We start from the raw sequence: 110,890 nt of genomic DNA, 5'->3' as shown, positions 1-110,890 counted from the left end.
TCTCTCGCCCCCCGCTTCCCCCTGCGGGTACGAACAGGCCCGCCGCTTCGCGGCGGAGTTATCCCACCCGCCCACCCGTTTGCCCCGCGACGTATGGCGGGAGTAGGGGCCGGGGGTGGGGGTTTGCCGTGACCATCCGCGGGAGTGGGGGCGGGGGCGTTTGGCCCGCGGCGTACGGCGGGAGTCGTAGCGGTGGGTGGCGGGTGCCATGACCATCCGCAGGAGCAGGGGCGGGGGCGTTTGGCCCGCGGCGTACGGCGGGAGTCGGAGCGGGTGGGTGGCGGGGTTGCCATGACCATCCGCAGGAGTAGGGGGCGTTTGGCCCGCGGCGTACGGCGGGAGTCGTAGCGGTGGGTAGGGGTGCCGTGACCATCCGCCGAGGTAAGGGCGAGAGCCTATGCCCCGCGACGTACGGCGGGAGCCGGAGTGGGGGCCTTTGCCCCGCGACGGGTCGCACGAGAAGGAGGCAGCCGCCCCCACCGGCCTGCCAGCCGCCCGAGCGACCCGAGGGGACGTGGGGGTATGTGCGCACGGAGCACCGAGCACACTGTCCCGTCTTTGTCCGTGCAGCGCGACGCAGGGATGGCGAGTACGCACATACCCCCACGTCCCCGCCCCCCACCACCGGACACAAGGCGACCCCGCCCCCCCTCAACGGCGCCCCTCAGGACGCCACCCGCACCCCCACCTGCGCCGCAAACACCGGCGCCAGTCCCATGAGTTGGGCAGGGCTGATCACCGCCCCGGCCAGGCACTCGACCCCCCGCGCAACCTCCAGCTCCGAAGCCCCCCGAAAGTCCACGTCCACCATCCGCACCCCCGAAAAGTCGACCCCCCGCACCGCACACCCCCGAAACTCCACCCGCTCCAGCGAGGCCAGCCCGAAGTCCGGTTCCACCAGCACGCACTCCTCGAAGACGACGTCCCGCAACCGCGCCTTCCGCAGGTTCAGGTAGTCGATCTTGCCGCCCCGCACCACCACCCGCTCCAGCACACCCCCGTGCACCTGCACGCCGCCAAGCCGCGCGTCGACCACCTCGACATCCCGCAGCGACGCCTCCATGAGGTCGGTCCCCACGCCCCGCAGCTCGGTCAGGACGGAGTCGACGAAGCGTGCCCGGACGAGCCGGGTCTCGTCGACCGCACAGCCCGTCACCGCGGAGTCCATGAAGAGCGCGCCGGCACCGTCCTGACCACCGAGGTCCAGGCCACGGAACTCGACCCCGTCGTAGTCCCCGTCGGGCTCAAGCCCCGCGCCCTCGAAGGGCTGGAGGTGAGGCAGCCTCACCTCGACCCGCCGAGCCGCCTTGACCACCCGTGCCGGTTTCGCTTTCTGAGCCATGCCCCCATCGTGCACGCCACGACTGACAACGCCCGCCGCCCCAATGTCACATCCGGCCCACCCCCGAGCGTCCAAGAGGTGAAGCCCACGCACCCGCCCTTAGGGAGCCCACCCCATGCCCGACACGAACGCCCACCACATCACCGTCATCGGCGGCGGCTTCGCCGGTCTCACCGCGGCCATCAGCGCCGCCGAGGCGGGCGCCCGCGTGACCCTCCGCGAGGCGCACCACACGCTCGGCGGCCGGGCCCGTACGTCCGAGGGCACGTACAAGACGAACGAGGGCCCGCACGCCCTCTACAACGGCGGCCCGCACTGGGCCTGGCTCAAGCAGCGCAACCTCATCGGCCCCCTCGCTCCCCTCCCGCCCCTCGAAGGCGCCCGGCTGCGCCTGCTGCACCACGGCGAGCTGCGCCGTACGCCACCTCTCGCCATGCTCAAGCTGCTGCGCCGCAAGGCGGAACTCGCCCCGGTGGACCGCGATTTCACGAGCTGGGCGACGGACGAGGTCGGCGAGGAGGGCGCGCACGCCGCCGCGCACTACGTCGCGGTGGCCACGTTCCACCACGACCCCGGCTCGCTCTCCGCCCGCTTCGTGCAGGAGCGCCTGCGCCGCGCCGCCAAGCTGCCCCCGGAGGCGCACTATCCGCGCGGCGGCTGGGGCTCGGTCGTCGACCGGATGGCCGCGCGGGCCTGGAACATGGGTGTACGTACGGAGACGCTGGACCGCGTCGACAGCCTGGCCGACGTCTCCCGGGACGGCCCGGTGATCGTCGCGACGTCCCTCGACGCGGCACGCCGGATTCTCGGGGACGAGTCCCTGTACGGGGAGAGCGGCCGCACCGCGCTCGTCGACGTGGCGTTCCATTCCCGCAGAGGCGACGCCTTCGTCGTCTCCGATCTGGACCGGACGGGTTGGGTCGAACGTTTCACCGCCCAGGATCGCACGCTCGCCCCCGACGGCGAACAGCTCGTGCAGGCGCAGATCCCCCTCGCCCCGAACGAGACCAAGGCGGACGGCGTGGCACGTGCCGAGCACCTGCTCGACCTGGGCTGCCCCGGCTGGCGGGAGCGCCTGACGTGGCGCCGCGCCTCGGTCGCCAACGGCCGTACGGGCGCGCTGGACCGTCCCGGCACCACGTGGCAGGACCGCCCCGCGATCGTCCGAGGGGACGGCGTCTACCTGGCGGGCGACCAGGTGGCGGCCCCGGGCCTGCTGTCCGAGGTGTCGTTCAACAGCGCGCTGGAGGCGGTGTCGCTCGCGCTGACCGGGTGCGCCCTTGACCTCAAGTCCACTTCAGGTTGAAGGCTGAGGGGCATACAGCACGCCGCCCAGGTGCCGTGCCCCGCACACCAGGAGCCCCCATGCCCACCACCACTACAACCACCGCCCACACCCACACGTCCCCCGCCCGCACCATGCACGCCATCCGCCTCCACACCTTCGGCCCCGCCGAGAACCTCGTCCACGAGGAGACGGAGATCCCCGAACCGGCGGCCGGTCAGGTCCGCATCACCGTGGCCGCGGCCGGTGTGCACCTCCTGGACACCACGATCCGTGAGGGCATACGCGGCCCGCTGCCCGAACTCCCCGCCCTGCCCACGATCCCCGGCCGGGAGGTCGCCGGCATCGTCGACGCGACCGGCGACGGCGTCCCCGCGCACTGGCTGGGCAAGCGCGCCGTGGCCCACATCGGCTTCGCCCCCGGGGGCTACGCCGAGCGCGTCGTCACCGAGGCGGCCCGCCTGCACGAGATCCCCGACGAGCTGGACGCGGCGGAGGCGGTGGCGCTGATCGGCACGGGGCGTACGACGATGGGGATCCTCCAGTTCGCGCCGCTGACCCCCGACTCCGTGGCCGTGATCCCCGCGGCGGCGGGCGGCATCGGCACACTCCTCACGCAGTACGCCAAGCACCGGGGCGCCACCGTGATCGGCCTGGCGGGCGGCCCGGAGAAGACGGACCGCGTCCGCGCGAACGGCGCCGACCTGGCCGTGGACTACACCGACCCGGCGTGGCCCGACGAGGTCCGCACGTACCTCGGGGAGGAGCTCGGCGGCCGCGCGGCCACCGTCGTCTTCGACGGGGTGGGCGGCAAGGCGGGCCTGGCCGCGGTCGACCTGCTCGGTCCCGGCGGCAGCCACCTCGTCTTCGGCTGGTCAGGCCGAGGTCCGCACGACGACGAGCTGAAGTTCACCGAGGCGGAGCTGGCCGAACGCGGCATCACGCAGATCGACGTACTCGGCCCGGCGATGATGCGGAAGGCGGGCGGCGCCAACCCCGTCCGCTCCCTGGAGCTGGCCGCCCTGGCCGCCGCGGCGCTTGGCCACTTCAGGCCGGCCGTGCAGCGTTTCCCGCTCGCGCAGGCGGCAGCGGCGCACCGTGCGCTGGAGACCCGCGGCACGATGGGCAAGGTGGTCCTGATCCCCTGACCCTCCTCTCGCGCCCCCTCCACCCCTCAGCCTCTCCGCCCCACCACCCCACCACCCCACCACCCCACCACCCCACCGACCCACCGACCCACTGCCCCGAAAACCGGATGCCCGCACCGCATACGGGAACTACCGTCCGTTATATGGGTATGGAATCCGTCCAGTTCCGCGACGTCCCCGAGTCGGGGATCGACCGCGCGCTCTCCCTCTCCTACCTCGTCTTCCACGAGAATCCGGAGGACGAGAAGCGCAAGCACCACCACGACCTGCTGCGCGACTGCGTCCGCATCGGCGCGTACGAGAACGGCGAACTCGTCGGCTTCGTCGCCGCCTTCCCCTTCACGGTGTCGGTGCCGGGCGGCGAACTGCCGTGCCCGTGCCTGACGTTCGTGTCCGTCGCGCCGACGCACCGACGGCGCGGCGTGCTCTCCGGGATGCTCGCGGAGCTGTTCGCGCGGGCGGCGGCGGACGGTTCGCCGATCGCCACCCTGTGGGCGTCGGAGGACGCGATCTACGGCAGGTTCGGCTTCGGCCCGGCCACCCACGGCCACACCGTGGAGATCGACTCCCGGCGCCCGCTGGCCCTGCGCATCACCCCGGACGACCGCCCGCTGCGCCTGGTCGACCCGTCAGAGGCCCCCGCGCTGCTCGCTGACTATTACGACCGCACCCGGACCGAGCGCGCCGGCCGCATAGCCCGCACCGAGGCCTGGTGGCGCGAGGAGTGGCTGGTGACGGAGGACGAGGAGGACGACGAGCTGTCACCGCCCCGCGTGGTCGTCCTCGGCGCCCCCGAGGAACCGGTCGCCGGTTACGCGATCTACCGCACCAGGACCCGCGACGACGCCCCCGGTCTGGTCCGCCTGGACGAGCTGGAGGCGGACACCCCGGCCGCCGAGGCCGCACTCTGGCACTATCTCGCGTCGATCGACCTGACGGGCCTGATCCGCGCCTGGGGCCGCCCCGTCGACGACCCGCTGCACCTCTTCGCCGCCGACCGCGACCAGGTCCGCGTGACGGGCGAGTTCCCCGCGCTGTGGCTCCGCCTGATCGACGTGCGGGCCGCGCTCACCGCCCGGTCGTGGGCGGCGCCGGTGGACGCGGTCCTCGACGTACGGGACGACCGCCTCCCGGCCAACGCGGGCCGCCACCGCCTGACGGCGTCCCCCGCCGGCTGTGCGTACGAGAGCACCGAGCGCCCAGCGGACCTCACCATCGAGGCGCGCGACCTGGCCGCGGCCTATCTGGGCGGTACGAGGATCGACGCCCTCGTCCGCGCGGGCCTGGCGACGGAGCACACGCCGGGCACAGTGGCGGCGCTGGACGCGGCCCTGCGCACGGCCCGACTCCCGCACACGGTGGACGAGTTCTGAGGCCTCCTCCGGGACAGCCGGGCGGCCGGGCACCCCCACCGCCACCGGAGCCCACCGCCACCCGAGCCCACCGCCACGGCGAGCCCGCCCCGTCTCCGTCCCGCCCCCGTCCCGCCCCCGCCCCGGCCCCCGCCTCACCGCCCGAGCAGCCGCCGCGCGATCTCCATGTCGTCGGCCGCCGGCGGCCGCCCGTCCTCGGTCTCCCACAGCGTGTTCTGCAGGACCCGACCCAGCGTCCAGGCGCGCGCCCGCGCCCGGTCGAGCCCCAAAACTTCGGTCATCGCGTCGAACCGCCACAGCACCTCGTCCGGCTCGAACCGGTTGTCGAGGGCGGGCCACAGGTCGAAGCCGGGGTCCCCGGCGAGCGGTTTGGGGTCGATGGCGAGCCACGGTTCGCGGTCGCTCGCCAGGACGTTCTCGAAGTGCAGGTCCCAGTGGAGGATCCGGTCGCCCGGCTCGCCCATGACCTCGCGCACCGCGCCCCCGCACCGTTCGACGACGGCTCGTTCGGCCGGGTCGGCCATGGCCTTCAGCGCTCCCGGCAGGCCGTCAACCATCTCGGCGGCGATGTCGCCGAGGCGGCGCATGCCGTCGGGCGCGGGCCCCGCGGTCAGCCGGGCGAGGAGTTCGGCGAGGACGAGGACGGCCTTGCGGGTGTCAGCCATCGTCGACAACATCCGCCCGGCGTCGAGGCGTTCGAGGAGCATCGTGCCGGTGGACTCGTCGTGGTCGAGGAGGCGGACCGCGCCGTCGCCGTCCCAGTGCCGGAGCGCGACCGGCTCGCCCTCGGTCTCCTCGTCCAGGACCTGGAACTTGACCGCGGCGGGCGTGCCGTCGGCGCGTACCACGGGCAGCACGAGCGCGGCCATGCCGTGCATCGGATCGCCGTCGGGCGTCAGGCCCCAGCGCTCGGTGAACTTCCGTACGCGCGCGGGCAGCGCGGCGATGAAGGCGCGCCCCGCCTCCCCGGCGTACAGGTGCTGCGACTCGACCAGTGCGTCCGGAATGCGAATGTCGATCACGTCCGGGACCCTACCGGCGTGCGTGAATCACCGCATGAGGGTTTTCCGGGACGCGACAGCCACCGCCCGCACCATGGGCGTCGCCGTGGGCGCCGCCGTCACCTCGTACATCCGCAGCGCCCCGGGCACGTACATCTGGCTGGCCGCCCTCTTCGTGACGGCCGTCGCGATGCACCACATGTCGCCGGAGTTCGAGGCCGAGTTCCTGCGCCAGCGCTCCACGAACATCCACGAGCTGTCGCGGAATCCGGTGCGGGTGCTGATCTCCAGCGCGTTCTGGATCGACGGCGGCGGCTGGCTTTCGTACGCCGTCCTCTACACGGTGTTCCACGCGAGCGCCGAGCGCGGCCTCGGCACCCGGCGCTGGCTCGCGGTGGCGGCGCTCTCCCACGCCCTCGCCACCCTCGTCAGCGAGGGCGTCCTCGCGCTCGCCGTCCACCACGGGGCGGCGCCCCGGTCGGCGGTCAACACCCTGGACGTGGGGGTGAGTTACGCACTGGCGGGCGTGGTCGCCGTACTCACGTACCGGGTTCCCGCACCGTGGCGGTACGGGTATCTCCTCGTCGTCCTCGCGGTGTACGGCACCCCGCTGATCACGGGCAGGACCTTCACCGACCTGGGCCACTTCACGGCGGTCCTGATCGGCCTGGCCTGCTACCCGCTGACGCGGGGCGCCGCACACCGCCCGCGAGAACGGGTCAGGAAATCCCCGCCGCCTTGAGCTCCCGGGCGAACGCGGGCTGCTCGTACAGCGCGTTGCCGTCGGCCTTCTTCCCGTCGATGAAGACGGTCGGGGTGCCCTGGATGCCGTCGGCGGAGAAGGAGTTCATCGCCTCACCGACCCACTTCTTGTACGTCCCGCGCTTGACCGCCTTGTCGAAGGCGCCGCCGCGCAGGCCCTCGATCTTGCCCGCGATCTTCAGCAGGAAGGCCGGGGTGTAGGCGTCGTCCGTCTCCTGCGCCGGCTGGTGGGCGAAGACGGCGGCGTGGAACTGCGGGAACTTGTCCGCCTCCACGGACGCCCGGAACGCGTTCGCCGCGTTCACCGAGCCGCTGCCGCCGAGGCTCTTGTCGAGAAACGAGGCGATCGTGTACTCGACCTTGACCTTGCCGTCGACGACCGGCTTCACCAGCGCCTGCGCCCCGCCGTCCTCGAACTTCTTGCAGAACGGGCAGCGCGGGTCCTCGTACACCTTGACCGTATGCTTGGCCTTCGGATCGCCGACGGTGATCACGCCGCCCTTCACGGACGCGGGCACGTCGGCAAGTCCGGCACCGGCGGACGCCGACGGCTTGCCGCTGCCGCCGCCCTTGGCGTCGTCGTCGCCGGGGCCACAGGCGGACGCGGCCACCCCGATCAGCGCCGCCGCTGCCACCGCGGCGCCGACACGCCCGGCCCTGCGCCCGGCCTTGCGTCCGGCCTTGTGTACGGCCATGAGTAGAGCCCTCCAGATTTCGACACGTACCGCTCAAAGTATCGGAATCTATCCGGTGCCCCGGCCGCCGAACGACCCACCCCTCGGGACCAAGGCCCCGACCCCTCCACACGGCCCCCACCTGCGCAGTAACGTCCGCCCATGAGCAGCGCGAGCAACACACGGCACGGGACCGGCACGGTCAACGGCGGCATATCGTTCTGGTACGCGGACCAGGGCCTGCCCACCGCCCGCGAACCCCTGACCTCCGACGCGACGGCGGACGTCTGCATCGTGGGCGGCGGCTACACCGGCCTGTGGACCGCGTACTACCTGAAGAAGGCCGCCCCCTTCCTCCGCGTCACCGTCCTGGAGCAGAGGTTCTGCGGCTACGGCGCCTCCGGCCGCAACGGCGGCTGGCTCTACAACGGCATCGCGGGCCGCGACCGCTACGCCAAGCTGCACGGGCACGAGGCGGCGGTCCGCCTCCAGCAAGCGATGAACGAAACGGTCGGCGAGGTGATCAGAGCCGCCGCCGAGGAGCGGATCGAGGCGGACATCCACCACGGCGGCGTCCTCGAAATCGCCTGCACCCCGGCGCAGTTGGCCCGCCTGAAGGCATTCCACGAGACGGAGCTCTCCTACGGCGAGAAGGACCGCACCCTGCACGGCGCCCGCGAGACGGCCGAGCGGGTACGGGTGGCGGGCGCCGTCGCCTCGACCTGGACGCCGCACGGCGCGCGCCTGCACCCGGTGAAGCTGGCGCAGGGCCTCGCGACGGCCGTCGAGGCGCTCGGCGTGACGATTCACGAATCGACCCCCGTCACCGAGATCAAGCCCAAGCACGCCATCACCCCCTACGGCACGGTCCGCGCCCCCTACGTCCTGCGCTGCACGGAGGGCTTCACGGCCTCGCTCAAGGGCCAACGCCGCACGTGGCTCCCCATGAACTCCTCAATGATCGCGACAGAGCCCTTGACGACCGCCCAATGGGAGTCGATCGGCTGGAAGGGCCGCGAGACGCTCGGCGACATGGCGCACGCGTACATGTACGCCCAGCGCACCGCCGACGGCCGCATCGCGCTCGGCGGCCGCGGCGTCCCGTACCGCTACGGCTCGAAAACGGACAACGACGGCCGCACGCAACCCGCCACGATCGAGGCGCTCCAGGAGATCCTCACCCGCTTCTTCCCCCAGCTCACCGGCGTCCGGATCGCCCACGCCTGGTCCGGCGTCCTCGGCGTCCCCCGCGACTGGTGCGCCACGGTCACCCTGGACCGCGCCACGGGCCTCGGCTGGGCGGGCGGCTACGTCGGCTCGGGCGTCGCCACCGCCAACCTCGCCGCCCGCACCCTGCGCGACCTGGTCCAACAGGACTCGGGCCAGGCGGGCCCCACGGGCCTGACGACCCTCCCCTGGGTCAACCACAAGGTCCGCAAATGGGAACCGGAACCGTTCCGCTGGCTCGGCGTCCACGGCATGTACGCCACGTACAACGCGGCCGACCACCGCGAACAGACCACCCACACGGCCACCTCGTCGCGCCTGGCGCAGTGGGCGGACAGGGTGGCGGGGCGGCACTGAGACCCGGAGAGGCCCAACACCGGCCACCGGGAAAAGGCAGGCCGGACGGCACCACTTCGGACACCACGAAGCCCAGGTCAGGATGACCCTGACCTGGGCTTCGGGCAGAGCCCCCTGTCGGATTCGAACCGACGACCTACGCATTACAAGTGCGTTGCTCTGGCCATCTGAGCTAAGGAGGCACACACGCACGGATCCGAACAGATCGCGCCCGAGCAGTGTAACCAACACCGCCCGTGCGGCCGTCGAAAATTTCGGCGAAGGTCGGCGCGCCCCGACTACTGACAGACCTGTGACCTCCGGGGTACGGTCACGAGCAGTTCACTCAGGTGGACTACACCACTCCTCTCTTTACAACGGATCGTCCGGCACGTTCCTGCCGGTGAAGGGGGCCCTCACCATGGCCACTGTTTCGTTCGACAAGGCGACCCGCATCTACCCGGGTGGCGACAAGCCCGCCGTCGACCAGCTCGAGCTCGACGTCGCGGACGGCGAATTCCTCGTACTCGTCGGCCCGTCCGGCTGCGGCAAGTCCACCTCCCTGCGCATGCTCGCGGGCCTGGAGGACGTGAACCAGGGCGCGATCCGCATCGGCGACCGCGACGTCACGCACCTGCCGCCCAAGGACCGGGACATCGCCATGGTGTTCCAGAACTACGCGCTCTACCCGCACATGACCGTCGCCGACAACATGGGCTTCGCCCTGAAGATCGCCGGCGTCAACAAGGCCGAGATCCGCCAGAAGGTCGAGGACGCGGCGAAGATCCTCGACCTCACGGACTACCTGGCCCGCAAGCCCAAGGCGCTCTCCGGCGGTCAGCGCCAGCGCGTCGCCATGGGGCGCGCCATCGTGCGTGAGCCGCAGGTCTTCCTCATGGACGAGCCGCTGTCGAACCTCGACGCCAAGCTCCGCGTGTCCACGCGTACGCAGATCGCGAGCCTCCAGCGGCGCCTGGGCATCACCACCGTGTACGTCACCCACGACCAGGTCGAGGCCATGACCATGGGCGACCGTGTGGCCGTACTGAAGGACGGGCTGCTGCAGCAGGTCGACTCGCCGCGCAACATGTACGACCGCCCGGCCAACCTCTTCGTCGCCGGCTTCATCGGCTCCCCCGCGATGAACCTCGTCGAGGTCCCGATCACCGACGGCGGCGTGAAGTTCGGCAACTCCGTCGTGCCGGTCAACCGCGAGGCCCTCTCCGCCGCCGCCGACCGCGGCGACCGCACCGTCACCGTCGGCGTCCGCCCGGAGCACTTCGACATCGTCGAGCAGGACGGCTCCACCGCGAAGACCCTCTCCAAGGAGACCGCCGACGCCCCGGCCGGTCTCGCCGTCTCCGTGAACGTCGTCGAGGAGCTCGGCGCCGACGGCTACGTCTACGGCAGCGCCGAGGTCGGCGGCGAGCACCAGGACCTCGTGGTCCGCGTCAACGGCCGCCGCGTCCCGGAGAAGGGCGCCCAGCTGCACGTCGTGCCGCGTCCGGGCGAGACCCACGTGTTCTCGACGTCGACGGGCGAGCGCCTCAGCGACTGACCCCCGCTCACCAGCGACGCGCAGGGCCCCGCACTTCGGTGCGGGGCCCTGCGCGTTCGGCCACGTTGTCGACAAATACCCCGGCAGACCGGTCATTTCGCCGCCGCCCCGTCAACACCGCTCCAAAAAAACCTGATTCTCCGTCCCTCGACCGAGTGACTAAATGTCGCCAAATCATCACCTAGCGCTACGCTCACTCGCGTGACGCACTCCGCCAACTACACCCAGAAGCCGCGCCGATCCCATCGGGGACCCGCCCGCCGAGTCGGCCGCACGCTCGCCCTCGTCCTGCCCGTGATGCTGGTGCTTTCCGGGACCCTCGCGGTCACCAGCGTCAATTGGTCGGGGAACTCCTCGGACTCGATGCTCACCGCATCCGCCGACGACCTCTCCAAGCCCGCCAAGGCCCGCGCCCCGCACGACGTGCTGCGCGACCGGCTCCTCCTCGAACTCCAGGAGAAGAACCCGGGCGTCGCGCTCACCCACCTTCAGCAGGAGGTGAACCGCCATCCCTCGCTCGCCCGGCACTGTGCCACGCTCGCCCGCGCACTCGGCCGCGCCGCCGTGCGGGTGTACGGCCCGAGCCGTGCCCAGTCGTACGCCAGGCCCGTCTGCGACACGTCCTACGCCACGGGCGTGGCCCGGTACGCCTCTTGAGCGTTCCGGCGCTCGATGACCGGGGTCCGGGGCCTGGCCCCGCGACGTCCGTTTATCGTGCAGTGCATGACTGCTGACCCGCCTCCCAGGCAAGCCGTGATCCTCGCCGGAGGCCAAGGCTCCCGCCTCCGCCCGTACACCGACGACCGGCCCAAGCCGATGGTCGAGATCCCCGGCACGGGGACCCCGATCATCGGCCATCAGCTCGCCTGGCTGGCCGCGGAGGGCGTGACGGACGCCGTCGTCTCCTGCGGCCACCTCGCCGAGGTCCTCCAGGAGTGGCTGGACTCCGCCGACCTCCCGCTGAACGTCACCACGGTCGTCGAGAAGGAACCGCTCGGCCGCGGCGGCGGCCTCAAGTACGCCGCCCGCCACCTGCCGCACGCCGACCAGCCCTGGTACGCGACGAACGGCGACATCTGGACCCGCTTCTCCCTGCGCGACATGGCGGCCTTCCACGCCGAGCGCGACGCCACCGCGACCCTCGCCCTGGCCCGCCCCCGCATCCCGTGGGGCGCCGTCGAGACGGACGCGTTCGGCCACATCACGGACTTCATCGAGGCCCCGCCGTCCCCGTACCTCATCAACGCGGGCGTGTACGTCTTCTCCGCCTCCTTCACCGCGCTCCTGCCGGACCTCGGCGACCACGAGCGCACCACGTTCCCGCGCCTCGCCCGGGAGAAGCGCCTCGCGGGCTTCCCGCTGCCGCAGGGCGCCTACTGGCGGGCGATCGACACCGCGAAGGACCTCACCGAGGCCGCCAAGGAGCTCGCCGCACAGGGCCGTTGAGGGCCGCCCCTCGCGCCGCCGCCCACGCCCTTCCCGTACACACACCGATACGCACGCCGATACGCACACCGCCGGGGCCCCGCGCACATGTCGCGCGGGGCCCCGTCGGCGTAGGGGGAACAGCGGGGTCACGACGTTCAAAGACAGGCTCTCAGCGGCCGAGTACGCCGCCCAGCAGGCCGCCCGGCTTCTCGCCCCCGGCACCGCCCGAGGCGGAGCCCGTACCGGCCGCGCCGCCCGCCCCGCCGCCGGAACCGCCGCTGGACGACGGTCCCGCGGTCGTGGCCGACGGCTGCTGAGGCTGCGACTGCTGCTGCGGCGGCGCCTGGCCCGCCGTGCCGCTGCCCCGCGTCTGGCTGGGCTGGGTCGAGCCGGCCGTGGCCGTCTCGCGGGTGCGGGCCGTGCCCGGCGCCGTGGCGCCCTGCGTGGGGCTCGCGGAGCTGCCCTGCGTCGGGGAGGGGCCCGCCGATGCGGTGGGGCTCTGCGACTGCCGGTGGTGCCGCTTCTTCGCGGGGTCCCCGGGGAGCGGGGAGCCCGGCAGCTCGTTGCGCGGCGCCTCGCCGGGGCCGGGCGCGGTGACGCGGTCCGCGTCCCGCACCGCGCTGCCCAGCATCGACCCGATGAGCAGCGTCAGACCGACCACGACCGCCCCGATCAGAGAGCCGCGCCGCAGCACGCGCCGCCGCAGGTCCCAGATGTCGACGCGCGGCCCGAGCGTGCGCCAGGCCTCGCTCGCGAGGCGTCCGTCGACGGAGTAGACGGGCGCGCCCGCGATGATCAGCGGCGACCAGGCGGCGAGATAGATGATGTCCGGCGCGTCGTAGGCGGGGACGGTCTTCCAGCTCACGGTGACGATGAGCGCCGCCGAGAGCAGCACGCCGACGGAGGCGGCGACCCGCTGCCACAGCCCGAACACCGTCAGGACGCCGACGACGACCTGGAGGAAGGCGATGAAGAGCCCGGCGCCCACCGGGTGCTGGAGGGCGAAGTCGCGCAGCGGCTCGGCGAGCGCCCAGGGGTGCAGCGAGGTCAGCCACTTGACCATGGAGCCGCGTTCGCCGCCGTCGAAGTAGACGGGGTCGCAGAGCTTGCCCATGCCGGCGTAGACGGAGATGAAGCCGAGGAAGACGCGCAGCGGGAGCAGCACGACGCCGAGGTTCATGCGGCGACCGGGGTAGTAGGCGTGCCGGACCGGGTCCGAGCCGTGCCTGCGGGGCCGCTCCCCGCCCGCGTCGTCGTCCTCGTACGCGTCGTACGCGTCGTCGGTGGCCTGCTCGGCGAGCCGTTCGTCGTAGTCGCTGCCGGGCAGCCGCATCTGGGGCAGCAGCCGGGTTCCGGGTTCGGGGGTGCGCGGCCCGATGACGGCGGGCGTCTCGGCGGTCCCGGGGCCCTCGTCGACCTCGATGCGCGGGATGACCTGCGTGGCGCCCGCGTCGTCGTAGGGCCCCGCCTTCTCGGCCGAACGGCGCACGCTGTTGCCGCGCACGGCCTGCAGCAGTCTGATCGCGCCGGTGTCGTCCGGATCGGACTTCCCGCTCCAGACGACGGGCGCGCGGCGCTTGGCGGCCGTCCCGACGGCGGGAATGCGCACCGTTTCGTCGGGAGTGCCCAAGTGCCGTGAGATACGCGGGGATTGAGTGCGCCCAGCGGCGGGAAGCTGCACGCGGAAACTCGCGTGATTGACGATGACCTGCGCCGGGTCGCTCGGCACCTTCACCATGCTCAGCGCGGGAGCATCGTCGAAACCTGACGAGCTTCCCCCCGTGGGGATGCGGGGTGTTCTGGTGTCCACACTCATCTAACCGAGTGATGTGTGTTTAGGACACTGCCTTGACCTTGGGGAAATGTCCGGACCGCGTCAAGAGATCACCGCGGCCCGGACATCCCGAACGATCAGACCCTCCGTCGGCGCGAGGCCTCGTACAGCACGATGCCCGCGGCCACACCGGCGTTCAGGGACTCCGCGCCACCCGGCATCGGAATGCGCACCCGGAAGTCGCAGGTCTCCCCGACCAGGCGGGACAGGCCCTTGCCCTCGCTGCCGACGACCACGACGACCGGGCCGCTGAGCGCCTGGAGATCACCGACCTCGTGCTCCCCGTCGGCGGCGAGACCGACGACGGCGATTCCCGCCTTCTTGTACGCCTCAAGGGCGCGCGTCAGGTTGGTGCACCGGGCGACCGGCGTCCGGGCGGCGGTGCCCGCGGACGACTTCCACGCGCCGGCCGTCATACCGGCGGCGCGCCGCTCGGGGACGAGGACGCCGTGGCCGCCGAAGGCGGAGACGGAGCGGACGACGGCACCGAGGTTGCGCGGGTCCGTCACGCCGTCGAGCGCGACGATCAGCGGGTCCTGGCCCTCGTCGTACGCGGCGGCGGCGAGGTCCTCGGGGTGCGCGTACTCGTACGGCGGGACCTGCAGGACGAGGCCCTGGTGGTTCAGGCCGTTCGTCATGCGGTCCAGCTCGGGCCGCGGCGCCTCCATGAGGTGGATGCCGCCGCGCTCGGCCGCGAGCTGCAGTGCCTCGCGGACCCGCTCGTCGTTGTCGATGAACTGCTGGACGTAGAGCGTGGAGGCGGGCACGCCGTCGCGCAGCGCCTCGAAGACCGGGTTGCGGCCGACGACCATCTCGGAGGTGCCCTTGCCGCCGCGCCCCTTGGGCGCGGGGCGGCGGCCGGACGCCTTCTTGGCCTTGGCGTTGGCGATGCGGTTCTTCACATGCCCCTTGCGCGCCTCGGCGGGCGGCGTCGGACCCTTGCCCTCGAGGCCGCGGCGCCGATTGCCGCCGCTGCCGACCTGCGCGCCCTTCTTGCCGGACATGCGGCGGTTGTTAGCGGCCATGACCTACCTGTCTGTTGTGATGCGTGGGCGCGTACGTGCGTACGCGCACGGGTGTACGTCTATGAAGTGTGCCGCCCGAAACGCCGGGCGGCACATCAGCGGTGCCGGTCAGCGCGGACCGAGCGTCCAGCGGGGGCCTGACGGGCTGTCCTCGATGACCAGGCCCGACTGGTTCAGCTGGTCGCGGATGGCGTCGGCGGTGGCCCAGTCCTTGCGGCCGCGGGCGGCCTCGCGCTGGTCGAGGACCAGGCGCACCAGGGTGTCGACCACGCCGTGCAGGTCGTCGCCCCGGTCGCTGTCCCCGCCGTCCCAGTGCGGGTCGAGCGGGTCGAGGCCGAGGACGCCGAGCATGGCCCGCACCTCGGCGAGGCGCGCCACGGCGGCTTCCTTGTCGTCGGCGGCCAGCGCGCTGTTGCCCTGGCGGACCGTGGTGTGCACGATGGCGAGCGCCTGCGGGACGCCCATGTCGTCGTCCATGGCGTCGGCGAACGCGGGCGGCACCTGGGCCGCGGGCTCGACGATCCCGCCGGCCTTCTCCACCACGCGCTGCACGAAGCCCTCGATGCGGGCGAACGCGGACTCGGCCTCGCGCAGGGCCTCCGGGCTGTACTCGATCATCGAGCGGTAGTGCGGGGTGCCCAGGTAGTAGCGCAGGACGATGGGCCGCCACTGCTTGACCATCTCGCTGACGAGGACCGAGTTCCCGAGGGACTTGGCCATCTTCTCGCCCGCGATGGTCACCCAGCCGTTGTGCACCCAGTACCGCGCGAACGCGTCGCCGAAGGCCTTGGCCTGGGCGATCTCGTTCTCGTGGTGCGGGAAGATCAGGTCGATCCCGCCGCCGTGGATGTCGAACTCGCGGCCCAGGTACTTGTGGGCCATGGCCGAGCACTCCAGGTGCCAGCCGGGGCGGCCGAGGCCGAAGGGGGTCTCCCAGGCGGGCTCGCCCGGCTTGACCGCCTTCCACATGGCGAAGTCACGCGGGTCGCGCTTGCCCGAGACGCCCTCGTCGGGCTGGCGCAGGTCGTCGATGTCCTGGTTGGAGAGCTCCAGGTACTGGGGCCAGGAGCGCACGTCGAAGTAGACGCTGCCGTCCGCCTCGTACGCGTGGCCGCGCTCGATGAGGCCGCGCATCATCTCGACCATCTCGGTGACGTGGCCGGTCGCCCGCGGCTCGTACGTGGGCGGCAGGCAGCCGAGCGCGTCGTATCCGCTGTTGAAGGCGCGCTCGTTCTCGTACCCGATCGACCACCAGGGGCGGTCCTGCTCGGCCGACTTCTTGATGATCTTGTCGTCGATGTCGGTCACGTTCCGCACGAACGTCACGTCGTAGCCGCGATAGGCGAACCAGCGGCGCATGATGTCGAAGTTCAGGCCCGAGCGGATGTGCCCGATGTGCGGGGCCGCCTGGACCGTGGCACCACAGAGGTAGATCGAGACGCAGCCGTCATTGAGGGGGCTGAAGTCACGGATCTGCCGGGCGCTGGTGTCGTACAGGCGAATCGTCACCACTCCAGGGTAGTGGTCGTGGGGCAGTGCCCTGTGCCCCCTTGGGCCACAGGGCACCGAACTGTGACGTCACCCGCCACGCGGCGTCCCTCAGATGCTGCCGACGACCTTGCGCGCGGACACCCTGACGACGACCCGCTGCGTGTCGTCCTTCGAGCCCGGGTTGAACTCGGCGTACTTCTTCCCGGTGTACTTCACCGACAACTCGTCGATGAGCTCCTGCCCGCCCTCCGTCGTCATCGTCGCCGTGCCCCGGATCTCCGCGTACGTGTAGGGGGCGTCGAACGGCTGGACCAGCACCGTCACCCGCGGATCACGCCGCAGGTTCTTCTCCTTGCGGCGGTCGACGGTGGTCGAGAACAGCACCTCGTCCCCGTCCCGCTTCACCCAGACCGGCGACACCTGGGGGCTGCCGTCGGGCTGGATGGTCGCGACGGTGATGAAGACAGGGGTGTCGAGCAGCGCCTTGAGCTGGTCGGACAGTGCGGCGGACATGAATCTCACTCCTTCGTGGGAGGGGTAGTCGTATGCCTTGTACGGGGCTTTTCACCCCGTACAAGGCATACGACTACCCCGTTGCCCCTTCAGGACGACGTACGTACGACCAACGCGGTGGCGATCGCCGCCAGCCCGTCGCCGCGGCCCGGGAACCCGAGGCCGTCGGTGGTGGCCCCGGAGACGGACACGGGGGCGCCCACCGCTTCGGAGAGCACCTTCTGCGCCTCGTCCCTGCGCTTGCCGATCTTCGGGCGGTCCCCGATGACCTGCACGGCGACGTTGCCGACGGTGAAGCCCGCGTCCCGGACGATGCGGGCGGCCTCGGTGAGCAGCGTCAGGCCGGAGGCGCCGGACCACTCCGGGCGGCCGGTGCCGAAGTGCGCGCCGAGGTCGCCGAGGCCCGCCGCGGAGAACAGCGCGTTGCAGGCGGCGTGCGCGACGACGTCGGCGTCGGAGTGCCCGGCGAGCCCCGGGCCCTGGTCCTCCCACTTCAGGCCCGCGCACCACAGCTCGCGGCCCTCTTCGAAGGCGTGGATGTCGGTGCCGATGCCGACCTGCGGCAGCACGGGCACGGGCGCGGGAACCGGCGCGGGTGTCTCAGAAGCCATCGTTGGCCCTCCTGCGGGCGAGAACGGCCTCGGCGAGCACGAGGTCCAGGGGGCGCGTCACCTTGAAGGCCTCCTCGTGACCAGGCACGACGACGACGGGCAGGCCGAGCTGCTCGACCATGCTCGCGTCGTCCGTGACGTTCTCGGTGACGCTCTCGTGGGCGCGTACGAGCGTGTCCCGGTCGAAGCCCTGCGGGGTCTGCACGGCACGCAGCCGCGCACGCTCGGGCGTGGCCACGACAGGCTCGGGCCCGCCCGGCTCGGCGGCCGGCTCGACCTGCTTGACGGTGTCGGTCAGCGGCAGCGCGGGGACCACGGCGGGCGCTCCGTCGCGTACGGCCGCGATGACGCCGTCGACCGTGTCGACGGGCACGAGGGGGCGGGCCGCGTCGTGCACGAGCACGATGTCGAAGCCGGGCGGCAGCGCATCGAGGCCGGCCCGCACGGACTCCTGGCGGCTCTCCCCGCCGGGCACGACGAGGAAGTCGGTCCGCTCGGGCAGCGCGTGGTCGTCGAGGAGGGTCTTGACCTCGGGGGCGCCGTCCGGCGGTGCCACCACGACGACGAGAGAGACGGCGCGGGACTCCGCCATGGCGCGCACCGCGTGGATGAGCATCGGGGTGCCGTTCAGCGCGCGAAGCGCTTTGGGGGCGCCGGGGCCGAGGCGCACGCCCCGCCCAGCCGCGGGAATGACCACCGCGGTACGGGATTCGCTAGACATCGGTTCCGTTCAGGTTTGTGTGCTCGACCGACGTGGGTATGGCCTGGGCGTGCCCCCTGCTCGAGTGAGAACGAGAGCTCGGGGGAGTGCCGGGCGCGAGCCTCGACCGGACCCTTCCGTGACATCTGGTCGAGCCAGCTGCCCGGGCCCGGCACAGCGAACACGGCCCTGCGGGTCGCCTCACCACGTCCGCCTGGATGACGAGCCTGGATGACGAAAAGCCAGTTCTGGCCAAGAGCTGATTCTGATTCGAGCTGATCTGATTCCGGGTACGAACATGTCCGGGTACGAACATGCCGCAGCGCCCGGCGACTCCCAAAAGGGTCAGCGGGCACCGCGGCATTGCTGCGCCGATTCAGCGCGGAACCGCCGAGGCAGGAGCCTCGGGCCGTCCGCGTCAGGACGCGAGGACCTCGTCCAGCAGGGCCTCGGCCTTGTCCTCGTTCGTGTTCTCCGCGAGGGCGAGCTCGCTCACCAGGATCTGGCGGGCCTTGGCGAGCATGCGCTTCTCGCCGGCCGACAGTCCACGCTCCCGCTCGCGACGCCACAGGTCACGTACGACTTCCGCGACCTTGATGACATCGCCGGAGGCGAGCTTCTCGAGATTTGCCTTGTAGCGACGCGACCAGTTCGTGGGCTCTTCGGCGTACGGCGCGCGCAGTACTTCGAAGACCCGGTCGAGGCCGTCCTGCCCGACCACATCACGCACACCGACGAACTCCGCATTGTCCGCTGGCACACGTACCGTCAGGTCGCCCTGGGCGACCTTCAGCACCAAGTAGGTCTTGTCCACGCCTTTGATCTGGCGAGTTTCGATAGCCTCGATCAGCGCGGCCCCGTGATGGGGATAGACCACGGTGTCGCCAACCTTGAACGTCATGTGACAGGTACCCCTTCCGTGGCTATCCATCCTAACACGAGAATCGCCTCTTCTGAATGGCGTTTTCGCAGGTCAGGGCATATCTCGGGGCTTGACAACAGCAACAGGAACGTGCTGCGGAGGGGCCTCGGAACGGGGTATTCGCAGGTCGGAGCGGCTCTCCGGGGAGCCGGAAACGCGCCCGTTACGTGCCCCCGAAGAGCGTCCGGGACGGCCGAACGTCCCGGTTTGCGCGGTTCCAAGCGGTGAACTTCCGATACTCCGTTCGGAGGTCGCAGAGGTGTGCCGCAGAGGTGTGCCGAGCGCCGTCCGACGCGATTCCTGAATTGATCAAGTGACTGGGTGATCAATTTTCCGGCGCCCCCTGCATTCCTTACCGGAAATCCGCAGGACGGGGTGCGGGAGCCCTTGGCGACGCTTATACGAATGGTGACCGCGGGGACTTCGTGGCGGGCGAGGCGCGGGGCGTCCGGCGGGGCTCAGGGTCCCCCGCGACGCACCGGAGGCTCTAAGGGGCGGGTCGGGTGCGGTGGCGCGGGAACGGCTCGGTAACCTAAGCGCGCTGACACACCCTTAGGGCGGCTGTACGGTCGCCCGACCGTCCTGTACCGCCCACGTTCAAGGAGTTGCCGCCGCCGTGAGCCGCAGCCTTCGACGCGGCGCCCTCGCCGCCACCGCCATCGCGTTCTCGCTTGCGTCGCTCTCCGCGTGCGCCGCAGGCAACAACGCTCAGACGATGGAGGTCAAGCCGGACAACGCCGCGACCTCCGTCGGCGACATCAAGATCCAGAACGCCATGGTCATCACGCAGCCGGACCCCGAGTCCAAGGGCCCGGCCGCGGTCTCCGCGACGATCTTCAACACCGGCGACAAGCCCGAGACCCTGAACGCCATCGCGGTCGACGGCACGTCGAAGAAGGCCAAGCTCACGCCGGGCAAGGACGACAAGGCCTCCAAGCCGAACGGTCCGCTGACCATCCCGGCCGGCGGCTCCGTCGTCATCGGCGGCAAGGACAACGCCTCGGCCGTCCTGTCCGCGAGCCGCGAGTCCGTCAAGGACGGCAACGCGCAGCCGGTGACCTTCTCCTTCGGCAAGACCGGCGACGTGAAGATGGAAGCGTTCGTCGTCCCCGCGAACAGCTACTTCAGCAAGTGGGGCCCGACCGAGGTCCCGCAGTCGCCGGACGAGAAGCCGGAGAAGCCCATCAAGTCCGGTGAGCCGGCGCCGGGTGGCTCCGCCGACCCGTCCCACAAGGCGACCGAAGGACCGGGCTCCAAGCAGTCGGGCGAGCCCGCCGACGGCGCCCGGACGAACCCGTCGGGCTCCGCGTCGCACGACGCCGGTGCGGGCGAGGGCACGGACACCGGTAACGGTGCCGACGCCGGCGCCGAGCACTGATCCACGTACGCGATTCGGCACGGCACACAGCACGACAGACAGCACGACAGACATGAAGGGCGGGAACCCCGACCGGGGTTCCCGCCCTTCATGCCGTTCCCGGGCCGTGGTGTGAGCCCGGTGCGGCGGTTTACGGCTCGAACTTGTAGCCCAGGCCGCGGACCGTCACCAGATAGCGCGGCGCCCCCGGGTCCGGCTCGATCTTGGCGCGCAGGCGCTTGACGTGGACGTCGAGGGTCTTGGTGTCCCCCACGTAGTCCGCGCCCCAGACGCGGTCGATGAGCTGCATGCGGGTGAGGACGCGGCCCGCGTTGCGCAGGAGCATCTCCAGGAGGTCGAACTCCTTCAGGGGCAGGTCGACCTTGGAACCGGAGACCGTCACCACGTGGCGGTCCACGTCCATGCGGACCGGACCGGCCTCCAGGGCCTGCGGGGCGACCTCCTCCGGCTCGCCGCGGCGGCGAAGCACCGCGCGGATGCGGGCGACCAGTTCCCGCGAGGAGAAGGGCTTGGTGACGTAGTCGTCGGCCCCTATCTCCAGGCCCACCACCTTGTCGATCTCGCTGTCCTTGGCGGTGACCATGATCACCGGGACGTTGGAACGGCTGCGCAGCTGGCGGCAGACCTCGGTGCCGGGCAGGCCGGGCAGCATCAGGTCGAGCAGGACGAGGTCGGCGCCGTTGCGCTCGAATTCGTCGAGTCCGTCCGGGCCCGTCGCCGCGATGGCGACTTCGAAGCCCTCCTTGCGGAGCATGTAGGACAGAGCGTCGCTGAAGGATTCCTCGTCCTCAACGACGAGCACTCGGGTCACGGAAGGACCTCCGGGGCAGGAATGGGTTCGTACGAAGTGGTCTCGGCTGACTCGCCGGGCGGGGTGGTCTCTTCGCTGAGACCGCCGCCGTGACCGGTTCCGCGGTCGCGGGGCGCGGCCGCCTCGGGCAGCCGCAGGGTGAAGGTGGAGCCCTGTCCCTCGGAGCTCCATACCGTGACTTCCCCGCCGTGCGAGGCGGCCACGTGCTTGACGATGGCGAGGCCGAGGCCGGTGCCGCCGGTGGCCCGGGAGCGGGCCGGGTCGACGCGGTAGAAGCGCTCGAAGATGCGCTCCTTGTCCTTGTCGGAGATGCCGATGCCCTGGTCGGTGACCGCGACCTCGATGAGTCCCCCGGAGCCGGAAGCCTGGGAGGTGCCCCCGCCTCCGGGTGCGGTGATCCGGCGGGCGGATATGCCCACGCGGGTGCGGGCCGGACTGTAGTTCACGGCGTTCTCCACGAGGTTGCCGAGGGCCGCCGCGAGCTGGCCGCGGTTGCCCCAGATCTGCAGCTCGGCGGTGCCGCCCGCGGCCATGGTGATCTGCTTGTGGGAGGCCTGGTGACGGCTGCGGTCGATGGCCTCCGCCACCAGTTCGTCGACACGGACGGGTTCGGCGTCCTCCAAGGGGTCGTCGTTCTGCACCCGGGAGAGGTCGATGAGCTCCTGGACGAGGCTGGTCAGACGGGTCGCCTCGATCTGCATGCGGCCCGCGAAGCGCTCGACGGCCTCGGGGTCGTCGGAGGCGTCCATGACGGCTTCGGAGAGGAGGCTGAGGGCGCCCACGGGGGTCTTCAGCTCATGGCTGACGTTCGCGACGAAGTCACGGCGGACGGCCTCGATGCGGCGGGCCTCCGTGAGGTCCTCGACCAGGAGCAGCACAAGGCGCGAGCCGAGCGGCGCCACCCGCGCGGAGACCGCGAGCGCCTCGCCGCGGCCGGTGCCGCGCCGGGGCAGGTCCAGCTCGACCTGGCGTATCTCCCCGTCGCGGCGGGTGTCGCGGGCCATCTGCAGCATCGGCTCGACGGCGAGCTTCCCGCCGCGCACGAGCCCGAGTGCGTACGCCGCCGAGCTGGCCTTGACCACGCTGTCGGCCTCGTCGAGGACGACAGCGGAGGAGCGCAGCACGGAGAGCACCGTGTCCACGCCCGGCGGGAGTACGGGGTCGGTGTGCAGGGAGGTCCGGGTGGGGCGTTTCTGGTCGCGCTCGCTCCATCGGAACGCCAGCATGGCGATGACACCGGTGCACACCCCGGCGATCGCTGCCGCTGCGGCGACCGCCGCGTTCACGTCCATGTCTCCAGGTTATGCGCCGGTTCGGTGTCGCCCACAGCCAAACGGGTGCCGCCTCGAACACTCGTCGCCCAGAGTTCACCGTGGGGACGGTGCTGGTTCACTTCCCCCGGCCGGGCCACGGCGGGTACGGGCGGGGTCGCCGCCCCCCGTCGCCCACAGTTCACCTTGATGACGGTGGTGATTCATGTGGGGTGCCGGAAACGGACGCGTCAGGCCCGCACCGTGGGAGCGTAGGGGCCAGCCCCCTGAGACGTACTAGAGAGGGACAGCCACATGCGGGACGCGTACCACGAGGAACTTGACTCGATCGGCGACAGCCTGGTCGAGATGGCCCGCCTCGTCGGGTCCGCGATCGGGCGCGCCACGACGGCCATGCTCGACGCCGACCTGAAGATGGCCGAGAGCGTGATCGCCGCCGACCAGAAGGTCGACGATCTGCAGCACGACCTGGAGGCCCGCGCGATAGCCCTGCTCGCGCGCCAGCAGCCGGTCGCCACCGATCTGCGCATCGTCGTCACCTCGCTGCGCATGAGCGCCGACCTGGAACGCTCGGGCGACCTCGCCCAGCACGTCGCGAAGCTGGCGAGGCTCCGCTTCCCGGACTCGGCGGTGCCGCGGGACCTGCACGCCACGATCCTGGAGATGGGTCAGCTCGCGCAGCGCCTGATGGCGAAGGCGGCGGAGGTCATCATCACCAAGGACGTCGACCTCGCGCTCCAGCTGGAGCAGGACGACGACGAGATGGACCACCTGCACCGCACGCTCTTCCAGCACCTGATGGACGACCGCTGGAAGCACGGCATCGAGACGGCCGTCGACGTGACGCTCCTCGGCCGCTACTACGAGCGCTTCGCGGACCACGCGGTGTCGGTCGCGAAGCGGGTCGTGTACCTGGTCACGGGCGAGCACGCGGACGAGATCCAGGCGACGGGGCCGGCGCAGGTCGAGGGCGGGGCGTAGGACTCCCGTCCGTCGCCCCATCCGACTGTGCCCTACCCGATCGTGCCCCACCTGACCGTGCCCTAGACGGCTGTGCCCCGCCCGACGTCGTCAGGTCGTCGCGCGGGGCACAGCCGTATCCGTTCTCCTGCCGGTCGGTCCATCAGTCAGCCGCAGCCGCCCCCGCACTGGCAGGGACCGCCGGACTGGCATCCGCAGCCGCAGCCGGGGCCGCAGCTGCAGTCACCCAGACCCAGAAGTACGAGGGCGGACAGCCCAGGCGTGCCGACCGGCTGCTCGGGGACGGTTTCGCGCATAGGGCACTCGGCCATGGTCTCCTCCTCGAAGGCGTACGACGTACTGCCTGTTGCCCATTGCATGCCCATGCGGGCGGGGCGCATCAACGGCGCACGCGCGCGCGGCGAGTTGCGGGGGCGGGGCCGGGGCGCGTCCCCGCACCATCGTCAACTCATCGTCAACCTCGGTCGCCTGTCTCGAATGTTTCGAACCTGCCTGCGGGGCGCATCCCACGGGCGAACATCAGCCATGCCCAAGAAGAAGCAGTGGAGCAGGAAGAACACGAAGAGCCGAGCCGCACGGCCGGCCCGTGACAAGGCGGTCCTGCTCTACCACGACATCGCCGACTCCGAGGCCTTCTGGGCCTGGGTGGACTACGCGGAGATCCGGGGCTCTGGACGGGAACGTGGCTGGCCCCATGAGTTCCCCTTGAGCCTCCCTCGGGCCCCGAGCCGATTCAGCCTTGGATGAGTGCTTTGCTGCCAACTACGGGTGACCGGGCAGCCACGACGCGGGAGTTCGGGCTACACAGGAATGTCCGGGTCTTTGGCTCCTGACGGGAGGGCTGGCCAAGTGGTGCTGTCGATCGACCTCGCGGTTCTGCTGGCTGTCGTCATCGTCGTGCTCCTGCGCAGACGAGTGGCGCCCCGTACCAAGACGGACACGTTCCTGACCATGTCCGTGGTCCTGGTCTTCGGCATCCTGGTGGCCCCGACGGACTTCGGCCAGGGCATCCAGAACGTCGTCACGGACCTGGCCCAGGGGATCTCGGATTCGACTGCGGGGTCGGGGTCGGGGCACGGCGGAGGCTCGGGCACGCGGTGAGCGATGAGCGGTGCCAGGCGTCGGGGTAGGCGGCGTCTTCGAGCAGGCCGGTGGTCACGAATACGGCTTCCACTCCGTGGCACCCGCTCTCTTGGGCCTGGCGGCTCCCCACGTGACTGCGATGCGCGCCGCCCCCTCTGCGTCGAAGACCACTGGCCGCCCTCCTGAGCGCGCACCGGTCCCGCTGGCAGCGGCCCAGAGGGCGGCCCGTGCCCACACGTAAGCCCCCGGCCCAGGAGCAAAGCGCGGGCCGGGGGCTCAAGGTGTCGCTGTTACTTCTTCTTGCCCTGGTTCTTGACCGCCTCGATGGCCGCCTTCGCCGCCTCGGGGTCGAGGTACGTGCCCCCGGCCTTCACCGGCTTGAAGTCGGCGTCCAGTTCGTACGAGAGCGGGATGCCGGTCGGGATGTTCAGGCCCGCGATGTCGGCGTCGGAGATGCCGTCGAGGTGCTTGACCAGGGCGCGGAGGCTGTTGCCGTGGGCCGCGACCAGGACCGTCCGGCCCGTCAGGAGGTCCGGGACGATGCCGTCGAACCAGTACGGGAGCATCCGGACGACGACGTCCTTGAGGCACTCCGTCTGGGGGCGCAGCTCCGGCGGGAGCGTCGCGTAGCGGGGGTCGGAGAACTGCGAGTACTCCGCTTCGCGGTCGAGCGCCGGCGGCGGGGTGTCGTACGAGCGGCGCCACAGCATGAACTGCTCCTCGCCGAACTCGGCGAGGGTCTGGGCCTTGTCCTTGCCCTGGAGCGCGCCGTAGTGGCGCTCGTTCAGGCGCCAGCTGCGGTGGACCGGGATCCAGTGGCGGTCGGCGGACTCCAGCGCCAGCTGGGCCGTGCGGATCGCGCGCTTCTGGAGCGACGTGTGGACCACGTCGGGGAGCAGGCCGGCGTCCTTCAGCAGCTCACCGCCGCGGACCGCCTCCTTCTCGCCCTTCTCGTTGAGGTTGACGTCCACCCAGCCGGTGAACAGGTTCTTCGCGTTCCATTCGCTCTCGCCGTGGCGGAGGAGGATCAGCTTGTACGGTGCGTCGGCCATGCCTCTGAGCGTAATCGAACCGCGGGGAGCCTCGCGCGCGCGGGCGCGAGGACGGGCGCGGGGCGCCGGGATGGGCGCGGGCGCTGGGATGGGTGCGGGCGCTGGGATGGGTGCGACGGCAGGGGGGAACAGTTGACGGCTACCGTCAATTGAGTGGCCGTCCCGGACCCGGAATCGTAATGTGCGAGTGCCGCATGAGCCACTTACACATTTTCGGGGGATCCCTATGCCGTTCACCGCCGTGAGACGCGCCGTCAGCGAGAGCGTCTCGGGTCTGCCCCGAGCGTTCTGGTGGCTGTGGACGAGCACCCTGGTCAACCGCCTCGGCGCCTTCGTCGCCACCTTCATGGCCCTGTACCTCACCCTGGAGCGTGGCTACTCCGCCTCGTACGCGGGGCTCGTCGCCGCCCTCCACGGGCTCGGCGGCGTCGTCTCCTCGCTGGGCGCGGGGGTCATGGCCGACCGGCTCGGGCGGCGGCCCACCCTGCTGATCGCCCAGGCGTCGACCGCCGTGTCGGTGGCGGTGCTCGGCTTCGTGCAGCACCCCGTCGCCATCGCCGGCGTCGCCTTCCTGGTGGGCATGGCGAGCAACGCCTCCCGCCCCGCCGTGCAGGCGATGATGGCCGACATCGTGCGCCCCGAGGACCGGGTGCGGGCGTTCTCCCTCAACTACTGGGCCATCAACCTCGGGTTCGCCGTCTCCTCGGCCGGCGCCGGGTTCATCGCCTCGTACAGCTACCGCGCCGGTTTCCTCATCGAGGCCGCCATGACCATGGTCTGCGCGATCGTCGTCTTCATGAAGCTGCCGGAGTCACGGCCCGTGCGCACCGCCCTGGAGAAGGAGTCCGAGCCGGAGGCCGGACTCGGGACCGTCCTGCGGGACGGGCGGTTCATGGGCGTCGTCGGACTGTCGTTCCTCCTCGCGCTGATCTTCCAGCAGGGGTCGGTGGGTCTGCCGGTCGCCATGGGCGCGGCCGGGTTCACGCCCGCCGACTACGGCATCGTCATCGCCGTGAACGGCGTACTGATCGTCGCCCTGCAGATCCCCGTCACCCGGTTCATCGAACACCGGGACGCGCGGCGGCTGTTGGTGATCTCCTCGGTCCTCGCCGGGTACGGGTTCGGGCTCACCGCCTTCGCCGGGTCGGTCGGTGTCTTCGCGCTCACGGTGTGCGTGTGGACGCTCGCCGAGATCGTCAACGCGCCGACCCAGACCGGTCTGGTCGTCCGGCTCTCGCCCACCCACGGACGCGGGCGCTACCAGGGCATGTACACGATGTCGTGGTCCGTCGCCGCGCTCGTCGCTCCGCTGATGTCCGGCACGATGATCGACCGGTTCGGGGCGGAGTGGCTGTGGGGGGCGTGCGCGGTGCTCGGGACGGGGGCGGCGCTGGGGTACTGGGGGCTGATGCGGGGGCTTGCGGAGGGGGAGAAGGAGGAAGAGGAAGAAGTCGTGGGGAAGGTCGCGGGGGAAGTTCGGGTGCCGGTGGTTTCGGAGGTGCCGGTGGTTTCGGAGGTGCCGGTCGTGCCGGTGCGGGTAGCCGCCGCGGAGCGGCGGGGAACGCCAGCCCCCCTCACTCCCCCGAGCTCGACCCCGACCCTGGCCCCTGCCCCGACCCCGACCCCGGTCCCACCCGCCCAATCAGATGCGTGAACGCATCCAGGTTCCGCGTCGACTCCCCCCGGGAGACCCGCCACTCGTACTCCTTGCGGATCGCCGAAGCGAACCCGAGTTCGAGGAGCGTGTTGAAGGAGTCGTCCGATGCGGAGAGGACCGCTCCGAGGAGGCGGTCCAGTTCGGCGGGGGTGACCGCGGAGAGCGGCAGCTTGCCGGCGAGGTAGATGTCGCCGAGCGAGTCGATCGCGTAACTGACGCCGTAGAGGCGGAGGTTGCGCTCCAGGAGCCAGCGATGGACCGCTTCGTGGTTCTCGTCGGGGTGCCGGATCACGAACGCGTTCAGGGAGAGGGAGTGCTTGCCGACCCGCAACGAGAGCGTGGTCGAGAGCTTCCGCGTGCCCGGCAGCTTCACCACGTACGAGCCGGGCTCCGGCGCCTCCCACTCGAGCTCGGCGTCGTCCAGGGTCCGCTCGATGATCGTCGCGGTGTCTGCCTGCTCAGCCATGGTGCGAGCGTACGTGACGCCGGAAATCGTGCATGGCGGCGGTGTAGACGTCCGCCGTGGCGTTCGCCGCCGTGTCCCAGCCGAAGGACTGGGCGTGCCGGGCCGCGGCCTCCCCCATCCGGTCCACGAGGTGGGGGTGGTCGGCGAAATCGCGCAGCACGCGCGCGTAGTGGGCCGGTTCGTGGCCGGAGATCAGGAAGCCGGTCTCGCCGTCGCGCACGGCGACGGGCAGGCCGCCCACCGAGGCCGCGAGGACCGGCGTGCCCGCGGCCTGCGCCTCGATGGCGACGAGGCCGAAGGACTCGCTGTAGGAGGGCATGACCAGGACGGAGGCCGCCCTGAACCAGTCCGCCAACTGCTCCTGGCCGACCGGCGGCTGAAAGCGGACGACGTCCGCGATCCCCAGCTTCGCGGCCAGCTTCTGCAGCCCTTCGGGCTTCGCCAGACCGCTGCCGCTCGGGCCGCCGACGATGGGGACGACGATGTTCGAGCGCAGGGCGGGCCGCTCGTCCAGGAGCACGGCGACCGCGCGGAGCAGCAGGTCCGGGGCCTTCAGGGGCTGGATGCGGCCCGCGAAGAGCGGCACGAGGGCGTTCTGCGGCAGGCCCAGGCGGTGCCGGGCAGCCGCGCGCCCGTCGGCGGGGCGGAACCGTTCGAGGTTCACGCCGGGGTGGACGACAGCGACCTTGCCGGGCTCGGCCTCGTAGTGCCGTACGAGCTCGTCGGCCTCTTCGGCGGTGTTGGCGATGAGGCGGTCGGCGGCGCGGACTATCTGGGTCTCGCCTATGACGCGGGCGGCGGGCTCGGGGGTGTCGCCCGCGGCGAGCGCCGCGTTCTTGACCTTCGCCATGGTGTGCATGGCGTGGACGAGGGGGACGCCCCAGCGTTCGGCGGCGAGCCAGCCGACGTGGCCCGACAGCCAGTAGTGGGAGTGGACCAGGTCGTAGTAGCCGGGGCGGTGGCCCGCCCACGCCTGCATCACGCCGTGGGTGAAGGCGCAGAGCTGGGCAGGCAGCTCTTCCTTGGCGAGCCCTTCGTAGGGGCCCGCGTCGACGTGCCGCACGAGGACGCCGGGCGCCATCTCGACGGTGGACGGGAGCCCGCCGGTGGTGGCGCGCGTGAAGATCTCGACCTCTACGTTGATCGCGGCGAGGCGCTTGGCGAGCTCGACGATGTAGACGTTCATGCCGCCCGCGTCGCCGGTGCCGGGCTGGTGCAGGGGCGAGGTGTGCACGCTGAGCATGGCCACGCGGCGCGGACGCCGGGGAGCACCGGGAATGCGGAGCCTGGAGGGGGCCGCCGGGGAGCGACGCCCGAGCCTGGACACGTACTGGCTCACGTGGCGGTCCTCCTTGCGTACGGGCATGACAACACAGAGGGCGTACGGTCCTCCGCAGGGAGAACACCGGAGGTCGCTGCTCCATTTCCACCCCGCCCCTTTTTGCCAAAGCATTACGTGGAATTCTCAACCGTTGCCCCCGCATACCCTTCTCCCATGGCCCCACGTACCTCCGCTTCCCGCCCCGTGGGAACGGTGACGCGCGGGACCACTAACCCGAACCGGCTGCGCCGCATGGATCGCTGGATCGCCGCCACGCACGGCGCCGCGCTGCGCCGCTCCCCGGACCCCGTCGCCGTCGACCTCGGCTACGGCGCCTCCCCCTGGACCGCGGTCGAACTCCTCCTCAGGCTGCGCACCGTCGCGCCGCACGCGCGCGTGGTCGGCATCGAGATCGACCCGGCGCGGGTCTCGGCGGCCGCCCCGTACGCGCGCGAGGGCCTCTCCTTCCGGCACGGCGGCTTCGAGGTGCCGCTGCCGGGCGCCTCCCCCGTCCTGATCCGGGCCGCGAACGTCCTGCGGCAGTACGACGAGGAGCAGGTGGCCGACGTCTGGGAGCGGCTGCGCGCCCGCCTCTCCCCCGGCGGGCTGCTCGTCGAGGGGACCTGCGACGAGATCGGTCGCCGCCACGTCTGGGTCGCGCTCGGGCCGGAGGGGCCGCGCACGGTGACCTTCGCGACGCGACTCGGCTCCCTGGAGCAGCCCTCCGACCTCGCCGAGCGGCTGCCGAAGGCGCTGATCCACCGGAACGTGCCGGGTGAACCCGTGCACGCGTTCCTACGGGACTTCGACCGGGCCTGGGCGGCCGCGGCGCCGTACGCCTCGTACGGGGCCCGGCAGCGGTGGATCAGGGCGGTCCGGGACCTGACCGCCGACTGGCCGGTGGCCGACGGGGTGGCGCGGTGGCGGCAGGGGGAAGTCACGGTGCGGTGGGAGGCGTTGGCACCTAGGCGCCCCTGAGCCGGGCCGCACGGCGACCCCGAGCCGGGCCGTGTAGCAACCCCGAGCCGAGCCACGCACCACCCCTGACGCCGTACCCCTGACGCCCCGCCCCCTGGCCCCGCTACTGACGCCCCGCCACCCGGCGCGCACACCACCCGATTTCACGCCCCCGCACGCCCACGCCACCCCCACGCCCCCTCGTGACCAGCGGGGAACGATCTCCGCGTGCCGTTCGTCACACGGGGCGGACAGAGGGATCCAAGTGACCGCCGGGCTCTGTCCTATCGGGCTCCGACGTGGCACCATCCCGGTGGCGAACCGAATGTTACTGACGGTAAATCAGCTTTGGGGGTGGCGGGGCGTGACTGGCAAGCGATACTCGACGGCGACGGCCGTGGCGCTGATCTGCGCGGCGACGGTGCTGGCCGCACCGGGGACGGCCTTCGCGCGTCCGGCGAAGCCGCCGGCCAGCCCGACTCCCCGCACCGACACGTCACTTGAGCAGGTCCGCAAGGAGATCGACGATCTCTACCACGACGCGGGCGTGGCCACGGATGCGTACAACGCCGCCGAGGAGAAGGCCGACAAGCAGTCCGAGCAGATCGTGAAGCTGGCCAAGGACATCGCCGACGGCCAGGCGAAGCTCAAGAAGCTGCAGGCCCGCGCGGGCGCCGCGGCCCGCGCGCAGTACCGCGGCGGCGGCATGCCGGACGAGGCCCAGCTGATGCTCAGCGAGGACCCGGGCCAGTTCCTGGACGGCGCCGGACGCATGCGGCAGGGCGAGAAGGCCACCAAGGGCATGCTGACCGAGCTGGAGCGGACACAGGACGACCTGCGGATCTACGCCAAGGACGCCACCGCCCGCTGGAAGAAGCTGGAAGCCAACCGCAAGGCGAAGGCCGCGTCGAAGAAGAAGATCAAGAAGAAGATCGCGGCCGCCGAGAAGATCGAGTCGACGCTGGAGAAGAAGGAGCGGGACCGGCTGCGCAAGCTGGAGGAGGCCGCCGCCCTCAAGAAGCAGTCCGCGTGGGTGAGTTCGGGTGTCCTGAAGGACATCGACGGCAAGGCGTCGCCCCAGGGCAGGAAGGCCATCGAGTTCGCGACCGCGCAGATCGGCAAGCCGTACGTGTGGGGCGCCGAGGGCCCGGGGTCGTACGACTGCTCGGGGCTCACCTCGAAGGCCTGGTCGGCCGCGGGCCGCGGCATTCCGCGGACGTCGCAGGAACAGTGGAAGCAGCTGCCGCACGTGGACGTGAAGAACATGCGCCCCGGCGACCTGATCATCTACCACTCGGACGCGAGCCACGTCGGGATGTACCTGGGCGACGGCGCGATCGTGCACGCACCCCGGCCGGGCCGGAACGTGACGATCACGGGTGCGGGCTCGATGCAGATCCTCGGAGTCGTACGCCCGGACAAGTAGCGGCCAGGTGGCACCGGCCGGGACACGCGTCCCCACACACATACCGGCAGAGGAACGAGCAGGGGCACCCCCCCCCACCTACCGGCCGGGACACACCCCGCCCCCACGGACGCCACGTTCATGTGACCCACTCCACCCAACCCCGCCGCGCTCAACCCGCACGGCGTGATGTTCGTCATCCCCGGTGGGAGCCCGCCGTGCCCAATTGCGTTCCTGGATGCGGCATATGACGGTGGCCGTTTGCCGCGCGGCATTCCAATGGAGGCGCGGCTACCGCTATGGTCCCCGTCGGTGCTGCGTCGACCTGCGCGGCACCACGCCCTCGGGGGGAGGGAAGGAAACGTAGCGATGCCCGTACCCATACCGCGGCAGAGAGCGATCCCGGCCGCGGAAGGCGGTCAGGCTCATCCGGCGCCCCCGTACGACACGGCGGCACCCGCCCACGACGCCACACGGGCGCCCGCCCACGACCCGACGACACCGGACCCCGCCCACGACCGCCCCGCGGCCGACCAGGGCAACGGCACCAGCAACAGCAACGGCTCCGGCCTGACCCTGCTGGTGATCGAGGACGACCCGGCCGGCTCCCTGAGCGTCCCCGAGCTCCTCGACTCCGTGGGCAAGCCCATCCGCATCCGCACCGCCCGCAACCTCACCGAGGCCGAGCGGCTGCTCACGGACGACGTGCACTGCATCCTGCTCGACCTGGCCCTGCCCGCGCCGGGCACCGCGGAGAGCGACGAGGACGAGCTCGTCGCGCTCCAGCACGTGCTGCGCCTCGCCCCCCGGCACGCCGTCCTCGCGCTCACCGGGGACGACGACTCCGAGCGCGGCGCGGAGGCGGTACGGGTCGGCGCCCAGGACTATCTCTTCCGGGACGAGCTGGACGGGCGGCTCCTGAGCCGCACCATCCGGTACGCGGTGGAGCGCAAGCGCGCCGACGTCGCCCAGCGCCAGCTGACCGAGTCGCGGCTGCACGCGCAGGAGAACGCCCGTCTGGAGCGCGGTCTGCTGCCCACACCGCTCCTGGACGGCTCCCCGCTGCGCTTCGCCGCACGCTACCGGCCCGGCCGCTCCCGCGCGCTGCTCGGCGGCGACTTCTACGACACCGTGCGCACCCCCGACGGGTCCGTGCACGTCATGATCGGCGACGTCTGCGGCCACGGACCCGACGAGGCCGCGCTCGGCGTGGAGCTGCGGATCGCCTGGCGCGCGCTGACCTTCGCGGGCCTGTGCGGCGACGAGCTGCTGTCCACGCTGCAGAAGGTCCTGGAGCACGAGCGCGCGGACGACGAGATCTTCGCGACGCTCTGCACGGTCGACATCGCGCCCGACGGCCGCCGGGCCGGACTGTGCCTCGCCGGGCACCCGGCGCCGCTGATCGCGCGCGAGGGCCGCCTCGCCGAGCTGCTTCCGTACGAGGACGGCGGCCCGGCGCTCGGCCTCCTGCCGCGGGCCCGCTGGCCGCGCCGCCAGGTGGAGCTGGGCGGCGCGTGGAGCCTGATGCTCTACACGGACGGCCTGATCGAGGGCCGCATCGGCCAGGGGAACCAGCGTCTTGGGCAGGACGGCATGGTGGAGATGGTCCGCCGCCAGATCGCCGAGGGACTGCGGGGCGACGAGCTCCTTGAGGCCGCCGTGAACGAGGTGCGCGACCTCAACGGCGGGGATCTGACGGACGACGTGGCGGTACTGCTCCTGGACCGGTCACCCGGCGGACGGTGAGGGACCGCTCCTGCGGCGGACGGGCGGACGGTGAGAGACCGGCCCCGGTCGCCCCCCGGCCGACCCCGCTACCGACTACCGGCCACCGTTGTAGGGACCGTACGGGCCGTCGCTGCTGGAGCCGCCACGGCGGCCGCCCCGGCCGCCGCCGGTGATCTGCTGGATCGCGGGGCGTACGTCGACCATGTACACGATGGTGGCGACGAGCCCGATGATCGGCAGGAACGAGAGGATCGGGAAGAGCAGGTTCACCACGAAGGCGATGCCGAGAATGATCAGCCAGAACGGCTTGGTCTTCTTGTCCGCCGCGCGATAGGCGTCCTCGCGCCGGACGGCGGCGTCGATGAGCGCGAATCCGCTGAAGACGATCAGGGCCAGCGACAGCAGCCACATGAAGTTCGCGAACCCTTGCATCAGCACAACGTCCACCACCAGTCTCGGCTCTTCGATTACGCGGCCACGGTACCCGCTACCCCGTCAACGGGGCGGGCACCTCGGGAGTGCCCGCCCCGCTCACACGACGAATGACGAATGACTACTCGGCGGGCGGCGTGGTCTTCTTCGCCGCCGTCTTGCGCGTCGTGGTCTTCTTCGCGACGGGCTTCTTCGCCGGGGCGGCGGCCACGGCCTGCGGCCCGGCCGGCGCGGCCGGCGCGGCCGACTGCCGACCGATCTTGGGGGCGGCGGCCTCCCCGTTCTCCGGGGTCTCCGGCTCCGCGTCGGGCTCGACCGTCTCGGCCAGGTCGAGGATCTCCTCGGCGGCCTCGCCGCGCCAGGACTTCACGGCCTGCTCACCGTGCTCGGCGACCTCGTCGTACCGCTCGCGCGCCTTGACCGCGAGCTCGGCGGCCACGCCGACGCTGCGCAGCGCGAGGTCCTGAGCGGTCTCGCCGAGCTTCTTCAGGTCGGCGTCGAACGTGCCGAGGACCTCGGTGACCTTCGCCTGGAGGGCTTCCTGCGCCTCCTTGGCGCGGGCGGCGGCCTTGTCCTGCACGGCCTTGGGGTCGGTGTTGCGCACCGCGTCGATACGGGCCGGCGCCTCGGCGATCAGCTGCTCGACCAGTCCTGGCACCTTCTTCGCCTGCTGGAACGCGAGGTCCGCGGACCCGGCGACGAAGTACGCGGGCGTGGGGTTCTTGAGGGTCTTGCGCAGGTCATCGGTGATGGCCATGACGATGGTCCTCCCGGATTCGCGTCAGCTTGTCACTTGAGGGTGTGCTTCTGGTGGGCATCACGTGCCGTCGGCGGCTCGGTGCTCTTCCCCGGCGTCACCGGGGTCACCGGCGGCACCGGCGGCGTCCTGATCCGCGTACGACGAGGTCTCGAAGCCGTTCTCCTTGCGGAACGACTCGTAGATCTGCAGCAGCACCTGCTTCTGGCGCTCGTTGATGGAGGGGTCGGCCAGGATGACGGCGCGCGTCTCCAGCTCGTCCCGCTCCTTCTCGTCGAGGATCCCGGCCCGCACGTACAGCGTCTCGGCGGAGATCCGCAGGGCCTTGGCGACCTGCTGCAGGACCTCGGCGCTCGGCTTGCGCAGCCCGCGCTCGATCTGGCTCAGATACGGATTGGACACCCCGGCGGCGTCGGCGAGCTGCCGCAACGACAGCTGCGCGGTGCGCCGCTGTTCGCGCAGGTACTCACCGAGATTGCCGACGTTGAGCGATGCCATGCGTCGATGGTGCAGCACCCTTGCTAACTTTTGCAAGCGCCTGCTTGCAAAAGTGCGCCACGCCACTGTGCGGGCGTACGGCACAGGGCAGTGACACGTGCAGTGACACGTCCCCCCGCCCGCGACCGATCAGGAATCGAGAAGCATCCGCCCCTCCCCGCCGCTAGCGTGGCCGGGATGGACCGCGGGCCGGTCCGAGGCCCGAGGGACGGAGAGCACGATGAGCAAGGCCGGACAGACACCACCGCGGGCAGGAGGCGCGCACGCCGCCGACCGCCACGATCTGATCCGCGTGCACGGCGCCCGCGAGAACAACCTCAAGGACGTCAGCATCGAGATCCCCAAGCGGCGCCTGACGGTGTTCACCGGGGTGTCCGGGTCGGGCAAGAGCTCGCTGGTCTTCGACACGATCGCCGCGGAGTCGCAGCGGCTGATCAACGAGACGTACAGCGCGTTCGTGCAGGGCTTCATGCCGGCGCAGGCGCGGCCCGAGGTCGACGTGCTCGACGGGCTGACCACCGCGATCACCGTCGGCCAGCAGCGGATGGGAGGCGACCCGCGCTCCACGGTGGGCACCGCCACCGACGCCCACGCCATGCTCCGCATCCTCTTCAGCAGGCTCGGCGAGCCGCACATCGGCCCGCCCAGCGCGTACTCCTTCAACACCGCGTCGGTCCGGGCCAGCGGCGCGATCACCGTCGAGCGCGGCGGCAGGACCAAGGCGCAGAAGGCCACCTACCAGCGCACCGGCGGCATGTGCGTGCGCTGCGAGGGCCGCGGCGCGGTCTCCGACATCGACCTCAGCCAGCTCTACGACGACTCCAAGTCGCTCTCCGAAGGCGCGTTTACCATCCCCGGCTGGAAGTCCGACAGCCAGTGGACCGTGCAGGTCTACGCCCAGTCCGGCTTCGTCGACCCCGACAAGCCGATCCGCAGGTACACCAAGAAGGAGCTGCGCGACTTCCTCTACGGGGAGCCGGTCAAGGTGAAGGTCAACGGCGTGAACCTCACCTACGAAGGGCTCATCCCCAAGATCCAGAAGTCGTTCCTGGCCAAGGACAAGGAGTCGCTGCAGCCGCACATCCGCGCCTTCGTCGAGCGCGCCGTCACCTTCACCGTCTGCCCCGAGTGCGACGGCACCCGGCTCAGCGAGGGCGCCCGCTCCTCGAAGATCGGGCGGAAGAGCATCGCCGACCTCTGCGCGATGGAGATCCGGGACCTGGCCGAGTGGGTGCGCGGCCTCACCGAGCCGTCGGTGGCGCCGCTGCTCACCGCGTTGCGGCAGACCCTCGACTCGTTCGTGGAGATCGGCCTCGGCTACCTCGCGCTCGACCGCCCCGCGGGCACGCTGTCGGGCGGCGAGGCGCAGCGCGTCAAGATGATCCGCCACCTCGGCTCCTCGCTCACCGACGTCACGTACGTCTTCGACGAGCCCACCGCCGGCCTGCACCCCCACGACATCCAGCGGATGAACGACCTGCTGCTGCGGCTGCGGGACAAGGGCAACACCGTGCTCGTCGTGGAGCACAAGCCGGAGACGATCTCGATCGCCGACCATGTCGTCGACCTCGGCCCCGGCGCCGGTACGGCGGGCGGCACGGTCTGCTTCGAGGGCACCGTCGAGGGCCTGCGGGCCTCCGGCACCGTCACAGGGCGCCACTTCGACGACCGGGCCGCGCTGAAGGAGACCGTGCGCGAGCCCACCGGGGCGCTGGAGATCCGCGGCGCGAGCACGCACAACCTGCGCGGCGTCGACGTCGACATCCCGCTCGGGGTGCTCACCGTCGTCACCGGCGTCGCCGGATCCGGCAAGAGTTCGCTCGTGCACAAGTCGATGCCCGCCGACGCGGACGTGGTGAGCATCGACCAGACCCCGATCCGCGGTTCCCGGCGGAGCAATCCGGCGACGTACACCGGGCTGCTCGACCCTGTCCGCAAGGCGTTCGCGAAGGCCAACGGCGTGAAGCCCGCGCTGTTCAGCGCCAACTCCGAGGGCGCCTGCCCGACCTGCAACGGCGCCGGCGTCATCTACTCCGACCTGGCGATGATGGCCGGCGTGGCCACCCCCTGCGAGGAGTGCGAGGGCAGGCGGTACCAGGCGTCGGTCCTGGAGTACCGGCTCGGCGGCCGCGACATCAGCGAGGTCCTCGCCATGCCGGTGGACGAGGCCGAGGAGTTCTTCGGCGACGGCGAGGCGCAGACCCCGGCGGCCCACCGCATCCTGCGGCGCCTCGCGGACGTCGGACTCGGCTACCTCAGCCTCGGCCAGCCGCTCACCACGCTGTCCGGCGGCGAGCGGCAGCGGCTCAAGCTGGCCACGCACATGGCCGACAAGGGCGGCGACCGGCTCGTCTACGTACTCGACGAGCCGACCACCGGCCTCCACCTCGCCGACGTCGAGCAGCTGCTCGGCCTCCTCGACCGGCTCGTCGACTCGGGCAAGTCGGTCGTCGTCGTCGAGCACCACCAGGCGGTCATGGCCCACGCCGACTGGATCATCGACCTCGGTCCCGGCGCGGGCCACGACGGCGGAAAGATCGTCTTCGAGGGCACGCCCGCCGATCTCGTCGCCGCCCGCTCCACCCTCACCGCCGAGCACCTCGCGAAGTACGTCGGTGTGTGATCCGGCCGCGGGCGTCGCGGCGCCGGGGGACCGTCACCCCGGGCGCCGTGCCGCCCGCATCGGTAACGTGGCCCCCGTGACCCGTGTGTCCCTCCCCGACCTCGTCCGGCTGCGCCAGGCCCGCGACCGCATGGACCGTGACTACGCGCAGCCCCTGGACGTCCCCGCGCTGGCGCGCGGCGCCCTCATGTCGGCGGGCCACTTCTCGCGCAGCTTCCGCGCCGCCTACGGAGAGACTCCGTACAGCTACCTCATGACCCGCCGGATCGAGCGCGCGAAGGCGCTGCTGCGCCGCGGCGACCTCAGCGTCACCGACGTCTGTTTCGAGGTGGGCTGTACGTCGCTGGGTTCGTTCAGCTCGCGCTTCACCGAGCTCGTCGGCGAGAGCCCGAGCGCCTACCGGGCCCGCGATCACGCCGACGGCGCCGCCGTCCCCGCCTGCGTCGCCAAGCTCCGCACCCGCCCGGTCAGGAACGGGGCTCCGGCAGAAGGGCCCTAACGTGAGGGGCATGGACATCGAACTCGCACAGTGCTTCATCGCCGTCGACGACCACGACAAGGCCCTCGCCTTCTACCGCGACGTGCTCGGCTTCGAGGTGCGCAACGACGTAGGTTTCGAGGGCATGCGCTGGGTGACCGTGGCGCTGCCCGGGCAGCCGGGCGTGGAGATCGTCCTGGAACCGCCGCTCGCGGACCCGAACGCCCTTGCCGCCGACCGGCAGGCGGCGGCCGAGCTGATGGCCAAGGGCATGCTCCGGGGCGTCAACTTCCGGACCGGCGACTGCGACGCCACGTTCGAGCGGATCCGCGCCGCGGGCGGCGAGGTCCTCCAGGAGCCGGTGGACCAGCCGTACGGCGTGCGTGACTGCGCGTTCCGCGACCCGGCGGGGAACATGCTGCGCTTCGTCCAGCCGCGCGAGAAGCAGCGGTAGGAGAAGTAGCGGCGCGAGATGCAGCGGTGCGAGGAGTAGCGGCGCGGACGCCCCCTGAAGAAGCAGTTGACCTTCACCTCGGGGGAAGCCGCACCATCGGTCGTGCCGGGCGACGTGCCCGGCACGAGGGAGGGACGGGCATGGGGCTGCTGACCATCGGGGCGTTCGCGAAGGCGTCCCGGCTTTCGCCGAAGGCACTGCGCCTCTACGACGAACTCGGCCTGCTGCCCCCGGCCCGCGTCGATCCGGTGACCGGCTACCGCTTCTACGCGCCGGACCAGCTGGAGCAGGCCCGGCTCGTCGCCTGGCTGCGCCGCCTCGGCATGCCGCTCGCCCGCATCCGGCACGTCTGCGCGCTCGACGCGGAGACGGGCGCGGGTGCGGACGTGGCCACGGGTGCGGGTGCGGACGTGCCCACCGGTGCGGCTGCCCGGGAAGTACGGGCGTACTGGGCGCAGGTCGAGGCCGACCTCGCCGCCCGGCGGAACCTGGCCGCCTTCCTCGTCGACCACCTGTCACGGAAGGACCCCGCCATGTCCCCGACCACCCCGCCCCTGACCATCCGTTACGCCGCCCTCTCCGAGACCGGACGCGTCCGGGAGAGCAACCAGGACACCGCGTACGCCGGTTCCCGGCTGCTCGCCGTCGCCGACGGCTTCGGCCGCACCGGCGCACCCGCGAGCGCCGCCGCCGTCGACACGTTCAAGCGCCTGGAGAGCCTGGAGGTCCTGGAGTCGGGGGACGTCCCCGCGGGCAGCCTCCTCAACCTCCTTGAGGAAGCGGTCGAACAGGCGGGCCAGGCCGTGCACGGCGCCACGGCCTCCGGGACCGGCCCGGCGGACGAGGCCGGCACGACGCTCACCGCCATGCTCTGGACCGGCTCGCAGCTCGCCCTCGTCCACATCGGCGACTCCCGGGCCTGTCTCCTGCGCGACGGGGAGTTCTTCCGGATCACCCACGACCACACCCTGGTGCAGTCCCTGCTCGACGAGGGCCGCATCACGCCGGAGGAGGCGTCCTCCCACCCGCAGCGCTCGCTGCTGCTGCGCGCCCTCACCCACGGCGGCGACGCCACCCCCGACGTACGGCTGCACGACGCCCGGCCGGGCGACCGCTATCTGCTCTGCTCCGACGGGCTCTCCGCGGTCGTCCCGGACGAGGAGGTGCGGCGGGTCCTCGGCGCGGCCGCCGATCCCGAGCAGGCCGTGCGGGAACTCGTCGCACTGGCCAACGCGCTGGGCGGCCCCGACAACGTGAGCTGTGTCGTCGCCGACGTGGTGGAGCTCCCTGCCGGCCCCGGGCCGCGCGAGCTCCGCTCCTGACCCCTTCGGGCGGACTCCGCTCCTGACCCCTTCGGGCGGGCCGACGGCCTGCTGACGCCTCCCGAAGGGGGCCCAGGATCCCCGGTTCTCCCCCCGCCCCCGGACGAAAGCGGACAGGATGGTTGTCCGCACCGTTCGTTCGTCGGCACCGGGGGGCGCCACCCATGAACCGTCCGTTGCGTCACATAGCCGTCTTCTGCGGGATCCTCACGCTCGCCCTGCTCCTGCGGGCGACCTGGGTGCAGTTCGCGCAGAACGACGAGTTGTCGAACGACAAGCAGAACCGGCGGGTGCAGATCGAGGCCTTCTCCCATCCCCGCGGCGACATCATCGTCGGGGGCAAGCCGATCACCGGCTCGAAGGACACCGCCGGCTCGGACTTCAAGTACAAGCGGGTCTTCAAGGAGGGCCCGATGTACGCGCCGGTGACGGGCTACTTCTCGCAGGCGCAGGGCGGCACCTTCCTGGAGGGCGTCCACAACGGCATCCTCAGCGGCAACGACGACCGGCTCTTCATCAAGCGCACCCTGGACATGCTGACGGGCAAGAAGCAGCAGGGCGGCGACGTCGTCACGACCATCGACCCCGAGGCCCAGAAGGCCGCCTACCAGGGCCTGGTGAACCTCGACGCCAAGGGGGCGGTGGTCGCCCTCGACCCCCGCTCCGGCAAGGTGCTCGCGCTGGCCAGCACCCCCTCGTACGACCCTTCGGCCTTCGCGGGCATCTCGCAGGAGGAGGGGCGGGTCTTCGAGCGGCTCGCCCGGCGCAAGGACAAGCCGCTGAGCAACCGCGCGCTGCGCGAGACCTACCCGCCGGGCTCCACCTTCAAGATCCTCACCGCGGCGGCCGCCCTGGAGCACGGCGTGGTGACGGACATCGACAAACCGACCGGCGCCAGGACCCCGTACAAGCTCCCCCTCAGCTCCACCCGTATCGGCAACGACGTGCCCGCCGCTACGTGCGACAAGGTGTCGATGAAGACCGGCATGCAGTGGTCCTGCAACAACGTCTTCCTCGACATCGCGCTGAAGGTCGGCAAGGACAGGATGCGCGAGACGGCGGAGAAGTTCGGGTTCAACGACGAGCAGTTCATACCCGTACGAACCGTCGCCAGCAGCTATCCGGAGAAGCTCGACAAGCCGCAGACCGCGCTGACCGGCATGGGCCAGGGCAGCCTGACCAGCACCCCGCTGCAGATGGCGATGGTCACCGCGGGGCTCGCCAACGACGGCAAGGTCATGAAGCCGTACCTGGTCGAGGAGTTGCGGGGCCCGGACCTCTCGGCGGTCGAGAAGGGCGAGCCGCACGAGCTCGACCGGGCCGTCTCCGAGAAGACCGCGAAGACCGTGCAGGAGATGATGGAGAACACCGTCGAGAACGGCACCGCGAACAAGGCGCGGATCGACGGCGTGAAGGTCGGCGGCAAGACCGGCACGGCCCAGCACGGCGCGAACGTCGACGACGAGCGGCCGTACGCGTGGTTCGTCTCCTACGCCAAGACCCCCGGCGGTGACGACGGCGAATCGCCGGTCGCGGTCGCCGTCTTCGTCGACCCTTCCCACATGAACATCGCGCGCTCGGAGATCGCGGGCGGCAAGCTGGGGGCGCCGATCGCGAAGGCGGTCATGGAGGCGGTACTGGAGCGCTGAGACCTGCTGTCGTCACCCGTCACCCGTCACCCGGCTCCCGTCACCTGTCACCTGTCACCCGGCTCCCGGTAAGGCGGCCCGGTCCGCGGCTACGCCCGCCACGGCAGTGGCCTGCCGTGCAGCACGTCCAGGCGGGACACGGCCCGGGTCAGCACCACGTACAGCCGGTGCAGCCCGCGCCGCTCCGCCTCCGCGATCGCGGCGGGCTCGACGGCGACGACATGGTCGTACTCCAGGCCCTTGGCGACCGAGGCGGGCAGCAGGGTCACCCGGGCGCCGATCCGGTCGGGGCCCGCGGCCTCGATGCCGGCGGCCGCCAGGGCCGCGCGCAGCCCCTCGACGTCCCGGTCGGCCGCGATGACCCCGATCGAGCCCTCACGGCCGAGCCCGTCCCGCACCGCGTCGACGGCCGCGGCGGCCACGTCGTCCGTCTCCGTGATCCGCAGCTCCCCGTCGGCACGCATCGACCGGGCGGGCGGCACGTCCACGTCGAGCCGTCCGAGCAGCTGGTTGGCGAGCTCGACGATGGCCCGCGGCACCCGGAAACCGGTGGTCAGGAAGGTGACCGCGGCATCCGGTTTGCCCAGGTGGGCGAGGAGATCCGGCCAACTCCGGGCGGCCCAGGGGGTGGTGGCCTGCGCCAGGTCGCCGAGGACGGTGAGCGAGCCGAAGCCGGCGCGGCGGGCGATGGCCCGGCACTCCATGGGCGAGAGGTCCTGCGCCTCGTCGACGACGATGTGGCCGTACCCCGCGGGGCGTTCCAGGAGCCCTTCCACCTCGTCGAGGAGGACGAGATCGGCGGCGCTCCACTTCGCGGACTTGTGGGAGCGCGGCGGCCTGGCCCACAGAACCGCCCGCTGCTCGGCGCCGTCGAGGATCCCGTCGGCCGCGGCGGCGAGCGCGTCCGCGTCACCGAGCAGCGCCGCGAGCACCTCGTCCGCCCGGACCCTGGGCCAGACGGCGTCGACGAAGGCGCCGACGGGCCGGGACCGGGCGATCTTCTGCAGCCAGGTGTTGTTCTGTGGTCCGGCCCGCCGTTCGGCCCGCTCCTGGATCGCCCGGACGGCCCGGCTGCGCACCCGCTCGCGCCCGACGGCGTACGGCGGCTCCTCGCCCCGTACGTCCTCGATGATCCGCTCCAGTTCACCGAGCGGCACCCGCCAGCGGTACGAACCGTCGGGCACGGCAAGGGAGTCGGCGGGCGGCGCGACCCGCGCGTACAGCGCGCGGCGCAGCACCTCGGCCATCCGGGCGTCGTGCTTGACGACGGCGGCGGCCTCGTCGTCGACGGCGCGCACCGGGTGCCGTGCGATCTCGTCCTGGACAGTGGACTGCCGTACGCCGGTCTCGCCGAGGGAGGGCAGGACCTCGGCGATGTAGCGCAGGAAGGTGCGGTTGGGCCCGAGGATCAGGAGGCCGGAGCGCTGCACGCGCCGGGGGTGGGTGTAGAGGAGGTACGCGGCGCGGTGCAGGCCGACGGCGGTCTTGCCGGTGCCGGGGGCGCCCTGCACACAGAGGGATGCGGCGAGTTCACCGCGTACGAGGTCGTCCTGCTCGGGCTGGATGGTGGCGGCGATGTCGCGCATGGGGCCGAGGCGGGGCCGCTCGATCTCCCCGGCGAGGATCCCGCTCACCGGCCCGCCCGCACCAGCGTCCACGCCCTCGCCATCACGCTCGCCCAGGGGTTCGTCCTCCATGCCGGTGAGGTCGGCGGAGTCGCCCTTGCTGCCGGGCGCCCAGCCGAACCGGCGGCGGACGGCGACGCCCTGCGGGTCGCGGGCGCCCGCCTGGTAGAAGGCGCGGGAGACGGGGGCGCGCCAGTCGACGACGAGCGGCGGGGCCGAGGGGTGCTCGGTGATGCGCAGCCGTCCGATGTGGTAGCGCTGCCCGCGGTGTTCGCCGGCCCGGTCGCCCTCGGTGCCGTCGGCGGCGAAGTCGAGGCGGCCGAAGAAGAGGGGAGCTTCGGGGAGCTCGCGCATGGCCTTGGCGTGGCTGCGGAACTGGTAGCCGAGCACTTCGGCGTCGGCGCCCGACGCGGAGACGTCCGCTCCGCCGGTCACCCGTTCCTCGGCGCCTTCGACCATGCCGGTCAGGGCGGCGCGGCAGGCGTCGTGGTAGCTGCGTTCCTGGGCGAGGGCATCGGAGGTCGTCGTCATGCGGCCAGAATAATGTAACCGAGTTAAATTTATAACCAAGTATCACTCGTCCGCTACACTTCCCCCATGAGCAGCGCCAGCACGAGCAGCCGCCCGCAGCCGGAAGCCGGGGGCCTGCGCGCCCGCAAGAAGCAGCGCAGGTACGAGGCGATCTCCGAGACCGCGATCGCCCTCTTCCTGGAGAAGGGGTTCGAGAAGGTGTCGGTGGCGGAGGTGGCGGAGGCCGCGGAGGTCTCCAAGCCGACCCTGTTCCGCTACTTCGCGTCGAAGGAGGACCTGGTACTCCACCGCTTCGCCGACCACGAGGACGAGGCGGCCCGCGTGGTCACCGCCCGCCCCGCCGGCGGCACCGCGCTCGACGCCCTGCACCGGAACTTCCTGACCGGCCTCGACCAACGCGACCCGGTGACGGGCCTCAGCGACCACCCCGGCGTCCTGGCCTTCCACCGCCTCCTCTACGGCACGCCCTCCCTGGTGGCCCGCCTCTACGGCTACCAGGACCGCTCCGAACGGGCCCTGGCCGCCGCCCTGTCACAGGCGCACGGCGGCACCCCCCTCGAAGCCCGCCTGGCCGCCGCCCAGATCGTGGCCGTCCAGCGCGTCCTCGCCGAGGAGAACTGGCGCCGCGTCGCGGCGGGCGAGAGCACGGACGACGTGGCCCGGGACGCGGCCACGGCCGCGGACGACGCCTTCAGGCAACTGCGCGGGGGCCTGCCCCGGTACGCGTGAGCTGCGAAAACGGCCAGGTCCTTGCGGCCTAGGCCATATCGCCGGAAGGGTCCTGGGGGCGGTCCGCCCGCTCCTCGCCTTCGCGGCTCTCCCGGTCCGCGCCCGCGTCCCGGCGGGCCCACCCCCGCAGCGCCTCCATGACCTGCCACTGACTCGGAACGTCCGCCAGGTCCAGGGCGGTGCGGGCCCGGGTGAGGACGCCGTGGACCTTGCGGCCCGCGTGGATCAGGGGCCACCAGGAGAGGCCCGGCCGGGTGTCGAGGGTGAGGGCGGCGCGGATGACATCGGTGAACACCGACTGCGCCCGCTTGTAGTCGAGGATCACCGGGAGGTCGTCCTCCCATCCGTCGGAGCTGCCCGGCCTGACCTGTTCCACGGCCTCGCACCAGCGCCGCGCCATGTCCCGCTCCTGTTCCGGGCGGTAGCGCATCAGATACAGGTGGGTCGCCAGGTCGTACAGCGGGTCCCCCACCATGGCCAGTTCCCAGTCGATGGTCCAGAGCCGGCCCAGGGGGTCGACGATGAAGTTCTCCCTGTGCAGGTCGCCGTGCAGGAGACCGAAGGGTCTCGGCGTCATGCCCGAGACGTTTCTTCTCAGTCGGCCCAGGCAGTCGTCGTCGACCCCGAGCGCCCGGAAGAGTTCGCCGAACCGCCCCGCGTTCGCCCGGTGGACCTGCTCCTCGGTGAAACAGATCAGCCGCTCAAGGAACCCCTTGGTATCGCGGTCGGCGGGCCGGTCCTCCGCCACACAGCGGCGTGGCACGGAGAGCTTCTCGGGGTCGACCGCGGCCAGTTCCTCGAACAGCTCGACGATCTGCGCGATCAGCGGCTCCGGGACGACGTCGCCGAACGTGTGGCGCGAGCCGAGCGTGCGGCCTTCGATGAACTTCTGCAGGCCGATCTCGCCGACGTCGATGACCTCCGGGATCCGGGTGACGTGCCCCGCCAGGGCGCGTACCAGCTCTTCCTCGGACGCGAAGCAGCGCCGGTCGAACCAGAGCAGGTTCCTGCGCGGCTCCCGGCACTTCCAGCGGGACCGGCCCGGGGCCGTCGGGTCCGCCGCGGGCAGCGGGAAGACGTACGTCTCGTGGTGGTACCCCTTGAGGGGGCCGACGAGGGCGTGCTCGCCGCCACTCACCAGAGCGGCGCGTTCCCGGGCCAAGGAAGTCGGTTCGGATGTCATGGTCCGTCTTTCAGCCTGGGACTGATCCGATGAGTAAGGAGTGGAGCAGGATACTTGTGCGCACTTGAGCCCCATGCCGTCGGCCGCTCAAGTGCCGTTCAATGACACCCCCAGGGACGAACCCGCGCTCGCCAGTACGAGGAGGGCACGCGCGCGGCGGTGACTTCGGGAAGTGGTCGAACGCCGGACCGTGGGCCACACTTGCTGGGATGACTTCCCGCAGGCCCGCCGACGGCGTCGGCAGCACCCCCGGCCCGGACGCCCCGGCCGGTCTCCTCGCGGCCGCCCGGGCGGTCCTGTTCGACTTCGACGGGCCGGTCACCCCGTTCTTCGAGCGCTATGCCACGCCGCCGATCGCCGCCGAGATCAAGGCGCTGCTGAAAGAGACCGGCGGACCACTGCCCGCCGCCGTACAGGAGTGCCACGACGCGCACCGCCTCCTGCGGCTCCTCAGGAGCGAGATGTTCCGCGACGAGACGCCGGGACACGAGGACCAGAAGACACTCGAACGCGCCGAGGCCATCGTGACGGCGCACGAGTACGCGGCGGTCGCCGACGCACCTCTCGACGCGCACGTCAGAGGGCTCCTGGCCACGCTGCGGCGGCTCGGGAAGCGGCTCGTGGTCGTCAGCAACAACGCCGAGGGCCCGGTCGGCGCCTATCTCGAACGCCATCACCTGGACGTCTTCTTCGAGCGGGTCTTCGGCCGCGACCCTCACGAACTGCTCCACATGAAGCCCGACCCCGACTGCGTGTACCGCGCCCTCGGCCACCTCCGCGCCGCCCCCGGGGAGTGCCTCCTGATCGGCGACCAGCTCACCGACCTCGCCGCGGCGGCCGAGGTCGGCGTGCCTTTCCTCGGGTATGCGCGCAGCGCCGCCGAGGCAGCTGAGATGCGGCGGAAGGGGGCCGTGTGGGCGGACACGTCCCTGGCACCCCTGAGGCGTACCGCGGACGGCCTCCTGTGACGTAACCGCCCTCTGGTGAACCGGAGTTGACGGCGCCATGATGGTGCGCCACTACTCGGGGGAGGCCGGGGTTGCCCACACGCCGCGCGGGAAGAAACCACGGACGGCCGGCGCTCGAAGAACTGCGGAGCCGCCTCGCGGACCTGAAGTCCGGCCTCATCAAGGGGCTCCTGGCCACCGTCGCCGTCGTCGGCGCCGCCGCGGAGATCATCGGGCCCGTGGGGGACGCGCTGCGGGACCGGGAGTTCCTGGGCGGCTCGTTCGCCGCGGTCGTCGCCCTCATCCTCTTCGACGCGATCGGCGACTCCTCGGACCGGGAGGTCTCCGGCGTCGACGTGTTCGGCACCCTGAGCGACCTCAGCGATCCGGCCAAGGAGGCGTTCGACGCCCGGCACGTGCGGGTCTTCTTCTCCGGCTTCACGATGCAGACGCTGCACGGCGTCGTACGGGACCGTCTGATCGAGGTCGCCGACGGTTCCGTGCGGCCGAAGCGGATCACGCTGCACATCATCGTCGTCCACCTCAACTCGCCGATGAACCTGCCCGGCGCCCTGGCCCCCGCGACGGCCGACGGCCGACGGCAAGCGCACCTTCGACGACTCGCCCGCGAACCGCGAGCGCATGCGCGAGGACTTCACCCTCAAGTACTGGGACGGCCTGCGCGCCCTCCTGGACGAGATCCACCACCGCCACCCCCGCATCGCCATCGAGTGCGAGGTGCGCGAGTCACCGCACGGGCCTCAGTCCAAGCTGTACATCCTCAACGAGGAGCGGGCCATCTACGGGACGTACGGCATCAGGAAGGGCTCGTTCGTACGGGGCGGGACGACACACGAGATCCTCGACGCGGAGGGCTTCGGCATCAAGCACGGTGACGCCCGGTTCGTGGGCTGGGACGTGCGCTCCCGCACCAAGTCGACCCGCCAGCTGGCCAATTACCACATGGCCTGGTTCGAGAACCTCTGGGACGTCCTGGACGAGGTCAAGCCCGCGGCCCCCGTGATCCCCAACCCCGTCTGGCACCCACCCCCCTCACCGGCCGACCCGGCCACCTGACCCGCGCCACCACCGGCTCAGGGCTTCCGCCGCCTCTTCCTCGTCCGGCACCGACACCAGGCCAAGGGGCCCCGCGGCCCGCCGCACGGACCGGCACATCCGCCATGCCGCGGCCGCGAAGTCGGCGTCGCCGGGCGCCGGGGGCAGAGTGAGCGCCGCCCGCATGAGGTCGGGGAAGACGGACTGCGCGTACTCGAAGGCCAGGTGGACGGGCAGGTCGTCGTCGAGGCCCGCCGTCATGTCACCGAGGCCCGCGCCGTTCATCGCCTCCGACCAGAGCTTCACCATCCGCTCGCGCTCCTCCTCGTCGTACTCCATGCGTACGAGGTGGGTGGCGAGGTCGTGGAGCGGGTCACCGTAGAGCGCCAGCTCCCAGTCGATGACGGTGATGCGCGAGCCGTAGACGACCACGTTGGCCCGGTGGACGTCGGTGTGCAGCAGGCAGAACGGGCGTGCGGTCAGGACGGGGAGCCGCCGCTCGAACGACTCCAGGGCGTCCGCCGGGACCCCGAAGGCCTCGAAGAGCCCGTCGAGGCGGTCCTCGTTGGCGCGCCGCACCCGCTGCTCGGTCCAGTCGACGCGCCAGCGGAGGAAGGCCGTGCTGTCGCCGGGCGCCGGCCGGTCAGCGGACAGGGGCGGCAGCTCGGACACCGGTACGGACGCCAGCCGGGCGAAGAACTCGGCCAGCTGCACCATGAGTTCGTGCCGGACCGGGTGCCCGTAGCCGGCCAGGTCGGCGAGGCAGACCCCGGACTTGTACTCATGCATCGACGTCGCGCCGAAGTCCGCCAGCCAGCGGGGGACTTCGGGCAGGTGACGTGTGACGACCTCCAGGACGTCGGTGTGCGAGGGGGAGGCTTCGACATGAGGGCAGAGGGTATTGCCTGCCCCCTCCTGTCAGATGTCACATCTGGACGGATCTCACGCTCCGGTGGCCTTCCCGTACTGCCTGAGGAGCCGCAGCACCCTCTCCCACGACGGCACGAGGCACTCGTCCGGCGCCCCCGCCTCGCGCAGCAGTTTCGCCTTGCGGTCGTTGCGCGCGAAGCCGAGGAACGCCACGCCCGCCTCCCGCGCCGCGCGGAAGTCGGAGGGCGCGTCGCCGACCATGACCGTCGCGGACCGCTCCGCACCCATCGCCGTCAGCGCCCTGTTCAGGACGCTCGGGTGGGGTTTCAGCAGGTGGAGGTCGTCGGTACGGCCGTAGACGTGCGGAGTGAAGCAGGCCGTGAGGCCGCGTGATTCCAGGTAACGGTCCGCGGTGCGGGCCGAGTTGTTCGTGGTGATGGCCAGCCCGGCGCCGGTGGCCTTCCAGGTGCGGATGACCGCGTCGGCGTACGGGGTGGGCCAGGCGCTCGGCACCGCGCTCAGCTCGTCCTGCGTGAGCCGCTCCTCCAGCTCCGCGACCAGGTCGCTGTGGGGTCTGCGGACGTCGACGGCGCGCAGCACGGCGAACGGGTCCGTCTCGTCGCGCACGTCATCGGTCAGCAGGCCGTGCAGGCCCCGGGCCGCGAGCCAGCGGATCTGCTCGTCCGCGATCTGCGCGGCCGAGAGTCCGGCGAAGAGCCTGCAGATGGGACCGTCGAAGTCGAGCAGCACGAAACGTGCACGTTTGATCGTGTCGCGCACATAATCGGTCTCATTCGCCGCTTGCTGGACACTCGCAGTGTCGGATTGCGTCGAGTCAGGGGTCATCTAAGAGAGTGTCAGGTCAGTCGTGATGGTTTCCCAGAGGGCGTCGAACCAGTTCTGCGACTCGTCGACGAACATGGAGTCGCGCGTGGCGGACACGCCCTTCTCGAAGGAGAAGAGCGGCGCCTTGATGCCCCCGGCGTCCCAGATGTCCATGACCTCGGGGTTGCTGCCGTTCTCTCCCACCTCCACGGAGTTCTCGGTCAGCGTGTAGTAGGCGAGCAGCGTCTCGTTGCCGTTCAGGAGATACAGCTTGACCGGCGTGGTGAACGGCAGCGCGCGGAACGTCACGTCCACGTCGATGCCGTGCGAGGAGCGCAGGGCGCGGAGATTGTGCCGCAGCACCTGGCCCTGCGCGTTGCGCTGGGTGAGCCACCGCTCGTGCAGGCGGTCCCTCGTCGATTCGCCGTCACCCTCCCTCGGCACCGGGAACGCCAGCTTGATGGCGCTGCTGGGCAGCAGGATGCGGACCTTGATGGACTCCGGGCGGAGCCGGCCCTCGTGGATCAGTCGCACCGGCTCCCCGAGCGCGATCATCAACGTCTCCGCGGTGTAGGACACGACGTCGATCGTCACGTGCGGCTGGGCGAACGCCTCGGCGAGGCGGGGGGCGAGCGCGACCATCGACGGCTGCGGCCCCTCGCTCGCCGCGGCCGGCGGGTGCGCCTCGGCGACCCGCGGCGGGCTTCCCTTGCTGACGTTGGACAGGAGGCCTTCGCTCTGGAGCTTCTTCATCGCCTGCCGCACCGTTCCGCGTTCGACGCCGAACTCCTCGGCCAGTTCGGCCTGGGTCGGCAGGCGCTCCCCCGCCCGGAGCCGGCCCGCGCGGATGCGGTCGCGGAGGGTGTCGGCGATCTCCTGAGGTGAGAGTCTTCCGCTGCCGTTCACTGCCACGTTCTCCTGAGTCACCATCAGACGATACAACTGCCCGCCATCTTCGGGCAGTTGATGGGAAGTTGTTTTCTACTCCAACCAAGTGGGGACAACCACAGCAGAGTTGGTTGCCAACTGACTCAAGATGGCAGAAGGAGGCACCACCATGCCCGCCATAGCCCTCCTCGCAGCCGTGGTCGCCGTCACCCTCGAGCAAGTCGTGCAGTGGAAGTACGGACCGATGGGCATCGTGGGTCTCCTCCTGCTGACCGTGGGAGTCAAGGCGAAGAACCCCACCTGCAGCTCCATCGGCGCCGTCGTCCTCGCCCTGATGGTGACGGGTCCGGCCGGCTGACCGGCCCGGCGGCGGAGCTGCCCCCGGCTCCCGGGGATCTCAGCCCGCCGCCAGCTCCAGGTCCCGGCTGATCGTGTTCCAGAGCGCGTTGAACCACAAGTGGGACTGCTCCACGAAGGTCGTGTCCCGCAGCCCGTCACCCTCTTTGAACGGGAACAGCATCGACTGCGTACCCTGTGCGTCGTACATCTCCAGGGACCCCTTGCCGATCTCCTCGTCGCGCTTGGTGAGCGTGTAATAGGCGAAGAGCGCCTCGGTGTTGTTGATCAGGTACAGCTTCACGGGCGGGGTGAACGGCAGCGCCCGGAACTGCACCGATACGTCGATGCCGTGCGAGGCCCGCAGCGCGAGAAGGTTGTGGCGCAGCACCTGCCCCTGCGCGTTGCGCTGGTCGAGCCAGCGCCGGTGGACCTGGCTCGACCCGTCCTCCCCGCTGTCGACAGGGGCCGGGAAGGCGAGGTCGATGTCGCGGCTCGGCAGCAGCACCCGGACGTCGACCTTGGCCGGTTTCCGCTGTCCCGCGTGGATCTGCCGCAACGGTTCGCCGATGGCCATGGTGAGGGAGATGGACGTCAGGCACAGCGCGTCTATCTCTACGTGCGGGGTCTCGAAGGCGGCCGCGATGCGTGGGGCAAGACCGACCATGGTCGGCTGCGGGCGCACCTCGCCGGGGTGGACGGGTCCGCGCTCCGCGGCGTCGGCGACCGTGGCGGGGCTGCCCTTGGACACATTGGACAGCAGATGCTCGCGGTGCAGAATGCGCAGCGCCTCGCGCACCGCACCACGCTCCACACCGAACTCGTCGGCCAGCTCGGCCTGGGTGGGCATGCGCTGCCCCGGCCGGAGCGACCCGGACCTGATCCGGTCGCGCAGCGCGTCCGCCACCTCGTGGTGGGACCGCTGCGTCCGCTTCCGCCCGTTGACGGCGGCATGGTCGGTGCTCACAACCAAACAGTACAACTTCGCGCCATCTTAGGGGAGTTGCAGGAAAGGTGGTTATGAGTCGTCTCCTAACGGAGATAACTCAGTTGAAGTTGGTAGCCAACTTCGGCGACCTGGTCAGACCCTCCCGGGGTTGGCCACCAGCCGTCGGCCGTCACTCCGAAGCACCTCCCGGTGGCAGCCAGTTGGTCATCAGCTGAACGGGGTCCGCCGCCCCGATCCCGAAGGAGGGAACGTCATGCCGCTCATCGCCATCGTCGTCGCCGCCCTCGCCATCGGATTCGAGCAGCTCGTCCAGTGGAAGTACGGCCCGCTCGGCATCATCGCCTTCGTCCTGCTGACCATCGGCATCAAGGCCCAGAACGTCAAGCTCAGCGGCTTGGGCGCGGGCCTTCTCGTCCTGCTCCTCGCCCAGTCGGGCTGAACCGGCAGGACCCACGGGTCCGGCTGGCCGGGCTCCCATCCGGAGGGGAGCCGGGAGTCCGGTCAGCCGTCGCGAAACAGAGCCCCGGCTCCCTGCTACGGGGGAGCCGGGGCTCGTCGTCGCCAGGCCGGGAAACCCGTAGTCCTCCCCGCACACCACGGCCGCCCCGCTCACGCCAGCAGGTCGTCCACCTGTGCCTCGCCGACCCGGTACCTGCGGGCGATCTCCGCACTGCAGTCGTCCGCCGTCCGCTGCAGCAGCTGGCGCCGGCGCGACACCTGCTGTTCGTGCCGGACGAGGCGGCCCATCGCCGCGTGCAGCTCGTCGTCCGTGCGCGCCGCCAGATCGGAGAGCTCGACCTCGGCGAGCATCTCCGTGGCGAGCAGGCGGTACTCCTCGCCCAGCGGCGTGCCGAGCGTGACGTGCCGGGCCGAGGAGCGGTGGCGGGCCGGGGCGTCCGTGAGGATCTCCGGGAGCCGGCTCACGACCGTCCCCGCCGGGCGGGGCGCCTGCTGCCGCTGGTCGCCGCGGTGCGCGAGCTCGGCCCGCAGGATGTCGATGCGGCCCTGAAGCAGCCGCCGCAGATAGCTGAGGTCGGCCTCGTCCTGCTGCGCCGCCCTGCGCAGCTCACGGAGCTCCGGCAGGCGCAGCGCGGCCAGGTCGTGCTCGGGCACCTCGGGCAGCAGTCGGCTGCCGCCCGTGCGCTGCGTGGGCGGCCGCGGAACCTGCGGACGCCGCAGGGAGATACGGCCCGGCGACTGCCCTGTGCTTGGTGTGCTCATGTGGCTCTACCCGTCCCCTCGACCGGCCGACGCGGGTGCACCGCGTGTGAGCATGGTGCCACCCCGAGTGGCCGCTATGGGAGCGAGTGCCCGGAATCGACCCCGGATGGGGGGATCGGACCGCCGTCCCGAGCGCCCTGTGCGGCACGGCATGATGGCCGTATGCGAGCAGTGGTGCAGAGGGTCGACGGGGCGAGCGTGGTCGTCGAGGGCGAGACGGTCGGCGAGATCAGCGGCGAGGGGCTGTGCGTCCTGGTGGGCGTCACGCACGACGACACCAAGGAGAAGGCGGCCCAACTGGCCCGCAAGCTGTGGTCGTTGCGCATGCTGGCCGAGGAGAGGTCGTGCAGCGACATCGACGCGCCGCTCCTGGTCATCAGCCAGTTCACGCTCTACGGAGACGCCCGCAAGGGCCGCCGCCCCACGTGGAACGCGGCGGCCCCCGGTGATGTGGCCGAACCCCTGGTCGACGAGGTCGTGGCCCAGCTCCGCGCGCTGGGGGCAACGGTGGCGACGGGCCGCTTCGGGGCGCAGATGCGGGTGGGCCTGACGAACGACGGCCCGTTCACGGTGCTCCTGGAGATGTGACCGCCCGACCGGGGACACAGGCTCTTACGGCTCGACCACGACCTCCTGCGCGGCGGCCGTGTCGCCGGCGATCAGCTTCGCGTCCAGGGGCACGTTGCGCTTGACCAGGGCCAGGGCGATCGGGCCGAGCTCGTGATGGCGCACGGCCGTGGTGATGAACCCCAGCTTCCGCCCTCCAAGGCCCTCGCTCGCGAGGTGCAGCGGCGTACCGGCCGCGGGCAGGTGCACCTCGCTGCCGTCCAGGTGCAGGAAGACCAGGCGGCGCGGCGGCTTCCCCAGGTTGTGGACGCGGGCGACGGTCTCCTGCCCTCGGTAGCAGCCCTTCTGCAGGTGCACGGCGGTGCCGATCCAGCCCAGCTCGTGCGGGATGGTGCGGTGGTCGGTCTCGAAGCCGAGGCGCGGGCGGTGGGACTCCACCCGCAGCGCCTCGTACGCCAGGAGCCCGGCAGCGGGGCCGTTCTCGGCGGCGTACGACGCCAGGTCCATGCGGGGCAGGAACAGGTCGCGGCCGTGGGCGGTCTCGCGTACGACGACGCCGTCCGGGACGGCGGCGATGGAGCCGGCCGGCAGGTGGACGACGGCGAACGCGTCCGTGCGGTCGGTGACCTCGACGCGGTAGAAGAACTTCATGCTCTCCAGGTACGCGATGAGCGCGTCCTGGGTGCCGGGCTCGACGTGCGCCCAGACGGTCTCGCCGTCGTCGACGAGGTACAGGGCGTGCTCGATGTGGCCGTTGGCGGAGAGGATCAGCGCCTCGGTGGCCTGGCCGGTCGGCAGCTCGCTGACGTGCTGGGTGATCAGCAGGTGCAGCCAGCTCAGCCGGTCCGAGCCGGTGACGGCGATCACGCCGCGGTGCGAGAGGTCGACGAATCCGGTGCCGTCGGCGAGGGCGCGCTGCTCGCGGAACAGTTCTCCGTAATGGGCGGCTACGCCTTCGTCCACGCCCTCGGCGGGGACGGCGCCGGGCAGGGACAACAGGGGGCTCTTCATGTTCACACAGCCTACGACCTGGCCGCCGCCGCGCTTATTCCGCGGCCCGGCACTTCCCGCACTGTCCGAAGATCGCGAAGTGCTTCAGGTCGGTGTCGAAGCCGAAGGTCTCGCGCAGCTTGTCGGTGAACTCCGCCGCGACCGAGGTGTCCGCCTCGATGACGTCCGTGCAGTCCCGGCAGACCAGGTGGATGTGGTGGTGGCGGTCCGCGAGGTGGTACGTCGGCGCGCCGTGCCCCAGGTGGGCGTGGCTGACCAGGCCCAGCTCCTCCAGGAGCTCCAGGGTGCGGTAGACGGTGGAGATGTTGACCCCCGACGCCGTCCTGCGCACTTCGCAGAGGATGTCGTCGGGGGTCGCGTGTTCCAGGGCGTCGACGGCTTCGAGGACAAGCTGACGCTGCGGCGTCAGCCGGTAGCCGCGCTGACGCAGGTCGCTCTTCCAGTCGGAGTCGGTACTCGCCACACCGTGAAGTCTAGGGCCCTACTTGAAGAAAGCGATGCCGTCGTCGGGGAGATCGCCGAGGTTGCGGGCCATGTCCGCGACCTCCTCGGGGGTGACGACCTTCTTCAGCTGGGCCGACATGTAGGGCCGCAGCGGGACCTCGGGGGTCTGCTTCTCGCCGACCCACATCAGGTCGCCCTTCACGTAGCCGTAGAGGCGCTTGCCGCCGGTGTAGGGCCCGGAGGCTGCGGTGCGCGCGACGGCGTCCGTGGCCAGGTCGATCTGCGGCTTCTTGTCGGCGAGCTCGCCGTACCAGACCTCGACGACGCCGTCGTCGCGGACCATCACGACCTCGACCTTGCGGTCCTTGTCGATCCGCCAGAAGCCGGACTCGGACTCCAGGGGCTTGACCTTGTTGCCCTCGGCGTCGAGCACCCAGGTGTACGAGCGGTACTCGATGAAGTCGCGCCCGTCGTGCGTGAAGGAGACCTCCTGGCCGAAATTCGCCTTCTCGGCGCCGGGGAAGTCGGTGACGCCCGCGCCGGCCCAGTTGCCGAGGAGGAAGGCGAGGGGGACGAGGTCGGGGTTCAGGTCGGACGGAATCTCGATCATGGGAAGCTCAGGCGATCTGTGGAGGAGGGGGTGGGGGTCAGCGCTGGCCCTGGTACAGCTTCTTCACGGTCAGTCCGGCGAAGGCGAGTACGCCGACGCAGACGAGAACCAGCAGGACGGAGAAGAAGGCCTCAAGCACGGGGTGCTCCTCGGTGAGCGGTGGGGCGGGTATCAGAGCCGGTCCCACTGTAGTCGGGCGGCGCCCGTCCCTCTCTGTGAGGTCCCTCGCGACGTACGCTGGGTGTATGTACGCGCGAAGGCGCCGCCTGTACTTCGCCATGATGGGGACCTGCGTCGGTCTCTTCGTCCTGGCCTGGGGTGTCGTGCGGCTCTGGTCGATGCCCGTGGCCGTCGGGATGTGTGTCGTGGCGATGGTGATCCCGCCCCTTGCCGCGATGACGGCGAACCGGCGCGGGCCCGATGACCGCTGGTGGGACGACCCCAGCGGGGACCGGAAGTCCGACGAGTGGTGGGACGAGCTGGACGGCAAACGCAGGCGACAGCCTTAGAGCCTGTCTTAGCAGAGCCTGTCTTAGCCGAAGGGCCGCACCCCGTTCCAGTGGCGTCCAACCCCCTGGGGTGCGGCCCTTCAGCCGTTCTCGGTGCGGTGGGTGACACCGCGACGCGCGGTCAGACCGCGATCGCGACCTCCGCCAGACCGCCCGTCCGGGCGACGACCGTACGGTCCGCCGTGCCGCCGGGGATCAGCGCCCGGACGGTCCACGTGCCCTCGGCGGCGTAGAAGCGGAACTGTCCGGTGGCCGAGGTGGGGACCTCGGCGGTGAACTCGCCGGTCGAGTCGAGCAGGCGCACGTAACCGGTGACGGGCTCGCCGTCGCGGGTCACCTGGCCCTGGATCGTCGTCTCACCGGGCTTGATCGTCGAAGCGTCGGGGCCGCCGGCCTTTGCTCCACACATGGGTACTCCTGAGGGGGAAGAGAGAGGTCCGGGGGTCTTACTTGTTGGCGCCGAGCTCGATCGGCACGCCGACGAGGGAGCCGTACTCGGTCCACGAGCCGTCGTAGTTCTTGACGTTGGTCTGGCCGAGCAGCTCGTGCAGGACGAACCAGGTCAGGGCCGAACGCTCACCGATGCGGCAGTACGCGATGGTGTCCTTGGCGAGGTCGACCTGCTCGTCCTCGTAGAGGGCCTTGAGCTCGTCGTCCGACTTGAACGTGCCGTCGTCGTTGGCGTTCTTCGACCACGGGATGTTGCGGGCGCTCGGCACGTGGCCGGGGCGCTGCGACTGCTCCTGCGGGAGGTGGGCCGGGGCGAGCAGCTTGCCGCTGAACTCGTCGGGCGAGCGCACGTCGACCAGGTTCTGCGCGCCGATCGCCTTGACGACGTCGTCGCGGAAGGCGCGGATCGAGGTGTCCTGCGGCTTGGCCTTGTAGTCCGTGGCGGGACGGTTCGGGACCTGCGCGCCGTCGACCAGGTCGCGGGAGTCGAGCTCCCACTTCTTGCGGCCGCCGTCGAGGAGCTTCACGTCCTGGTGGCCGTAGAGCTTGAAGTACCAGAAGGCGTACGACGCGAACCAGTTGTTGTTGCCGCCGTAGAGGACCACGGTCGAGTCGTTCGCGATGCCCTTCTTCGAGAGGAGCTTCTCGAAGCCCTCCTGATCGATGAAGTCACGGCGGACCGGGTCCTGGAGGTCCTTGGTCCAGTCGATGCGGATCGCGTTCTTGATGTGGTTCTTGTCGTACGCCGAGGTGTCCTCGTCGACCTCGACGATGACGACCTTCGGGTCCTCGATGTGGGCCTCGACCCAGTCGGCGTCTACCAGGACGTCGCTGCGGCTCATGTGTCTCTCCTCCGGGGCAGTTACGGCGGTGCGGTGCTGTGCTGCGGTGCACGAGGGGGCGGCCGGTACGGGCCGGTGGTGCGGGGAGGCACGGGTGGCGTACGTACGGCGCGGGGGCGGCCCGCCGGATGGACGTCGGACGGGCCTGGGAAACGAGGGTTGCGGCCCTCGCTAGAAGGTGCGACAGAGCATGGCGGCGACGCGGCACAGGTCGACTGCCCGCCGCTTCGTGAGGTCCGCCTGTCGTTGCATGCGTCCGATCGTAGGGACGGAGGGGCGGCCGTGTCACCGGCGCTCCGCATGGTGAGACACGATCGTCCACGATGTGGGAATCGTTGAAGCCCGGAGCCGCCCCGGCGGGACCCCGTGGCCGGTGTAGCCCCCGTCACATCCGCCCGCCGGACGACCGCGTCTCGTTCTGCGGACGCGGCATCCGAGGGGCGCCGCTCTCAGCCCGCCAGCCGCACGTTCGAGCCGGTCACGGACATGTCCACGCCGTCCGGTGCGGCCTCGACCTTCTCCAGCTTGATGCCGGCCGGCAGGTCGTCGATCCTCTGGTTGAAGTCGGTGACGTCGCGGACCATGCCCTCGGGGAGCGGAATGGCGACGCCGAGGACGTCGAGGCTCTTGGGGATCTCGTCGGCGTGGACCTTGATGTCGTCGCCCTCGACCCGGACCGAGCTGAGCACGTGCACGGGCTTGGGCAGCTTCGCGCCGCCCTTGCTGACCTCGACCTCGACCTTGATCTTGCCGTTGCCGCCGTCGGAGAGGCCGACGACCTTGCCGGTGGCGCCGAGCGGCAGCTCGACCGGCTCGGCCTTACTGGCCTTCAGGAGCTCGTCGTAGGAGACGTGCGCCGTGCCCGTGGCGGTCGCGGCGGTCGCCGAGCTGTAGTCGCCGGAGAACTCCACGCCCTTCATGTGGGCCGTCAGGTCGGCGATGCGGATGGAGTCGGAACCCGACTTGGCGTCGTAGTTCTTGATGCCGACCTCCACGTCGTCGAGTTCACCGCCCACGACCTGCGTGAGGAAGGGGAAGCCCTTGATGGAGACGTCGGGCGTCTCGCTCAGCCCCTCGCTGGTGCGCATCTTCTCCGCCGCCTCGCCCTCGGCGAAGTTCACGGCAAGCCGGTCGGCCGCCACGAAGAGCCCTCCGAGGATGACGACGACGATCAGGAGTATGCGTACGGCTCGCTTGCTCATGTCCGGTGTTCCCCCACCTTGTCCCCCGTCTCAACTGTCGTTCCGGCGAGCCTAAAGGACAGGTCCCCGGCCGGAGAGCTCGGCGGGGGACCTGTCGATCAGCTGTGACGATCGCCTGCGGCGGCGTCCGGGGCTCAGCCGATGGCGCGGCCGAGCACGTAGACGACCGGGGCGGCGGCCGCGAGCGGCAGCGCGACGCCCGCCGTCATGTGCACGAAGCGGGACGGGTAGTCGTAACTGGCGACGCGGTGCCCGATCAGCGCGCAGACCCCGGCGCCGAGGCCGAGCAGCGCGCCCTGGCTGCCGTAGTCCGTGGTGCCGCCGACGGCGATCCCCGCACCGGCCGCCGCGAGCAGCGCGACGACTACGGAGGCGGCCGTGGGCAGCGGCAGCGCGCGGGCGAGGATCGCGGCGGCGACCGCGATGCCGCCCACGGTGACGGCGTCGGAGGCGGCCGCGAGGTGCCCGGCGGCGACGATCGCGAGGGCGGACGAGGCCACGGTCGCCATCAGCCCGTACATCCGCTCGTCGGCGCCCGCGCGGCTGCGGAGCTGCAGCACGAGCACGAGCAGCACCCACACGCCGAGGGTGCCGAGGATGGCGGCGGGCCCGTTCTCCTTGCCCGCGGCGAGCAGCGCGACGTCCGCGACGACACCGCCGAGGAAGGCGAGCGCGATGCCCTGCCTGGCCGGCCACATCCCGTTGAGCCGGAACCACCCTGCGGCGGTCACGGCCTGCAGCAGCACCAGCGGCACGAGCAGCGCGTACTGCCCGACGGCGGCGCCCGCGGCAAGGAGCAGCCCGAGCAGGGCGGTCAGCGCGGCGGGCTGCATCCCCGGCTCTATGACCGGCGACCGCCCCTCGGCGCGGGCCCGCTGGGCATCGGTGACGCGGGGGTTGCCGGTGGTGGTGGCAGGGCCGTACGTGGGGTCGTCACCGTCGCCGGACTCCGCCTCGGGGGGCGCCGACCGGTGCTGCTGGGGGGGCTGGGGGGCCTGCTGGGGCTGCGGGGCCTGCTCGGGCTCGGGCTGCCCGTACGCCTGCGGGGGCAGGTAGGCGGTCTCCGTCACGTCCACCGCGGCGGCGGGCGGCTGCACCTGCGTCTCCCAGGTCTGCCCCTCCCACTGCTGGGTGTACTGCTCCTGGGCGTACTGCTGCTGCGGCTCGGCGTAGTACGGGGGCTGGGGGTGCGGCTGGGGCTGCTGCTGCGCGTAGTACCCCTGCTCGGGGTACGCCTGCTGCTGCGGGTAGGGCTGGTGCTGCTGTTCCGGGTACGGCTGCTGCTCCGGGTACGGCTGGTGCTGCTGCTGTTGCTCCGGATACGGCTGCTGCCCGGGGTACCGCTGCTGCGCGTACGGGTCGTACGGGTCGTACCCCTCGTACCCCTCGTACCCCTCGTACCCCTCATAGGGCTGATCGGACATGGCGCTCATCCTCCTGCGAACGGCGGGAGCACCTCGACCGTGCCGCCCTCGGCCAGCCGTACGGTCTCATGCCTGCGAGTTCCGACGGGGTCGCCGTCGACGAGAAAAGAGCAGCGCTGCAGGACCCGGACCAGCTCACCGGGGTGCCGCTCGCGGGCGGCGTCCAGCGCTTCGGCGAGCGTCACCGCCGCGTACGGCTCCTCGGCGATGCCCGCGGCCGCCTTGGCAGCGGCCCAGTAACGAATGGTGCCGTTCACCATGCGACTCCCCTTTCAGTCGGCGGTTGCCGACGTCCATGATGCCGTGACCCACGAGGCGATCCGTCCGACGAGCTCGTCCGTGGCCGCGTGCTCGGCGTGCCCCATGCCCTCCTCCAGCCAGAGCTCGGCCCCGCCCTCGGCGGCGGAGCTGAGCATCCGCGGGTGATCGAGGGGAAAGTACGGGTCCCGGTCGCCGTGGACGATGAGCAGCGGCGTCGGGGCGATGAGCGGGACGGACTCGACCGGCGAGAGGGGGACGGGGTCCCACTCGTGCGGGTGGATTCGCGTCCGCAGACCGAGGCGGCCGACCGTGCGGCCCGCGCGCCGGGTGACCACCCAGTGCAGCCGCCGCATCGGCGCCGTCCCCCGGTAGTACCAGCGTGCGGGAGCACTCACCGCGACCACGGCGTCGGTGCGCGCTTCCGTGCGCCCCCTGTGCAACGCGGCGTGGCGCAGCACGACCGAGCCGCCCATGGAGAAACCGACGGTCACCACGCGCGTGTGCCCGAGGGAGCGCGCCCACGCCACGGCCGCCGCCAGATCGAGCACCTCGCGGTCGCCGACCGTGGAGTGCCCGCCGGAGCCGCCGTGTCCACGGAACGAGAACGTGATCACGGCCGCACGCTGGGCGAAGACACCCGCGATGCGCCGTACGTGGGGCCGGGCGAGGCCGCCCGTGAAGCCGTGCGCGAGGACGACCGCGACCTCGCCCGCGGGGTCGGGTCCGGGGTCGTACGCGGCCTCGATGGCCACTCCGTCATGTGTACGAAGCGTTGCGTGCCGCTGAACGCCACCCTGACCGTGAGTGATCGGAGGCACAGAAGATCGTGCCGATTGACCTGCCGGACCGGAACTCATGTGGGCTATTCTCCTTGGCAGAGGATCCGGGCAGCGCAGCCCCCGGGTCCTTTCGTGCTTTCCGGAGCGGCCATTTGTGACCGCATCGTGAGACACGGCGTCGGCGCGGCTCCCGGGGCGCGGGAAGCGCGGCGTACGTATAGGAACGCAGTACGAAGCAGTGCCGTAAACGCCCCCGAGCTCTTCAGCGAGCAAGGGGGACCCCCTCCCGCAGGGACCGAGGAGGAACCAGACGTTATGGGCGAGCGAAACGTGCACGACCGCAGGACGAACCAGGCAGGTGGTCGGCGGTGAGCTCTCTGCTGCTCCTGACCAATGCCCTCCAGCCGTCGACGGAGGTGCTCCCCGCTCTCGGCCTGCTCCTTCATCACGTGCGCGTCGCCCCCGCGGAAGGGCCCGCTCTCGTCGACACCCCGGGTGCCGACGTCATCCTCGTCGACGGCCGCCGCGACCTGCCGCAGGTCCGCAGCCTCTGCCAGCTCCTGCGCTCCACGGGGCCCGGCTGTCCGCTGGTCCTCGTCGTGACGGAGGGCGGCCTCGCGGCCGTCACCGCGGACTGGGGCATCGACGACGTGCTGCTCGACACGGCGGGGCCCGCCGAGGTCGAGGCGCGGCTGCGGCTCGCGATGGGCCGCCAGCAGATCACCTGCGACGACTCCCCCATGGAGATCCGCAACGGCGACCTCTCCGTGGACGAGGCGACATACAGCGCGAAGCTGAAGGGGCGGGTCCTCGACCTGACCTTCAAGGAGTTCGAGCTGCTCAAGTACCTGGCGCAGCACCCGGGGCGGGTCTTCACCCGCGCCCAGCTGCTCCAGGAGGTGTGGGGCTACGACTACTTCGGCGGTACGCGCACCGTCGACGTCCACGTGCGACGCCTCCGGGCGAAGCTCGGCGTCGAGCACGAGTCGCTGATCGGCACCGTCCGCAATGTCGGATACCGCTTCGTCGTGCCGGAGAAGGTCGAACGCGCGGCCGAGGAGGAGAAGGCGAAGGCCGCCGCCTCCCGGGCCGGGGCGGACGACCGGGGGACGGCGACCGGCGCGGCCGCCGCCGCGGAGTCCGCGGCGAAGGAAGCCGCCGTACGCCCTGCCCAGCGGTAGTTCCATCCGCGTAGACTCCGCGCGTGGCCAAGGTGACTCGGGATGACGTGGCAAGACTTGCGGGTACTTCGACCGCGGTCGTCAGTTACGTCATCAACAACGGACCCAGGCCGGTCGCCCCGGCCACGCGCGAGCGGGTACTCGCAGCGATCAAGGAGCTGGGCTACCGGCCCGACCGGGTCGCCCAGGCCATGGCGTCCCGGCGCACGGACCTCATAGGCATGATCGTGCCGGACGCGCGTCAGCCGTTCTTCGCGGAGATGACGCACGCGGTCGAACAAGCGGCGTCCGAGCGCGGAAAGATGGTCCTCGTCGGCAACTCCGACTACGTGGAGGAGCGCGAGACGCACTACCTCCGCGCCTTCCTCGGCATGCGGGTCTCCGGCCTCATCCTCGTCAGCCACGGCCTGACCGACCAGGCGGCCGCCGAGATCGACGCGTGGGACGCCCGTGTGGTGCTCCTGCACGAGCGGCCCGAGGCCATCGACGACGTCGCGGTCGTCACGGACGACGTCGGCGGCGCGCAGCTCGCCACCCGCCACCTCCTGGAGCACGGCCACGCGTACGTCGCCTGCGTCGGCGGCACCGCCGACACCCCGACCGTCGGCGACCCCGTCTCCGACCACGTCGAGGGCTGGCGGCGCGCGATGCGGGAGGCCGGTCTGCCGGTCGAGGGACGCCTCTTCGAGGCCCCGTACAACCGCTACGACGCGTACCAGGTGGGCCTGGAGCTCCTGGCCCGCCCCGACCGGCCCACCGCGATCTTCTGCTCCACGGACGACCAGGCCATCGGCATCCTGCGGGCGGCGCGGGAGCTGCGCATCGACGTGCCGGGGGAGCTGGCCGTGGCCGGCTTCGACGACGTCAAGGAGGCGGGCCTCACGGATCCGCCGCTGACGACGGTGGCCTCGGACCGGCCCGCGATGGCCCGCGCCGCGGTGGACCTCGTCCTGGACGACGGGCTGCGGGTCGCCGGGTCGCGCAGGGAGCGGCTGAAGCTGTTCCCGTCCCGGCTTGTCGTGCGGCAGTCCTGCGGCTGCGCGTAGCCACCGGCTCACCGGGCGGGCCTTTATATCGGGCATACGCACTTCTGCCGGGCTTCTCAGGACGTACTCAGACGTCTCTCATGTACAGCCGACAACCTCATAGTCATGACCGAGACCTTCCGCCACAGCGGCGAGTACCCCCAGCAGCAGTCGGCAGCGCCCGTGCAGCACGGCGGTACGCAGGGCGCGTTCGCGCACGGTGCGTACCCGCCCCCGCCCGCTCACGCGCCGGAAGCCCCGCAGGTGCCCCCGCGGCGGCGCCGCGCCAGGGGTCCCGCGGCCCTGCTCGCCGCCGTCGCCATCGCGGCGGCCGCGGTCGGCGGCGGCACCGCGTACGCCGTGCAGACGCTCACCGACCGGGACGGCGGCTCCTCCGCCACCTCCACGGACGTCGTGCCGACGAGCCGGAAGGGCACCGTCTCCGGGGTCGCCGAGGCGGTCAGCCCCAGCATCGTCGAGATCAGCGCCACCACGGGCCAGGGCAAGTCGACCGGCTCCGGCGTGATCACCAGGAGCGACGGCGAGATCGTCACCAACAACCACGTGATCGCGGGCGCCACGTCGGTCAAGGTGCGCACGGACGACGGCAAGACGTACGAGGCCGAGGTCGTCGGCACCGACAGCAAGAAGGACCTCGCGCTCATCCAGCTGAAGAACGCCTCCGGCCTCAAGCCCGCGACGCTCGGCACCTCCGGCAACGTCAAGGTCGGCGACGAGGTCGTCGCCATCGGCTCCCCCGAGGGCCTCACCGGCACCGTCACCAGCGGCATCGTCTCCGCCCTCGACCGCGACGTCACGGTCTCCACGGGCGAAGGACAGGAGCAGCAGCAGAACCCGCGGGGCGAGTGGCCCTTCGAGTTCGGCGGCCAGGAGTTCAACGGCGACACCGGGTCGTCGAAGACCACGTACAAGGCGCTGCAGACCGACGCCTCGCTCAACCCCGGCAACTCCGGCGGCGCCCTCATCGACATGAACGGCAACATCATCGGCATCAACTCCGCGATGTACTCGCCCAGTTCGGCCGGGAGCCAGGGTGCGGGCGAGTCCGGCTCGGGCAGCGTCGGCCTCGGCTTCGCCATCCCCATCGACACCGTCAAGCAGGACCTCGGCAAGCTGCGGTCCGGCTCCCAGACCTGATCCTGACCCTGATCCCAGGAGGCCGGCATGTCCGCCACCACCCTCACCGTCAACCGCGTCCGGCACTCCCTCGCCACCACCCTCGGCTGGGGCAGGCCCGGCGCCGAGCCCGCCGGGCCCGCCGGGCTCGGCCTCCCGCTCGCCGTGGCGCGGGACCTGCACGGCGCGCGGGCGGGCCGCGCCCCCGAGGTGGCGGCCCCCGCGGGCACCCGCCCGGCCGCGCGCCGCACGTCCCGCGCCCGCGTGCGAGGCTGAGAGCCTGTCTTTGAACCCCCGTCGTTCGCGCGAAGCGCGGGCGCAGCGGCGCTCGGTGCGTGCGATCGGTGTGCGGAGCTCCAGGTCATGTGGCGGAGCCACCTGTCCTGGGGCTCCGTGCGCCGAGCGTGCGTGCCGGGCGTCGGGGCGCAGGCGGGGGTTCAAAGACAGGCTCTGAGAGCCTGTGTCGCTCCGAGAGCGGCCCCCGTCCACCCCGTACCCGAGGAAGTCCGAAGCCCATGAGCCCCGCCGAAGGCGACCGCACCGGTGACCGCGAGCAGCTGCGCATCCTGATCGTGGACGACGAACCCGCCGTGCGGGAGGCGCTGCGGCGCAGCCTCGCCTTCGAGGGGTACGGCACGGAGGTCGCCGTCGACGGCGCCGACGCGCTGGAGAAGGCCGCGGCGTACCGCCCCGACCTCGTCGTGCTCGACATCCAGATGCCCCGCATGGACGGCCTCACCGCCGCGCGCAGGCTGCGCGCCACCGGTTCGACCACGCCGATCCTGATGCTGACCGCGCGCGACACCGTGGGCGACCGCGTCACGGGACTCGACGCGGGCGCCGACGACTACCTGGTCAAACCCTTCGAGCTGGACGAGCTCTTCGCCCGCATCCGGGCGCTGCTGCGCCGCAGTTCGTACGCCCCGGCCGGGCAGGCCGCCGACGGTGACATCCTCGCCTTCGCCGACCTGCGGATGGACCTGGCGACGCGCGAGGTCACGCGGGGCACCCGGACCGTGGAGCTGACCCGCACCGAGTTCACCCTCCTGGAGATGTTCCTCGCGCACCCCCGCCAGGTCCTCACCCGCGAGCAGATCCTCAAGGCCGTGTGGGGCTTCGACTTCGAGCCGTCGTCCAACTCCCTCGACGTGTACGTCATGTACCTGCGGCGCAAGACGGAGGCGGGGGGCGAGCCGCGTCTGGTGCACACGGTGCGGGGCGTGGGGTATGTGTTGCGGGGCGGCGAGTGAACGGGCTGGTGCGGCGGTTCCGCGGGCTGCCGTTGCGCTCGCGCTTGGCGCTGCTGGTCACGGTGGCCGTCACGTTCGCGGTGGCCGCGAGTGCGGTGGCGTGCTGGTTCGTCGTGCGGAACGTATTGGTGGATTCGTTGGACGACGCTCTGAGCGAGGCCAAGGTGGCCCCGGCCCAGGTCTCCGAGCGCGTCGGTCCGGACGGGCAGTGCCAGCGCACGATCATCACGGGCGACGCCGACAACCCCGACATCTTCAAGGAGACCGTGCAGGTCGTCGACTCGGGTTCCGGGCACTGCGTCATCATCGGCAAGCAGTCCCTCGATGTCACGGTGGAGGACAGGGCGGTCGCGCGGAGCGGGTCGGGGTACGCCAACCACAACGCCACCGCGTCCAACGGGGACGAGTACCGCGTCCTGACCTACCCGCTGGACGGCCGCCCCGGCCTCGCGATCTCCTTGGCCCGCCCCCTCAGCGAGGTCGACGACACCCTTAACAACCTCGTCCTCGTTCTCGCCCTCGTCGCCGGCATCGGCGTGCTCGGCGCCGGGGGCGCCGGGCTGTGGGTGGCCCGCACCGGCCTGCGCCCGGTCGACCGGCTCACCGCCGCCGTGGAACACGTGGCCCGCACCGAGGACCTCGACCTGCGCATCCCCGTCGAGGGCGACGACGAGATCGCCCGCCTGTCGGAGTCCTTCAATTTCATGACCGCCTCGCTGGCGTCCTCCCGCGACCTCCAGCAGCAGTTGATCGCCGACGCGGGCCACGAACTGCGCACCCCGCTCACCTCGCTGCGCACCAACATCGAACTCCTCGCCCGCAGTGAGGAGACGGGCCGGGCCATCCCGCCCGACGACCGCAAGGCGCTGCTCGCCTCGGTCACCGCGCAGATGACCGAACTGGCCGCGCTCATCGGCGACTTGCAGGAGCTCTCCCGCCCCGACGCCGGTGACGGCGGCGGCAAGGTCCAGGTGGTCGCCCTGCACGAGCTCACCAGGGCGGCCATCGAGCGGGCCCGGCTGCGCGGCCCCGAGCTGACCATCACCGCGGAGCTCGCGCCCTGGTACGTGCGGGCGGAGCCGCCCGCGCTGGAACGGGCCGTCGTCAACATCCTCGACAACGCGGTGAAGTTCAGCCCGCAGCACGGCACGGTGGAAGTCACGCTCGACCGCGGACACCTGACGGTGCGCGACCACGGCCCCGGCATCCCCGCGGAGGAACTGCCGCACGTCTTCGACCGGTTCTGGCGCTCACCGTCCGCGCGCTCCCTGCCGGGCTCGGGCCTCGGCCTGTCCATCGTGGCGCGTACGGTGCAGAGTTGCGGCGGCGAGGTGGCGCTGCGGGCGGCGGACGGCGGCGGCACGGAGGCTTCGGTACGGCTGCCGGGGGCGCCCATGCCGCCTCCCGAGGCGCCGTCGGCACCGGAGGCCTTCGCTCAGTAACCCGTACGGCAGTGACCGGTACGGAGGTGACCGGTACGGAGGTGACCGGTACGGAGGTGGCCGGTGCAGGTCGGCCGACCCCTCAGTGGCCGAGCCCGATCCCCGACCCCGCGATCCGTACCCGGATGCCCTCCTTCTCGACCTTCACGTCCTGCAGCGCCATCGTCCCGGCGCCCGGCAGCTTCGGCAGCTGGAAGGCGAGGGTGAGGCGGTCGGCGAGGATGGGGCGGGTGAGACCCGCGAGGCCATCGAGGAGGGCGGGGTCGAGCCCGAGCTTCTTGAGGAGCTCGGGGTGGCCCATGGCGACGTCGATGAGGTTGAGGCCCATCACGTCGTTCACGAACTTCGGCGAGCCGGTGAGCTCGTTCAGCTTGGCGTCGCTCTTCAGGGCCCCCCGGACCACCTTGTCCGGCACGCCGAGCCGCTGGACGATCGCCGGTACGGACAGCAGCGCCTTCGCCTTGGACGTCTCCTCGGCGACGCGGTCCGCGGAGTCCTTCGACAGGTGCAGGCCCTCCTTCTCGCGCGTGCCGGGACGGTACGTCGCCAGGTCGCCGAGCTGCAGGCTCATGCCGCCGATGTCGGTGGAGACGCCGCGGTCGCCGTTGCGCTGGATGCGGGCGTCGGCGCGCACCTTCAGGTCGTGGCCCGCGACGGGCAGCGTGCCGCGCGCGAGGACCTGGTCGTGGCCGTGGCCGGTGAACGTGACCTGGGACGCGCCCAGTTCACGGTTGAGGTCCTCGAAGGAGAGCAGTACCTCACCCTCCATCGCGCCGATGCTGGCGCCCGTGATCGAGGTGGGCCCGTCGCCGTTGATCGTCACGTCCGTGGCGGTCGCGGAGACCTTGGCCAGGGAGACGCGGTCGGCCGCGACGTCCGGAACGGTCACCTTCACCTTGTCGACGCGCTTGTCGAAGACCTGGGTGAGGAAGGGGAACCCCTCGATGTCGACCTCGGGCGCCGCGCTCAGGTGCATCTGGTCCTTGAGCTTCTCCGCCGCCTCGTGCTCGGCGTAGAGGAGCGCCCAGCGGTCGCCGAGCCCGAGGAACGCGGTGGCGACGAGGACGGCGACCAGGATTTTCGCGGCGAGCGGCAGGCCCGCGAAACGGCTGCGGCGACGGCCCCGGCCGCGGCCCCGGCCCCGACCGCCGCGGCGGTGGTTCGGCGGCGTCCAGGGCGCCTCCGCGCGGGGCTCGTCCTTCTCCTCGTGGAGGAACTCCTCCAGCGGATTCGGCGCGAGCGCGGCCAGCTCGTCGTACGGATTGACGTACGTGGCGGCGGGCAGCTCAGCGGTGTCGTTCGGGCGATCGTCGCGGACGTCGGGTGGGGCATCCGAAGGATGCGTGGCTATGCGGTGGGGGGAACGCATCAAGTGATCTCACCATACGTTCACACCCCACCCCAAGCCTTACATCCGGTAACACCCGGTTTCGGCAGGTTCTTTTAACGCGGTGTTTTCAAGCTCACGCCACTTCGGGGCCACCGCGCGGACACCCGCGTGACGTCCGTTACCTCACGACCGTGATCCGGTCCGCCTTCGGCGGCGCGATCGGCTTGTCCGCCGAGGAGTTGGCGCTCAGGTAGTCGTTGAACGCCTTCAGGTCGTCGCTGCCGACGACCGGCCTGGTGCCCTTGCCGAGCTCGGCGAAGCCGTCGCCGCCGCCCGCGAGGAAGGAGTTCATCGCGACGCGGTAGGTGGCCGCCGGGTCGATCGCCTTGCCGTTCAGCTTGATCGAGCCGGCGACGACCCGGTCCGCGCCCGACTTGGTCATGTCCAGCGTGTACGTCAGTCCTTCGGAGACCTGAAGGATCTTCGGGGAGGCCTCGTTGGACCCGCTGACCTGCTGCTTCAGTCCGGTGACGAGCTGCGCGCCGGTCAGGTCGACCAGATTGACCGTGTTGCTGAACGGCTGCACGGTGAACGCCTCGCCGTACGTGACGACACCGTCACCCTCGCTGCCGCTCGCCTTGAACACGATGTCGGAGCGGATGCCGCCCGGATTCATCAGCGCGAGATCGGCTTCCGGGTCGAGGGACTTGGCGTGCGCGAGCTGCGCGTCGGAGATGAGGTCCCCGAGCGGCGACTCGGGCACGCCCGCGCCGCGCCCCGGGATGTCCCCGGAGATGTAGCCGACAGGCTTGCTGGCGACGGGTGCGGCGAGCTTGTCCCAGCGCCCGATGAGCGAGGTCATGTCGGGGGCCTTGGCCTGCTCCCGGCTGACGACGTGGTTCGCCGCCCTGGGAGAGGACTGCGGCACGCTCGTACGGACGATGTCCTTGGTCTTGCGGTCGTACGTGAGCGTGGTGTCGGTGTAGAGCTTCCCGTAGGAGGACGCGGAGGTCACCATGCGCGGCTTGCCGGCCGGGTCGGGGATCGTGCAGACGTACGCGTTGTGGGTGTGGCCGGTGACGAGGGCGTCGACCTTGGGCGTGATGCCCTTGGCGATGGTGGTGATCGGCCCCGAGATGCCGTCGCCCGCGCCCGGGGAGTCGCAGTCGTAGTTGTACGTCTGGCTCTTGGGCACGCCGCCCTCGTGGATGAGCGTGACGATGGACTTCACGCCCTGCTTGTCGAGGATCTTCGCGTACTTGTTGACGGTCTCGATCTCGTCGTGGAACTTCAGCCCCTTGACGCCGTCGGCGGAGACGATGTCCGGGGTGCCTTCGAGCGTGACGCCGATGAAGCCGACCTTGACGCCCTTGTGCTTCCACACCCAGTAGGGCTTGAGGATCGGCTTGCCGGTCTTCTCGCTCGTGACGTTCGCGGCGAGATAGGGGTAGTCGGCGCCCTCGAACTTCTTGCCCTTGCCGCGCCCGTCCTGCTCGAAGCAGCCGTCCTTGGGGTGGCAGCCGCCGTTCTGCATGCGGGCCAGCTCGGTGGCGCCCTCGTCGAACTCGTGGTTGCCGACGCTGGTGACGTCCAGGCCGAGCTTGTTCATCGCCTCGACGGTCGGCTCGTCGTGGAAGAGCCCGGAGAGCAGCGGGCTGGCGCCGATGAGGTCGCCCGCGGCGGCGGTGATGCTGTAGGGGTGGGCCTTGCGCGCGGTCCGCAGCGAGGTGGCCAGGTACTCGACCCCGCCGGCGTCGATCTTCTTCTCGGTCCCGTCGGCCTGCTTCTCCGTGACCTGCCCGGAGGAGCCCGCGGGCGGCTGCAGATTGCCGTGGAAGTCGTTGAAGGACAGCAACTGCACGTCGACGGTCCGGCTCCTGCCGCCCTTGCCGTCCCCGTGGTCCTGCCCGGCCCCGGCGGGAAGCGCGGCGGCCATCGCGCCGACGGTGGCGAGCCCCGCCGCCACGGCGAGGACGCGGGTGGCCCGGCGCCTGGGCCTTCGGTGCTTCGGTATGGCGGACACGCGTTCCCCCGGGATGGTGTGAGACGAATGGGACCGGTCGGCAGCCTAAGGTCAACGCGCGTAGCGCAACAGAGGATCGCGGGTCACATCCTGATTGCGCGCGGCCCACCGGCGGGAGGCCGCGCGGTTACGCTCGACCCATGACTGACGACCGGCCCGCCGAGGCACCCGCGCCACTCCGGAAGATCGATACCCTCGCCGCCCTCTCCCCCGCGCAGGCCGACGCCGTGCTCGGGCTGCTCGCCGATGCCGCCCGTACGGACGGGCAGCAGGCGGTGTCCGAGCAGGGGCGGCTGCAGCTCCGGGGAGGCGCGCGCGAGGGCATCCGGCATCTGCTGCTCAGCACCGGCGACGAACTCGTCGGGTACGCGCAGCTGGAGGACACCGACCCCGTGGAGGCGCCGGCCGCCGAACTCGTCGTGCATCCCGCGCGCCGGGGCCACGGGCACGGCAGGGCGCTCGGCTCGGCACTGCTCGCCGAGTCGGGGCGGCGCCTGCGCGTCTGGGCGCACGGCGGGCACTCCGCGGCCCGGCACCTGGCGCAGGTGCTCGGCCTCTCGCTCTTCCGCGAACTGCGGCAGATGCGGCGCCCGTTGACGGAGCTCGACCTGCCCGATCCGGTGCTTCCGGAGGGCGTGAGCATCCGTACCTTCGTGCCGGGGCAGGACGACGCGGCGTGGCTCGCGGTGAACGCCGAGGCGTTCGCGCACCACCCCGAGCAGGGCTCTCTCACCCAGCGCGACCTGGACGACCGCAAGGCGGAGCCGTGGTTCGACCCGGCGGGCTTCTTTCTCGCGGAGAAGGCGGGCGAACTGGTCGGCTTCCACTGGACGAAGGTGCACGACCAGGAGCGTCTCGGCGAGGTGTACGTGGTCGGCGTGCGGCCCGGTGCGCAGGGCGGCGGCCTCGGCAAGGCCCTGACCACGACCGGCCTGCGCCATCTCGCGCAGTCCGGCCTGCCGACCGCGATGCTGTACGTGGACGCGGACAACAAGGCGGCCGTGAGCGTCTACGAACGCCTCGGCTTCGTCACGCACGAGACGGACCTGATGTACCGCACGGAGTCCTGACCCGGCCCCGGCTGCACCGCGCGGTACGCCGCGTTCCGGCTCCTGCGCCGCCGCGTGGCCTGAACCGTACGATCGCCGAAGGCCCCCGCGCCGTGGACGCCCGGGGGCCTTCGGCCGATGTCCTGCACGTCATGTCGCCGTAACCGCTGATTCAGACAGGCTTGCGACGCTCGCTCAATGCAGCCCGCCGCGCCCGACCCCGCCCCGGAGAACGGGAAGCTCCGTCCGGAGAACGGAAAGCTCCGTATCGCTCCCGCGCTCTCCGACGCGCCCATCGTCGTGCCCGCGCGGAAGAATGGTCGTATGAGCCAGCAGAACACGCAGGGACCGGTCCAGCACGCCCAGCCTTCCGTGGGTTCCATCGCCGCGCACCGCCCGGCCACCATCGCCGCCACCGTCTCCGACCTCGACCCCGACATCGACGCCGACCTCGACGCGTACGACGAGGACGCCGCGGTCGGCCACGACGGCGCCGAGCTGCCACAGGGCCGTTTCCTGGACCGGGAGCGCAGCTGGCTCGCCTTCAACGAGCGGGTCCTTGAGCTCGCCGAGGACCCCCAGACGCCCCTCCTCGAACGGGCCAACTTCCTGGCGATCTTCGCCTCGAACCTGGACGAGTTCTTCATGGTCCGCGTCGCCGGCCTCAAGCGCCGCATCGCGACCGGCGTCGCCACCCGTTCGGCCTCGGGCCTGCAGCCCCGTGAGGTACTCGAACTCATCTGGAACCGCTCCCGCGAGCTCATGGCCCGGCACGCCGCCTGCTACCAGGACGACGTCGCGCCCGGCCTCGCCGACGAGGGCATCCACCTGGTGCGCTGGCACGAGCTGACCGAGAAGGAGCAGTCCCGCCTCTTCACGCTCTTCCGGCAGCAGATCTTCCCCGTCCTGACCCCGCTGGCCGTGGACCCCGCGCACCCCTTCCCGTACATCTCGGGGCTCTCCCTGAACCTCGCCGTGGTGGTCCGCAACCCGGTCTCTGGACATCAGCACTTCGCACGTGTGAAGGTTCCTCCGCTGCTCTCCCGCTTCCTGGAGGCCTCCCCGCAGCGGTACGTGCCCATCGAGGACGTCATCGCCGCGCCCGCGCACCTCCAGGAGCTCTTCCCGGGCATGGAGATCCAGGAGCACCACATGTTCCGGCTCACCAGGAACGAGGACCTGGAGGTCGAGGAGGACGACGCCGAGAACCTGCTCCAGGCCCTGGAGAAGGAGCTCATGCGGCGCCGTTTCGGCCCGCCCGTGCGCCTGGAGGTCGAGGAGTCCATCGCCCCGAACGTCCTCAGCCTGCTGGTGCGCGAGCTGAAGATCAGCGAGGCCGAGGTGTACCCGCTGCCGGGCCCGCTCGACCTCACCGGTCTCTTCAGCATCGCCAAGCTGGACCGGCCGGAGCTGAAGTACCCCAAGTTCGTGGCGGGCACCCACCGCGACCTCGCCGAGGTCGAGTCGGCGTCCGCGCCCGACATCTTCGCGGCGCTTCGCGAACGCGACGTACTCCTGCACCATCCCTACGACTCGTTCTCCACGTCCGTGCAGGCGTTCCTGGAGCAGGCCGCGTCCGACCCGGACGTCCTCGCCATCAAGCAGACGCTGTACCGCACCTCGGGCGACTCCCCGATAGTCGACGCGCTGATCGACGCCGCCGAGTCCGGCAAGCAGGTCCTCGTCCTCGTCGAGATCAAGGCCCGCTTCGACGAGCAGGCCAACATCAAGTGGGCGCGGAAGCTGGAGGAGGCGGGCTGCCATGTCGTCTACGGCATCGTCGGCCTGAAGACCCACTGCAAGCTCTCCCTCGTCGTGCGCCAGGAGGGCGAGACCCTCGTCCGCTACTCGCACGTGGGCACCGGCAACTACCACCCCAAGACCGCCCGCCTCTACGAGGACCTGGGCCTGCTCACCTCCAACGCGGAGGTCGGCGCGGACCTCTCCGACCTCTTCAACCGGCTCTCCGGCTACTCCCGCCGCGAGACCTACCGCCGGCTGCTCGTGGCCCCCAAGTCCCTGCGCGACGGCCTCGTCTCCCGTATAGACAAGGAGACGCAGCACCACAAGGCGGGCCGCCCCGCCTACGTCCGCATCAAGGTCAACTCGATGGTCGACGAGGCCCTCGTCGACGCGCTGTACCGCGCGTCGCAGGCGGGCGTCGAGGTGGACGTGTGGGTGCGCGGCATCTGCGCGGTGCGCCCCGGCGTCGCCGGACTCTCGGAGAACATCCGCGTGCGCTCCGTCCTCGGCCGCTTCCTGGAGCACTCCCGCGTCTTCGCCTTCGGCAACGGCGGCGAGCCCGAGGTGTGGATCGGCAGCGCCGACATGATGCACCGCAATCTCGACCGCCGTATCGAGGCGCTGGTCAGGGTCCAGGACCCGGCGCACCGAACGGCCCTCAGCCGGCTCCTGGAGACCGGCATGTCGGACACCACCGCCTCCTGGCACCTGGGCGCGGACGGCAACTGGACCCGCCACTCGGCGGATCCGGACGGCCAGCCCCTGCGGAACGTACAGGAGATGCTCATAGACGCCCGGAGGCGCCGGCGTGGCACAGCAACACCATGAGACGACGACGGGCACGGGGACCGCGGGCGAGGCCCTGACGGCCTACCTTCAGGAGCAGGCGACGGAGTTCCTCCGCTCGCTGCGGCTGCACCGCGACTCCGCCACGGACGCGCAGGGCGCCGAGGAGTCCCTGGCGGCCGCCTGCTCGATGCGGCGCGCGGCGCGCCGCATCGGCGGCACGCTGCACACGTTCCGGCCGCTCCTCGACGCGGACTGGGCCGCGTCGCTGCGGCCCGAACTGGCGTGGCTCTCGGGCACGTTGGCCCAGGAGCACGCCTACGAGTCCCGGCTCTCCCGCCTCCTGGAGGCCCTGCACCGCCTGTCGGGCCCACCGCCCGTACCCGCCGCCGTCCCCGCGCCCGCGGTCGCCGCCGCGGGCAGGCGTTCCGCGCGGCGCTCGGGGCGCCCCCTGCTGGAGCGCGGCCGCGGCCTCGGGGAGGCGTGGGCCAAGGCCGAGGCGCCGGTGGCCGCCGGTGAGAACGGCGCGCCGCGGGGCCTCGCGGTGGGCGCCGCCAAGGCCGCCGCGCTCCTCGAACGGCAGCTGACGCTCGCCCGGACCCGGGCCCACTCCGCCGCCCTCCAGGCCCTCGGCTCCTCCCGCTTCCACGCGGTGGCGGACAGCGTGGCCGTACTCGCCAGCGACGTCCCGTTCAACGGCGCCACGGACGGCCTCGAACGCCTCGCCGCCACGGCCGAGTCGGCCCTCGCCGAAGCGGTCGCCGCGCTCCCTCTCGGCCAGGCGGGCCACCCGTACAACGCCGGCGCACTCGTCCACGGCCTCGCGGCGGACACGGCCCCCGACGCCCAGGACGCCCCCTGGCTGAAGGTGCGCTCCCTGCTGCGCCTGCACCGGTACGCCCAGGAGGTCCTCCTCGGCCACGCGTCCCCGGAGCCCCGCATCGCGGACGCGAGCCACGCCCTGAACGTCCACCGGGAGGCGTCGGCGGCGGCAGCAGCGGCGGCCCAGGCGGCCCGCACCCCGCGGATCGCCCCGGCCACGGCGTACGCCCTGGGTGTGCTGCACGCGGACCAGCGGCACGATGTCGAGGCGGCACGTTTCGCCTTCCAGCAGGCGTGGCTGCACGAGGAGGCGAGGACGTGGTGACGTACGACGAAGGGGGCGAGCGGGTCGTACGGGCGGCGGGCTGCCTTCTCTGGCGCCGCTCGCCTTCCGGCAACGGCATCGAACTTGCTCTGGTGTATCGACCGAAGTGGGCGGACTGGTCCCACCCGAAAGGCAAGCTGGAGCGCGGCGAAGACGCTTGCGAAGGCGCACTGCGCGAAGTCCTGGAAGAGACGGGGATGACGTGCGAGCTGGGCACGGAGCTGCCCACCATCCGCTATCGGGTCGACGGCCGCCCCAAGGAGGTCCGTTACTGGGCTGCGGAGTCCACGGGCGGCGTGTTCGTGCCGAACAGGGAGGTATCCCGGCTTGCGTGGCTCTCCCCCACAACCGCTCGGGACAAGCTGACTCAGGAGCGGGACAAAGAGCTGCTCGACGCTCTGCTGGAGACTCTTCATGCGGCTGGGGAGGCGTTGTGATGGCAGGGCAGGCAGCGGGCCCGTCTTCTACCGGGGTGCCTACGACTTCCACCTGACCGAAGACAGGTGAACGTCATGGTCCAGACCTAACGCGGAAGTATGGCTTCCATCACAGCGGGTGACTTGGGCGGCTGTTTAGATGGTCTTTACCGAAAGGGCACAGGGGATGCCCACGTGAACGGTGGTGACAACCGCTACTTCACGACCCCCAAGCTCAACGGCTCCGAGTACAACCACATTCAGTTGTCGGTCAGGAAGGTGTACGTCGACGTCTCGAAGGCCGACTAACCACGGCTGACCCGATGTGACGCAGAGCCGGGAAGCATTCTTTGCTTCCCGGCTTCCCCCATCTCTCCACAGAGCGGCCTCGTTCCTTGAACCTTCGCACCCGACTGCGCACCACCCCGGCTGCGTGGACTGCGCCCGTGTGGCTCGGCATCATCGCCTTCTACTACTTCTACGCCCTGCACTTCGAAAACTCGTATGAGGACGTACGCGCTGGGCCGCTGTGGGCGCCCGAACAGGTCCAGTTGGCCCTGTCCTACTTCTATGTCTTCGCCTACGCCATCACGATCGGGCTCGCCGTATGGGAGGGCGGGCGGCTGAAGAGGGACGGCGTGTGGCAACTCGCCCCCGGCCGGTCTCGTTTCCGCGTGGCCGCTCACACACTGCTGCCGGTTGTCGCTGCCGGCTGGCTGGTGCTCGTGCTGCCCGTGGTGATGCGTCTCATCGAAACACAGCTCTGGCCGACCCCGGCCGCACTGGCGCCCCTGTTCATGGCCATGGGCATCGTGTGCGCCTACGCGGTACTCGGGTGCGCCCTCGGCCACCTCACCCCCCGGATGATCTCCGCCCCGCTGTCCGCCGTCGCCGTGTTCTACGTGATCGCCGAAACCGTGAAGTACGACGAGCCGATATGGCCGAGGCACGTCTCGGGCCAGCCGGATACGTCGCTCGCGTTCGGCGAGGAATACGGCGCCGCCACGCTGCTCGTACCCCTCCTGTTCGTCGTGGCACTGGCAGCCTCGGTGGGTGTGTGGTGGATCCGCACGACGCGTGGAAGCCAGTGGGCGATACGCGGTGCAGCGGGTGTCGCAGCCGTGGCGGTCATGGCCTCGTGTGCCGACGTCGCATCGGGGTGGGCCATCGCGGACGGTCCTATCACCTCTGGACACGCCACCGCCCGTTGCACCGGCAGCGTCCCGCGTGTGTGCATGGCCGAGACCGGTGGTGCGGTCGAGGAACTCGACCGGGTGCGAGGGGAGATCGTGAGGTCGGTGACCAAGCTCCGCGCCGCTGGTGTGAAGGTGCGCATGCCCGACACCGTGTCCGACAGCCTGCTGAACGGCCGGGACCGGAAGGCACCGTCGGACACGACGTGGTGGCTCCCGCTGTCCCGGGATGCCGGGCGGTCGGCCGGAGGAATGACCTCTGTCCGCTACGCCGTCCTGCGCGTGAGTGTCACCTTCCCCTGTGCCTTCCCGCCTTCCTTCGAATCGGCCCCCTCCGCCAACTACGTCGTCAACCACGACGCCGCGACGCTGTGGGCCGCCGCTCGCATCGACGCCGACAAGCCGTACCTGGCCTGGCGCAGGGGAGAGTACGGCGGTGTGTTCCAGAACCCCCGCCAGGTCCTGGCGAAGGTGCAGGAACGCGCGGCCAACGCCCTGAAGCTCCCTGCCGACCAGCAGACAGCGTGGTTCCACAAGGAGCAGGCGAAGGCATGCCGCCTCGTCGCCCAGGGAGCGAAGCCGTGATCTGGTGGATCAAAGCACGGCGGCTGCTGCCCGTTCTCCTCCCGGGCACGGTGGCGTTCACGCTGATCGTCGCCTTCGCGCACGACCGGGCCATCGAACTGCCCGGCGTGCTGAGCGCGGGCGGTAACCGCGTATTTCTCATGCAGATCACCCCGCTCGTGATCACCTCAACGCTTGCCCACAGCCTGGACCAGCGGCTCGTCGAAGCCGAGGTAGTGACCACGCGGAACCTGCGCCGCCTGGACACGCTGCTGATCACCGCGTGTGTTCTGGCCGCAGTCGTGGCGGGCCTGATCATCGGGGTCCCGGCCGGGAACGATGAGGCGACCACGGTCGGTCGCAACACCGCCTTCCTGACGGGCCTCATGCTCCTCGCGGCCGCGGTGCACCCGAAGGCTTCCACAGTGGCCCCGGTGGGATGGGTGTTCGTCATCATCTTCCTCGGCTACGCCGACTTCCAACGCCCTTGGCCCTGGGCTGTGACCCTGCACAGCTCGTCCAACATCCCCGCTCTCGCCCTCTGCTCGATCGTCTTCGTAGGCGGCCTGGTCGCTCAGGCCCGTAACCGCCGCTCCCTGTGAAAGGCCCCGCACGCATGCCCGTTGAGCTCGACGCCGTGTCGTACGCGTACGGACGCAACAAGCCCCGCATCCTCGACCGGCTCTCCTACCTCACACCCGACGGGTTCACCGTCCTTCTGGGCCCCAACGGCGCTGGAAAGTCGACCCTGTTGAAGCTCGCAGCCGGAGTGAACCAGCCCACCACGGGTGCCGTACGCCTTGGCCGCCTGCCATCGATGTCCCGGGAGTACCGGACCAGGGTCGCGTGGATGCCCCAGACGATCACCGCCATGACCGGCCTCACCGCTCGCGAGCAGGTCGCCTACACCGGCTGGCTCAAGGGCATGAATCGTGCCGACGCATGGACCACAGCTGCCACCGCCCTCGACCGTGTCCAGATGAAGGACCGGGCCGACGCGAAGACCAAACAGCTCTCCGGCGGCCAGCTCCGACGCGTCGGAGTCGCCTCCGCCCTCGTCCATGACGCACGCATCCTGCTCCTCGATGAACCGACCGCCGGCATGGACCCCACCCAACGCCGCGTGTTCCGCGATCTGATACTGAACCTCGCCACCGATGAGGTGCAGGTGCTGATGTCCACCCACGATGTCGCCGACCTCGCCGAAGAAGCCGACCACGTCACCGTCCTGGCCGAAGGAGCGATCCGCTTCAACGGCGCCACCCGGGACTTCCTCGCCCACGCTCCCGTGGAGACCCCGGAAGGACGACGAGCCGAAACGGCCTACACCACCGTGTCCGGCTACCACACCGCTACCGGCTAAACGATCCCGGTCAGAAGGCATCCAGGCCGACCCGGACCGCCACGGCGGCGGCAACGGCGGCCAGTACGGCGATGCCCACGAGAAACGGGTTGATCATGCCGGGAGCAGATCCGCCCGTCGCCGGAGCCCGCCGCACCCCACGTCGGCCGCCTCGCTCGCCGCACCCCGTCGACCGCCTCCCTCACGGCGTGTAGCGGTGCGGCTACTTTTTGCAGCGGACCGGCTAACCAGGCCGACCGCCGAGGTTCACCCGCCGTTCACTCGTGCCCATCGGCCGCTTCACCTGTCCTGCCTAATTTCGGCCTTACAACACGACGTAAGTCATCGCACGCCGCCACAAGGGTCGGCGGCTCCCGGAAGGAAGACCCGAAGTGAAGCTTCAGCGCAAGAACCGGCTCCGCGCCCTCTCCCTCGGCGCCATCGCCGTCTCCGGCGCCCTGGCCCTCACGGCGTGCGGCTCCGACGACACGAGTGGCTCGGGCGACGGCGGCAAGGAGACCAACGCCAACGCCAACATCAAGTGTGACGACGCCAAGGGCCAGCTCGCGGCCTCGGGCTCGTCCGCGCAGAAGAACGCGATCGACGCCTGGCGGAAGGTCTACACGTCCAACTGCAAGGACGTGCAGCTGAACTACAACCCGACGGGCTCGGGCGCCGGCATCACCGCGTTCCTGCAGGGCCAGACCGCGTTCGCCGGTTCCGACTCGGCGCTGAAGCCCGAGGAGGTCGAGAAGTCGAAGAAGATCTGCAAGGGCAGCCAGGCCATCGACCTGCCCATGGTGGGCGGCCCGATCGCCATCGGCTTCAACGTCCCCGGCGTCGACGACCTGACCCTGGACGCCAAGACCCTGGCCGACATCTTCAACGACAAGATCAAGAGCTGGGACGACAAGGCGATCGCCAAGCTCAACCCGGGCGTCAAGCTCCCCAGCACCAAGGTCCAGGCGTTCCACCGCTCCGACGAGTCGGGCACCACGGACAACTTCACCAAGTACCTCAAGGGCGCGGCCCCCGCCGCCTGGCCGTACGAGCCGGGCAAGTCGTGGGCCCCCAAGGGCGGCCAGTCGGCGAACGGCTCCGCCGGTGTCGCGGGCCAGGTCAAGCAGACCGCGGGCGCCATCTCGTACTTCGAGCTCTCGTACGCCGGTGAGGGCGTCAAGACCGTCGACCTGAAGACGGGCGCCAAGGAGCCGGTGAAGGCCACCGTCGACAACGCCTCCAAGGCGATCGCCGAGGCCAAGGTCGTCGGCAAGGGCAAGGACCTCTCCCTGCAGCTGAACTACAAGCCGACCGCCGAGGGCGCCTACCCGATCACCCTGGTCACGTACGAGGTCGTCTGCGAGAAGGGCAACAAGCCCGAGACGCTCGCCGCCACCAAGTCCTTCCTGACCTACATCGCCGGTGAGGACGGCCAGAAGGTCCTCAAGGACAACGACTACGCGCCGATCCCGGCCGAGATCATCGCCAAGGTCCGCTCCACCGTCGCGGGCCTGAGCTAGCTGAACCGAGTGCGGCCGGCCCCGCGGTACCGGGGCCGGCCGCACCATCCGGTGCACCGCCGCCACGGAGCGCCTGCGTCACCCGCACGGCGCCTCCGCAGACCGGAGAACCCCATGGACATACCAAGCAATACGACCGCTCCTCCCCTCGTCGACGACGCCGGGCCGACGGCCCCGGTGAGCAAGGCAGCCGCCCGCGGCGCCACCCGCCCCGGCGACCGGATCTTCCTCGGCCTCTCCCGCGGCTCCGGGATCGTGCTCCTCACGATCATGGCGGCCATCGCCGTGTTCCTGACGTACCGCACGACCCTCGCCCTCTCCGACAACACGGGCAACTTCCTCACCACCTTCGAATGGGACCCGGCCGGTGCCACCACCGGCGGCAAGCCGTACTTCGGCATCGCCGTCCTCGTCTTCGGCACCGTGGTGAGCTCGGTGATCGCCCTCGTGATCGCGGTCCCCGTCGCCATCGGCATCGCGCTGTTCATCTCGCACTACGCGCCGCGCAAGCTCTCCGGCCCCATCGCCTACGTGATCGACCTGCTGGCCGCCGTGCCCTCGATCGTGTACGGCCTGTGGGGCGCCCTCGTGGTCGCCCCCCACCTCACCGGGCTCTACGGCTGGCTCGACGACTACCTCGGCTGGACCGGCGTCTTCGAGTACAAGGGCGGCGCCCCCCGCTCCCTGATGACCGTCGGCATCCTCCTCGCGATCATGATCCTGCCGATCATCACGAACGTGAGCCGCGAGGTCTTCCTCCAGGTCCCGAAGATGCACGAGGAAGCCGCGCTCGCCCTCGGCGCCACGCGCTGGGAGGTCATCCGCATGTCGGTGCTCCCCTTCGCCCGCTCCGGCATCATCTCCGCCTCGATGCTGGGCCTCGGCCGCGCGCTCGGCGAGACGATCGCCGTCGCCACCGTGCTCTCCCCGACCTTCGTGATCCAGACCTCCGTGCTCGACTACGGCGGCGGCACCTTCGCGCAGAACATCGCCAGCAAGTTCAACGAGGCCAGCTCGTACGGCCAGGACGCGCTCATCGCCTCCGGCCTGGTCCTGTTCGTCATCACGCTGCTGGTCAACGGCGCGGCACGCCTGATCATCGCGCGCCGCAAGGAGTACTCGGGGGCCAACGCATGAGCACCACGACATCCAACCCGGCCAACCCCCTCGTCAAGCGCCCCTCGACGCTCCGGGCAGCCAGCCTGCCGCGCTGGTCCCCCGCGGCCGTCGCACTCGGCTCGGCCGCCGTCGCGGTCGGCATCGGCGCCGGAGCCGGCCTGGACAGCCGCGTCCAGTGGGGCCTGATCGCCGCCCTGCTCTTCATCGTCGGCTCGTACGTCCTCGCGGTCACCGTCGAAGGCGTCCGGCAGGCCAAGGACCGCCTCGCCACCTCGCTGGTCTGGGTCATGTTCCTGCTGGCCGTCGTCCCGCTCGCCTCGCTGATCTACGAGACCGTGCAGCGCGGCGCCAAGGTCTTCGACGTCTACTTCCTCACCCACTCGATGGGCGTCATCGCCGACGACGAGACCGGCGGCGGCATCTACCACGCGCTCATCGGCTCCCTGGAGCAGGTGCTCCTGGCCTCCCTGATCGCCGTGCCGATCGGCCTGCTCACCGCGGTCTACCTCGTCGAGTACGGACGCGGGAAGCTCTCCAAGGTCGTCACGTTCTTCGTGGACGTCATGACCGGCATCCCGTCGATCGTCGCGGGTCTGTTCGTCCTCAGCTTCTGGATCCTGATCCTGGGCTTCGACTTCTCCGGCTGGGCCGGCGCCATGGCGCTCGCCATCCTGATGATGCCGGTGGTCGTGCGCTCCACCGAGGAGATGCTCAAGCTCGTCCCGAACGAGCTGCGCGAGGCGTCGCTCGCCCTCGGCGTCCCGAAGTGGCGGACCATCCTCAAGGTCGTCCTGCCCACCGCCATCGGCGGCATCACCACGGGCGTGATGCTCTCGGTCGCCCGCATCGCGGGCGAGACCGCGCCGGTCCTGCTGCTTGTCTGGGTGACCCCCCTGATCAACACGAACCCCTTCGACGGCGCCCAGGGCTCGCTGCCGCTGTACATCTACCAGCAGTACGCGGCCGGCACCGACGCGTCGTACGACCGGGCCTGGGCCGCGGCCCTCGCGCTCATCGCCTTCATCATGATCCTCAACCTGGCGGCCCGCGGCGTAGCCCGCTGGAAGGCCCCCAAGACGGGCCGCTGAGCGGCCGATCGGCGGACCCGCGCGCATGCGCGCACCAGAGACCCGAAAGAAGCAGTGATCCCCATGGCCAAGCGAATCGACGTATCGGGCCTGACCGCCTACTACGGCTCACACAAGGCGATCGAGGACATCTCGATGACCGTGGAGCCCCGCTCCGTGACCGCCTTCATCGGCCCCTCCGGCTGCGGCAAGTCCACGTTCCTGCGCACCCTGAACCGCATGCACGAGGTGACCTCCGGCGGCCGCGTCGAGGGCAAGGTGCTCCTGGACGACGAGGACCTCTACGGCAGCGGCATCGACCCGGTGGCCGTGCGCCGCACGGTCGGCATGGTCTTCCAGCGCCCGAACCCGTTCCCCACGATGTCGATCTTCGACAACGTCGCGGCGGGCCTCAAGCTCAACGGCTCGTACAAGAAGAGCGAACTGAACGACGTCGTCGAGAAGTCCCTCAAGGGCGCGAACCTCTGGAACGAGGTCAAGGACCGCCTCAACAAGCCCGGCTCGGGCCTCTCCGGCGGCCAGCAGCAGCGCCTGTGCATCGCGCGGGCCATCGCGGTCGAGCCCGACGTGCTCCTCATGGACGAGCCCTGCTCGGCCCTCGACCCGATCTCGACGCTCGCCATCGAGGACCTGATCGGCGAGCTGAAGGAACGCTTCACGATCGTCATCGTGACGCACAACATGCAGCAGGCGGCCCGCGTCTCGGAGCGCACCGCGTTCTTCAACCTCGCCGCCGTCGGCCAGCCCGGCAAGCTCGTCGAGATCGACGAGACCGAGCGGATCTTCTCCAACCCCTCGGTCCAGGCGACCGAGGACTACATCTCGGGCCGCTTCGGCTAGGCCCTGTCCCGACTCCCCGCGGTGCTGCATGGCGGTGCCACCGCAGGGACACCAAGAGAGGCCCGCCCCGGGCTCCCGGGGGCGGGCCTCTCCTATGCCGCTGGGTGTGCCCCGTAAGGGGCGCGGGGAACTGCGCGAGCACCCCCCACCGGCTGCACTACAAGAACGCGAGGTTCACGATCCAGAAGCTGACCGCCGCCACCAGCGCGGCCGCCGGCATCGTGATGAACCAGCCCAGGATGATGTTCTTGGCAACACCCCACCGCACCGCGTTCACCCGCTTCGTCGCGCCCACGCCCATGATCGCGGACGTGATGACGTGCGTCGTCGAGATCGGCGCGTGGAACATGAACGCGGTCGTGAACATGATGCCCGCGCCGGTCGTCTCCGCGGCGAAGCCCTGCGGCGGGTCCAGCTCGATGATCTTGCGACCGAGGGTCCGCATGATGCGCCAGCCACCCGCGTACGTACCGAGCGAGAGCATCAGCGCACAGGAGATCTTGACCCAGATCGGGATGGGCGCGTCCGCGCTCTGCACGTCGGAGATGACGAGGGCCATCACCACGATGCCCATCGTCTTCTGCGCGTCCTGCAGACCGTGACCCAGCGCCATACCGGCCGCGGACACCGTCTGCGCGATGCGGAAACCGCGCTTGGCCTTGTGCGGGTTGGACTTGCGGAACATCCACATGATGGCGCACATCACCAGGTAACCGACGACGAGGCCGACCACGGGCGACAGGAACATCGGGATGACGATCTTGTCGACGACCCCGGACCAGATGACCCCGATCCCGCCGGCGAGCGCCGCCCCGACCATGCCGCCGAACAGCGCGTGCGACGAGGACGAGGGCAGGCCGAAGTACCAGGTGATGAGGTTCCACACGATGGCGCCGATGAGCGCCGCGAAGAGGATCCACATCCCCTTGTCGCCGTGCGGGGTCTCGATGATCCCCTCGCTGACGGTCTTGGCGACGCCGCTGCCGAGGAAGGCACCGGCGAGGTTCATCACCGCGGCCATGGCGAGCGCCGCGCGGGGCGTCAGCGCCCGGGTGGAGACGGATGTGGCGATGGCGTTCGCGGAGTCGTGGAAGCCGTTCGTATACGTGAATCCGAGCGCGACGCCGATGGTCACGATCAAGGCAAAGGTGTCCATGGCGGTGCCTCAGGACTCCTTGACCGCGATGGTCTCCACAGTGTTCGCCACGTGCTCGAAGGCGTCGGCCGCCTCTTCAAGGACGTCCACGATCTGCTTCAGCTTCAGCACCTCCATGGCGTCGTACTTGCCGTTGAAGAGCTGGGCGAGGAGCTTCCGGTGGATCTGGTCGGCCTGGTTCTCCAGGCGGTTGACCTCGATCCAGTACTCGGTGAGGTTCGCCATGGTCCGCAGGTTCGGCATGGCCTCGGCCGTGAGCTCGGCGGCCCGCGACAGGACCTCGATCTGCTGCTCGACGCCCTTGGGGAGCTCTTCGACCTGATAGAGGACGACCAGGTCGACGGCCTCCTCCATGAAGTCCATGATGTCGTCCAGGGACGACGCGAGGTTGTAGATGTCCTCGCGGTCGAACGGCGTGATGAAGGAGGAGTTCAGCTGGTGGAAGATCGCATGCGTGGCGTCGTCTCCCGCGTGTTCCGCGGCCCGCATACGCTCTGCGATCTCGGCCCGTGCGGAAGAGTCCGCTCCGAGCAGTTCCATGAGGAGTTTCGAGCCCGTGACGATGTTGTCCGCGGATGCGGCGAACATGTCGTAGAAGCTCGTCTCCCTGGGGGTCAGACGAAAGCGCACGTGGGGTCCTCGGGGTGCTCTGGATGCGGTCAGGCTGATGCTAGGCGCATCATCCGGCCACGGCTAACCGGCTGCCCCCCAGTGTCGCCCATCAGGCACAGTGATCAGCACACCCCCCGAGAAATCGGCTACCATATACCCTCCTGGGGTATATGGATCTGCAGAAACGCGGGTACGTCCGACGGGGAGCCCCGCAGGAAGTCCAGGAGGAGGACGCGATGACGACCACCGAGGCGGCCGACGCGGCCGTACCCACCCCGGGGGCGCCCGCAGCGCCCTCCGACCACGGCGGCCACGCTCAAGGGGTGCACGGGTACCACAAGCAGAAGGACGAGCACCTCAAGCGGCTGCGCCGCATCGAGGGCCAGATCCGCGGCCTGCAGCGCATGGTCGAGGAAGACGTCTACTGCATCGACATACTCACGCAGGTCTCGGCCGGCACGAAGGCGCTGCAGTCCTTCGCGCTGCAGCTCCTCGAGGAACACCTGCGGCACTGCGTGGCCGACGCGGCGGTCAAAGGCGGGACCGAGATCGACGCGAAGGTGGAAGAGGCTACTAAGGCTATTGCGCGGATGCTCCGCACGTAGGCGCTCCCGCTGGGGGGCGGAATTTATCTCGGTCTGCGACGTGGGGCTGGGTCGCATCCGGCTCGGCCTGCGTCGTTCTTTTCAGGCGTGCCCGCTTCGCGGGCTTTTCCCCACCCGCCCGCCCTTTAAGGGCGCCAGTCCTCCGGGTGGGGGGTGGGGTCCTGGGGGTCGGAGACTCTCAGGACCTCGTCGATGCGGTCGAAGCTCAGGCGCTCCGCCGCCGCACTCGCCGCGATGATGAGCTCCCCGCACAGTTCGATCTCGGCGAGGGCGACGTGGTCCTGAACCGCCGTACCGCCACGCACCGGAGCCACGTTCATCACCTCTTCCTGACCCGGGACCCACGCACCGATCCGTCTCGTCGGCCCGCGCATCCGTTTCTGCCGATACCGGCTTCCCAGGGTAGGGAGCCGTCTACGCACCGCGCATGGCACAGACGGACCATTTCCACCAGCCGTCAGCGACTACTGCTCGGCGATTTTCCCGGCGTAGATGTCCTTCTCGGCCGGAAGTCGCACCTTCACGGGCGCTCCGAAGTCGTAGAGGAGTGTGGTCGACGCCACGTTCGCGTCGGCTACGGAGAACTGCTGACGCAACTTCCGTACGCGACCCCGGTCATCGAGGTAGACATCGAACGCGGCGCTCCCCTTGCTGAACCCTTTCGCCGCCGCCGCACCGAGCGCACCGCGCTGACCTGCGGAGGCGGCCCGGGCGGCGGCACGAAGGCCGACGACGCCGCGATAGTGCCGTACCTCCGTCCCACCCACTCGCTCCTCCCCCACGAACCCCACCTTCCGCGCCCCGCGCAGCAGTTCCGCCGCAGCGAGGGGGTCCGTGGCTCCGCCGGTGACGAGGTTTCCGTCGGAGAGGGAACGTGTCTCGATCCGCACCCACTTGTCGGCAGGCACTCCGGCCCCGCGGTTCTTCATGTAGAGCGCGCCGTCGGACATCAGCTCGGTGATGGGCCGGTGCTCGTCGTCCCCCGCGGGGTCCGGCGGCAGCACCACCTCGAACACGCCGAGCTGCCGCTCGAAGTCGTAGGCCCCGGTGCCCCGGACGGTGACGCGCGTGCCGCCGCTGGCCATCTCCATGGACGTGTTCGCCTTCGAACTGCCCGCCGCGACCAGGGAGTCGGCGGACCGCCGCACCGCGTCGCCGGGGTCGACGCCCCCGCTGCCGTCCGCGGCGGCGCCGGGGTCCGTACATCCGGTGGCCACCGCCATCAGCCCCGCCGCCGCGACCGCGGCGGCCACCACGGCGTCCGCCGCGCCCGTGCGCCTGTGCCGATGCACCATGGCCTGTCTACCCCCAAGCGTCCCGCGCCTGTCCTGCCCGTTCGGCCGTCCTTCACCTGAAGAGCCTGTGCCGCATGCCCGCCCGGCCGGGGATGTGACACAGGTTCTAACGACCGGTGCATGGACCCGTCACGCGGAGGCCCCGTGACGGAGCCGTCGCCAGCCGTTCACGGACGGTCGGTACGGTGGCCGCGTGGCCGATCAGCAAGCCCCCGCGTCCCACCGCACGACAACGGTCGAGAAGGGCCGTTTCGTCGCGGCCCACTGCACCTGCGGCTGGCGTGGCCCCGCCCGGCGAGCCCGCAGCAAGGCCCGTACGGACGCCGTCGAACACGAGGCGACGCCCTGACCCCTCCGCTACCCTCCGCGCGGCGGTCCGTGCCCGCGCGGGCGGAACCCCGGCGCCCCGCAGACCGTCTCGTTCTCCGGGAAGCAACGGGAGGCGCCATGGAACGACGTACATTCATCGGCACAACGGCGGCCACACTGGCCGCCGCCACGGTCGCGGGCTGCACCAGCGGCGGCTCGGGCGGTGCGAGCGCACAGAACAGCGGCAACACCGGCGCCAGTACCAGCGGCACGCCCATCAGAACGTCCAGCGCCGCGGCCACCTCGCCCGCCACCCTCAAGGCACTCGCCCGCGATCTGGACGGCCTTCTCGTCCAGCCCGGCGAGGCCAAGTGGGCGGCGGCCCGCCAGCTGTACAACACGCGCTTCGACGACCTGAAGCCCACCGCCGTCGCGTACATCGCGCACCCGGACGACATCCGCACCGCCCTCAAGTACGCCCGCGCCCACCGCACCCCGGTCGCGATACGCAACGGCGGCCATTCGTACGCGGGTTGGTCCTCCGGCACGGGCCGGCTGGTCATCGACGTGTCGAAGCTCAGTGGGATACGGGCGAGCGGTGGCAGCGCCACCATCGGCGGCGGCGCCAAGCTCATCGACGTCTACCGCTCGCTCGCCGCGAAGGGCGTCACCCTCCCCGCGGGCTCCTGCCCGACCGTCGGCATATCCGGGCTCACGCTCGGCGGCGGCCACGGCGTGGTCTCCCGGGCGTACGGGCTGACCTGCGACAGCCTCACCTCCGCGACGCTGATCACGGCCGACGGCAAGCAGCTCACCGCCTCCGCATCCGAGAACAAGGACCTCTTCTGGGCGCTGCGCGGCGCGGGCAACGGCAACTTCGGCGTCGTCACCGAGCTCACCTACCGCACGCACGCCGCGCCCCAGGGCGTGTCCGCGTACATGACCTGGCCCTGGTCGAAGGCGGCTGCGGTCGTCAAGGCGTGGCAGGCCTGGGGCCCCGGCCAGCCCGACGAGATCTGGTCGTCCCTCCACCTGGCGAACACGCCGGGCGGCACCCCGACCGTCTCCGTCGCGTGCTTCTCCCTCGGTACGTACGGGGAGTTGCAGAACGCCGTCGACCGCCTCGCCGACAAGATCGGCGCGCCCGCCCGCAGCGTCTCCTTGAAGCGGCGTACGTACGAGGAGTCGATGGAGGTGTACGCGGGCTGCTCGTCGTTCCCCACCGACGCCCAGTGCCACCTGCCCGGCACGACGCCGGGCCGCACCCCGCAGGGCGCCCTCAACCGTGAGACGTACGCGGCCAGTTCGGACTTCTACGACCGCTCCCTCTCCGCGGCGGGCATCCGCACGCTGCTGTCGCAGATCGAGAACGTGACGGGCGCGGGCGCGGGCAGCATCGCGCTCACCGCGCTCGGCGGCGCGATCAACCGCGTCGACCCGACCGCGACGGCCTTCGTGCACCGCCGCTCGCGAATGCTGGCGCAGTACCTCGCGTCGTGGCGGGCGGGCACGTCGGGCAAGCCGGCCCAGGCATGGCTGAAAAAGGCGCACGGGGCGATGGGGCGGTACGCGTCCGGTGCGGCGTACCAGAACTACACCGACGCCACGCTGACGAACTGGCGCGAGGCGTACTACGGGGACGCGGCACCGCGCCTGAAGAAGCTGAAGAAGCAGTACGACCCGGGCCGCTTCTTCGACTTCCCCCAGGCGCTGTAGCCCTCCCGGGCCGGGGGAGGTGAAGAGACGGCCCCTCCTCCTCCCCCCGGGGACCTACGCGGCGAGGTCCCGCTCGTCCGGCTCCGCCGCGGCCGCCTGGGACGGCGACGACGCCGTCCCGCTCAGGGGCGCCGCGACAGGAGCGACTTTCCGGTCCCACACCAGCCACCCCGCGCGCCCGCTCCGCCCGACCATCTTGGTGAGCGGCGTGAGCAGCGCCATGGCGAGCGGTGAGAGAAGCAGGACGACGGCGGTGCCGAGCGCGAAGCCGCCGACGACGTCCGTCGGGTAGTGCACGCCCATGAAGACCCGGCAGAAGCCCTCCAGGGCGGCGAGCCCGAGGCCGACGAGCCCGAACTTCCGGTTGGCGACGAAGAGTCCGGCGCCGACGGCCATGGCGAGCGTCGCGTGGTCGCTGACGAAGGAGTAGTCGTTCTTGCCGTCCACCAGGAGCTCGACCCCGGGGTGGTCGCGGAACGGGCGCGGCCGTTCCACGAAGCTGCGGATGGGGACGTTGACCAGGACGGCGAGGCCCGCGGCGAGCGGTGCCCAGACGACGGCGGCTACCGACGACGCGGCGTCGTCGAGGGTGGCGCGTCTGCGCTGGCCCCACCAGCACCACACCACGAGCAGCACCAGGGCGATCAGCAGCCCGTACTCCCCGACGAACGCCATGGCGTCGTCGAACCAGGACGGGGAGTCCTTCGCCAGGTCGTTGATGTCGTAGAGCAAGCTGACGTCGGGGTTCGACCCGGATTCATCGAGTCCAGCCATGGCGCTGCGGCCCCTTGTCTCCTAGCCCGTGGGCGCACCTTTCTGTGCGCCCGTTCCATCAACCCCCGTGGTCGGTCCAGTCAAGGGAACGCCCTGCCCCCCGCCCTACGTTCCACTCTCCACCGAAAGATCACTGAGACGTTACCGAAGAGAGACTCATCGCCGCAGCTCAGAAGAGTGTACTAACAGAGAGTTCAAGCCACATCACCCCTCGCGCACGCTTCCGCAAGCCCCCGTACGAGGGATTCTCAGACCTCTGACGGCTTGTCCGGCAAGGCCTTGGCACCGTCCTCCGTGACACGGGTCGCGCCAAAATAATCAGGGGTGTCGACCGGGTCGAACCGGATCACGGCGCCCGGCCGGGGGGCGTCGATCATGTAGCCCCCTCCGACGTAGATCCCGACGTGCCGGATGGCGCGGGAATTGGTGAGGTCGTCCGAGAAGAACACCAGGTCACCCGGGAGGAGTTCAGCCCTCTTGGGGTGCGGTCCCGCGTTGTACTGGTCGTTGGCGACGCGTGGCAGCGTGATGCCGACGGTGCGGTAGGCGGCGAGGGTGAGCCCGGAGCAGTCGAAGCGGCCGTTCTGGTCCGCGGTGCCGTTGCCGCCCCACAGGTACGGGGTGCCGAGCTTCTTCTGCGCGAAGTAGATGGCCGCGGCCGCCTGCCGCGAGGGCTCGACCCTGCCGACGGGCCGCGCGAAGCTCTTGGAGAGGTTGGTGATGGTCTTCACGTAGTTCTGGGTCTCGCGGTAGGGCGGCACGCCGCCGTACTTGATGACGGCGTACGCGCCCGCGTTGTACGCGGCGAGCATGTTCTTCGTGGGGCTTCCCGGCGCGTCCTTCACGTACCCGGCGAGCTTGCAGTCGTACGACGCGGCGGACGGGATCGCGTCCTTCGGGTCCCAGATGTCGCGGTCCCCGTCCCCGTCGCCGTCGAGGCCGTGCGCGGCCCACGTGCCGGGGATGAACTGCGCTATCCCCAGCGCCTTGGCCGGGCTCTTGGCGCGCGGGTTGAAGCCGCTCTCCTGATAGAGCTGGGCGGCGAGCAGCGCGGGGTTGATCGCCCTGCAGAGATTGCCCCACTTCTGCACGAGGGGCTGGTAGGTCGCGGGCACGGCACCTTTGGCGAGCCCCACGGTCTCGCCACCGCCCGCGCCGCCCGCGAGGCTTCCCGCGGCCATGTACGTCCCGACGACGAGCAGCGCGATGAAGCCGAGGGCCCCGCCGATCCCGACGGACGCGACCAGCCACGCCTTACGCACCGTCAACCACCCCTCACCCGCCGGCAGCCCACCGGCGCTCAGTGTAGAGGCCCCGTACGACAGTGACAGGAGCCATTGCCCGAGAAACTTCCGGAACTTCACGAACCCCGCGCTCCTCGCCCCCACCGCCCGACGTGACGTACGGCTTCCCTCCACACCCCCGCCCCGCCCCCGGCGATCCGGAGCCCCCGCCCCGCACCGTCAACGAGGTGCGGCCCCGCCCCGCCGCCACGGGGACCCGGGCGTGACCTCGGCCCACAACAACTTCCCCGCGTCCCCCTCGCCGACGGGGTAGGCCCCCCACCGGTCCGCGCAGGACCGCACGAGATGCAGCCCCCGCCCGTGCTCCGCCATGCCCGGCGGATGGTGGCCGGGCACGCGGTCCTCCACAAATCCCGGCGGGATCTGCGGATTCGAGTCCCATACGGCGACGCGGATCCCCTCCGGGGAGGAGGAACGGAGCCGCAGGGCGTAGGGCCCCACGGTGTGGCAGTGCGCGTTGTTGAGCAGCTCCCCCGCGAGAAGCTCCGCGGTGGGCACCAGCTCCCCGAGCCCGTACGTCTCCAGAACCGCGCGGAGGGTGACCCGGGCGATGCGGGGGGCTCGGGGGTCATGGGGGAGCTGGAGGGTGTAGGTCCAGGGCGGCGATACGGTTGGGTGCACGGAAGTCTCCGTCGTGAGTGGGGAGTTGCCGGATGAGCCCCAGTGACGATGCCGCTCTGTCGGGCGGGGTCTTCTGGGTGGTGGCCTGAGTTATAAGGTAGCCAGCTTCCGATAAGGCGTTATCGATATTGCGTAAAAGGGCCGCCCTACCACTCATGTGGGTGACCAGGTGTGGCGAGAGGCGAGCGAACGGTGAGATCCCATCCGACGGGTCGTCAAGTACGACTCGGCGCAGAGCTGCGCAAACTCCGCGAACGGGCGGGCCTGACGTCCACCGAAGCGGGTCAACTGCTGGGCGTGAAGCAGAACCAGGTCAGCAACATGGAGTCCGGCCGCATGGGCGTGAGCCCCGAGCGTGTACGGATGCTGGCCTGCCATTACGACTGCCCGGACCACGAGCTCATCGACGCCCTTGCCCGCATGACGAGCGACCGCACGCGCGGCTGGTGGGAGCAGTACCGAGAGCTGCTGCCCGGCTCCTTGCTCGACCTCGCGGAACTGGAGCACCACGCGAAGGCGTTGCGTGACAGTGTCACCGCACGGATCCCGGGCCTGCTCCAGACCCATGATCATGCCCGCGAGATCTTCCGTCAGGCGGTCACCGAGCTGTCCCCGCCGGACATCGAGCACCGGCTGTCGTTCCGCATCAAACGCCAGGCAGTCCTGTACGAGCAGAACCCCGTCCCGTACGAAGCCGTGATTCACGAGGCCGCTCTGCGCATGAAGGTGGGCGGCCCCAGGGTGGCCATGCAGCAACTCCGGCACCTGCTCGACATGAGCGAGCGCAGCGACATCGTGTTGCGCGCGATCACCTTCGACGTCGGCGCCTACCCCGGCTCAGGACAGTCGATCTACTACGTACACGGCCCCGTACCCCAGCTCGACTCCGTCTACCTCGACCAGTCGCACGGCCTGGCATTCCTCGACGCCGAGGCCCAATTGCACAAGTACCGATCCCTCTTCGGACGGCTCGACGCAGTCGCACTCACCCCCGGTAAGACCCGGGACCTCATCCATAACGTCATGCAGGACCTGTGAAGGAGCACCCGTGAACCCCAGTTGGCAGAAGTCGTCCTACTGCTCCGAGGGCAGCTCGTGCATACACGTCGCCGTGACAGCGACCAACACCATCAGACTCACCGAAAGCGCCGACCCCACCGGAGCAATAGTCCGCACCACTCCCACAGCCTTCGCGGCGCTGATCCGCAACGCCAAACAACCTGCGGGCGCCGAACTCACCTGAGGGGACGTGGGGATATGTACGCACGGAGCACCGAGCATCCTCCGGCGTCTTTGTCCGTGTGACGTGACGCAGGGATGGCGAGTACGTACATACCCCCGCGGCCCCGCCCCCGCACCCGCACGCACGACGAAGAAGGGACGCCCACCCACACCATGACCGAGACCCCGAGCCCCCGCCCCGCCATCCCCACCGACCTCGACTGGATCCGCGCCGCCCCCGAGGACGAGCCGGGCCCCGGCCCCTGGATCGAGATCGCCTTCGGTGAGGACGACGCGGTCTACCTCCGGGAGACCAGCGACCCCGACAACGTCGTCACGACGACGCGGAAGAAGTGGGACGCCTTCGTACTCGGCGTACAGGCGGGCGAGTTCGACCACTTCGTGGAGGGCGTCGACCTTTCCTGACGTCCGGACATGATCGTCACGTTCCAGGACAGCGTTCCAGGGAACCGGCGTTCCCCCAGGTCAGACCCCTCGCACGCATTCCAGCGTTCCTGATCCACCGGCATCCCTTGCCCCGTCCGAGCGGCACCCGCTTCGCTGTTCACCAGGCCGGACAGCACGGCCTCGCAGCACCGCGAACATCCACCGCTCACACCACTCACTCACGGGGACCCCCATGAAGCACGCCCATGCCACCAAGACCCTTCTCGCAGGCCTCGCCCTGATCAGCGCCCTCGGCCTGACCGCCTGCAACGGGGACGACAGCGGCAGCACGGACGCGGCCCCCGCCGGCTCCTCCAGCGGCCAGCCGAACGGGAGCGGCTCCGGCGGCAGCGGAAGCGGGAGCAGCAGCAAGGGCGAGGAAGGCAGCGACGCCGGAGGAACAGGCACCGCAGCCGGCACCGGCTCGAACAAGGGCGGCAAGATCGGCATCTGCCGCAGCGACGAGCTGGAGGTGACGGCCGTCGACAACAGCACCGACAAGACGGAGGGCGTCGTCACCGTCCAGTTCAAGAACGGCGGCGGCCGCGACTGCGCCATCAACGGCTACGCGGGCGTCGACCTGAAGTCGGCCACCGGCGAGACCATCTCCGTGGACCGCAACGGCGAGCCTGCCACCCCCGACACCCTCAAGGACGGCGAGTCCGCGGCCTTCAACATCACGTTCCCCATCAACAACAGCGGCGGCTCCGGCGTGCGCATCGCCAAGATCCTCGTGACGCCGCCGAACGAGACGAAGACCGTCACCATCGCCTGGCCCGCCGGCACCCTGCCGGTGAGCAACGGCGAGGACGCCGGCGGCACCAAGCTGGCCATCGGCCCGGTCGTCAAGGCCAGCGACTCCCCCGCGGGCTGAGGTAGCCGAGGGACCCCTGTGGCCAGAGAAACGTGCTGGTCACAGGGGTTCAAGCCCTCTGCCACGCCCGATTGACGCACCCCCAACCAACCTCGATGGTGGGGGGAATTGGGCGTTGGGCGACCGCCCGAGCGCGGGGCGCCACCCGCCCCCGGCCCGCTCCTCCCCAGCGGGCCACCGTACGCAATCGAGCCGACGGTGCGAGGCTCAGCACCGCCTACCGCTCCACCGACCGCTCCTCCGTGACCCGCGGGTCAACCGGGCTCGGGCTCACTTAACACCTGGTCAGAGGCACGCCGGGCCGTCATTGCCCGGCGTCGTACCGCGTGATACACAGAGTCACCAGACGTCACGTACGAAGAAACGCACGAAGTCAGCCAACGAATGGCGCCAAGCCGACATGCGCAGGCCCGATTGTCGGCGAGAATGAGCTGTCCTCTGTACTGAGGTAGGCAGAGGTGCCAGAACAACCCACTAGGGGCGGTGAGTTACACATGCTTATGGCAGCCGAAAAGGGCGACATCACCACCATCATCGGCGGGATCGCCCCCGACTGGGGTCCCTTCGGGAGCCTGGGCAACGAGGCACGCGTGATGATCGAGGTCGTGATGGCGATCGCCATCCTCCTCTGTCTCGGCATCGCGATCTGGGGCGCGGCGAAACAGCGCATCGGTGCGACGGCGTTGCGTGACACGTTCAGCGCGGAGCAGGGCAAGGGCCTGATCATCGCGGGGCTGACCGGCGTCTTCATCATCGGCTCGCTCGGCACGCTCTTCACGATCGTCTACGGCATGGCGGTCTAGTACGTCCCGGCGCAGGCCCGCGGTCCCCCGCCCGCCTCCGCCCGTCCCCCCACCCACGTCCCCCACCACCCACGTCCCCCTCCCCCTGTCCCTCTCTCCCCTTCTCCCCCGTCCCCTCCTTCTCCCTGTCCCCACTCCCCCACCCGTCCGTCGTGCCCACCGGCTGAGGTTGCAACTCCCTGATGTCGAGTCACCACACCGCGCCCGCGCGGGAACCAGCACGGCTACCGTCATACGTGTCCTACGTGACGGTCCAGCGAGAGGTTGAGGGGGCGTACGCGGCATGACTCCCGACGACGACCGGAACGACGGCCTCTTCTTCGGCGGCTCGGGCGAGACCCGGACGCGGCTTCCCGAGGGGGAGGGCGGGGGCGACGACGTCTACGGCAGCCCGCGCAGATCCGGCCGGTCCGGCCGGACGTCTTCGCGGAGCCTGGTCACGGTCGTGGGCGTTGTGGTCCTGCTGATCGCCGCGATCGCGTTCGCCAACCGGGGAGGGGACGATTCCTCTTCGGACAGCGGGGACGGAAAGAAGCCGGATGCCGCGCCGACGGCTCCTTCGGGGGAGAGGCCGGTCGGGGGCAAGCGTGGGGGGATCCCTGCGGGGTTCGCTCATGATGAGCAGGGGGCGCAGAGTGCGGCGTCCAACTATGCGGTGTCGCTGGTCTCGGCAGACATCCTCAAGCCCGACCGCAGAACCGAGATCGTCAGGCAGCTCTTCGTCGCCGACAAGGTGAGTGAGCTGGAGGGCAAGTTCAACAACACGTACTCCAAGGAGTTCCTGGGCAAGATCGGTCTGGACGAGAAGGGCAACCCCGCCCCCGGGCAGACATACGTCTCGCGCACCGCGCCTGTCGGCACCAAGACCACGGCGTACTCGGACAGTGCCGCCACGGTCGAGGTCTGGTGCACGGGCGCCTTTGGCACGGCAGGCCAGGACACGACGAACCCGGTCAGCAACGACTGGTTCACCCTGACACTCAAACTGCGGTGGTCCGGTGGCGACTGGAAGGTCGAGAGCTTCCAGTCGAAGGACGGCCCTGCTCCCGTGAACGGCGACAACAAGATCTCCACGGCCGACGAGATCGCCAAGGCCGTCCAGGAGTACGGAGGGTTCACGTATGCCCGCTAGCCGTCGCGTACTGAAGTTCACCGCCGTCGCATCAGCTGTGCAGATTTCGGCGGTCCTGCTGGCTTCGCGTGCCTACGCGGTACCGGAGCCGAAGGACGACAAATGTGGCCTCATCGTCGGCCCCGCCAAAAAATACTGCGAAAAAGGCCAAAGCGGCAGCTCCGGCGGCGGCAAATACCCCACCGACTCCCCCCTCCCCGACAGCCTCGACCCCCTCGCCTCCCTGGCCAAGGGCTGCGCCGACGCCGCGTCCTGGACCGTCGACAAGCTCTCCGAGGCCGTGAAGGAGACCGCGAACGTCGACTTCACGAACCCCCAGTTCCTCCAGCAGTACGCCGTCGTCTTCGCCGCGTCGACCATCCTGACGCTGCTCCTGTGGCTGCTCGCCGTCGCCAAGCGGGCGGTCCGCGGCGTGCCGCTGACGACCGCGATCTCCGAGGCCATCGGGTTCCTGTGGCTCACCGTGCTCGCGTCCGCCTTCACCCCGCTGATCCTCTACACCGTCGTCTCGGCGGCCGACGGCGTCACGGACGTCATCGCGAAGGCGACGGGCGGTCAGACGGACACGTTCTTCGGGACGTTCTCCGGCGCGCTCAAGAAGGGTGACGACATCGGCGGCGGCCCGATCATGCTGATCGTGGTCTCGCTCGTGTCGATCCTCGCCGCCGGCATCCTCTGGCTGGAGCTCGTGATCAGGGCCGCACTCCTCTACGTAGGAGCGCTCCTCGGCACCGTCGTGTACGCCGGTCTCGTCGACAAGAACCTGTGGTCGCACGTCCGCCGCTGGGCCGGGATCATGATCGCGGTGATCCTGGTCAAGCCCATCATCGTCATCGTGCTCGGGCTCGCCGGGGCGCTCTCCGCCGACGACGGTCCCGACTCGTTCTCGGCGGTCGTCTCCGGGCTCTCGATCATTCTGCTCGCCATCTTCGCGAGCGCCATGATCTACCGCTTCGTCCCGGGGTTCGGGGACGAGATCGCCGGGTCCCGCAACAACCGCATCATGCGCGGCGCCGAGAACAAGGCCGCCGCCGTGATCAGCTCCCCCGCCTCCCTCGTCTCCCAGGGCATCAAGACCCACAGTGCCCGGGGCAACGGCAGCGGCGGCGGGGCCCAGGGCGGCCAGAGCCAGGCGCGCCCCGCCAACCCCGTCGGCGGCGGCGTCGCCGCGCACAGCAGCCGCCCCACCGGGGGCTCCGGGGGCGGCGGCTCGTCGAACGGCGGCGGATCCGTCCCCTCCGCCGCGCCCCAGCCGCGCAGCAGCGCGACGAGCACGCCGCACGCGGGCAGCCGCGGCGGGTCCCGCAACAGCAGTACCAACAGCACGGGAGGTGAAGGGCGTTGACGACCCAGTCCCACGTGTCCCAGCCGGTCGCGCCCCGCCGCACATATCTGATCGGCCGCGCGCGGCCGAACGCGATCGTCGGCAAGAACCGCGAGACGGGCGAGATCGCCCTGATCATCGCGGGGGCGTTCCTCGGCATGATGTGCGGGCTCCTCGTCCCCGTCCTCTCCCTGCGCATCGTCCTGCTGACGGGCCTCCCGATGCTCGCCATCGCGGCCGTGTACGTCCCGTACAAGAACCGCACCTTCTACAAGTGGTTCGAGATCAACCGCAGCTACAAGCGCTCCCTGAAGCGCGGCACCGCATACCGTTCCGGCGCCGCCGAAGCCGGTATCCGGCTCGACGGAAGAGAGGTCGAGGTCGGGCCGCCGCCCGGCATCGGCCGCATCAACTGGCTGGCCGCGCCCTTCGGCCCCGACGAGATCGCCGTACTCCTCCACGCCGACCGGCGGACCGTCACCGCCGCCATCGAAATCGAGGGGCCGGGCGTCGGCCTGCGGGACAGCGAGGACCAGGAGGCCCTCGTCGACCGCTTCGGGACGCTCCTCAAGCACGTCGCCAACGGGGACGGCTTCGTCACCCGCCTCCAGATGCTCGCCCGTACGCTGCCCGCCGACCCCGACGCGCACGCCAAGGACGTCAGCCAGCGCGGCGACGACCGGGCCCTGCCCTGGCTCAAGGAGTCGTACGACCAGCTGCAGTCGATGGTGTCGACCAGCAGCGAGCAGCACCGCGCCTACCTCGTCGCCTGTATGCACTACTCCCGCGACCTGGCCGCCGAGGCGCAGGCGATGGCCCGCGCGGCCCGCCCGCAGGGCGGCAGGAAGCTCGACAAGGACGCCGGTCTCGCCGTCGTCATGGCGCGCGAGCTGACCGACATCTGCTCGCGGCTGCAGGAGGCGGACATCCGCGTACGGCAGCCGCTCGGCCAGGGCCGCCTCGCCTCGCTCGTGCACTCGATGTACGACCCGGACCACCCCATCGACCACATCCAGGCGATGACGAAGCGCAACGCCTGGCCCGCCGAGCTCGACGCCATGGAGCCCACCTACCTCCAGGCCAAGACCCGCGAGTCCTCCACCCGCGCCCCCTGGTGCCACTCCACGGCCTGGGTGAAGGAGTGGCCGATGACGCCCGTCGGCGTCAACTTCCTCGCCCCGCTGCTCGTCCACACCCCGGACGTGATCCGCACGGTGGCCGTGACGATGGACCTCGAACCCACCGAGGTCGCCATCGAGCGGATGCTGACCGAGAAGACGAACGACGAGGCGGAGGCCAGCCGCCAGGCCAAGATGAACCGCACGGTCGACCCCCGCGACATCGCCTCGCACTCCCGCCTCGACCAGCGCGGCGAGGACCTGGCGAGCGGCGCGGCGGGCGTCAACCTGGTCGGGTACATCACGGTCTCGTCCCGTTCCCCGGAGGCCCTGGCGCGCGACAAGCGCACCATCCGCGCCTCCGCCGGCAAGTCGTATCTGAAGCTGGAGTGGTGCGACCGCGAGCACCACAGGGCCTTCGTCAATACGCTGCCGTTCGCGACCGGCATCCGACGCTAGACGTAGAGGCAGGCTGCCCAGATGCGGGATCCGCTGACCATCCTCACGGACGCCTTCACCGCCTTCCTCTTCGGGAAGATCGAGACGACCAGGCTTCCGGTGCGCACGTCGACGGGGCAGGCCCAGGCGGTCTACCTCCCCACGGCCGCACCGGGCCTCGGCGACTCGGGCGTCATCATCGGTCGTGAGGTGTACTCCGGCAAGGGGTACATCTACGACCCGTTCCAGCTGTACGGACAGCAGCTGCCCGCACCGCACTGGCTGGTGCTCGGCGAGTCCGGCAACGGCAAGTCGGCCCTGGAGAAGACGTACGTCCTGCGGCAGCTGCGCTTCAAGGACCGTCAGGTCGTCGTCCTCGACGCACAGGGCGAGGACGGCGTCGGCGAATGGAACCTCATCGCCCAGGAGCTGGGGATAACTCCCATCCGCCTCGACCCGACGGCCGCCATGGACCTGGGGATCCGCCTCAACCCCCTCGACCCCGCGATCACCACGACGGGTCAGCTCGCGCTGCTGCGGACCATCATCGAGGTGGCGATGGGGCACGGGCTCGACGAGCGCTCGGGCTTCGCGCTGAAGGTCGCCCACGCGTACGTGAACGAGACGATCGTGGAGCGCCAGCCTGTCCTTACGGACATCGTGGAGCAACTGCGCCATCCGGAGCCGGAGTCGGCGGAAGCGATGAACGTCGCCATAGACGACGTACGGGCGTGGGGTCTGGACGTGGCGCTCGTCCTGGACCGTCTGGTCGACGGTGACCTGAGGGGCATGTTCGACGGCCCGACGACGGTGGGCATCGACCTCGACGCCCCGCTGATCGTCTTCGACCTCTCCCACATCGACCGGAACTCCATCGCGATGCCGATCCTGATGGCGATCGTGGGCGTCTGGCTCGAACACACGTGGATCCGCCCGGACCGCAAGAAGCGCATCTTCCTGGTGGAGGAGGCCTGGCACATCATCAACTCCCCCTTCGTGGCCCAGCTGTTCCAGCGCCTGCTGAAGTTCGGCCGACGCCTCGGCCTGTCGTTCGTGGCGGTGGTCCACCACCTCAGCGACGTGGTGGACGGAGCGGCGGCCAAGGAGGCGGCGGCGATCCTGAAGATGGCGTCCACGCGGACCATCTACGCGCAGAAGGCGGACGAGGCGCGGGCGACGGGGCGGGTGCTCGGGCTGCCGAGGTGGGCGGTGGAGATCATCCCGACCCTCACCCCCGGCATCGCGGTCTGGGACGTCAACGGCAACGTCCAGGTGGTCAAACACCTGATCACGGAGACGGAACGCCCCCTGGTCTTCACCGACCGCGCCATGACGGAGTCGTCGGCCGACCTCCTCCACGACGTACCGGCGGACGACGCGATGCGGGCGGCGGAGCTGGAGGCGGCGGAGCGGGCGGCGTACATGGAGCAGCATGCGGGATGAGTGGGAGCGGGGCCGGGGCCGGGACGCGCACGGACGGCCCCCGCAAGGGAGCCCTCAACGGGGCGTGCCCGACGGGCTGTTGGTGGGCTTCCTGGCCTTCCTGCTCGGAGCCACCGTGCTCGTCTGGTCGGCCACGAACCTCGCGGGCCGTTTCGCGCACGGGTCCTGGCCGGAGAAGGTCTCCTTCGGCCACACGCCCCCGGCCGTACGCCATCTGATCGGCCGGCCGCACGACGTGGCGGGCGCCTGGCCCGACACCCCGCCGGGCCAGCTCTCGGGGTACGGCCTGTTCTGGGGCCTGTTCATCGGCCAGCTCCTGATCCTGATCGTGCTGACCGTCTTCGTGCTGGGGACGGTGGCGCGGTGGCGTGCGGTACGGAGGCTCCGCCGGGAGCCGGGGGCGGGGGGAGGCCGTGCCGTAGGCACGGAGATGCGACCAGAAGGGGCGGGCGGGTGGGAGAACCGCGCCGGAGGCGTGGAGCACAGCACTCCGGTCCCGGCCCCCCAGCCGGGAGGCGGCCCCCGCGCCGGAGGCGCGGAGAACAGCCCCCCGGTGCAGAGCCCAGAACCGGAGGCCCCCCGCGCCGGAGGCGAGAAGAACAGCACCGAGTCCCCGATCCCCCAGCCGGGAGGCGCCCTCGTCCTCGGCAGCCCGACGACCCGTCGCCACCTGGCCGTCGAGGCCGTCCGGGATGCCGAGGGCGCGGCCCTCGTACTGACCTCCGACCCCACCCTGTGGGCCGAGACGAAGGACGCCCGGGCCAAGCTCGGCCCCGTCCTGCTCTACGACCCCGCCCACCTGTGCGACACCCCGGCCCGCCTGCACTGGTCCCCCACCACCGGCTGCCAGGACAAGGAGACGGCCGACCAGCGCGCCGCCGCGCTCATCGCGCCGATAAGGCCGACCGCGAAGCTGGACGCCGCCGTGGCCGACACGGCCCGGATCCTGATGCGCAGCTTCCTGCACGCCGCCGCGGTGGGCGACAAGCCCATGAAGGTCGTGCACCGCTGGTCGCAGGGCACCCAGGTCCAGGAGGCGGTACGCATCCTCCGTACGCACCCCAAGGCGTCGTCCGGCGCCGCGGGCGAGCTGGAGGCGGCCCTCACCGGGTACCCCGAACGGCGCGACATCGCCCAGGAGTTGACGGCCCGCGCGCTCTCCGCGCTCTTCACGGTCCACGTACGCGAGTCCTGCACGCCGAACCGAACTGATGCCCTCACCCTGGATTCCTTCGTCGATGAAGGGGGCACGCTTTTTGTGGTGGGTGAGGCGATCGAGGATCCCAAGTCCCACCAGGGCCCGGGTGCCATGCCCCTGCTCACGGCACTCGCCTCCAGCGTGGTCGAGCACGGCCGGCGCATGGCCGAACGGTCATCCTCCGGTCGGCTCGACCCACCAATGACGCTCGTCCTCGACGATGTCGCCGCGGTGGCGCCGCTGCCCCAGCTGCCGGAGCTGCTCGCCGCCGGGAAGGACCGCGGCCTGCCGACCCTGGCCCTGCTCCGCTCACGGGAACAGGGCAGGGCCCGCTGGCCGGACAGCGAACTCCCCCTCAGTAAAGACCGCTCACCTCAGTAAAGGCCGCTCACCGCAAACCGCCCCACCGCCCACAGCGGAAGCTCACGGCTTACCGCCTCCCACAGCGGGAGCTCACCGCTTGCCGCCGTCCACATCGAGCGTCGTCCCCGTGGTGAACGAGTTCTCCATCAGATACGCCGCCGCGTGCGCGACCTCCTCCGCCGTACCGGGACGCCCGACCGGCAGCCGCCCCGCGATCTCCGCGCGGTAGGCGCGGTGCTCCTCGGCGCTCATCAGGTGCGCGTGCGTGTCAGTGGGGCCCGGGGCGACCGCGTTGACGCGCAGCGGCGCGAGTTCCAGGGCGAGGGACTTCACCGCGGCCTCGACGGCGCCGTTGACGGCGGCGAAGGCGAAGTAGCCCGGGTCGGTCTTGCGGTAGAGATATCCGGAGACGAGCGTGACCGACCCCGTCCCCTTCGGCAGGTACGGCAGCGCCGCCCGCAGGCACCGGTACTGCCCCCACCACTTGACCTCGAAGAACTGCCGCACCTGCGCCTCGGTGAGCTCCCCGAAGGGCGCGATCACGCTGCCGGACGCGCAGGTGAAGAGGTGGTCGATGGTGCCGACCGACCCCATGACCTCCTCGACGGCGGCGCCGTCGGTGACGTCCAGGGCGCGGACGTCGGTCTCGGCCCCGGTCAGTTCCCGGATGCGCTCGGCGTGCGGCCGCACCGCGTCCGCGCTGCGGTCGGTGAGCACGACACGGGCGCCGCGTCGGGCGACGAGTTCGGCGGTGGCGAGCCCGATGCCGCTGCCCGCCCCGGTGATGACGACGGTGCTGCCGGAGAGATTCACACGAACCACTTCCCCTTGCTTCCTTTGCTTCCTTTGATTCCCAAGCCTTTGCATTTCCAGGCTTTGAGTCTCACACCAGAGGAGCGAATGAACCTTCGAAACGTCGGTGCATAATCGTGCGATGCACGATGACGCAACGGACCCGGCGACCACCTGCCGATGCGCCGAGACCGGCACCGGTACCGGCACCCGCACCGGCCCCAGTACCGGCACCGACGCCTCGCAAGCCCCCTGCGCCGAAGGCCTGACCCGCTACCGCGCCGCCGTGGTCAAGGGCTGTCTGCCGCGCGCGACGGCGCCCCACTGCCTGCTGCGCCTTGGCCTGCTGGCACCACCGCCGGACGACCCGGAGGTGCTCGTCCCCGTCTCGCCCCAGGCGGCGGAGTCCGAACTGCTGCAGCCGGTACGCGAGTTGCTCGACGTCCAGCAGGACCGGCTGCGGTCGATCAGCTCCGGGTTCTCCCCGGTCCACGCGATCTACCGGGCCGCCCGGCGGGAGTCCCAGGACTGGCTGACCGCCGTCGACGGCGCGGACGCGGTCCCCGCGCTCCTGGAACAGGCCGTACGGGAGTGCCGCTCCGAACTCCGCACGGCGCAGCCGACGGGCGAGCGCGGCCCGTACGACCTCACGGAACCGGCCCTCGTCCCCGCGGGCGTCGCGCACCGGGCCCTGTATCCGCACGCGGCCCGCACCCACGCCGCGCAGTGGCGGCAGATCCAGGACGTCGAGCGGGCGGGCGGCCGCGTACGCACCCTGCACCAACTGACCGGCCGCCTGATCATCTGCGACCGCGCGACCGCCTACCTCGCCCACCGCGACGGCACCGGCCACCGCGGCGCGGTGGAGATCCGGCACCCCGCCGTCGTCGCCCACCTCGCCGCGGCCTTCGACGACGCGTGGGAGCGGGCCAGACCGGTGGCCGAGCCGGCCGCGGGCCGCTCCCGCGAACCGCTGATCGTCGACGAGGTCCGCCGCGCCGTCATGCGGCAGCTGGTCGCGGGCCACACGGACGACGCGATCGCCCGCCGCCTCGGGGTGTCGCGGCGCACGGTCGCGGGCCATGTCGCCACGATCTCCCGGGACTTGGGCTCACGCTCCCGGGCCCAGCTCGGCTACCTGATCGCCCGGACGGAGCCCGACCTCTAGGTCCTGTCGTCGGCCCCCCGAACCCCGTACAGCCGCAGGAAGATCCCCACCCCCTCCCGTACGAGCTCCTCGACCGCCCCGTCCTCAAGGGGCAGCGCCCCGAAGTACGACTCGGCCGTCACCATGCCGCCCACCAGGAACGCGAAGTGCCGCGCCGCCTTGCGCGCGTTCGTCTCGTCGACGGCCAGCACCCCCTGCCGTCCGAGCTCCAACAGCCAGCGCCCCAGCGCCTCCTGGGAAGCCTGCGGTCCGATCCGCTGCCACTCCTCCAGGACGTCCGCGGGCAGCCGTCCGCTCTCCGGAATGATCTGGCGTACGACGGAGAAGTGCCCGGGGTGCGCCGCGCCCTGCCCGACCCAGTCGCGGGCGAGGTCGAGGAGGTCCTCGTCGATGTCGCGGATCTTGCGCAGATGCCGTTCGAAGAGCGCCTCCGCGGCCTCCGTCACCGATGCCGCGCTCTCCAGCAGCACGGCGCGGAAGAGGCCCTCCTTGTCGCCGAAGTGGTTGTAGATGGTGCGCGTGGAGACACCGGCCTCGGCGGCGATGGCGTCGATGCTCGCCCTCGTGTAGCCCTCGCGGCCGAAGACGGTGCGGGCCCCGCTCGTGATGGCCCTGCGCTTCTCCACCATCCCCTTGCGCAGGGGCTTCTGCCCCTCTTCACCCTGTTCTGTCCTGCTCGCCATCTCACCTCTCCCAGAAAAATTACAATGACCGTTGTAATTACTACAACGCTCGTTGTACTTTACTCACATGCCTACCGAGACCGCTCCGCAGGCCCCGCAACCCGTCCGCAGGGGCCGTCCCGTCCTGACCCTCCTCGTCGTCCTCCTCGGCATGTTCACACTGCCGATGGCGATGTCCGGCACCACCGTGGCCCTGTCCCGCATCGGCTCCGACCTCGACGCGTCGGGCGCGGCCCTCCAGTGGGTGGTCGTCGGCTACTTCCTCGCCGCCTCGTCCTTCATGCTCGTCGCGGGCTCGCTCGGCGACATCTTCGGCCGCCGCCGCGTCCTCACGGCGGGCGCCACGCTCTACACCGCCGGCACCCTGGGCTCCGCCCTCGCCCACCACATCCTGCTCCTGGACGCCGCCCGGCTCCTCTCGGGCGTCGGCGCCGCGGGCGTCATGGCGAGCGGCGGCTCCCTGCTCGCGGCGACCTTCACCGGTCCGGCCAGGACCAGGGTGTTCGCCGCCCTCGGCACCACGGCGGGCGTCGGCCTCGCCACCGGCCCCACCTTCGCGGGCTGGATGGTGGACGGCCTCGGCTGGCGCACCACGTTCCTCGTCTTCGCCGCCGCCGGAGCCCTCATCGTCACCGGCACCCGCTTCCTCGCCGAGTCCCGCGCCGACACCCCGCCGCACGTCGACAAGGCCGGCGCCGCCACCTTCATCGGCGGCCTCTCCCTGACCCTGTTCGCCGTCACCCAGGGCTCCAAGTCCGGCTGGGGATCAGCGAGTACGCTCCTGCCGCTCGCCGTCGGCCTGGCGCTGCTCACCGCCTTCGTACGCGTCGAGAAGCGCCTCGCCGCGACCGGCGGCCAGCCGATCCTCGACCTCTCCCTGACCCGCAACCCCGCCTTCCTCGGCTGGTCCCTCGGCGCCTTCGGACTCGGCGCGGGCACCACCGGCGTCCTGGTCTTCCTGCCCACCTACCTCCAGGGCACCAGCGGCACCACGGCACGCGACGCGGGCCTGATCCTGCTCCTGATGACCGTCCCGGTACTCGCCCTGCCCCCGCTCGGCGCCCGCCTGGTCAACCGGAACGTCCCCGCCCGCCACCTGCTCGTCCTCTCCCTGCTCCTGATCGCCGCGGGCAACATCTGGCTGACCACCCTGCACCCCGGCATCTCCACGGCCGCGCTCGCCGGTCCTCTGCTGACCATCGGCGCCGGTCAGGGCCTGTCCCTGGGCATCATCGACGCCCAGGCGCTCGGGATGGTCGAACCTGCGAAGGTCGGCATGGCCTCGGGCTTCCTCAACACGGTCCGCGGCGGCACCGGCGCCGTCATGCTCACCCTCTTCGGCGCGCTGCTGCTCGCCCTGGTGGAGGCCCGGGTCGGCTCGGCGGAGCTCGCGGGCCGCGTGACGGCCGGCGCGGGCGGTCACGCCGACCAGTTCACCGAGGCCTGGCGGATCACCCTCTGGACCGTGGCGGGTATCGTCGCCGGGCTCGCGCTCCTGGTCCAGCGGCTGTTGCGGGGGTGTCGGGGGCCGCGTCCCGTGAGGCTGCGGCGCCCAGCTCACCCAACCGGCCCGAGGCCGTGCCCGCACCCGAGGCCGTGACCGCACCCGCAGCCGCACCCGCACCCGTCGCGCAGACGCGCTGACCCCAGCACAAGTCACCCCCAGCACGAGTCACCCCAGCACCACCCACACCCGAACTCCCCCTGCCGACTCCCCAAGGAGCAAGCCATGTCCACCACGCCGCACACCACCACCTCGAACACCACCACCCCCCTCCGCCTCGCCGTCATCATCGGCTCCACCCGTGACGGCCGCTTCGGCCCCACCGTCGCCGGCTGGTTCACCGCCCTCGCCGAGCGCCACACCGGCTTCGAGCTGGACGTCATCGACGTCGCCGACCTCGAACTGCCCTCGAACCAACCGGGCTGGGGCGCCGAACGCACCCCCGCCCTCACCGCACTCGCCGAGCGGGTCGACGCCGCCGACGCGTACGTCGTCGTCACCCCGGAGTACAACCACAGCTTCCCGGCCGCCCTGAAGCACTTCATCGACCTGCACCGCAGCGAGTGGGAGGCCAAGCCGGTCGCCTTCGTCTCCTACGGCGGCCTCGGCGGTGGCCTGCGCGCCGTGGAGCAGCTCCGCCTGGTCTTCGCCGAGCTGCACTGCGCGACCGTCCGCGACGTCGTCAGCTTCCACAACGCCTGGGACCACTTCGGCGAGGGCGGCAGGGCACACGAGGAGAACGGCGCGGCCGGCGCCGCCAAGGTCATGCTCGACCAACTGACCTGGTGGGCAAAGGCCCTGCGCACGGCCCGCACGGAGAACCCGTACTAGAAGCACCGTGCGGAGAAGCCGTACCAGAAGCACCGCACCGGAGCACCGCGCGGAGAACCCGTACCAGAAGCACCCCACCAGAGCACCGCCGGCGGCGGGGCCGCCCGGCACCAGGGCGGCCCCGCCGTCTCAGGGTCACCGTCGTACTCCGGTACTACGCCAGGACCCCACATCCCGACCCAGGTCCGACGCCCGGCGCCCCCGCGCACGCCAGCATCGAAGGCATGATCAGGGCATACGGATTGACCAAACGCTACGGCGACAAGACCGTCGTCGACGACCTCGGCTTCGAGGTCCTCCCCGGCACCGTCACCGGCTTCCTCGGCCCCAACGGCGCGGGCAAGTCCACCACCATGCGGATGCTCCTCGGCCTCGACGCCCCCACCCGCGGCCGCGCCACCATCGGCGGCCGCGCCTACGCGACCCACCCCGCGCCCCTGCACGAGGTCGGCGCCCTCCTGGAGGCCCGTTCAGTCCACCCGGGCCGCTCCGCGTACCACCACCTGCTGGCGCTCGCCCACACCCACTCCATCCCGAAGAGCCGTGTGACCGCGGTCCTGGAGCTGGCAGGCATCCACGAAGTCGCCCGCAGGCGCGCCAAAGGCTTCTCCCTCGGCATGGGCCAGCGCCTGGGCATCGCCGCCGCCCTGCTCGGCGACCCCGCCACCGTCATCCTCGACGAGCCGGTCAACGGCCTCGACCCCGAGGGCGTCCTGTGGATCCGCAACCTCCTCAAGTCCCTGGCCGCAGAAGGCCGCACGGTCCTGGTCTCCTCCCACCTCATGAGCGAGATGGCGCTGACCGCCGAGCACCTGATCATTATCGGCCGCGGCAGGCTCCTCGCGGACACCACCGTCGAACGCTTCGTACGCGAGTCCGGCACCGGAGCGGTCAAGGTCGTCACCCCCGAGGCGGGCCGCCTGACCGAACTGCTCGCGGGCCCCGGCGTGCGGTTCTCCAGTGACGCCCCCGGGGTCCTGGACGTACGCGGCACGGATGCCGAGCACATCGGCCGCACCGCCGCCGCCCACGGCGTCCCCCTCTTCGAACTCACCCCGCACACCGCGTCGTTGGAGCAGGCGTTCATGGACCTCACCCGGGACTCCGTCGAATACGTCGCCACACCGAGCGCCCCCGCCACCCACAAGCCCCACTCGCAAGGAGCCGCGGCATGAGCACGCTCACCACCACCGGTCCCGCCCACCGCACCGAGTCCCAGGCCCCCGCCCCCGCGTACCGCCTGAGCGCCAAGGGCATCCTCCGCTCCGAGTGGCACAAACTGTGGACGCTCCGCTCCACCTGGATCACTCTGCTCACCGCGAGCGCCCTCGTCCTCGCCGTCGGCATCACGATGGGCGTCACCTACGACGGCGACGACGCCGAGATCGACACCATCGTCTTCACCCTCTTCGGCACCCAGCTCTCCCAGATCTGCCTCGCCGTCCTCGGCATCCTCGTCACCGCGGGCGAGTACTCGACGGGCATGATCCGGGCATCCCTCTCCGCCGTCCCGACCCGTCTGCCCGTCCTGTGGTCCAAGGCGGCCATCTTCACGGCGGTCGCCTTCACCGTGTCGTTCGTGACGAACCTCGTCACCTTCCTCGCGGCCCAGATCTGGCTCTCGGACTCGGACAAGGCACTCTCCCTCACCGACTCCGGTGTGCTCGGCGCCCTCGCGAGCAGCGCCGTCGCCCTCACCCTGCTCAGCCTGATCGCACTGGGCCTCGGCGCCCTGTTCCGCTCGGTGCCCGGCGCCATCGGCGCGTTCGTCGGCGCGGTCCTGATCCTGCCGGAGGTCCTTTCGATGCTGCCGTCCGGCGCCGTGGACACCGTCGTCAGGCACTTCCCGGCCCAGGCGGCGAGCTCGCTGGGCTCGGTCTCCCGGGTGGAGAACACCGTCGCACCGGGCACGGCCCTGTTCGCCCTCGTCCTCTGGGCCGCCGCGGTCCTCGCCGCGGCATCCGTCCTGCTCAAGCGGCGCGACGTATGAGCCCGCACAGGAATCCCGTACCGGCCCGAGGGGCCCATGCACGAGGATGAGGAGGTGACCGAGCCGCACCCCCTCACCCAGCTCCTCCAGCGCTCGGCCCAGCGGGTGCGCGCCTTCGACAGGCGCCGCCCGCTCGTCTGGGACCTGCTGGTCACCGGCTTCTTCGTGAGCGCCGCCCTCATCGACGCGAGCGGCGGCTGGCGCAACGTCGCGCCCAACAAGGACGTGCCCGTTCCGCTCGTCCTCGCACTGACCATCGGCCTCTCGCTGCCCCTGCTGTGGCGCCGCCACCACCCGATGGCGGCCCTCACCGTCATGGTGGCCACGGGCCTGGTCAGCAGCTGGACCGGCGCCATGCTCCAGGCGTCCCTCATCCAGATGGTGGTCCTGTTCAGCATCGCGATGCGACTGCCGCTCATCACACTGGGCCGGGCGGGCCTGATGATGACGGCACCGCTCGTGGTGGGCGCCGTCCGCTACCCCGAGGGCAGTTGGAATCAGCAGATCATCCCGTACGTGTGGGCGTACTCCCTCGTCGCCCTGCTCGGCATCGCGGTCCGCTCACGCCAGGACTACACCCGGGCCCTCGTCGAACGCGCCCGCCAACTGGAGGTCGAACGCGACCAGCAGGCCCAGCTCGCCGCGGCCGCCGAACGCACCCGCATCGCCCGCGAGATGCACGACATCATCGGCCACAACCTCTCCGTCATCACGGGCCTCGCGGACGGCGGCTCGTATGCCGCCGCCACCTCCCCCGAGCGCGCCGGCCAGGCCCTCGACGCCATCCGCACCACCAGCCGCCAGGCCCTCGCCGAACTCCGCCGCCTCCTGGACGTCCTGCGCGACGACGCCCCCGCCACGGCCGAACTCGCCCCCCAACCGGCCCTGACGGACCTGGATCAGCTCATCGACGGCGTACGGGCCGCGGGCCTGCCGGTACGTCACACCCTGCGCGGCCACCCCGAATCGGTGGGCGCAGGGCGCCAGTTGTCGGTCTACCGCGTGGTCCAGGAAGCCCTCACGAACACCCTCAAGCACGCCGGTCCCGACGCCACGGCTACCGTCGACGTCACCTACGGGCCCGACGGCGTCACCGTGGAGGTCACGGACACGGGTGAGCCGTCCGCATCCGGCTCCGGCTCCGGCTCCGGCAGCTACTCCGGCAGCGGCCGCGGCCGCGGCTTGACGGGAATGCGCGAGCGAACATCGTTGTACGGCGGCACACTTGAAGCGGGGCCGCGCCCCCACCCGCCCGGCGGCTGGCGGGTGCACCTCCATCTCCCGAAGGACGACGACACCCCGTGACGACCGTGCTCATCGTCGACGACCAGCCCATGCAACGCTTCGGCTTCCGCATGCTCCTGGAGAGCCAGGACGACATGACGGTGGCCGGCGAGGCGGGCAACGGCAGCGAGGCGGTCCGCACGACGGCCGAACTCCACCCGGACGTCGTCCTGATGGACATCCGCATGCCCGGCCTCGACGGCATCGAGGCGACGCGTCGCATCGTCGCGTCGGGCTCCCGCACCCGCGTTCTGATCCTCACGACGTTCGACCTCGACGCGTACGCGTACGCGGGTCTGCGCGCGGGAGCGTCCGGCTTCCTCATCAAGGACGCCCTCCCCGAAGAACTCCTCTCCGGAATCCGCGCGGTCGCCTCGGGCGACGCGGTCGTCGCGCCAAGCCTGACCCGCCGCCTCCTCGATACGTACGCGGATCGGCTGCCGGCCATGGGCACGGCGCCGTCCGACCCGGCCGACGACCCGCGCCTGTCCTCCCTCACGCGCCGGGAACGCGAAATCCTCACGGTCATAGGCCAGGGCTGGACGAACGCGGAGATCGCTTCTCGTCTGCACCTCGCGGAATCGACGGTGAAGACACACGTGGGCCGCATCCTCGCGAAGACAGGAACACGGGACAGGGTTCAAGCGGTCATTCTGGCGTACGACACGAAATTGGTGAGCCCCTCGTAGCCAGCACAGGCAGCACAGCCAGCACAGAATAAGCGCCCCCTGAACGCAGAAAACCCCCGCACCAATGGTGCGGGGGTTTCCCATTTCTAAAATGAGTTCGGCGGCGTCCTACTCTCCCACAGGGTCCCCCCTGCAGTACCATCGGCGCTGTGAGGCTTAGCTTCCGGGTTCGGAATGTAACCGGGCGTT

The 110,890-nt window shown here is 70.8% G+C and carries 110 protein-coding genes, 1 tRNA gene and 1 rRNA gene; 64 read left to right on the top strand and 48 right to left on the bottom strand.

The features are described from left to right. Window positions 1–664: 664 nt before the first annotated feature. Window positions 665–1,342 (bottom strand): pentapeptide repeat-containing protein, encoded by a 678-nt coding sequence (locus tag ACFVYL_RS09510; protein ID WP_389714118.1) that lies wholly within the window; start codon window positions 1,340–1,342, stop codon window positions 665–667. A 115-nt stretch (window positions 1,343–1,457) separates the two neighbouring features. Here ACFVYL_RS09510 and ACFVYL_RS09505 point away from each other — a divergent pair, with 115 nt between their 5' ends. The 3 genes from ACFVYL_RS09505 to ACFVYL_RS09495 all read left to right on the top strand — a co-directional run bounded on the left by ACFVYL_RS09505 (window position 1,458) and on the right by ACFVYL_RS09495 (window position 5,148). Beyond that, window positions 1,458–2,648, top strand: coding sequence for an NAD(P)-binding protein (locus ACFVYL_RS09505; protein ID WP_389714116.1), 1,191 nt, complete (start codon window positions 1,458–1,460; stop codon window positions 2,646–2,648). Between the two features lie 113 nt (window positions 2,649–2,761). Continuing rightward, window positions 2,762–3,775, top strand: coding sequence for a zinc-binding dehydrogenase (locus ACFVYL_RS09500; protein ID WP_389714357.1), 1,014 nt, complete (start codon window positions 2,762–2,764; stop codon window positions 3,773–3,775). Window positions 3,776–3,918: 143 nt separating this feature from the next. Further along, complete coding sequence (locus ACFVYL_RS09495) at window positions 3,919–5,148, top strand: GNAT family N-acetyltransferase (RefSeq protein WP_389714115.1); 1,230 nt, start codon at window positions 3,919–3,921, stop codon at window positions 5,146–5,148. A 134-nt stretch (window positions 5,149–5,282) separates the two neighbouring features. On the opposite strand, the gene ACFVYL_RS09490 is transcribed toward ACFVYL_RS09495, so the two are convergent. Continuing rightward, entirely contained in the window at window positions 5,283–6,170 is an 888-nt protein-coding gene (locus ACFVYL_RS09490; RefSeq protein ID WP_389714113.1) for an aminoglycoside phosphotransferase family protein, read from the bottom strand. A gap of 34 nt (window positions 6,171–6,204) precedes the next feature. On the opposite strand from ACFVYL_RS09490, the gene ACFVYL_RS09485 reads away from it, so the two are divergent. Next, window positions 6,205–6,891 (top strand): rhomboid-like protein, encoded by a 687-nt coding sequence (locus ACFVYL_RS09485; RefSeq protein WP_389714112.1) that lies wholly within the window; start codon window positions 6,205–6,207, stop codon window positions 6,889–6,891. On the opposite strand, the gene ACFVYL_RS09480 is transcribed toward ACFVYL_RS09485, so the two are convergent. Then, entirely contained in the window at window positions 6,869–7,606 is a 738-nt protein-coding gene (locus ACFVYL_RS09480; protein WP_389714110.1) for a DsbA family protein, read from the bottom strand. The two genes, ACFVYL_RS09485 and ACFVYL_RS09480, sit on opposite strands and share 23 nt — an antisense overlap. Before the next feature lie 141 nt (window positions 7,607–7,747). Here ACFVYL_RS09480 and ACFVYL_RS09475 point away from each other — a divergent pair, with 141 nt between their 5' ends. Next, window positions 7,748–9,169, top strand: coding sequence for an NAD(P)/FAD-dependent oxidoreductase (locus tag ACFVYL_RS09475; protein WP_389714108.1), 1,422 nt, complete (start codon window positions 7,748–7,750; stop codon window positions 9,167–9,169). A gap of 108 nt (window positions 9,170–9,277) precedes the next feature. Here ACFVYL_RS09475 and ACFVYL_RS09470 read toward each other — a convergent pair. Continuing rightward, window positions 9,278–9,351: transfer RNA gene (locus tag ACFVYL_RS09470), tRNA-Thr, on the bottom strand. A 218-nt stretch (window positions 9,352–9,569) separates the two neighbouring features. On the opposite strand from ACFVYL_RS09470, the gene ACFVYL_RS09465 reads away from it, so the two are divergent. From ACFVYL_RS09465 to ACFVYL_RS09455, 3 genes are all read left to right on the top strand, one after another. After that, a complete protein-coding gene (locus ACFVYL_RS09465; protein ID WP_389714106.1) occupies window positions 9,570–10,706 on the top strand; it encodes an ABC transporter ATP-binding protein in 1,137 nt (378 codons plus the stop codon). Between the two features lie 201 nt (window positions 10,707–10,907). After that, window positions 10,908–11,363: a hypothetical protein gene (locus ACFVYL_RS09460; RefSeq protein ID WP_389714105.1), complete on the top strand. Its 456-nt coding sequence runs from the start codon at window positions 10,908–10,910 to the stop codon at window positions 11,361–11,363. 66 nt (window positions 11,364–11,429) lie between these two features. Further along, entirely contained in the window at window positions 11,430–12,152 is a 723-nt protein-coding gene (locus tag ACFVYL_RS09455) for an NDP-sugar synthase (protein WP_389714104.1), read from the top strand. A gap of 151 nt (window positions 12,153–12,303) precedes the next feature. Here the strand turns inward: ACFVYL_RS09455 and ACFVYL_RS09450 are convergent, their stop codons facing one another. From ACFVYL_RS09450 to ACFVYL_RS09420, 7 genes are all read right to left on the bottom strand, one after another. Then, on the bottom strand, window positions 12,304–13,950 hold the full coding sequence (locus ACFVYL_RS09450) for a DoxX family protein (RefSeq protein WP_389714103.1): 1,647 nt from the start codon (window positions 13,948–13,950) through the stop codon (window positions 12,304–12,306). Window positions 13,951–14,045: 95 nt separating this feature from the next. Continuing rightward, window positions 14,046–14,993 (bottom strand): 23S rRNA (guanosine(2251)-2'-O)-methyltransferase RlmB, encoded by a 948-nt coding sequence (rlmB, locus tag ACFVYL_RS09445; protein ID WP_389714101.1) that lies wholly within the window; start codon window positions 14,991–14,993, stop codon window positions 14,046–14,048. A 108-nt stretch (window positions 14,994–15,101) separates the two neighbouring features. After that, window positions 15,102–16,502: a cysteine--tRNA ligase gene (gene cysS / locus ACFVYL_RS09440; protein ID WP_389714099.1), complete on the bottom strand. Its 1,401-nt coding sequence runs from the start codon at window positions 16,500–16,502 to the stop codon at window positions 15,102–15,104. 90 nt (window positions 16,503–16,592) lie between these two features. Further along, window positions 16,593–16,997, bottom strand: a complete 405-nt coding sequence (locus ACFVYL_RS09435; protein WP_389714098.1) for a PPOX class F420-dependent oxidoreductase — start codon at window positions 16,995–16,997, stop codon at window positions 16,593–16,595. Between the two features lie 89 nt (window positions 16,998–17,086). Continuing rightward, window positions 17,087–17,608: a 2-C-methyl-D-erythritol 2,4-cyclodiphosphate synthase gene (ispF, locus tag ACFVYL_RS09430; protein ID WP_389714097.1), complete on the bottom strand. Its 522-nt coding sequence runs from the start codon at window positions 17,606–17,608 to the stop codon at window positions 17,087–17,089. Further along, window positions 17,598–18,329, bottom strand: coding sequence for a 2-C-methyl-D-erythritol 4-phosphate cytidylyltransferase (gene ispD / locus ACFVYL_RS09425; RefSeq protein ID WP_389714096.1), 732 nt, complete (start codon window positions 18,327–18,329; stop codon window positions 17,598–17,600). Before ispD ends, ispF begins: the two co-directional genes overlap by 11 nt. A gap of 397 nt (window positions 18,330–18,726) precedes the next feature. Beyond that, window positions 18,727–19,209, bottom strand: a complete 483-nt coding sequence (locus tag ACFVYL_RS09420) for a CarD family transcriptional regulator (protein WP_003953493.1) — start codon at window positions 19,207–19,209, stop codon at window positions 18,727–18,729. A gap of 637 nt (window positions 19,210–19,846) precedes the next feature. On the opposite strand from ACFVYL_RS09420, the gene ACFVYL_RS09415 reads away from it, so the two are divergent. Further along, on the top strand, window positions 19,847–20,608 hold the full coding sequence (locus ACFVYL_RS09415; RefSeq protein ID WP_389714094.1) for a copper chaperone PCu(A)C: 762 nt from the start codon (window positions 19,847–19,849) through the stop codon (window positions 20,606–20,608). Window positions 20,609–20,738: 130 nt separating this feature from the next. Here the strand turns inward: ACFVYL_RS09415 and ACFVYL_RS09410 are convergent, their stop codons facing one another. Both ACFVYL_RS09410 and ACFVYL_RS09405 read right to left on the bottom strand, forming a co-directional pair. Continuing rightward, a complete protein-coding gene (locus ACFVYL_RS09410; RefSeq protein ID WP_030362171.1) occupies window positions 20,739–21,419 on the bottom strand; it encodes a response regulator transcription factor in 681 nt (226 codons plus the stop codon). Next, the gene (locus ACFVYL_RS09405; protein ID WP_389714092.1) at window positions 21,416–22,711 is read right to left on the bottom strand and encodes a sensor histidine kinase; all 1,296 of its coding nucleotides are present in this window, start codon (window positions 22,709–22,711) and stop codon (window positions 21,416–21,418) included. The genes ACFVYL_RS09410 and ACFVYL_RS09405 overlap by 4 nt, the downstream gene beginning before the upstream one ends. A gap of 273 nt (window positions 22,712–22,984) precedes the next feature. Here ACFVYL_RS09405 and phoU point away from each other — a divergent pair, with 273 nt between their 5' ends. Together phoU and ACFVYL_RS09395 are read left to right on the top strand one after the other, a co-directional pair. Then, complete coding sequence (phoU, locus tag ACFVYL_RS09400) at window positions 22,985–23,671, top strand: phosphate signaling complex protein PhoU (protein WP_389714090.1); 687 nt, start codon at window positions 22,985–22,987, stop codon at window positions 23,669–23,671. Between the two features lie 849 nt (window positions 23,672–24,520). Further along, the gene (locus ACFVYL_RS09395; protein WP_389714088.1) at window positions 24,521–24,772 is read left to right on the top strand and encodes a hypothetical protein; all 252 of its coding nucleotides are present in this window, start codon (window positions 24,521–24,523) and stop codon (window positions 24,770–24,772) included. A 272-nt stretch (window positions 24,773–25,044) separates the two neighbouring features. Here ACFVYL_RS09395 and ACFVYL_RS09390 read toward each other — a convergent pair whose 3' ends face one another. Next, the gene (locus ACFVYL_RS09390) at window positions 25,045–25,806 is read right to left on the bottom strand and encodes a phosphoglyceromutase (protein WP_389714086.1); all 762 of its coding nucleotides are present in this window, start codon (window positions 25,804–25,806) and stop codon (window positions 25,045–25,047) included. 226 nt (window positions 25,807–26,032) lie between these two features. Here ACFVYL_RS09390 and ACFVYL_RS09385 point away from each other — a divergent pair, with 226 nt between their 5' ends. Further along, window positions 26,033–27,460, top strand: coding sequence for an MDR family MFS transporter (locus tag ACFVYL_RS09385; protein WP_389714085.1), 1,428 nt, complete (start codon window positions 26,033–26,035; stop codon window positions 27,458–27,460). On the opposite strand, the gene ACFVYL_RS09380 is transcribed toward ACFVYL_RS09385, so the two are convergent. Next, window positions 27,381–27,929, bottom strand: a complete 549-nt coding sequence (locus ACFVYL_RS09380) for a YbjN domain-containing protein (RefSeq protein WP_389714083.1) — start codon at window positions 27,927–27,929, stop codon at window positions 27,381–27,383. The two genes, ACFVYL_RS09385 and ACFVYL_RS09380, sit on opposite strands and share 80 nt — an antisense overlap. Beyond that, window positions 27,922–29,268 (bottom strand): D-inositol-3-phosphate glycosyltransferase, encoded by a 1,347-nt coding sequence (mshA, locus tag ACFVYL_RS09375; RefSeq protein ID WP_389714082.1) that lies wholly within the window; start codon window positions 29,266–29,268, stop codon window positions 27,922–27,924. The genes ACFVYL_RS09380 and mshA overlap by 8 nt, the downstream gene beginning before the upstream one ends. Window positions 29,269–29,424: 156 nt before the next feature. Here mshA and ACFVYL_RS09370 point away from each other — a divergent pair, with 156 nt between their 5' ends. The 3 genes from ACFVYL_RS09370 to ACFVYL_RS09360 all read left to right on the top strand — a co-directional run bounded on the left by ACFVYL_RS09370 (window position 29,425) and on the right by ACFVYL_RS09360 (window position 33,358). Beyond that, a complete protein-coding gene (locus ACFVYL_RS09370; protein WP_389714081.1) occupies window positions 29,425–30,228 on the top strand; it encodes a class I SAM-dependent methyltransferase in 804 nt (267 codons plus the stop codon). A 304-nt stretch (window positions 30,229–30,532) separates the two neighbouring features. Continuing rightward, window positions 30,533–31,633, top strand: coding sequence for a C40 family peptidase (locus ACFVYL_RS09365; RefSeq protein WP_389714079.1), 1,101 nt, complete (start codon window positions 30,533–30,535; stop codon window positions 31,631–31,633). A gap of 348 nt (window positions 31,634–31,981) precedes the next feature. Next, window positions 31,982–33,358, top strand: coding sequence for a PP2C family protein-serine/threonine phosphatase (locus ACFVYL_RS09360; protein WP_389714077.1), 1,377 nt, complete (start codon window positions 31,982–31,984; stop codon window positions 33,356–33,358). A gap of 75 nt (window positions 33,359–33,433) precedes the next feature. On the opposite strand, the gene ACFVYL_RS09355 is transcribed toward ACFVYL_RS09360, so the two are convergent. The 3 genes from ACFVYL_RS09355 to ACFVYL_RS09345 all read right to left on the bottom strand — a co-directional run bounded on the left by ACFVYL_RS09355 (window position 33,434) and on the right by ACFVYL_RS09345 (window position 35,027). Further along, a complete protein-coding gene (locus tag ACFVYL_RS09355) occupies window positions 33,434–33,772 on the bottom strand; it encodes a DUF2516 family protein (protein WP_361721631.1) in 339 nt (112 codons plus the stop codon). A gap of 121 nt (window positions 33,773–33,893) precedes the next feature. Beyond that, on the bottom strand, window positions 33,894–34,529 hold the full coding sequence (locus ACFVYL_RS09350; protein WP_389714075.1) for a hypothetical protein: 636 nt from the start codon (window positions 34,527–34,529) through the stop codon (window positions 33,894–33,896). A 60-nt stretch (window positions 34,530–34,589) separates the two neighbouring features. After that, window positions 34,590–35,027 carry a helix-turn-helix domain-containing protein gene (locus ACFVYL_RS09345; protein WP_389714073.1) on the bottom strand — a complete coding sequence of 146 codons (438 nt, stop codon included), beginning with the start codon at window positions 35,025–35,027 and terminating at the stop codon, window positions 34,590–34,592. Window positions 35,028–35,247: 220 nt separating this feature from the next. Here ACFVYL_RS09345 and ACFVYL_RS09340 point away from each other — a divergent pair, with 220 nt between their 5' ends. From ACFVYL_RS09340 to ACFVYL_RS09320, 5 genes are all read left to right on the top strand, one after another. Beyond that, window positions 35,248–37,650, top strand: coding sequence for an ATP-binding cassette domain-containing protein (locus ACFVYL_RS09340; RefSeq protein WP_389714072.1), 2,403 nt, complete (start codon window positions 35,248–35,250; stop codon window positions 37,648–37,650). Window positions 37,651–37,735: 85 nt separating this feature from the next. Further along, entirely contained in the window at window positions 37,736–38,149 is a 414-nt protein-coding gene (locus tag ACFVYL_RS09335; protein ID WP_389714356.1) for a helix-turn-helix transcriptional regulator, read from the top strand. 10 nt (window positions 38,150–38,159) lie between these two features. Beyond that, window positions 38,160–38,582 (top strand): VOC family protein, encoded by a 423-nt coding sequence (locus ACFVYL_RS09330; protein ID WP_389714071.1) that lies wholly within the window; start codon window positions 38,160–38,162, stop codon window positions 38,580–38,582. Between the two features lie 140 nt (window positions 38,583–38,722). Next, a complete protein-coding gene (locus ACFVYL_RS09325; RefSeq protein ID WP_389714070.1) occupies window positions 38,723–39,904 on the top strand; it encodes a MerR family transcriptional regulator in 1,182 nt (393 codons plus the stop codon). Between the two features lie 164 nt (window positions 39,905–40,068). Continuing rightward, window positions 40,069–41,553, top strand: a complete 1,485-nt coding sequence (locus ACFVYL_RS09320) for a peptidoglycan D,D-transpeptidase FtsI family protein (protein WP_389714069.1) — start codon at window positions 40,069–40,071, stop codon at window positions 41,551–41,553. 89 nt (window positions 41,554–41,642) lie between these two features. On the opposite strand, the gene ACFVYL_RS09315 is transcribed toward ACFVYL_RS09320, so the two are convergent. After that, window positions 41,643–43,709 carry a HelD family protein gene (locus ACFVYL_RS09315; protein ID WP_389714068.1) on the bottom strand — a complete coding sequence of 689 codons (2,067 nt, stop codon included), beginning with the start codon at window positions 43,707–43,709 and terminating at the stop codon, window positions 41,643–41,645. Window positions 43,710–43,775: 66 nt separating this feature from the next. On the opposite strand from ACFVYL_RS09315, the gene ACFVYL_RS09310 reads away from it, so the two are divergent. Next, complete coding sequence (locus ACFVYL_RS09310; RefSeq protein WP_389714066.1) at window positions 43,776–44,438, top strand: TetR/AcrR family transcriptional regulator; 663 nt, start codon at window positions 43,776–43,778, stop codon at window positions 44,436–44,438. A gap of 28 nt (window positions 44,439–44,466) precedes the next feature. Here the strand turns inward: ACFVYL_RS09310 and ACFVYL_RS09305 are convergent, their stop codons facing one another. Then, window positions 44,467–45,621 (bottom strand): phosphotransferase, encoded by a 1,155-nt coding sequence (locus ACFVYL_RS09305; RefSeq protein WP_389714064.1) that lies wholly within the window; start codon window positions 45,619–45,621, stop codon window positions 44,467–44,469. Window positions 45,622–45,830: 209 nt separating this feature from the next. On the opposite strand from ACFVYL_RS09305, the gene ACFVYL_RS09300 reads away from it, so the two are divergent. Both ACFVYL_RS09300 and ACFVYL_RS09295 read left to right on the top strand, forming a co-directional pair. Continuing rightward, a complete protein-coding gene (locus ACFVYL_RS09300; protein WP_389714062.1) occupies window positions 45,831–46,589 on the top strand; it encodes an HAD family hydrolase in 759 nt (252 codons plus the stop codon). A gap of 621 nt (window positions 46,590–47,210) precedes the next feature. After that, entirely contained in the window at window positions 47,211–47,645 is a 435-nt protein-coding gene (locus tag ACFVYL_RS09295) for a hypothetical protein (protein WP_389714060.1), read from the top strand. Here the strand turns inward: ACFVYL_RS09295 and ACFVYL_RS09290 are convergent. The 3 genes from ACFVYL_RS09290 to ACFVYL_RS09280 form a co-directional block, all read right to left on the bottom strand. Beyond that, window positions 47,622–48,479: an aminoglycoside phosphotransferase family protein gene (locus ACFVYL_RS09290; RefSeq protein WP_389714354.1), complete on the bottom strand. Its 858-nt coding sequence runs from the start codon at window positions 48,477–48,479 to the stop codon at window positions 47,622–47,624. The two genes, ACFVYL_RS09295 and ACFVYL_RS09290, sit on opposite strands and share 24 nt — an antisense overlap. An 87-nt stretch (window positions 48,480–48,566) precedes the next feature. Beyond that, entirely contained in the window at window positions 48,567–49,340 is a 774-nt protein-coding gene (locus ACFVYL_RS09285; protein WP_389714058.1) for an HAD family hydrolase, read from the bottom strand. Then, window positions 49,341–50,252, bottom strand: a complete 912-nt coding sequence (locus ACFVYL_RS09280; RefSeq protein ID WP_389714352.1) for a winged helix-turn-helix domain-containing protein — start codon at window positions 50,250–50,252, stop codon at window positions 49,341–49,343. Window positions 50,253–50,376: 124 nt separating this feature from the next. Between ACFVYL_RS09280 and ACFVYL_RS09275 the strand changes: the two genes are divergently transcribed. Continuing rightward, window positions 50,377–50,565, top strand: coding sequence for a hypothetical protein (locus ACFVYL_RS09275; RefSeq protein WP_361721695.1), 189 nt, complete (start codon window positions 50,377–50,379; stop codon window positions 50,563–50,565). Between the two features lie 39 nt (window positions 50,566–50,604). Here the strand turns inward: ACFVYL_RS09275 and ACFVYL_RS09270 are convergent, their stop codons facing one another. Beyond that, window positions 50,605–51,516, bottom strand: a complete 912-nt coding sequence (locus ACFVYL_RS09270) for a winged helix-turn-helix domain-containing protein (RefSeq protein WP_389714056.1) — start codon at window positions 51,514–51,516, stop codon at window positions 50,605–50,607. Between the two features lie 229 nt (window positions 51,517–51,745). Between ACFVYL_RS09270 and ACFVYL_RS09265 the strand changes: the two genes are divergently transcribed. Next, window positions 51,746–51,931 carry a hypothetical protein gene (locus tag ACFVYL_RS09265; protein WP_361721701.1) on the top strand — a complete coding sequence of 62 codons (186 nt, stop codon included), beginning with the start codon at window positions 51,746–51,748 and terminating at the stop codon, window positions 51,929–51,931. 170 nt (window positions 51,932–52,101) lie between these two features. Here ACFVYL_RS09265 and ACFVYL_RS09260 read toward each other — a convergent pair whose 3' ends face one another. Further along, entirely contained in the window at window positions 52,102–52,713 is a 612-nt protein-coding gene (locus ACFVYL_RS09260) for an ABC transporter substrate-binding protein (RefSeq protein WP_389714054.1), read from the bottom strand. A 162-nt stretch (window positions 52,714–52,875) separates the two neighbouring features. Here ACFVYL_RS09260 and dtd point away from each other — a divergent pair, with 162 nt between their 5' ends. Further along, window positions 52,876–53,301, top strand: a complete 426-nt coding sequence (gene dtd, locus ACFVYL_RS09255) for a D-aminoacyl-tRNA deacylase (RefSeq protein WP_389714053.1) — start codon at window positions 52,876–52,878, stop codon at window positions 53,299–53,301. Window positions 53,302–53,325: 24 nt separating this feature from the next. On the opposite strand, the gene ACFVYL_RS09250 is transcribed toward dtd, so the two are convergent. Genes ACFVYL_RS09250 through ACFVYL_RS09240 form a run of 3 tightly spaced genes read right to left on the bottom strand, consistent with a single transcriptional unit; the run spans window position 53,326 to window position 55,345 of the window. Next, complete coding sequence (locus tag ACFVYL_RS09250; protein WP_389714052.1) at window positions 53,326–54,291, bottom strand: YgfZ/GcvT domain-containing protein; 966 nt, start codon at window positions 54,289–54,291, stop codon at window positions 53,326–53,328. Between the two features lie 34 nt (window positions 54,292–54,325). Further along, window positions 54,326–54,754 (bottom strand): Fur family transcriptional regulator, encoded by a 429-nt coding sequence (locus ACFVYL_RS09245; protein WP_389714051.1) that lies wholly within the window; start codon window positions 54,752–54,754, stop codon window positions 54,326–54,328. An 18-nt stretch (window positions 54,755–54,772) separates the two neighbouring features. After that, window positions 54,773–55,345 (bottom strand): FABP family protein, encoded by a 573-nt coding sequence (locus tag ACFVYL_RS09240; RefSeq protein WP_355819309.1) that lies wholly within the window; start codon window positions 55,343–55,345, stop codon window positions 54,773–54,775. Between the two features lie 245 nt (window positions 55,346–55,590). Between ACFVYL_RS09240 and ACFVYL_RS09235 the strand changes: the two genes are divergently transcribed. After that, a complete protein-coding gene (locus ACFVYL_RS09235) occupies window positions 55,591–55,854 on the top strand; it encodes a DUF3099 domain-containing protein (RefSeq protein ID WP_389714049.1) in 264 nt (87 codons plus the stop codon). 121 nt (window positions 55,855–55,975) lie between these two features. Here ACFVYL_RS09235 and ACFVYL_RS09230 read toward each other — a convergent pair whose 3' ends face one another. The 7 genes from ACFVYL_RS09230 to ACFVYL_RS09200 form a co-directional block, all read right to left on the bottom strand. Further along, complete coding sequence (locus ACFVYL_RS09230) at window positions 55,976–56,263, bottom strand: DUF1416 domain-containing protein (RefSeq protein WP_062773190.1); 288 nt, start codon at window positions 56,261–56,263, stop codon at window positions 55,976–55,978. A gap of 37 nt (window positions 56,264–56,300) precedes the next feature. Next, window positions 56,301–57,146, bottom strand: a complete 846-nt coding sequence (locus tag ACFVYL_RS09225) for a sulfurtransferase (protein WP_389714047.1) — start codon at window positions 57,144–57,146, stop codon at window positions 56,301–56,303. Window positions 57,147–57,317: 171 nt separating this feature from the next. Then, window positions 57,318–57,398, bottom strand: coding sequence for a putative leader peptide (locus ACFVYL_RS09220; RefSeq protein ID WP_351007875.1), 81 nt, complete (start codon window positions 57,396–57,398; stop codon window positions 57,318–57,320). A 197-nt stretch (window positions 57,399–57,595) separates the two neighbouring features. Beyond that, on the bottom strand, window positions 57,596–58,348 hold the full coding sequence (locus tag ACFVYL_RS09215) for a DUF2993 domain-containing protein (protein ID WP_389714046.1): 753 nt from the start codon (window positions 58,346–58,348) through the stop codon (window positions 57,596–57,598). Window positions 58,349–58,482: 134 nt separating this feature from the next. After that, window positions 58,483–59,772, bottom strand: coding sequence for a hypothetical protein (locus ACFVYL_RS09210; protein WP_389714045.1), 1,290 nt, complete (start codon window positions 59,770–59,772; stop codon window positions 58,483–58,485). Window positions 59,773–59,777: 5 nt separating this feature from the next. Continuing rightward, window positions 59,778–60,032 (bottom strand): MoaD/ThiS family protein, encoded by a 255-nt coding sequence (locus ACFVYL_RS09205; protein WP_389714043.1) that lies wholly within the window; start codon window positions 60,030–60,032, stop codon window positions 59,778–59,780. 12 nt (window positions 60,033–60,044) lie between these two features. Then, window positions 60,045–60,890, bottom strand: coding sequence for an alpha/beta hydrolase (locus ACFVYL_RS09200; protein ID WP_389714041.1), 846 nt, complete (start codon window positions 60,888–60,890; stop codon window positions 60,045–60,047). A gap of 290 nt (window positions 60,891–61,180) precedes the next feature. Between ACFVYL_RS09200 and ACFVYL_RS09195 the strand changes: the two genes are divergently transcribed. The 6 genes from ACFVYL_RS09195 (at window position 61,181) to ACFVYL_RS09170 (ending at window position 66,847) form a co-directional block, all read left to right on the top strand. Beyond that, window positions 61,181–61,993, top strand: coding sequence for a response regulator transcription factor (locus ACFVYL_RS09195; RefSeq protein WP_389714039.1), 813 nt, complete (start codon window positions 61,181–61,183; stop codon window positions 61,991–61,993). A gap of 23 nt (window positions 61,994–62,016) precedes the next feature. Then, window positions 62,017–63,039: a LacI family DNA-binding transcriptional regulator gene (locus ACFVYL_RS09190; protein ID WP_389714037.1), complete on the top strand. Its 1,023-nt coding sequence runs from the start codon at window positions 62,017–62,019 to the stop codon at window positions 63,037–63,039. 105 nt (window positions 63,040–63,144) lie between these two features. After that, entirely contained in the window at window positions 63,145–64,176 is a 1,032-nt protein-coding gene (locus tag ACFVYL_RS09185; RefSeq protein ID WP_389714036.1) for a S1C family serine protease, read from the top strand. 27 nt (window positions 64,177–64,203) lie between these two features. Then, the gene (locus ACFVYL_RS09180; protein WP_389714034.1) at window positions 64,204–64,431 is read left to right on the top strand and encodes a hypothetical protein; all 228 of its coding nucleotides are present in this window, start codon (window positions 64,204–64,206) and stop codon (window positions 64,429–64,431) included. A 239-nt stretch (window positions 64,432–64,670) separates the two neighbouring features. Beyond that, window positions 64,671–65,405, top strand: a complete 735-nt coding sequence (locus ACFVYL_RS09175; RefSeq protein WP_389714033.1) for a response regulator transcription factor — start codon at window positions 64,671–64,673, stop codon at window positions 65,403–65,405. Continuing rightward, the gene (locus ACFVYL_RS09170; RefSeq protein ID WP_389714031.1) at window positions 65,402–66,847 is read left to right on the top strand and encodes an ATP-binding protein; all 1,446 of its coding nucleotides are present in this window, start codon (window positions 65,402–65,404) and stop codon (window positions 66,845–66,847) included. The genes ACFVYL_RS09175 and ACFVYL_RS09170 overlap by 4 nt, the downstream gene beginning before the upstream one ends. Window positions 66,848–66,929: 82 nt before the next feature. Here the strand turns inward: ACFVYL_RS09170 and ACFVYL_RS09165 are convergent, their stop codons facing one another. Further along, window positions 66,930–68,216, bottom strand: a complete 1,287-nt coding sequence (locus tag ACFVYL_RS09165) for a DUF2993 domain-containing protein (protein ID WP_389714029.1) — start codon at window positions 68,214–68,216, stop codon at window positions 66,930–66,932. 139 nt (window positions 68,217–68,355) lie between these two features. After that, the gene (locus ACFVYL_RS09160) at window positions 68,356–70,200 is read right to left on the bottom strand and encodes a bifunctional metallophosphatase/5'-nucleotidase (RefSeq protein WP_389714028.1); all 1,845 of its coding nucleotides are present in this window, start codon (window positions 70,198–70,200) and stop codon (window positions 68,356–68,358) included. Between the two features lie 140 nt (window positions 70,201–70,340). Here ACFVYL_RS09160 and mshD point away from each other — a divergent pair, with 140 nt between their 5' ends. The 11 genes from mshD to pstB all read left to right on the top strand — a co-directional run bounded on the left by mshD (window position 70,341) and on the right by pstB (window position 83,007). Further along, entirely contained in the window at window positions 70,341–71,270 is a 930-nt protein-coding gene (mshD, locus tag ACFVYL_RS09155) for a mycothiol synthase (protein ID WP_389714027.1), read from the top strand. A gap of 177 nt (window positions 71,271–71,447) precedes the next feature. Beyond that, window positions 71,448–73,820, top strand: a complete 2,373-nt coding sequence (locus ACFVYL_RS09150; protein ID WP_389714026.1) for an RNA degradosome polyphosphate kinase — start codon at window positions 71,448–71,450, stop codon at window positions 73,818–73,820. After that, complete coding sequence (locus ACFVYL_RS09145; RefSeq protein ID WP_389714024.1) at window positions 73,801–74,925, top strand: CHAD domain-containing protein; 1,125 nt, start codon at window positions 73,801–73,803, stop codon at window positions 74,923–74,925. Before ACFVYL_RS09150 ends, ACFVYL_RS09145 begins: the two co-directional genes overlap by 20 nt. After that, the gene (locus ACFVYL_RS09140; protein WP_389714023.1) at window positions 74,919–75,362 is read left to right on the top strand and encodes an NUDIX hydrolase; all 444 of its coding nucleotides are present in this window, start codon (window positions 74,919–74,921) and stop codon (window positions 75,360–75,362) included. The genes ACFVYL_RS09145 and ACFVYL_RS09140 overlap by 7 nt, the downstream gene beginning before the upstream one ends. Window positions 75,363–75,787: 425 nt before the next feature. Continuing rightward, window positions 75,788–77,119: a hypothetical protein gene (locus tag ACFVYL_RS09135; protein WP_389714021.1), complete on the top strand. Its 1,332-nt coding sequence runs from the start codon at window positions 75,788–75,790 to the stop codon at window positions 77,117–77,119. Then, window positions 77,116–77,700 (top strand): hypothetical protein, encoded by a 585-nt coding sequence (locus tag ACFVYL_RS09130; protein ID WP_389714020.1) that lies wholly within the window; start codon window positions 77,116–77,118, stop codon window positions 77,698–77,700. Before ACFVYL_RS09135 ends, ACFVYL_RS09130 begins: the two co-directional genes overlap by 4 nt. Window positions 77,701–77,714: 14 nt before the next feature. Beyond that, window positions 77,715–78,461 (top strand): ATP-binding cassette domain-containing protein, encoded by a 747-nt coding sequence (locus ACFVYL_RS09125; protein ID WP_389714019.1) that lies wholly within the window; start codon window positions 77,715–77,717, stop codon window positions 78,459–78,461. A 371-nt stretch (window positions 78,462–78,832) separates the two neighbouring features. Further along, window positions 78,833–79,960 carry a phosphate ABC transporter substrate-binding protein PstS gene (gene pstS, locus ACFVYL_RS09120; protein WP_389714018.1) on the top strand — a complete coding sequence of 376 codons (1,128 nt, stop codon included), beginning with the start codon at window positions 78,833–78,835 and terminating at the stop codon, window positions 79,958–79,960. Between the two features lie 114 nt (window positions 79,961–80,074). Then, complete coding sequence (pstC, locus tag ACFVYL_RS09115; protein ID WP_389714017.1) at window positions 80,075–81,097, top strand: phosphate ABC transporter permease subunit PstC; 1,023 nt, start codon at window positions 80,075–80,077, stop codon at window positions 81,095–81,097. After that, window positions 81,094–82,167 (top strand): phosphate ABC transporter permease PstA, encoded by a 1,074-nt coding sequence (gene pstA, locus ACFVYL_RS09110; protein WP_389714015.1) that lies wholly within the window; start codon window positions 81,094–81,096, stop codon window positions 82,165–82,167. The genes pstC and pstA overlap by 4 nt, the downstream gene beginning before the upstream one ends. A 63-nt stretch (window positions 82,168–82,230) precedes the next feature. Further along, window positions 82,231–83,007: a phosphate ABC transporter ATP-binding protein PstB gene (gene pstB, locus ACFVYL_RS09105; protein WP_389714014.1), complete on the top strand. Its 777-nt coding sequence runs from the start codon at window positions 82,231–82,233 to the stop codon at window positions 83,005–83,007. Window positions 83,008–83,164: 157 nt separating this feature from the next. Here pstB and ACFVYL_RS09100 read toward each other — a convergent pair whose 3' ends face one another. After that, window positions 83,165–84,163 carry an anion permease gene (locus tag ACFVYL_RS09100; protein WP_389714013.1) on the bottom strand — a complete coding sequence of 333 codons (999 nt, stop codon included), beginning with the start codon at window positions 84,161–84,163 and terminating at the stop codon, window positions 83,165–83,167. A gap of 9 nt (window positions 84,164–84,172) precedes the next feature. Beyond that, window positions 84,173–84,793: a DUF47 domain-containing protein gene (locus ACFVYL_RS09095; protein ID WP_389714012.1), complete on the bottom strand. Its 621-nt coding sequence runs from the start codon at window positions 84,791–84,793 to the stop codon at window positions 84,173–84,175. Window positions 84,794–85,011: 218 nt separating this feature from the next. Here ACFVYL_RS09095 and ACFVYL_RS09090 point away from each other — a divergent pair, with 218 nt between their 5' ends. Beyond that, window positions 85,012–85,380 carry a metal-sensitive transcriptional regulator gene (locus ACFVYL_RS09090; RefSeq protein WP_389714010.1) on the top strand — a complete coding sequence of 123 codons (369 nt, stop codon included), beginning with the start codon at window positions 85,012–85,014 and terminating at the stop codon, window positions 85,378–85,380. Between the two features lie 125 nt (window positions 85,381–85,505). Here ACFVYL_RS09090 and ACFVYL_RS09085 read toward each other — a convergent pair whose 3' ends face one another. Both ACFVYL_RS09085 and ACFVYL_RS09080 read right to left on the bottom strand, forming a co-directional pair. Continuing rightward, window positions 85,506–85,700, bottom strand: a complete 195-nt coding sequence (locus ACFVYL_RS09085; RefSeq protein ID WP_389714009.1) for a hypothetical protein — start codon at window positions 85,698–85,700, stop codon at window positions 85,506–85,508. A 144-nt stretch (window positions 85,701–85,844) separates the two neighbouring features. Then, on the bottom strand, window positions 85,845–86,675 hold the full coding sequence (locus tag ACFVYL_RS09080) for a hypothetical protein (RefSeq protein WP_389714008.1): 831 nt from the start codon (window positions 86,673–86,675) through the stop codon (window positions 85,845–85,847). Window positions 86,676–86,868: 193 nt separating this feature from the next. Between ACFVYL_RS09080 and ACFVYL_RS09075 the strand changes: the two genes are divergently transcribed. Together ACFVYL_RS09075 and ACFVYL_RS09070 are read left to right on the top strand one after the other, a co-directional pair. After that, window positions 86,869–87,024: a hypothetical protein gene (locus ACFVYL_RS09075; RefSeq protein ID WP_389714006.1), complete on the top strand. Its 156-nt coding sequence runs from the start codon at window positions 86,869–86,871 to the stop codon at window positions 87,022–87,024. A gap of 98 nt (window positions 87,025–87,122) precedes the next feature. Next, a complete protein-coding gene (locus tag ACFVYL_RS09070; protein WP_389714005.1) occupies window positions 87,123–88,700 on the top strand; it encodes an FAD-binding oxidoreductase in 1,578 nt (525 codons plus the stop codon). A 54-nt stretch (window positions 88,701–88,754) separates the two neighbouring features. On the opposite strand, the gene ACFVYL_RS09065 is transcribed toward ACFVYL_RS09070, so the two are convergent. The 3 genes from ACFVYL_RS09065 to ACFVYL_RS09055 form a co-directional block, all read right to left on the bottom strand. After that, window positions 88,755–89,474 carry a phosphatase PAP2 family protein gene (locus ACFVYL_RS09065; protein WP_389714004.1) on the bottom strand — a complete coding sequence of 240 codons (720 nt, stop codon included), beginning with the start codon at window positions 89,472–89,474 and terminating at the stop codon, window positions 88,755–88,757. A gap of 248 nt (window positions 89,475–89,722) precedes the next feature. Then, window positions 89,723–90,736 carry an NlpC/P60 family protein gene (locus tag ACFVYL_RS09060; protein WP_389714351.1) on the bottom strand — a complete coding sequence of 338 codons (1,014 nt, stop codon included), beginning with the start codon at window positions 90,734–90,736 and terminating at the stop codon, window positions 89,723–89,725. Window positions 90,737–90,937: 201 nt separating this feature from the next. Then, window positions 90,938–91,399, bottom strand: a complete 462-nt coding sequence (locus ACFVYL_RS09055; protein ID WP_389714003.1) for an ATP-binding protein — start codon at window positions 91,397–91,399, stop codon at window positions 90,938–90,940. A 192-nt stretch (window positions 91,400–91,591) separates the two neighbouring features. On the opposite strand from ACFVYL_RS09055, the gene ACFVYL_RS09050 reads away from it, so the two are divergent. From ACFVYL_RS09050 to ACFVYL_RS09005, 10 genes are all read left to right on the top strand, one after another. Continuing rightward, on the top strand, window positions 91,592–92,437 hold the full coding sequence (locus ACFVYL_RS09050) for a helix-turn-helix domain-containing protein (protein ID WP_389714001.1): 846 nt from the start codon (window positions 91,592–91,594) through the stop codon (window positions 92,435–92,437). A 10-nt stretch (window positions 92,438–92,447) separates the two neighbouring features. After that, window positions 92,448–92,642, top strand: a complete 195-nt coding sequence (locus ACFVYL_RS09045) for a DUF397 domain-containing protein (protein WP_389714000.1) — start codon at window positions 92,448–92,450, stop codon at window positions 92,640–92,642. A 152-nt stretch (window positions 92,643–92,794) separates the two neighbouring features. Beyond that, complete coding sequence (locus tag ACFVYL_RS09040) at window positions 92,795–93,046, top strand: DUF397 domain-containing protein (RefSeq protein WP_389713998.1); 252 nt, start codon at window positions 92,795–92,797, stop codon at window positions 93,044–93,046. A 214-nt stretch (window positions 93,047–93,260) separates the two neighbouring features. Continuing rightward, on the top strand, window positions 93,261–93,941 hold the full coding sequence (locus ACFVYL_RS09035; RefSeq protein WP_389713996.1) for a DUF4232 domain-containing protein: 681 nt from the start codon (window positions 93,261–93,263) through the stop codon (window positions 93,939–93,941). Between the two features lie 494 nt (window positions 93,942–94,435). Then, entirely contained in the window at window positions 94,436–94,744 is a 309-nt protein-coding gene (locus ACFVYL_RS09030; protein ID WP_055570172.1) for a hypothetical protein, read from the top strand. A 283-nt stretch (window positions 94,745–95,027) separates the two neighbouring features. Then, window positions 95,028–95,876 carry a hypothetical protein gene (locus ACFVYL_RS09025; RefSeq protein ID WP_389713994.1) on the top strand — a complete coding sequence of 283 codons (849 nt, stop codon included), beginning with the start codon at window positions 95,028–95,030 and terminating at the stop codon, window positions 95,874–95,876. Beyond that, window positions 95,866–97,221 carry a hypothetical protein gene (locus ACFVYL_RS09020; RefSeq protein WP_389713993.1) on the top strand — a complete coding sequence of 452 codons (1,356 nt, stop codon included), beginning with the start codon at window positions 95,866–95,868 and terminating at the stop codon, window positions 97,219–97,221. The genes ACFVYL_RS09025 and ACFVYL_RS09020 overlap by 11 nt, the downstream gene beginning before the upstream one ends. Then, window positions 97,218–98,777 (top strand): SCO6880 family protein, encoded by a 1,560-nt coding sequence (locus tag ACFVYL_RS09015; RefSeq protein WP_389713991.1) that lies wholly within the window; start codon window positions 97,218–97,220, stop codon window positions 98,775–98,777. Before ACFVYL_RS09020 ends, ACFVYL_RS09015 begins: the two co-directional genes overlap by 4 nt. 21 nt (window positions 98,778–98,798) lie before the next feature. Further along, the gene (locus tag ACFVYL_RS09010; RefSeq protein WP_389713989.1) at window positions 98,799–100,199 is read left to right on the top strand and encodes an ATP-binding protein; all 1,401 of its coding nucleotides are present in this window, start codon (window positions 98,799–98,801) and stop codon (window positions 100,197–100,199) included. Next, entirely contained in the window at window positions 100,189–101,778 is a 1,590-nt protein-coding gene (locus ACFVYL_RS09005; RefSeq protein WP_389713988.1) for a type IV secretory system conjugative DNA transfer family protein, read from the top strand. Before ACFVYL_RS09010 ends, ACFVYL_RS09005 begins: the two co-directional genes overlap by 11 nt. A 72-nt stretch (window positions 101,779–101,850) precedes the next feature. Here the strand turns inward: ACFVYL_RS09005 and ACFVYL_RS09000 are convergent, their stop codons facing one another. Then, window positions 101,851–102,582 carry an SDR family NAD(P)-dependent oxidoreductase gene (locus ACFVYL_RS09000; RefSeq protein ID WP_389713987.1) on the bottom strand — a complete coding sequence of 244 codons (732 nt, stop codon included), beginning with the start codon at window positions 102,580–102,582 and terminating at the stop codon, window positions 101,851–101,853. 112 nt (window positions 102,583–102,694) lie between these two features. On the opposite strand from ACFVYL_RS09000, the gene ACFVYL_RS08995 reads away from it, so the two are divergent. After that, window positions 102,695–103,720, top strand: a complete 1,026-nt coding sequence (locus tag ACFVYL_RS08995) for a LuxR C-terminal-related transcriptional regulator (RefSeq protein WP_389713985.1) — start codon at window positions 102,695–102,697, stop codon at window positions 103,718–103,720. Here the strand turns inward: ACFVYL_RS08995 and ACFVYL_RS08990 are convergent. Then, on the bottom strand, window positions 103,717–104,403 hold the full coding sequence (locus tag ACFVYL_RS08990) for a TetR/AcrR family transcriptional regulator (protein ID WP_389713984.1): 687 nt from the start codon (window positions 104,401–104,403) through the stop codon (window positions 103,717–103,719). The genes ACFVYL_RS08995 and ACFVYL_RS08990 overlap by 4 nt on opposite strands. A gap of 67 nt (window positions 104,404–104,470) precedes the next feature. On the opposite strand from ACFVYL_RS08990, the gene ACFVYL_RS08985 reads away from it, so the two are divergent. From ACFVYL_RS08985 to ACFVYL_RS08960, 6 genes are all read left to right on the top strand, one after another. Further along, window positions 104,471–106,003, top strand: coding sequence for an MFS transporter (locus ACFVYL_RS08985; RefSeq protein ID WP_389713982.1), 1,533 nt, complete (start codon window positions 104,471–104,473; stop codon window positions 106,001–106,003). Between the two features lie 129 nt (window positions 106,004–106,132). Then, the gene (locus ACFVYL_RS08980) at window positions 106,133–106,738 is read left to right on the top strand and encodes an NADPH-dependent FMN reductase (RefSeq protein ID WP_389713980.1); all 606 of its coding nucleotides are present in this window, start codon (window positions 106,133–106,135) and stop codon (window positions 106,736–106,738) included. A gap of 224 nt (window positions 106,739–106,962) precedes the next feature. Then, window positions 106,963–107,913 (top strand): ATP-binding cassette domain-containing protein, encoded by a 951-nt coding sequence (locus ACFVYL_RS08975; RefSeq protein WP_389713979.1) that lies wholly within the window; start codon window positions 106,963–106,965, stop codon window positions 107,911–107,913. Further along, entirely contained in the window at window positions 107,910–108,728 is an 819-nt protein-coding gene (locus tag ACFVYL_RS08970; RefSeq protein ID WP_389713977.1) for an ABC transporter permease, read from the top strand. The genes ACFVYL_RS08975 and ACFVYL_RS08970 overlap by 4 nt, the downstream gene beginning before the upstream one ends. 36 nt (window positions 108,729–108,764) lie before the next feature. After that, the gene (locus tag ACFVYL_RS08965) at window positions 108,765–110,033 is read left to right on the top strand and encodes a sensor histidine kinase (protein ID WP_389713975.1); all 1,269 of its coding nucleotides are present in this window, start codon (window positions 108,765–108,767) and stop codon (window positions 110,031–110,033) included. Then, window positions 110,030–110,701, top strand: a complete 672-nt coding sequence (locus ACFVYL_RS08960) for a response regulator (protein WP_389713973.1) — start codon at window positions 110,030–110,032, stop codon at window positions 110,699–110,701. Before ACFVYL_RS08965 ends, ACFVYL_RS08960 begins: the two co-directional genes overlap by 4 nt. A 95-nt stretch (window positions 110,702–110,796) precedes the next feature. On the opposite strand, the gene rrf is transcribed toward ACFVYL_RS08960, so the two are convergent. Continuing rightward, window positions 110,797–110,890 (bottom strand): 5S ribosomal RNA (rrf, locus tag ACFVYL_RS08955); the annotation flags it as partial.

This window comes from Streptomyces sp. NPDC058308, from assembly GCF_042880275.1.
Classification (GTDB): Bacteria; Actinomycetota; Actinomycetes; order Streptomycetales; family Streptomycetaceae; genus Streptomyces.
This window is presented reverse-complemented; position numbering and strand designations above follow the sequence as displayed.

What these genes read in the sequence shown, in the direction of transcription:
- ACFVYL_RS09180 (WP_389714034.1), top strand. Translation starts at nt 64,204, where the DNA reads ATGTCCGCCACCACCCTCACCGTCAACCGCGTCCGGCACTCCCTCGCC.
- ACFVYL_RS09260 (WP_389714054.1), bottom strand. Translation starts at nt 52,713, where the DNA reads ATGAGCACACCAAGCACAGGGCAGTCGCCGGGCCGTATCTCCCTGCGG.
- ACFVYL_RS09295 (WP_389714060.1), top strand. Translation starts at nt 47,211, where the DNA reads ATGCGCGAGGACTTCACCCTCAAGTACTGGGACGGCCTGCGCGCCCTC.
- ACFVYL_RS09235 (WP_389714049.1), top strand. Translation starts at nt 55,591, where the DNA reads ATGTACGCGCGAAGGCGCCGCCTGTACTTCGCCATGATGGGGACCTGC.
- ACFVYL_RS09200 (WP_389714041.1), bottom strand. Translation starts at nt 60,890, where the DNA reads ATGAGTTCCGGTCCGGCAGGTCAATCGGCACGATCTTCTGTGCCTCCG.
- ACFVYL_RS09485 (WP_389714112.1), top strand. Translation starts at nt 6,205, where the DNA reads ATGAGGGTTTTCCGGGACGCGACAGCCACCGCCCGCACCATGGGCGTC.
- ACFVYL_RS09480 (WP_389714110.1), bottom strand. Translation starts at nt 7,606, where the DNA reads ATGGCCGTACACAAGGCCGGACGCAAGGCCGGGCGCAGGGCCGGGCGT.
- ACFVYL_RS09500 (WP_389714357.1), top strand. Translation starts at nt 2,762, where the DNA reads ATGCACGCCATCCGCCTCCACACCTTCGGCCCCGCCGAGAACCTCGTC.
- ACFVYL_RS09085 (WP_389714009.1), bottom strand. Translation starts at nt 85,700, where the DNA reads ATGAACGTGGCTCCGGTGCGTGGCGGTACGGCGGTTCAGGACCACGTC.
- ACFVYL_RS08975 (WP_389713979.1), top strand. Translation starts at nt 106,963, where the DNA reads ATGATCAGGGCATACGGATTGACCAAACGCTACGGCGACAAGACCGTC.
- ACFVYL_RS09230 (WP_062773190.1), bottom strand. Translation starts at nt 56,263, where the DNA reads ATGTGTGGAGCAAAGGCCGGCGGCCCCGACGCTTCGACGATCAAGCCC.
- ACFVYL_RS09070 (WP_389714005.1), top strand. Translation starts at nt 87,123, where the DNA reads ATGGAACGACGTACATTCATCGGCACAACGGCGGCCACACTGGCCGCC.
- ACFVYL_RS09150 (WP_389714026.1), top strand. Translation starts at nt 71,448, where the DNA reads ATGCAGCCCGCCGCGCCCGACCCCGCCCCGGAGAACGGGAAGCTCCGT.
- ACFVYL_RS09300 (WP_389714062.1), top strand. Translation starts at nt 45,831, where the DNA reads ATGACTTCCCGCAGGCCCGCCGACGGCGTCGGCAGCACCCCCGGCCCG.
- ACFVYL_RS09495 (WP_389714115.1), top strand. Translation starts at nt 3,919, where the DNA reads ATGGGTATGGAATCCGTCCAGTTCCGCGACGTCCCCGAGTCGGGGATC.
- pstA (WP_389714015.1), top strand. Translation starts at nt 81,094, where the DNA reads ATGAGCACCACGACATCCAACCCGGCCAACCCCCTCGTCAAGCGCCCC.
- rlmB (WP_389714101.1), bottom strand. Translation starts at nt 14,993, where the DNA reads ATGGCCGCTAACAACCGCCGCATGTCCGGCAAGAAGGGCGCGCAGGTC.
- ACFVYL_RS09435 (WP_389714098.1), bottom strand. Translation starts at nt 16,997, where the DNA reads ATGTCCGCCGCACTGTCCGACCAGCTCAAGGCGCTGCTCGACACCCCT.
- ACFVYL_RS09220 (WP_351007875.1), bottom strand. Translation starts at nt 57,398, where the DNA reads ATGCAACGACAGGCGGACCTCACGAAGCGGCGGGCAGTCGACCTGTGC.
- phoU (WP_389714090.1), top strand. Translation starts at nt 22,985, where the DNA reads ATGCGGGACGCGTACCACGAGGAACTTGACTCGATCGGCGACAGCCTG.
- ACFVYL_RS09360 (WP_389714077.1), top strand. Translation starts at nt 31,982, where the DNA reads ATGCCCGTACCCATACCGCGGCAGAGAGCGATCCCGGCCGCGGAAGGC.
- ACFVYL_RS08965 (WP_389713975.1), top strand. Translation starts at nt 108,765, where the DNA reads ATGCACGAGGATGAGGAGGTGACCGAGCCGCACCCCCTCACCCAGCTC.
- ACFVYL_RS09010 (WP_389713989.1), top strand. Translation starts at nt 98,799, where the DNA reads ATGCGGGATCCGCTGACCATCCTCACGGACGCCTTCACCGCCTTCCTC.
- ACFVYL_RS08980 (WP_389713980.1), top strand. Translation starts at nt 106,133, where the DNA reads ATGTCCACCACGCCGCACACCACCACCTCGAACACCACCACCCCCCTC.
- ispD (WP_389714096.1), bottom strand. Translation starts at nt 18,329, where the DNA reads ATGTCTAGCGAATCCCGTACCGCGGTGGTCATTCCCGCGGCTGGGCGG.
- ACFVYL_RS09385 (WP_389714085.1), top strand. Translation starts at nt 26,033, where the DNA reads ATGCCGTTCACCGCCGTGAGACGCGCCGTCAGCGAGAGCGTCTCGGGT.
- ACFVYL_RS09240 (WP_355819309.1), bottom strand. Translation starts at nt 55,345, where the DNA reads ATGATCGAGATTCCGTCCGACCTGAACCCCGACCTCGTCCCCCTCGCC.
- ACFVYL_RS09125 (WP_389714019.1), top strand. Translation starts at nt 77,715, where the DNA reads ATGCCCGTTGAGCTCGACGCCGTGTCGTACGCGTACGGACGCAACAAG.
- ACFVYL_RS09215 (WP_389714046.1), bottom strand. Translation starts at nt 58,348, where the DNA reads ATGAGCAAGCGAGCCGTACGCATACTCCTGATCGTCGTCGTCATCCTC.
- ACFVYL_RS09250 (WP_389714052.1), bottom strand. Translation starts at nt 54,291, where the DNA reads ATGAAGAGCCCCCTGTTGTCCCTGCCCGGCGCCGTCCCCGCCGAGGGC.
- pstB (WP_389714014.1), top strand. Translation starts at nt 82,231, where the DNA reads ATGGCCAAGCGAATCGACGTATCGGGCCTGACCGCCTACTACGGCTCA.
- ACFVYL_RS09225 (WP_389714047.1), bottom strand. Translation starts at nt 57,146, where the DNA reads ATGAGCCGCAGCGACGTCCTGGTAGACGCCGACTGGGTCGAGGCCCAC.
- ACFVYL_RS09340 (WP_389714072.1), top strand. Translation starts at nt 35,248, where the DNA reads ATGAGCAAGGCCGGACAGACACCACCGCGGGCAGGAGGCGCGCACGCC.
- ACFVYL_RS09355 (WP_361721631.1), bottom strand. Translation starts at nt 33,772, where the DNA reads ATGCAAGGGTTCGCGAACTTCATGTGGCTGCTGTCGCTGGCCCTGATC.
- ACFVYL_RS08990 (WP_389713984.1), bottom strand. Translation starts at nt 104,403, where the DNA reads ATGGCGAGCAGGACAGAACAGGGTGAAGAGGGGCAGAAGCCCCTGCGC.
- ACFVYL_RS08995 (WP_389713985.1), top strand. Translation starts at nt 102,695, where the DNA reads ATGCACGATGACGCAACGGACCCGGCGACCACCTGCCGATGCGCCGAG.
- ACFVYL_RS09350 (WP_389714075.1), bottom strand. Translation starts at nt 34,529, where the DNA reads ATGGCCATCACCGATGACCTGCGCAAGACCCTCAAGAACCCCACGCCC.
- ACFVYL_RS09185 (WP_389714036.1), top strand. Translation starts at nt 63,145, where the DNA reads ATGACCGAGACCTTCCGCCACAGCGGCGAGTACCCCCAGCAGCAGTCG.
- ACFVYL_RS09040 (WP_389713998.1), top strand. Translation starts at nt 92,795, where the DNA reads ATGACCGAGACCCCGAGCCCCCGCCCCGCCATCCCCACCGACCTCGAC.
- ACFVYL_RS09365 (WP_389714079.1), top strand. Translation starts at nt 30,533, where the DNA reads ATGTTACTGACGGTAAATCAGCTTTGGGGGTGGCGGGGCGTGACTGGC.
- ACFVYL_RS09275 (WP_361721695.1), top strand. Translation starts at nt 50,377, where the DNA reads ATGCCCGCCATAGCCCTCCTCGCAGCCGTGGTCGCCGTCACCCTCGAG.
- ACFVYL_RS09165 (WP_389714029.1), bottom strand. Translation starts at nt 68,216, where the DNA reads ATGCGTTCCCCCCACCGCATAGCCACGCATCCTTCGGATGCCCCACCC.
- ACFVYL_RS09380 (WP_389714083.1), bottom strand. Translation starts at nt 27,929, where the DNA reads ATGGCTGAGCAGGCAGACACCGCGACGATCATCGAGCGGACCCTGGAC.
- ACFVYL_RS09325 (WP_389714070.1), top strand. Translation starts at nt 38,723, where the DNA reads ATGGGGCTGCTGACCATCGGGGCGTTCGCGAAGGCGTCCCGGCTTTCG.
- ACFVYL_RS09420 (WP_003953493.1), bottom strand. Translation starts at nt 19,209, where the DNA reads ATGACGTTCAAGGTTGGCGACACCGTGGTCTATCCCCATCACGGGGCC.
- ACFVYL_RS09405 (WP_389714092.1), bottom strand. Translation starts at nt 22,711, where the DNA reads ATGGACGTGAACGCGGCGGTCGCCGCAGCGGCAGCGATCGCCGGGGTG.
- ACFVYL_RS09035 (WP_389713996.1), top strand. Translation starts at nt 93,261, where the DNA reads ATGAAGCACGCCCATGCCACCAAGACCCTTCTCGCAGGCCTCGCCCTG.
- ACFVYL_RS09080 (WP_389714008.1), bottom strand. Translation starts at nt 86,675, where the DNA reads ATGGTGCATCGGCACAGGCGCACGGGCGCGGCGGACGCCGTGGTGGCC.
- ACFVYL_RS09330 (WP_389714071.1), top strand. Translation starts at nt 38,160, where the DNA reads ATGGACATCGAACTCGCACAGTGCTTCATCGCCGTCGACGACCACGAC.
- ACFVYL_RS09205 (WP_389714043.1), bottom strand. Translation starts at nt 60,032, where the DNA reads ATGGTGAACGGCACCATTCGTTACTGGGCCGCTGCCAAGGCGGCCGCG.
- ACFVYL_RS09450 (WP_389714103.1), bottom strand. Translation starts at nt 13,950, where the DNA reads ATGAGTGTGGACACCAGAACACCCCGCATCCCCACGGGGGGAAGCTCG.
- ACFVYL_RS08970 (WP_389713977.1), top strand. Translation starts at nt 107,910, where the DNA reads ATGAGCACGCTCACCACCACCGGTCCCGCCCACCGCACCGAGTCCCAG.
- ispF (WP_389714097.1), bottom strand. Translation starts at nt 17,608, where the DNA reads ATGGCTTCTGAGACACCCGCGCCGGTTCCCGCGCCCGTGCCCGTGCTG.
- ACFVYL_RS09370 (WP_389714081.1), top strand. Translation starts at nt 29,425, where the DNA reads ATGGCCCCACGTACCTCCGCTTCCCGCCCCGTGGGAACGGTGACGCGC.
- ACFVYL_RS09505 (WP_389714116.1), top strand. Translation starts at nt 1,458, where the DNA reads ATGCCCGACACGAACGCCCACCACATCACCGTCATCGGCGGCGGCTTC.
- ACFVYL_RS09345 (WP_389714073.1), bottom strand. Translation starts at nt 35,027, where the DNA reads ATGGCATCGCTCAACGTCGGCAATCTCGGTGAGTACCTGCGCGAACAG.
- ACFVYL_RS09005 (WP_389713988.1), top strand. Translation starts at nt 100,189, where the DNA reads ATGCGGGATGAGTGGGAGCGGGGCCGGGGCCGGGACGCGCACGGACGG.
- ACFVYL_RS09510 (WP_389714118.1), bottom strand. Translation starts at nt 1,342, where the DNA reads ATGGCTCAGAAAGCGAAACCGGCACGGGTGGTCAAGGCGGCTCGGCGG.
- ACFVYL_RS09210 (WP_389714045.1), bottom strand. Translation starts at nt 59,772, where the DNA reads ATGTCCGATCAGCCCTATGAGGGGTACGAGGGGTACGAGGGGTACGAG.
- ACFVYL_RS09390 (WP_389714086.1), bottom strand. Translation starts at nt 25,806, where the DNA reads ATGGCCGACGCACCGTACAAGCTGATCCTCCTCCGCCACGGCGAGAGC.
- ACFVYL_RS09175 (WP_389714033.1), top strand. Translation starts at nt 64,671, where the DNA reads ATGAGCCCCGCCGAAGGCGACCGCACCGGTGACCGCGAGCAGCTGCGC.
- ACFVYL_RS09310 (WP_389714066.1), top strand. Translation starts at nt 43,776, where the DNA reads ATGAGCAGCGCCAGCACGAGCAGCCGCCCGCAGCCGGAAGCCGGGGGC.
- ACFVYL_RS09030 (WP_055570172.1), top strand. Translation starts at nt 94,436, where the DNA reads ATGCTTATGGCAGCCGAAAAGGGCGACATCACCACCATCATCGGCGGG.
- ACFVYL_RS09065 (WP_389714004.1), bottom strand. Translation starts at nt 89,474, where the DNA reads ATGGCTGGACTCGATGAATCCGGGTCGAACCCCGACGTCAGCTTGCTC.
- dtd (WP_389714053.1), top strand. Translation starts at nt 52,876, where the DNA reads ATGCGAGCAGTGGTGCAGAGGGTCGACGGGGCGAGCGTGGTCGTCGAG.
- ACFVYL_RS09315 (WP_389714068.1), bottom strand. Translation starts at nt 43,709, where the DNA reads ATGACGACGACCTCCGATGCCCTCGCCCAGGAACGCAGCTACCACGAC.
- ACFVYL_RS09455 (WP_389714104.1), top strand. Translation starts at nt 11,430, where the DNA reads ATGACTGCTGACCCGCCTCCCAGGCAAGCCGTGATCCTCGCCGGAGGC.
- ACFVYL_RS09465 (WP_389714106.1), top strand. Translation starts at nt 9,570, where the DNA reads ATGGCCACTGTTTCGTTCGACAAGGCGACCCGCATCTACCCGGGTGGC.
- ACFVYL_RS09320 (WP_389714069.1), top strand. Translation starts at nt 40,069, where the DNA reads ATGAACCGTCCGTTGCGTCACATAGCCGTCTTCTGCGGGATCCTCACG.
- ACFVYL_RS09265 (WP_361721701.1), top strand. Translation starts at nt 51,746, where the DNA reads ATGCCGCTCATCGCCATCGTCGTCGCCGCCCTCGCCATCGGATTCGAG.
- ACFVYL_RS09475 (WP_389714108.1), top strand. Translation starts at nt 7,748, where the DNA reads ATGAGCAGCGCGAGCAACACACGGCACGGGACCGGCACGGTCAACGGC.
- ACFVYL_RS09020 (WP_389713993.1), top strand. Translation starts at nt 95,866, where the DNA reads ATGCCCGCTAGCCGTCGCGTACTGAAGTTCACCGCCGTCGCATCAGCT.
- ACFVYL_RS09100 (WP_389714013.1), bottom strand. Translation starts at nt 84,163, where the DNA reads ATGGACACCTTTGCCTTGATCGTGACCATCGGCGTCGCGCTCGGATTC.
- ACFVYL_RS09305 (WP_389714064.1), bottom strand. Translation starts at nt 45,621, where the DNA reads ATGACATCCGAACCGACTTCCTTGGCCCGGGAACGCGCCGCTCTGGTG.
- ACFVYL_RS09285 (WP_389714058.1), bottom strand. Translation starts at nt 49,340, where the DNA reads ATGACCCCTGACTCGACGCAATCCGACACTGCGAGTGTCCAGCAAGCG.
- ACFVYL_RS09090 (WP_389714010.1), top strand. Translation starts at nt 85,012, where the DNA reads ATGACGACCACCGAGGCGGCCGACGCGGCCGTACCCACCCCGGGGGCG.
- mshD (WP_389714027.1), top strand. Translation starts at nt 70,341, where the DNA reads ATGACTGACGACCGGCCCGCCGAGGCACCCGCGCCACTCCGGAAGATC.
- pstC (WP_389714017.1), top strand. Translation starts at nt 80,075, where the DNA reads ATGGACATACCAAGCAATACGACCGCTCCTCCCCTCGTCGACGACGCC.
- ACFVYL_RS09025 (WP_389713994.1), top strand. Translation starts at nt 95,028, where the DNA reads ATGACTCCCGACGACGACCGGAACGACGGCCTCTTCTTCGGCGGCTCG.
- ACFVYL_RS08985 (WP_389713982.1), top strand. Translation starts at nt 104,471, where the DNA reads ATGCCTACCGAGACCGCTCCGCAGGCCCCGCAACCCGTCCGCAGGGGC.